Source organism: Paracoccus sp. S3-43 (assembly GCF_029027965.1).
Taxonomy (GTDB): domain Bacteria; phylum Pseudomonadota; class Alphaproteobacteria; order Rhodobacterales; family Rhodobacteraceae; genus Paracoccus.
In genome coordinates this window covers 624,422-735,741 of sequence record NZ_CP119082.1, presented here as the reverse complement: position 1 = coordinate 735,741, position 111,320 = coordinate 624,422, and the positions used below count along the sequence as shown (strand labels likewise).

The window sequence follows — 111,320 nt, the reverse complement described above, 5'->3', positions numbered from 1 at the left end:
ACGCCCTTGTTCTTGAACGCCGAACCGGCCATCACCGGGAAGAAGGACAGCGACAGCGTGCCCTTGCGGATCAGCTTGCGCAGGGTCGCCTCGTCGGGCTCGTTGCCCTCCAGATAGGCTTCCATGGCATCGTCGTCCTGTTCGACGGCCAGTTCGATCATGTTGGCGCGCCATTCCTCGGCAACGCCCTTCAGGTCGTCGCGGACCGGCTGGCGGATCCAGTTGGCGCCCAGATCCTCGCCCTTCCAGACCCATTCTTCCATCTTGATCAGGTCGACGATGCCTTCCAGCGTGTCCTCGGCGCCGATCGGCAGGGCGATCGGGCACGGGGTGCCGCCGGTGCGGTCCTTGATCATGCGGACGCAGTTGAAGAAATCCGCGCCGATCTTGTCCATCTTGTTGACGAAGACGATCCGCGGAACCTTGTAACGGTCGGCCTGGCGCCACACGGTCTCGGTCTGCGGCTCGACACCGGCGTTGCCGTCCAGCAGGCAGATCGCGCCGTCCAGCACGGCCAGCGAACGCTCGACCTCGATGGTGAAGTCCACGTGGCCCGGCGTGTCGATGATGTTGAAGCGGTATTTGGTCTCCGAGGTGCCCTCGGTGGTCGGGTCTTCCTGGCGCTGCCAGAACGTGGTGGTCGCGGCAGACGTGATCGTGATGCCGCGCTCCTGCTCTTGCTCCATCCAGTCCATGGTGGACGCACCCTCGTGGGTTTCGCCCATCTTGTGGTTCTTACCCGTGTAGAAAAGGATACGCTCGGTCGTTGTCGTCTTGCCGGCGTCGATATGGGCCATGATGCCGAAGTTACGGTAACGCTGCAGCGGATATTCGCGTGCCATGGTCTGGATCCTTTCGCCTTACCAGCGGTAGTGGCTGAACGCCTTGTTCGCGTCGGCCATCTTGTGCGTGTCTTCGCGTTTCTTCACGGCAGTGCCGCGGCCGTTCACGGCATCGGCCAGTTCGCCCGCAAGACGTTCTTCCATGGTGTGTTCGTTGCGCTTGGCGGCGGCGGTGATCAGCCAGCGGATCGCCAGCGCCTCGCGGCGGATCGGACGGACCTCGACCGGCACCTGATAGGTGGCGCCGCCGACGCGGCGCGACCGCACCTCGACGGACGGTTTCACGTTTTCCAGCGCCTCGTGAAAGACTTCGATCGGTTCGCGCTTCAGGCGGGTCTGGACGCGGTCCAGGGCCGAATAGACGATGCGCTCGGCAACCGATTTCTTGCCGTCAACCATCAGGTTGTTCATGAATTTGGTCAGCACGCGATCGCCGAATTTGGCGTCGGGCAGGACTTCGCGCTTTTCAGCGGCGTGACGACGGGACATCGATGTCTCTCCTTATTTCGGACGCTTGGCGCCGTATTTCGAACGGCGCTGGCGACGATCCTTGACGCCCTGGGTATCCAGCACACCGCGCAGTATGTGGTAGCGGACACCCGGAAGGTCTTTCACGCGGCCGCCGCGGATCAGCACGACGCTGTGTTCCTGGAGGTTGTGCTTTTCGCCCGGAATATAGGAAATGACCTCGAACCCGTTGGTCAGCCGCACCTTGGCGACCTTCCGCATGGCGGAGTTCGGTTTCTTCGGCGTCGTGGTATAGACGCGCGTGCAGACGCCGCGTTTCTGCGGACAGCCTTGCAGGTGCTGCGACTTCGAGCGCTGCACCTTGGGCTGCCGCGGCTTGCGGATCAGCTGTTGGATCGTCGGCATTCGGTTCCCCGTCTTGCTCTGTCAATACTCGCAACCGGCTGGTTGCGCCGCTTCTCGACGGCATGTCGCGCGAATCGCGAAATGCCAAACCCATCCTGCCCCGGTAACCGGGGTGGACGGGAAAAATTCCAGAGGATCGAGGCAGTTACGGCCAGGATCGTGACCACGAAAGGTTCTGGTCCCCGGCCGGTTTCCCGGCGGGTGTGGGGCGTATAAGGGGAATCGCCTGGGCTGTCAACATGACGGCCCGACGCCGACCCCCTTGCCCAGGCGCCGCCCAAGGCCGTCCAGGACCGCGCGATCCAGGCCGAAGCGCAGGGCCGGCTGCCCCGGTCCGGGGCCTCGGGCGCGATGTCCCAAGGCAGGCCCGGCATCGGCACCCGCATCAGCGGACCATGCCCGGCCGCGCCTCGCGCAGGATGGTATAGATCCCGGCCGCGACCACCAGGGCCGACCCGGCCCAGGTCCACAGGTCGGGCCATTCGCCGAACACGATCAGCCCCATCGCGATCGCCACGAGCAGCGAGGTATAGCGGAACGGCGCGACATAGGAGATTTCCCCCACCCGCATCGACGCCACCGCGCTGACATAGCCCACCGTCAGAAACACGCTGCCGAGGATCAGCAGCAGCACCTGCGCGCCGCTGGGCATCACCCATTCGCGGGCCAGGCTGACGGCGAAGCCCGTCGCGGTCACGCCGGTCGCCGCGTAAAAGGCGATGGTGGCGGAACTGATCTCTTTCCCGAAGCCGCGCGTCGCCATGTCGCGCAGCACGATCATCGCCATGGCCGCAAGCGCGACGACGGCCCACAGGCCGAACACATTCCCCCCCGGCCGCAGGATCAGCAGCACACCCAGGAACCCCACGATCACGGCGCCGATCCGGCGCCAGCCCAGCGTCTCGTTGAAGAACAGCGCCGCCGTGACCATCACCGCCAGCGGCAGCGCCTGCATGATCGCCGACACGTCGCCCATCGCCATGTTCTGCAAGGCGTTCAGGAACAGGATGGTCGAGGCGATCTCTCCGACCAGCCGCCAGAACATCGGCCGGCGCGCTTGCGCGGGGATGCGCAGCGAAAGCCCGCCCATCCGGGGCGCCAGGGCGGCGATGAAGGCCATGGCGAACAGCCCGCGCAGGGCGATCGCCTGATACAGCGGCATGTCCTGCACGACGAACTTCATCACCGTGTCGTTCAGGCCGAAAGCCACCATGCACAGCGTCATCAGCGCCGCGCCGTGCAGGTTGTCCCCCGGCTTGTGCGCCAGCGGACGAACCGAAGCAGGCCGGACGCGCCGGATCGGGGACAGGATGGGGGTGCGCATGGCCGGTTTCACCAGGGGAACGGTGCTTTCCCGTTAGGCATTGCCACCGGATCGGGCAAGAGGATTTTGCGGGATACGCAACCCCACGCAGCCTAGGCCCGCCGATAGCTTGCGACCAGATCGGCGGCCCTTTCGTCGCGCACCAGCCTTGCGGCCTCGACCGGAACCACGCGCCGCCCGACGGGCCAGAAGGATATCCCTGCCAGCTTGAAGCTTTGCAGCCCGAAGGGAATGCCGATGATGGTCAGGCAACACAGGATCCCGGCGAGAAGATAGGACAGGAACAGCAGGATGCCGAAGGTGCAGGCCCACAGGACGTTAAAGACGAAGCCTATCGTGCCGGTGGCGGCGGTCGTGGCCGAGAGGGTCTTGCGGTCCAGGTCGCGGATGTGGACGACCTCCTTGCCAAAAGGCCAGGCCGACATCTTCGCCATTTCGATGGCGGCGCGCGTCAGCGGCAGCCCCACGATGGAAACGGCGAATACGGCCGCCCCCGCCAGCCAGAACAGAGCGGTGTACCAGCCCCCCAACACGAACCAGATCACATTGCCCGCGAATCGCATCCACAAATCCTTTTTACTTCGGTTCTCTGCGGCATCTCATGAAATCGTTAAGAAGTCGTGAACCGCATCGGAGAGGGCGTCCGAAACGCAAAAGGCCCGGCATTGCCGCCGGGCCCTCGCATGTCATGCGGAAACGATCACTCGTCGCGGTCTTCGGGCAGGTCGACGACCATTTCCGGTGCCGTGGTCTCCATCGCCGGGGCGATCAGCGCCGCGGCGGCTTCGGCCTCGGCGCGGCGCGCCTCGATCACCTCGGCGTCGCGTTCGGTCGCGATGCGGCGGACGCGGGCGGTGGCGCCGCCCGTGCCTGCCGGGATCAGACGGCCGACGATGACGTTCTCCTTCAGGCCCAGCAGCTTGTCGCGCTTGCCCTGAACGGCGGCCTCGGTCAGCACGCGGGTCGTTTCCTGGAAGGACGCGGCCGAGATGAAGCTGCGGGTCTGCAAGCTGGCCTTGGTGATGCCCAGCAGCACGGGTTCCCCGGTGGCCGGGCGGCCCCCCTTGGCTTCGCTCTTGGCGTTTTCTTCCTCGAACTCGTCGCGCTCGACATGCTCGCCTTTCAGCAGGGTGGTGTCGCCGCTGTCGGTGATCTCGATCTTTTGCAGCATCTGGCGGACGATCACCTCGATATGCTTGTCGTTGATCTTCACACCTTGCAGCCGGTAGACGTCCTGCACCTCGTCGATCAGGTAATCCGCAAGCGCCTCGATCCCCATGATCCGCAGGATGTCGTGCGGGGCCGGGTTGCCGTCCATGATATAGTCACCCTTCTGCACGAAGTCGCCTTCCTGCACCGGGATGTGCTTGCCTTTCGGCACCATGTATTCGACGGGCGCGCGCCCTTCTTCCGACGGCTCGATGGTGATGCGGCGCTTGTTCTTGTAGTCCTTGCCAAAGCGCACATAGCCGTCGATCTCGGCGATGATCGCGTGATCCTTGGGACGACGGGCCTCGAACAGTTCGGCCACGCGGGGCAGACCCCCGGTGATGTCCTTGGTCCGGGCGCCTTCGCGCGGGATCCGCGCCACCACGTCGCCGGCGCGGATTTCCTGCTGGTCTTCGACCGACAGGATCGCGTCCACCGACATCGGATAGCTGATCGGGTTGCCCTGTTCGTTGCGCACCGGATCGCCGTTCTCATCCATGATGATGATTTCGGGCTTCAGATCGTTGCCTTTCGGCGCGGAACGCCAGTCGGTCACGATCTTCTGCGTCATGCCGGTCGCATCGTCCGTCTCGTCGCGGACCGAGATCCCCGACAGCAGGTCCACGAACTTCGTCACACCGGCCTTTTCGGCGATGATCGGCAGGGTATAGGGATCCCATTCGAACAGCTTGGCGCCACGGAGGACCCGCTCGCCTTCCTTCACGAACAGCTTCGAGCCGTAGAACAGCTTGTGGCTGGCGCGTTCCTGCCCCTGGTCGTCGACGACGACCAGCTGCATGTTGCGCGCCATCACGACCTGCTCGCCATTGGCGTTGGTCAGGATGTTCTCGTTGCGGAACTGGACCGTGCCCTCGTGCGAGGCGGCTTGGAAGGACTGCTGGCCGCCCTGCGCGATGCCGCCGATGTGGAAGGTCCGCATCGTCAGCTGCGTGCCCGGCTCGCCGATCGACTGCGCGGCGATGATGCCGACAGCCTCGCCGATATTGACCAGCGTGCCGCGCGCGAGATCCCGGCCATAGCAAAGCGCGCAGACCCCGTCCTCCGACTCGCAGGTCAGGGCAGACCGGATGCGGACCGACTGCACGCCCGCCTGTTCGATGGCATCGGCCTTGCGTTCGTCGATCAGCTCGTTCCTGCGGACGATGATCTCGTCAGCGCCCGGAACCAGCACGTCCTCGGCCGCGGTCCGGCCCAGCACGCGTTCGGACAGCGGGCTGATGACCTCGCCGTCGTTGACCGCCGCCGAAGCGGTGATCCCCTGCTCGGTCCCGCAGTCGTGTTCGCGGATGATGCAATCCTGCGCCACGTCCACCAGACGCCGCGTCAGATAGCCCGAGTTCGCCGTCTTCAACGCCGTGTCCGACAGGCCCTTCCGCGCGCCGTGGGTCGAGTTGAAGTATTCAAGAACGGTCAGACCTTCCTTGAAGTTCGAGATGATCGGCGTCTCGATGATCTCGCCCGAGGGCTTGGCCATCAGCCCGCGCATCCCACCCAGCTGCTTCATCTGGTTGGTCGAACCCCGCGCGCCGGAATGGGCCATCATATAGACGCTGTTCGGCTCCATCTCGGCGCCGTTCGCGTCCTTCTTGGTGGCCGAGATCGTCGCCATCATGGCCTCGGTCACGCGGTCGTTGCATTTCGACCAGGCGTCCACGACCTTGTTGTATTTCTCGCCCTGGGTGATCAGGCCGTCGAGATATTGCTGCTCGAACTCCTTCACCTGGTCCTGGACTTCCTCGACGATGGTCCATTTGTTGTCGGGCACCACCATGTCGTCCTTGCCGAAGCTGATGCCGGCGCGGAACGCCTCGCGGAAGCCCAGGCCCATGATCTGGTCGCAGAAGATCACCGATTCCTTCTGCCCGCAGTAGCGATAGACGGTGTCGATGACGACCTGCACGTCCTTCTTGCGCAGCAGCCGGTTGACCAGTTCGAAGGGCGCCTTGGCGTTCATCGGCAGCAGCGCGCCCAGCCGCACGCGGCCCGGCGTGGTCTCGAACCGCTTGACGACCTCGTTGCCGTTCTCGTCGATCTGCTTGATACGCGCGGTGATACGCGCGTGCAGATGCACCTCGCCAGCGGCAAGGGCATGTTCGACCTCGTTCACATTGGCGAAGGCCATGCCCTCGCCCTTCATGCCGTCGCGCTGCATCGAGACGTAATACAGGCCCAGAACCATGTCCTGCGAGGGCACGATGATCGGCGCGCCGTTGGCGGGCGACAGAACGTTGTTCGTCGACATCATCAGGACGCGCGCCTCAAGCTGGGCTTCCAGCGAGAGGGGGACGTGAACCGCCATCTGGTCGCCGTCGAAGTCGGCGTTGAAGGCCGAACAGACCAGCGGGTGAAGCTGGATCGCCTTGCCCTCGATCAGGATGGGTTCAAACGCCTGGATGCCCAGGCGGTGCAGCGTCGGCGCGCGGTTCAGCAGGACCGGATGTTCGCGGATCACCTCGTCCAGGATGTCCCAGACCTCGGGGCGTTCCTTCTCGACCAGTTTCTTGGCCTGCTTGACGGTGCTGCTGAGGCCCTTCGCCTCAAGCCGCGAATAGATGAACGGCTTGAACAGCTCCAGCGCCATCTTCTTCGGCAGCCCGCACTGGTGCAGCTTCAGCTCCGGCCCGGTCACGATGACCGAACGGCCCGAGAAGTCCACGCGCTTGCCCAGAAGGTTCTGGCGGAACCGGCCCTGCTTGCCCTTCAGCATGTCCGACAGCGATTTCAGCGGGCGACGGTTGTTGCCCGTGATCACGCGGCCGCGACGGCCGTTGTCGAACAGCGCATCGACCGATTCCTGCAACATCCGCTTTTCGTTGCGCACGATGATGTCGGGCGCGCGAAGCTCGATCAGGCGCTTCAGGCGGTTGTTGCGGTTGATGACGCGGCGATAGAGGTCGTTCAGGTCGGACGTGGCGAACCGGCCGCCATCCAGCGGCACCAGCGGACGCAGTTCCGGCGGGATGACCGGGATCACGGTCAGCACCATCCATTCCGGGCGGTTGCCGGATTCCAGGAAGCTCTCGACGATCTTCAGGCGCTTGATGATCTTCTTCGGCTTCAACTCGCCGGTGGCTTCCTTCAGATCCTCGCGCAACTGGTCGGCGGTCGCGGCCAGGTCGATATTGGCCAGCATCGCCCGGATCGCCTCGGCGCCGATATCGGCCTGGAAGGCGTCGGCGCCATAGTTGTCCTGCGCGTCGAGGAATTCCTCCTCGGACAGCAACTGGCCATAGGTCAGATCGGTCAGGCCCGGCTCGATCACCACATAGTTCTCGAAATACAGGATCCGTTCCAGATCGCGCAGCGTCATGTCCAGCATCAGCCCGATGCGGCTGGGCAGCGATTTCAGGAACCAGATATGGGCGACGGGCGCGGCCAGTTCGATATGGCCCATGCGCTCGCGGCGGACCTTTTGCAGGGTCACCTCGACGCCGCATTTCTCGCAGACCAGGCCGCGATATTTCATCCGTTTGTATTTGCCGCACAGGCATTCATAGTCCTTGATCGGACCGAAGATGCGCGCGCAGAACAGACCGTCACGTTCCGGCTTGAACGTGCGATAGTTGATGGTCTCGGGCTTCTTCACCTCGCCATAGGACCAGGCGAGGATTTCCTCGGGCGAGGCCAGCGAGATCTTGATTTCGTCGAACTGCCGCGGCGGGGCCAGCGGGTTCAGGGGATTGGTGGCAAGTTCCTGGTTCATTCTCAATTCCTAATGAAGGGCACGGGGAAGGTGGTGAGAGCCGTGGCCCTCACTCCTCCTCCTCCGCATCCAGGAGTTCCATGTTGAGGCCCAGACCCCGGACCTCCTTGACCAGCACGTTGAAGGATTCCGGCACGCCGGCCTCGAAGTTGTCGTCGCCCTTGACGATGGATTCATAGACCTTGGTCCGGCCCGCCACGTCGTCCGACTTGACCGTCAGCATTTCCTGCAAGGTATAGGCGGCGCCATAGGCTTCCAGCGCCCAGACCTCCATCTCACCCAGGCGCTGCCCGCCGAACTGCGCCTTGCCGCCCAGCGGCTGCTGGGTGACCAGGCTGTAGGGGCCGGTTGACCGCGCGTGCATCTTGTCGTCGACAAGGTGATGCAGCTTCAGGATATACTTCATGCCGACGGTGACCTTGCGGGCGAACTGTTCGCCCGAACGGCCATCGAAGACCACCGACTGCCCCGAGGTGTCGAATCCGGCGCGGGTCAGCGCGTCGTTCACGTCGGCTTCCTTGGCGCCGTCGAAGACCGGGGTGGCGATCGGAATGCCGGTGCGCACGGTGTTGGCGTGTTCGACCAGCAGATCGTCGTCCATGCCGTCGAAGGTTTCGGCATACATCTCGTCGCCATAGCCGATGCGCATCGCCTCGCGGACCGGGGTCATGTCGCCATTGCGGCGATACTCTTCCAGCGCCTCGTCGATCTTGAGGCCGAGGCCACGCGCCGCCCAACCCATATGGGTTTCCAGGATCTGCCCGACATTCATGCGCGAGGGCACGCCCAGCGGGTTCAGCACCAGGTCGACCGGGGTGCCGTCGGCCAGGAACGGCATGTCCTCGATGGGCACCACCTTGGACACGACGCCCTTGTTGCCGTGACGCCCGGCCATCTTGTCGCCCGCCTGCAGCTTGCGCTTCACGGCGACAAAGACCTTGACCATCTTCATCACGCCCGGCGGCAGGTCGTCGCCCTGGCGGACCTTTTCGACCTTGTCCTCGAAGCGGGCTTCGAGGGCCTTCTTTTGCAGGTCGTATTGATGGTTCAGCGCCTCGACTTCCTTGGCGGTGTCTTCCTCGCTGACGGCAAGCTGCCACCACTGGCCGCGCGACAGCGTGCCCAGCAGATCCTCGGTGATCTCGGAATTGGCCTTGATGCCCTTGGGGCCTTTCACGGCGGTCTTGCCCAGGATCAGCGATTTCAGGCGCGCATAGATGTTGCGGTCCAGGATCGCCTGTTCGTCGTCGCGGTCGCGGGCCAGTCGCTCGACTTCCTCGCGCTCGATCTGAAGCGCGCGTTCGTCCTTGTCCACACCGTGGCGGTTGAAGACGCGGACTTCCACGATGGTCCCGTAAGCCCCCGGCGGCAGGCGCAAGGACGTGTCGCGCACGTCGGACGCCTTTTCGCCGAAGATGGCGCGCAGAAGCTTTTCTTCCGGCGTCATCGGGCTTTCGCCCTTGGGGGTGATCTTGCCCACCAGGATGTCACCCGGCCCGACCTCGGCGCCGATATAGACGATGCCGGCCTCGTCGAGGTTGCGCAGCGCCTCCTCGCCGACGTTCGGGATGTCGCGGGTGATCTCCTCGGGCCCCAGCTTCGTGTCGCGGGCCGCAACCTCGTATTCATCGATATGGATCGAGGTGAACACGTCGTCGCGGTGGATCCGCTCGGAAATCAGGATCGAGTCCTCGTAGTTGTAGCCGTTCCAAGGCATGAAGGCCACGACCACGTTCCGGCCGATGGCAAGCTCGCCCTGGTCGGTCGAGGGACCGTCCGCGATCACCTGGCCGCCCACGACCTTGTCGCCCACCTTGACCAGCGGACGCTGGTTGATGGTCGAGGACTGGTTGGACCGCTTGAACTTGCGCAGACGATAGATGTCCACGCCCGCATCGCCGGATTCCAGCCCTTCGGTCGCCCGCACAACGATCCGCTGCGCATCGACCTGGTCGATCACGCCGCCGCGGCGGGCCATGATGGCCGCGCCGGAATCGCGGGCGACGGTGCCCTCCATGCCGGTGCCGACGAAGGGCGCCTCGGCCCGCAGCAGCGGCACCGCCTGACGCTGCATGTTCGACCCCATCAACGCACGGTTGGCGTCGTCGTTTTCCAAGAACGGAATCAGCGCGGCGGCGACCGAGACAAGCTGTTTCGGCGACACGTCGATCAGGTCGATGGCATCGACCGGGTTCAGCGTGAAATCGCCCGCCTGACGGGTCGAGATCAGTTCATCGACAAAGCGGCCATCCGCATCCAGCGTCGCGTTGGCCTGGGCCACGGTGTGACGCATCTCCTCGGTCGCGGACATATAGACCACGTCATCGGTGACCTGGCCGTCGATGACCTTGCGATAGGGGGTTTCGATGAAGCCGTATTTGTTCACGCGGGCAAAGGTCGCCAGGCTGTTGATCAGGCCGATGTTCTGGCCTTCCGGCGTCTCGATCGGGCACATCCGGCCGTAATGGGTCGGGTGAACGTCGCGCACCTCGAAGCCCGCGCGTTCGCGGGTCAGACCGCCCGGCCCAAGCGCCGACAGGCGGCGCTTGTGCGTCACCTCGGACAGCGGGTTGGTCTGGTCCATGAACTGCGACAGCTGGCTGGAGCCGAAGAATTCGCGCACCGCAGCCGCCGCCGGCTTGGCGTTGATCAGATCCTGCGGCATCACCGTGTCGATTTCCACGCCCGACATGCGCTCGCGGATCGCGCGTTCCATGCGCAGCAGGCCGACGCGATACTGGTTCTCCATCAGCTCGCCCACCGAACGCACCCGGCGGTTGCCCAGGTGGTCGATGTCGTCGATCTCGCCCTTGCCGTCGCGCAGTTCGACCAGCCCGCGCACGCAGGCCACGATATCGTCGGAACGCAGGGTGCGTTGGGTGTCGGGCGCGTCCAGATCCAGGCGCATGTTCATCTTGACCCGGCCCACCGCGGACAGGTCATAGCGTTCGCTGTCGAAGAACAGGCTGTTGAACAGGTTCTGCGCGGCCTCGACGGTGGGCGGCTCGCCCGGACGCATGACGCGATAGATGTCCATCAGCGCGCCTTCGCGGCCCATGTTCTTGTCGGCGGCCATGGTGTTGCGGATATAGGGGCCGACGTTCACGTGGTCGATGTCCAGCACCGGGATCTCCGTGATGCCGTTGTCCAGCAGCACCTTGAGCAGGCCGCCGTTCAGCTCGCCGTCGCGGTCGTATTCCGCCGTGATCTCGTCGCCCGCCTCGGCATAGATGAAGCCGGTGGTGTCGTTCACGATATCCTTGGCCACGAAGCGGCCGATGATCCGCTCGAACGGGACCAGCAGGTTCAGGGCCTCGCCCGATTCCTGCAATTTCTTGACCAGGCGCGGCGTGACCTTGTCCCCGGCCTGGGCGATGATCTCGCCGGTTTCGGCATTCACCAGGTCATAGGCCGGACGGGTGCCGCGCACGCGTTCGGGGAAGAAGCGCGTGACCCAGCCCTGCGACCGGCCCTCGCGGCGCAGGGTATAGTCCACGGTCTCGTAGAAGGCGTCCATGATGCCTTCCTGGTCCATGCCGAGCGCGTAAAGCAGCGTCGTCACCGGCAGTTTGCGGCGGCGGTCGATGCGCGCGAAGACCAGATCCTTGGCGTCGAATTCGAAATCCAGCCACGACCCGCGATAGGGGATGATCCGGCAGGCGAACAGCAATTTCCCCGAGGAATGGGTCTTGCCGCGATCGTGATCGAAGAACACGCCGGGCGACCGGTGCATCTGCGACACGACGACGCGTTCGGTGCCGTTCACGATGAACGTCCCGTTCGTGGTCATCAGGGGCATGTCGCCCATGAACACGTCCTGTTCCTTGATGTCCTTGACCGACTTGGCGCCGGTGTTTTCATCGACATCGAACACGATCAGGCGCAGCGTCACCTTCAGCGGCGCGGCATAGGTCATGTCGCGTTGCTGGCATTCGTCCACGTCGTATTTCGGGCGCTCAAGCTCGTATTTCACGAATTCCAGCGTCGCGGTCTCGTTGAAGTCCTTGATCGGGAAGACCGACTGGAACACGCCCTGGATGCCTTCGCCGTCGTGATGGCCCTCGCCCTCACCCGAGTTCAGGAACAGGTCGTAGGAGGATTTCTGAACCTCGATCAGGTTCGGCATCTCCAGCACTTCGCGGATGTTGCCGTAATAGCGCCGGATACGCTTCTGGCCGACATAGGATTGCGCCATGGGGTCTTGTCACCTTTCGTCTTCGCGCGCGGTCCAGGTCGGGGCACCCAGGACACGGGCCTACGAATGCAGGGGGATAAGGTTCCATTCGTGCCGCGCGTCCCACCGCGCCGCTCCCGAACCTCGAACATGCCCTGAAGGATTGTCTGATCCAGACCGCCCTTCAAGACAGGTTCGGCAGGGACCGGGAAACCCCGAACCCTGCCCTTTTTCAACCAGCCAGCAGGCCGATTACTTCAGCTCGACCTTGGCGCCAGCCGCTTCGAGCTTCTTCTTCATCTCTTCGGCGTCGGCCTTGGAAGCGCCTTCCTTGACCTTGCCGCCGGCTTCGACCAGATCCTTGGCTTCTTTCAGGCCCAGGCCGGTGATGCCGCGCACTTCCTTGATCACGTTGATCTTGTTCGGGCCGGCTTCGGTCAGAACCACGTCGAATTCGGTCTTTTCTTCGGCGGCTTCAGCCGGGCCAGCAGCCGGGCCGGCCATCATGACGGCGCCACCGGCGGCCGGCTCGATGCCGTATTCGTCTTTCAGGATGGTTTTCAGTTCCTGAGCTTGCAGCAGCGTCAGGCCCACGATTTGTTCGGCGAGTTGTTTCAGATCAGCCATTTTTCCGTTCTCTCAGTTAATGTTCCAACGTCGGGTTTTCAACCACACGCGGGGATCGGGTTGCTTACGCAGCCTCACGTTCCTCAAGGGTCGTCAGGATGCTCGCGATGTTGCTTGCAGGCGCGCCAATGGCACCGGCGATGCTGGAAGCAGGCGCACCGAGGCAGGACACGATCTGAGCGATAAGCTCCTCACGCGACGGCATCGAGGCGACGGCTTTCACACCGGCCGGATCCAGGGCCGAATCACCCATTGCACCGCCCAGGATCACGAAACGATCGTTGTCCTTGGCGTATTTATCGGCGATCCGGGCCGCAGCGGTCGGATCTTCCGAATAGGTGATCACGGTCATGCCCGTCAGGTAGTCGGCGATGCTTGCGCAAGGCTTACCTTCCAGGGCGATCTTGGCGAGCTTGTTCTTGGCCACGCGAACCGAACCGCCGGCTTCGCGCATGCGCGAGCGGAGATCCTGCATATGTGCAACCGTCATCCCCTCGTAGTGGGCAACCACCACGACGCCAGAGCTTTCAAAGATCTGGCCGAGTTCTTCGACCACCTGTTCTTTTTGCGCTCTATCCACGGTTTCACTCCAAGTTGGGGGTTTCCCCCCGGCTCTCACTTTTCCCGCCCCGCATGGGGCAGGTCGGGTCCGCTAGGGCAAGATCACCCGAAGAAGAACCTTCGGAAAAATGCTTCCCCATCTCAGGAAGGACATTAAGCCAGGTCGCCCCGGCACCCTCCGTCTCGGACAGGGCGGGGCGGCTTTCGCCCCGCCATTCCCAGCCCGAAGGCTGGCAATTCTCAGTTGGCCGTCGCCGAGGCCACGTCCACCGACACGCCCGGCCCCATGGTCGAGCTGATCGAGACCTTCTTCATGTAAGTCCCCTTCGCGCCCGAGGGCTTGGCCCGGCTGACCGCGTCCACGAAGGCGCGCAGGTTCTGGGCCAGCTTGTCGGCGTCGAAGGACACCTTGCCGATCCCGGCATGGACGACGCCCGCCTTCTCGGCCTTGAACTGGACCTCGCCGCCCTTGGCGGCTTCCACGGCGGATTTCACGTCGACCGTCACGGTGCCGACCTTGGGGTTCGGCATCAGGTTGCGCGGGCCCAGGATCTTGCCCAGGCGGCCGACCAGCGGCATCATGTCCGGCGTCGCGATGCACCGGTCGAACTCGATCTTGCCGGACTGGATCGTCTCCATCAGGTCTTCGGCGCCGACGATATCCGCCCCGGCGGCCTTGGCTTCTTCAGCCTTGGGGCCGCGGGCGAAGACGGCGACGCGAACGTCCTTGCCGGTGCCTGCGGGCAGCGTCACGACGCCGCGAACCATCTGGTCGGCATGGCGCGGATCGACGCCCAGGTTCAGCGCGATCTCGACGGTTTCGTCGAACTTGGCCGACGCCGCGCCCTTCACCAGGGTGATGGCGTCCTCGACGGTCAGATTGGCCTTGCCTTCGAACTGCGCACGGGCGGCGGCTTTTTTCTTGGAAATCTGTGCCATGGCTTAGCCTTTCACCTCGATACCGATCGACCGGGCGGAACCCAGGATGATCTTCATCGCCTGATCGACATCATTGGCCGACAGATCCTTCATCTTGGCTTCGGCGATCTCGCGCACCTGCTTGACCGTGACCGAACCGGCGACCGCGCGGCCCGGCTTGTCCGACCCCTTGGCGCGGTTGCGCTTGCCCACCGGCTTCAGGCCGGCGGCCTTTTTCAGCAGGAAGGACGCGGGCGCGGTCTTCGTCTCGAAGCTGAACGACTTGTCGGCGTAATAGGTGATCACGACCGGAACCGGGGAGCCCTGCTCCATCTCCTGCGTCTTGGCGTTGAATTCCTTGCAGAAGGCCATGATGTTGATGCCGCGCTGACCCAAAGCCGGGCCGACGGGGGGCGACGGGTTGGCTTGGCCCGCCTTGATTTGCAGCTTGAGGCTGCCGACAACTTTCTTGGCCATCTGGCCTTCTCCTTTATCATCACGCCCGGCTTGCGGGCCGACTTAGCGGTGCGGCGTCACGCCTCCCGCGCACGATCACGAGGCCTTGGAGACCTGCGTGAATTCCAGTTCGACCGGCGTCGGCCGGCCGAAGATCGACACCGTGACCTTGAGGCGGGACGAGATCTCGTCCACTTCCTCGACCATGCCGGAAAAGCCGTCGAACGGCCCGTCGGTCACGTTGACCTTTTCCCCGATCTCGAAGCGGATCAGGTTGCGCGGCGCGGCCTTTTCGCCCTCGCCGCTGCGGTTCAGCATCGCGTTCACCTCGTCGTCGCGCATCGGCATCGGCTTGCCCTGCGCGCCCAGAAAACCCGTGACGCGGTTGATCGAGTTCACCAAGTGATAGCTGCGGTCCGACATGTCCATGTGAACCAGCACATAGCCCGGCATGAAGCGGCGTTCAGAGGTGACCTTCTTGCCGCGCCTGATCTCGATCACTTCCTCGGTCGGGACCAGCACCTCGTCGATCTGGTCTTCCAAACCCTTTTCGGCGACGGCCTGCCGGATCGCCTCGGCGACCTTCTTTTCGAAGTTCGACAGGACGCTGACCGAATACCAACGCTTTGCCATGTTTCGACCAATCCCTGTTCGTCAAAAGGGAATCACCCGGCACGCCGCGCAACCCCTTGAATTTTCGCCTATCCGTCAAAATTGAAATCGGCGCGCAACCGCATTCGATGCACGCCGTTTGCCGGACAGTCGGGGGCAGATACCCCCGCAGGCCAGGAAATGCAAGCCCGATCAGTTGGCGATCAGCCGCAGCCCTTCGGTGATGCCGAAGCGGATCGTCAGGTCCACCAGCGAAAAGAACACGCTGAACAGCGCCGCCAGGATCAGCACCATGATGGTCGTCGTGATCACCTCGCGCCGCGTCGGCCAGCTGATCTTGGCGGCCTCGGCGCGGACCTGGTTGATGAACTGGACGGGATTGGTGGCCACTGACAGGCTCCTTGACAGATGCAGGGGGCATGTAGCGGGATGCGCCCGCCGTTTCAAGCCCGCAAAGGTCGCAGGATCGGCGCCGGCATCTTGCAGCCGCCGCCCCTTCTTCCTAGGGATCGTCGCGCCAGAAGGAAGGGGCCAGTCTTGCGGATCCTTGTTGACCGGACGGGCCATTCCCGTCTTCGCGCGCTTGGGCCGTCCCTGGCCGCCGTGCCCGCCGCCGAGGCGCTGCGGGCGGGGATCGGCGCGCTGATCGGGCTGACGGCGGCGGCGGGGCTGGCGCTGCTGGCCTCGCCCGACCTGTGGCTGGGCGTCTATCTGATCGCGCCCTTCGGGGCGACCGCGGTGCTGATCTTCGCGGCGCCGAACAGCCCGCTGGCCCAGCCCTGGCCCGCGATCCTGGGCAATACCCTGTCGGCCTTCGTCGCCCTGCTGGTCTGCCGCCTGGTCGCCGACCCGATGGCCGCGGTGCCGCTGTCGGTGGGCGCGGCGATCATCGCCATGGCGCTGTGCCGGGCCACCCATCCACCGGGCGGCGCGGTAGCGATGACGGTGGCGATCGGCGCGGGCAAGATCGCCCCGCTGGGCCTGGGCTTCGCGCTGATGCCGGTGGCAGTGGGCACGGTGCTGCTGGTGGTGATCGCCGCGATCTATGCCCATGCGACCGGGCGGCGCTATCCCTTCCGCCAGTTCGGAGAGGTCAATCCCAGCGGCACCACCGACCCCGCCCCGCCCGAGCGCCTGGGCCTGACCGAGGACGAGCTGGCCGCGATCCTGGTCCGCTACAACCAGGCGCTGAACCTGGGGGTCGAGGATCTGGCCCGGCTGATCGCCGCGGCCGAGATGCAGGCCGCCAGCCATCGCACCAGGGCCCAGGTGACAGGCGACATCATGTCCCGCGACCTGGTGACGGTCGCGCCCGACACGCCGCTTCTGGACATCGCGGCGCTGTTTTCGCGCCACGGCTTCACCTCGCTGCCGGTGGTGGAGCCGGACGGGCGCTATCTGGGGGTGATCTTCCAGCTGCACCTGATCGCCCGCGCCCATGCCCGGTTCCGCCCCGACGGACGGCTGTCGCGGACGGGCCACGACCTGCGCGCCGCCGATGTGATGGGCGAGGGCCTGCCCACCGCGACGCCCGACACGCCGATCGCCGCGCTGCTTCCGAAGCTGGCTTCCAGCGACACCGACGCCGTGCCGGTGCTGGAGGGCGACCGGATCGTCGGCATCGTCACGCGCACCGACCTGATCGCGGCCCTGGCGCGCGAGAGCCTGCGTCGGGATGACTGATGTGTGGGAACCTGGCAGGGGTTGGGGGACTCGAACCCACGACCCTCGGTTTTGGAGACCGATGCTCTACCAACTGAGCTAAACCCCTGCGGTGCGCGTGTGATAGGGTCTGCGGCAGGGGCCGTCAAGCCGGGAAACGCCGCGCAAGCCGGCCGTCATGCGTCGGCGTCGACCAGGAACCCGCCCGACTGCCGCGCCCACAGCCGGGCATACAGCCCGCCTTGCGCCAACAGATCCTCATGGCTGCCCTGTTCGATGATCCGACCGCCGTCCATGACGATCAGCCGGTCCATCGCGGCGATGGTGGACAGGCGATGCGCGATGGCGATCACCGTCTTGCCCGCCATCAGCGCGTCCAGCCGCGACTGGATCGCGGCCTCGGCCTCGCTGTCTAGGGCGCTTGTCGCCTCGTCCAGAATCAGGATCGGCGCGTCCTTCAGCGCCACGCGGGCGATGGCGATGCGCTGGCGCTGCCCGCCCGACAGCTTGACGCCGCGTTCGCCGACATGGGCGTCCAGGCCCCGGCGGCCGTGACTGTCCGACAGCAGCGGCACGAAATCCTGCGCCTCGGCCATGCGCAGGGCTTGGGCGATGTCGGCCTCGGTCGCGTCGGGGCGGCCATAGGCGATGTTGTCGCGCACCGACCGATGCAGAAGCGAGCTGTCCTGCGTCACCACCCCGATGGCCGCGCGCAGGCTGTCCTGCGTGACCTGGGACACGTCCTGCCCGTCGATGGTGATACGGCCCCGTTCGATGTCGTGGAATCGCAGCAGCAGGTTGATCAGCGTCGATTTCCCGGCTCCCGACCGGCCGACCAGGCCGACGCGTTCGCCGGGCGCCACATGCAGCGTCAGGTCGTCCAGCACCGCCATCGGCCGCGCGCCTTCCACCCCGCGATAGCGGAAGGTGACGTTGTCGAAGCGCACCGCCCCCGGACCCCGGACCAGCGGCCTGGCATCGGGCGTATCCTTCACCTCTCTCGGCAGCGCCAGGGTGGAGATCCCGTCGCGCACCGTGCCGATATTCTCGAACAGGGCCGCGAATTCCCACATGATCCAATGCGCCATGTTGTTCAGCCGCATCGCCAGCGGCACGGCGACCGCGACCGCGCCGACCTCGATCAGGCCGTGCGTCCACAGCCACAGCCCGACCCCGGCCACGGATCCCACCAGGGCCACGTTGATCGAATTCAGCGCGATGTCCTGGATGCTGGACAGCCGCATCTGCGCATGGACGGTGCGCAGGAACGCATCCATCCCATCGCGCATCCACGCCTCTTCCCGCGAGGAATGAGAGAACAGCTTGACGGTGGCGATGTTGGTATAGCTGTCCACGACCCGGCCCGTCATGCCCGCGCGCGCATCGGCCTGCGCCTCGGCCACGCGGCCCAGGCGCGGCACGATCCGCCACAGCATGATCCCATAGGCCGCCGCCCAGGCCAGGAAGGGCAGCGCCAGACGCCAGTCCTGGCTGGCCGCCAGAAACAGCGCGCCCAGGAAATAGATCACCACATAGCTGCCAACATCCATCGCCTTCATGGCGACCTCGCGCACCGCAAGCGCGGTCTGCATCAGCCGCTGGGCGATCCGGCCCGCGAATTCGTCCTGGAAATAGCCGACCGACTGGCGCATCAGATAGCGGTGCGCGCGCCAGCGGATGCGCTGCGGGAAATTGCCCATCAGCCCCTGATACAGCACCAGCGATCCCAGCAGGTTCAGCGCCGGCAGCACGATCAGCAGGACCGCCGCCATGAAGCCCAGCCGCCCGCCATGCTGCGCCCAGAACTGGTCGCGCGGGGTCTGCGACAACTGGTCGATCAGTTCGCCCAGCCAGCCGAACAACGCGACCTCGACGATGGCGATCAGCGACGAGGTGACGGCAACGATCGCCAGCCATGGCAGCGCGCCCTGGCTGTAATACAGGACGAACCGGATCAGCGACCGGGGCGGCATGTCCGGGGTCTCGGTGGGATAGGGATCTATGCGTCGTTCGAACCACGCAAACATGGCGTCACCGGACTGTCGTAAACGGAATGGGGCAAGGGTGCGTTTGCTGGACCGATCCGCAGCCGCTGTCAAGCGGCGCCCGCTGGAACGATGCGACAGGCCGCACGTTGCACCGGCTGAAACGGCCTGCCACCCGAAAGGACACCCTCATGGCGATCAAGAACCTGAACGACCTTTACCTTCACCAGCTGAAGGATCTGTATTCCGCCTGCAAGCAATCCATGGCGGTCGTCACCGAAATGGGCCGCGTCGCCAAGTCGCGCGAACTGTCCGAGGCGCTGATCGCGGGCAACCAGGGCATCGCGCACGGGATGGAGGTGCTGGCCAGCATCTGCAACCGGCACGATACCGACCCGACCGGCGAGCATTGCCGGGGTATGGAGGGGCTGGTGAACGAGGCTCGCAAGCACGCCATCGAAACCGATTTCGGCGACGAGGATACCCAGGACGCCGCGATCATCACCCAGTATCAGCGGCTGACGCATTACGCCATCGCGGGCTATGGCTGCGTGCGCACCTTCGCCAACCGGCTGGGCCATGACGATGACGGCGCCGAGCTTCAGGAATGCCTTGACAACACGCGGGAAGGCGACGAACACATGACCCGCATCGCCGAGGGCGGGGTCAACCAGGCCGCCGTGGACGGCCAGTAAGGACCGACGCGGCCGCGGCCCCGGCGGCAGGGCTGCGGCGCGGGCGTCACAGATGGCGCGTCTCGACCGCCGAGTTTTCCCAGTCGTCCTGCGCGCCATCGGCGTAAAAGACCGGCGCGGCGACCAGTTCCGCCGGGGCCACGTCATCCAGGGCCGGGACGAAGACCGCCGTGAAGCGCCCGCCCATCTCGGCGATATTCCCCTGGGTCCACAGCCGCGTCCCGCAACGGCGGCAAAAGAGGTGGTGCATGTCGATGCCGTCATCCTCGGCCCTGGGGGTTTCCGCCAGCATGTCGGCCCCGCGCAGGATGCGCAGGCCGTCCGCCTGGGGCAGCCGCATTTCCCAATAGCGCATCTTGCGGCAGAACCGGCAATTGCAGCGCATCGTGCCCTCGGCCAGATCGCCCTCGGCCTCGAAGGCGATAGCGCCGCAGAAGCAGCTTCCGCGATAGGTCTTCACGACGCATCCCCCCGGTGGCGGACGGCCTCGACAGTGTTGCAATAGGTCTCGATCATGGCGGCCTCCTTTTTCCGATGCCCTGTTATGGCATGGGGGTGCTGACAAATGGCGTCAGCACCCCAGGGGGCCCCGGATCAGACGTTGCCCGCCGCCATCTCCTTCGCGATATGGTCGGCCTGCCGGATCGCCAGCGCCACGATGGTCAGCGTCGGGTTTTCCGCCGCGCCGGTGGTGAACTGGCTGCCGTCCGAGACGAACAGGTTCGAGACCTCATGCGCGCGGCCGTCGCGGTTCACGACGCCGTCCTCGGGCCTTTCCGACATGCGGTTGGTGCCCAGGTTGTGCGTCGAGGGATAGGGCGGCGTCGGCAGGATCCGGGTGGCGCCCACCGCCTTGTAGATCGCCTGGCCCTGCCGATAGGCATGGTTGCGCATGGCGATGTCGTTCGGATGATCGCTGAAATTCACGTTCGCGACCTTCAGGCCGAACCTGTCCTCGGTGTCGGACAGGGTGACGCGGTTGTCCGCCTGGGGCATGTCCTCGCCCACGATCCACATCCCCGCCATGTTTTCATAGCTGTCCAGCGCGGTGGTGAATTCCCGCCCCCAGGCGCCGGGATCCAGGAAGGCCGCCATGAAGGGCAGGCCCAGCGACAGGGTTTCCAGTTCATATCCGCCGACGAAGCCGCGCGACGGGTCGTGCCGGGCCTCGTCGCGGATGATCCCGGCCATCGTCGTGCCGCGCCACATCCGCACCGGATGTTCGAAGGTCGCATAGACCGACCCGGTGGTATGGCGCATGTAGTTGCGCCCGACCTGGTCTGATCCGTTGGCCAGCCCGTTCGGGAACATGCTGCTGTGCGAATTCAGCAGCAGGCGCGGCGATTCGAAGCTGTTCCCGGCCACCGCGACGATGCGGGACTTTTGCAACTGAAGGTTGCCGTCCTTGTCGAAATATTCGACCCCCGTCACCTTGCCGCCGTCGTCGTGCAGGATCCGGGCGGCATGGGCGTTGTCGCGGACCTCGAGGTTGCCGGTCGCCTCGCCATTCGGGATGTCGGTATAGGCGGTCGACCATTTCGCGCCCCATTTGCAGCCCTGGAAGCAGAAGCCGGTCTGCTGGCAGGCCATGCGCCCGTCATAATCGGCGCTGTTGATCGCCATGTTGCCGGTATGGACATCCTTGTAGCCGATGGCATGGGCGCCCTTCTCGAACACCTTGTAATTGTTGTTGCCCGGCAGGCGGGCGCGGCCGCCGGTGCCGGTCACGCCCAGCTTGGCCTCGGCCTTGTCATACCAGGGCGCCATCTCGGCCGTGTCCAGCGGCCAGTCCAGCAGGTTCGCGCCCGGAACCTCGCCATAGGTGCTGCGCGCCTTCCATTCGTGGTCCTGGAACCGCAGCGAGGCGCCCGCCCAATGGATGCTGGTGCCCCCCACCGCCTTCACGATCCAGGCGGGCAGGCCGGAAAAGTCCCTGGCCACCCGCCAGTCGCCGCTGGTGGTGCGCGGATCGGTCCAGGCCAACTGGCCGAAGCTTTCCCATTCGTCGTTGACGTAATCCTCGGGCAGGTAACGCCCGCCCGCTTCCAGCGCGACGACCTTGACGCCCTTCTGCGCCAGCTCGTTGGCCAGCACCCCGCCGCCCGAGCCGGTGCCCACGATGACGACCACGCTGTCGTCGGTCAGGTCGAATTTGGCTGCCTTTGCCATGGTCGCTGCCCCCCTCACAACCAGTCGATGTCGTCGAAGCCGCGGTCGATATAGCCGCCCTTCGAGAAGGACTCGCCCTCATAGCCGAAGATCGGCCAGACGTCCTTCTGGTTATAAAGCCCCGTCACCAGCCCGCCGCGCACGGTCTGGAAGAAGGGCGTCTCCTGGATGCCGCGCAGGATCGCCACGCGCTCGTCCTCCCAGCCGGCGGCCAGATAGTTGTCGAAGCCCGCCTGCCTGGCGGCGGCGTCCAGGGCCGCGATGCCCTCGGTTATCAATTGCTTCTGTTCCGCCGTGTCATAGGATTTGACCGCCACCGCATAGAAGCGGTCGCCGACCCGGTCATGGGGATAGATGTCGCGGGCCATCTGCAACAGCGTCGCCATCTCGTGTTCGCCGATGGCCGTGACCTCGACGGCCCAGGCGGCGTCGGGCGCGGCGATGAAGCCCGGTCCGGCGACCGCCAGGGCCCCGGCCGCCACGGCGCGCGACAGCAGCGCACGCCGGGTCAAGCCCTGCTTGTTCAAACGGGTCATGTTTCCTCCTCCCTTGGTCTCGCGCGCCTCGGGGTCTCCCCTCCCCGGCGGCGCGCGCTATGTGTAGCGGCCGCCGCGCTGGATCACCTCGATCTGGTATCCGTCGGGATCGGCGATGAAGAAGAACCGCGCGATCACCTCGCCGGCGGGCGCGAAGTCGACCAGCTTGCGCGGCGCGAAGCCCTCGGATTCCAACCGGGCGTGCAGCGCGTCCAGGTCATCGACGGTGAAGGCGATGTGGCCATAGCCGTCGCCCAGGCTGTAAGGCTCGGTCCGGCCCTTGTTGACGGTCAGCTCCAGCTCGGTCTCGCTTTCGCCATTCGCCAGATAGATCAGGGTGAATTCCGGGAAATCCAGCCGCTCGGCGACCTTCAGCCCGAAGCAGCGGTCATAGAATTCGACCGAACGCGCCTCGTCCAGAACGCGGATCATCGAGTGGACGTATTTCGCCATGCCAAGCCTCCGGAGCCTTTTCTTCTCCTCAGGCTAGGCAATCGCGGAAGGGGTCGGGTAGTATCGGATTACTACAGGCGTTTTTATTCGGCAGCGATGGCCTGGGGCAGGTGCTGGTCCTCGCCCAGGTGGATCGTACAGGCGCAGCGCAGCAGCGAGGTGAAGTTGCGCGCCTCGCCATGCAGTTCCAGAACCTCGGCGTGCAGTTTGGAAATGAAGGCGGGCGTCGTCACCCCCTGCCGGGCGGCGATGTCGTCCAGGATGCGCCAGAAGGCCCGCTCCAGCCGGATCGAGGTCGATTGCCCGTTCAGCCGCAGGCGGCGGGTCACGGTTTCATAGCGGTCGGGGTCTTGGCCCGCGAAGATCTGGCACATCAGCTTGATCCGGCAACTCAGGTGATGCCCATTCTTGCGCCGGATGGTCCCGTGGGTCAACGCGCTTGCTGCGCGCCCGGCGCAAAGGACCAATCGAAAAAAGCCGCCCCCTTTCGGAGACGGCCCTTTGCATTGTCGCCCTGGCGTCGGATCACTTGATGATCTTGGAGACCACGCCTGCACCGACGGTGCGGCCGCCCTCGCGGATCGCGAAGCGCAGCTTTTCCTCCATCGCGATCGGCGCGATCAGCTCGACCTCGAACTTCAGGTTGTCGCCCGGCATCACCATCTCGGTGCCCTCGGGAAGCTTCACCGTCCCCGTCACGTCCGTCGTGCGGAAGTAGAACTGCGGGCGATAGTTCGCGAAGAACGGCGTGTGGCGGCCGCCCTCTTCCTTGGTCAGGATATAGGCCTCGGCCTCGAAGGTCGTGTGCGGGTTCACCGATTTCGGCTTGCACAGAACCTGGCCGCGCTCCACCCCGTCGCGGTCGATGCCGCGCAGCAGGACGCCCACGTTGTCGCCGGCTTCCCCGCGATCCAGCAGCTTGCGGAACATCTCGACGCCGGTGCAGGTGGTCTTCTTGGTGTCGCGGATGCCCACGATCTCAAGCTCGTCGCCCACGTTCACCGCGCCGCGCTCGATCCGGCCGGTGACAACCGTGCCCCGGCCCGAGATCGAGAACACGTCCTCGATCGGCATCAGGAACGGCTGGTCCACCGCGCGCTCGGGCGTCGGGATGTAGTCGTCCACCGCCGCGATCAGCGCCCGGATCGAATCCTCGCCGATCTCCTTGTCGCGGCCTTCCAGCGCCGCCAGCGCCGAGCCCTTGATGATCGGAATGTCGTCGCCCGGATAATCGTAGGAGGACAGCAGCTCGCGCACCTCCATCTCGACCAGTTCCAGCAGCTCCTCGTCGTCCACCTGGTCGACCTTGTTCAGATAGACGACCATATAGGGGATGCCCACCTGGCGGCCCAGCAGGATGTGTTCGCGCGTCTGCGGCATCGGGCCGTCGGCGGCGTTCACCACCAGGATCGCGCCGTCCATCTGCGCCGCGCCGGTGATCATGTTCTTCACATAGTCCGCGTGGCCGGGGCAGTCCACATGGGCATAGTGGCGGTTTTCCGATTCGTATTCCACATGCGCGGTCGAGATCGTGATCCCCCGCGCCCGCTCCTCGGGCGCGCCGTCGATCTGGTCATAGGCGCGGAACTCGCCGAAATACTTCGTGATCGCAGCCGTCAGCGTCGTCTTGCCGTGGTCAACGTGACCGATCGTCCCGATGTTGACATGCGGTTTCGTCCGTTCAAACTTTGCCTTTGCCATGATGGCCTCCTGATCGCGGGGCATGGCGAAGACGGCCCCGAATTAAACGTGCGCCGCGATGTATAAGCCTGCCTGGGAAAAATCAAGGGCGCCCGCGCGCCTGCGGACGGCCCCGCCCGCGCCCGATCCTGGCCCCCGATCCTGCCCCGATCCTGTTGCCCGAGGGAACCATTCCGGGCACAGTTCTGTTCGGGGCGAACCGGGGCGCGCCTTGTCTGTCGCCTCGCCAGAGAGGATGTATTCGATGAGCCTGATGAAAACCCTGGGTCGTGTGGCGGCCGGTGTCATTCTTGCCAAGGGCATTGGCGCGGCCATGCAGCATCGCGGGACGGGCCAGTCTGGCGGGCGGGTCACCCAGAACCGGACCGGCCAGGGGGGTCTGCTGGGCGAGCTGTTCGGCAACAACACCGCGCCCGGCGCGGGCGGCAGTCTGAACGACATGCTGGGCCAGGTTCTGGGCGGCGGCCGGGCGGGCGGCGGATCGCGCTATGGCGGGCCGAATTCGCGCGGCGCCCAGGGCGGGCTGGGCGGGCTGCTGGACAACCTGACCACCAAGGCCCGCGGCGGCGGCGCGGGCAGCGGCGGCCTTGGCGATCTGCTGGGGCAACTGAGCGGCGGTTCCAAGACGCGCAGCGCGGGCGCGGGCGGCGGCGGCCTGGGCGATCTGCTGGGCGGGCTTCTGGGCGGCGCGGCTGCGGGCGGAGTGGCGGGTGGCGCAACCGGGGGCGCGGCTGGGGGCCTGGCGCGCAAGGATTCGCAGCCCACCAACGACGCGAGCTTTGGCGAGCTGTTCAACGACGCCATCGTCAACCAGGGCGAGCCCGAGGTGACCCCGACCCCGGAACAGAACGCCGTGGCAGGGCTGATGCTGCGCGCGATGATCCAGGCTGCGAAATCCGACGGCACCATCGACGACGCGGAAAAGCAGCGTCTTCTGGGCAAGCTGGGCGACGATCTGGACGACGAGGAACGCCAGTTCATCCGCGACCAGATGGCCGCCCCCGTCGATCCCGAAGCCTTGGCGCGCGAGGTGCCGAAGGGTCTGGAATCTCAGGTCTATCTGATGTCGCTGATGGCCATCGACCTGGATCACGAGGACGAGGCCCGCTATCTGGACCGGCTGGCCCGCGCGATGAACCTGGACCGTCCGGCGGTCAACCAGATCCATGACGAGGTCGGCGTGACCCGGCTTTACAACTGATCCCCGTCGATTCCTTGCTGGGCGGCCCCTTCGGGGGCCGCTTTCGCAAATCCGTGATCGCCTTGCAGGCCGGTTGATCCAAACCCTTGGCTCTGCCATGGTTTTCCCGACAGTTCCGTCTTTATAGCCAGTCCTTTTCAGGAGCCAGCCCATGCCCCCCGTCAAAGCGATCGCCCTTGCCGTTGCCCTGTCCGCGCCAGCCCTCGCCGTCGCGCAATCCGCCGAGGAAGCGGCCGAAAGCGCCATCGAGGGGCGGCATGGCTTCATGACGATGCTGGGCATCAACATGGGCCAGCTTGCCGGCATGGCCAAGGGCGAGATCGCCTATGACGAGGCCCTGGCCAGCCGCGCGGCCGCCAATATCATCGCCCTGACCCAGTACGACGCGCCCGCGCTGTTCATCGAGGGAACCTCCTCGGCCGACACGAGCGATTCCGAGGCCCTGCCCGCGATCTGGGAAAATCCCGACGATTTCCGCGCCAAGTTCGCGGCCCTTTCCGAGGCCGCGGCAGGCAGCCCGGATGCCGTCAAGGGCGGCCAGGGCAACCTTGGTCCGGTCCTGCAAAAGCTGGGCGGCAGTTGCAAGGCCTGCCACGACGACTATCGCAAGGCCGACTGATGCCGGGCGACGGGGCGCGGCGCGAACGGCTCTGGGATCCGGCGCTGCGCGCGTTCCACTGGGCTCTGGCCCTGCTGGTCATCTCCAACTGGCTGCTGGGCAAGATCGGCCCCTCGGACATGACGCTGCATTTCTGGCTGGGCTATGGGATCATCGCCCTGCTGGCCTTCCGGCTGGTCTGGGGCTTCGTCGGCCCGCCGCCCGCCCGGTTCACCCGCTTCATCCGGGGGCCGCGCGCCGTGCTGGCCTATGTCCGGGACATGGTCCGGCCCCGGCCCAGCCATTGGCCCGGACACAGCCCGGTGGGCGCCCTGGCGGTGGTGGCCATGCTGGCGGTGCTGATCATGCAGGTCACGACCGGGCTGTTCGCCGATCCCGACGACTATATCAATGTCGGCCCGCTGGCCTCGCAGGTCAGTTCGGCGACCTCTCGGGCGGCGCTGCGATGGCATCACCGGGGCGCCGACCTGATCCTGATCCTGGTCCTGCTGCACTGGGCGGTGATCCTCTTCTATCGCCTGTGGAAGCGCGAGGATCTGGTGCGCCCGATGATCGACGGCTGGAAATGGGTGCGGCGGCGGTAAGCGGAACCCCTGGTGCCACCGCTTGTTGGGCAGGGCACACCGAAAGGAACGCTTATGTCCACCGACCAACCCTTCCGCAGCGGCGCGATCAGCGACCCGCGCCTGCCGAAACCCGATTTCCCGAAACAGCAACAGCCCTTCCCCGGCCTGGCCGGCCGCATGGACCCGCTGCCCGACCATGGCGAGACCAGCTATCGCGGCACCGGGCGGCTCTCGGGCAAGCGCGCGCTGATCACCGGCGGCGATAGCGGCATCGGTGCGGCCGCCGCCATCGCCTATGCCCGTGAGGGGGCCGATGTCGCGATCAACTATCTGCCGCAGGAACAGGAAGATGCCGACAAGGTGATCGCCCTGATCCGGGCCGAGGGCCGCAAGGCGGCCGCCATTCCCGGCGACCTGCGCGACGAGGATTTCTGCACCTCCCTGGTCGCCCAGGCGGTCGAGGCCCTGGACGGGCTGGACATCCTGGTCAACAACGCGGGGCGCCAGCAGTTCTGCGAAAAGCTGGAGGATCTGACGACCGAGGACTTCGACGCGACGATGAAGACCAACGTCTATGCGCCCTTCTGGGTCACGCGCGCCGCGCTGCCGCATCTGAAGCCCGGCGCGTCGATCATCATCACCTCGTCCGTACAGGCTTTCTCGGCCTCTGAACTGCTGTTCGACTATGCGCAATCCAAGGCCGCCAACGTGGCCTTCGCGCAGTCGCTGGCCAAGCAGCTTGCGCCGCGCGGCATCCGCGTGAACGCGGTCTGCCCCGGCCCGTTCTGGACCGCCTTGCAGGTTTCGGGCGGGCAGCCGACGCAGAAGGCGGTGGAACACGGCAAGAAGCAACCGCTGGGGCGCCCCGGCCAGCCGGTCGAACTGGCACCGATCTATGTGCTGCTGGCATCCGACGAGGCGAGTTATATCACCGGCGAATATTTCGGATCGGTCGGCGGCGGGGGGCTGTGAGGAAAGAAAAAGATTCATGCCTCCGGCGGGGATATTTTAACCAAGCTGAAAGAGTTTCGAGTCCATATTGGCTCCACGGTACAGGCGGGGACGCCGATGACCGTCCAAGGTGAAAGCTCCCTGCCGGTCCGCATCATGCCGGCGCGGCAGGGGGCCGCCTCTTTCATCTTGGCCTTAAATATCCTGGGGAGACCGCCGCTCGCGGCGGGCGGGGCGAAGCCCCGGACAACCGCCCCGCAAGACCGGCCCTTCGTCAGGTGAACCTGTTGGTCCTGGGGAAGCCGCGCGGAGCCATGCTGCCTGCGCTGGCGCGCTTGCCCAGCCAGGCGGTCAGGTCGGGCTCGGTCCGGGTGCGGCCGCCGCTTTCCTGCCAGCGAAGCCCCTCGGCCAGGGTCAGGAAGGCCGCGTCGGCCAACGTGTCGTCCGCGACCAGCCCGCCGCCGCTGCGGTATTTCTGCAAGCGCACGCCCTTGCCCCGCGCCATTTCCGGCAGTTCGGACAGCGGGAAGACCAGCATCTTGCGGTTGGTGCCGACCACCGCCAGGTGATCGCCGCCGACCGGGCGGCACAGCAGCGCATCGCCGTTCAGCACCTGCTTGCCGGTCTTGGTCTGCGCCAGGATGTCGCCCGCCGCGACGATGAAGCCGTCGCCCGCCTTCGAGGCCACCAGGTATTTTTCGCCCTCGCGCCAGGGGAACAGGGCGATCACCTCGGCCTCGTTCGGCAGGTCGATCATCAGGCGCAGCGGCTCGCCCATGCCGCGCCCGCCGGGCAGGCTGTTGGCGGGCAGGGTATAGAAGCGGCCGTTGCCGGCGAAGATCATCAGCTTGTCGGTCGTCTCGGCATGGATCGCCAGGCCGGGGCCGTCGCCGTCCTTGAACTTGACCTCGGCATCCAGCGGCTGATGGCCCTTCATGGCCCGGATCCAGCCCATCTTCGACAGGATCACGGTCAGCGGCTCCCGCTCGATCATCGCGTCCATGTCGAGGGGGGCGATGTCCTGCGCCTCGGCGATCAGGGTGCGCCGCTGGCCTTCGGGCCGGGACTTGCCGAACAGGTTGCGGACCTCTTTCAACTGGTCACTGATGCGCGCCCATTGCGCGCGGTCGTCGGCCAGCATCGCCTGCAAACCCTGCCGTTCCTCCAGCAGGGCGTCGCGTTCGGCGCGAAGCTCGATCTCTTCCAGCTTGCGCAGGGCGCGCAGGCGCATGTTCAGGATCGCCTCGACCTGCACCTCGGTCAGGGCGAATTCGGCCATCATCACGGCCTTCGGGTCGTCCTCGTGGCGGATGATCTCGATCACCCGGTCCAGGTTCAGATAGGCGATCAGATAGCCTTCCAGCACCTCCAGCCGGGCGGCGATCTTGTCCAGGCGGAAGGTGGCGCGGCGCACCAGCACCTCGCGGCGATGGTCCAGGAAGGCGCGCAGAACCTCTTTCAGGCTGCATACCTTGGGCACGCGGCCGTCGATCAGCACGTTCATGTTCATGCTGAAGCGAAGCTCCAGGTCGCTGACGCGGAACAGCGCGGCCATCAGCTGTTCGGGATCGACCGTACGCGCCCTGGGTTCCAGGACGATGCGGATGTCTTCGGCGGATTCGTCGCGGACATCGGCCAGGATCGGGATTTTGCGGGTCTGGATCAGCTCGGCCAGACGCTCGATCAGGCGGGACTTCTGGACCTGATAGGGAATCTCGGTCACGACGATCTGCCACAGGCCCCGGCCCAGATCCTCGACCGCCCACCGCGCGCGGACCCGGAACGCGCCGCGCCCGGTGCGATAGATTTCGGCGATGGTCTCGCGGTTTTCCACGATCACGCCGCCGGTCGGGAAATCCGGCCCTTGCAGGATGCCCGCCAGCGTGTCGTCGCGCGCATCCGGCGTCTTGATCAGATGCAGGCAGGCGTCGATCACCTCGTGCAGGTTATGGGGCGGAATGTTCGTGGCCATGCCCACGGCAATCCCCGAGGCCCCGTTCGCCAGCAGGTTCGGGAAGGCGGCAGGCAGGACCACGGGTTCCTGCAAGGTGCCGTCATAGTTCGGGCGGAAATCCACCGCGTCCTCGGCCAGGCCGTCCATCAGGCTTTCGGATGTCGCGGCCAGCCGCGCCTCGGTGTATCGGGCCGCGGCCGGGTTGTCGCCGTCGATATTGCCGAAGTTGCCCTGTCCGTCGACCAGCGGATAGCGCATGGCGAAATCCTGGGCCAACCGCGCCATCGCGTCATAGATCGCCGCGTCGCCATGCGGGTGATAGTTGCCCATCACGTCGCCGGTGATCTTGGCCGACTTGCGGAACGCACCCGTAGGCGCCAGCCGCAGCTCTCGCATGGCATAGAGAATGCGGCGATGCACCGGCTTCAGCCCGTCGCGGGCATCGGGCAGCGCCCGGTGCATGATCGTCGACAGCGCATAGGTCAGATAGCGTTCGCCGATGGCGCGGCTCAGCGGTTCGGTCTGGGTGTTGTCTTCGGGATCGATGGGCAGGCTGGACATGGCGCATCAGATAGGGCGCGGCGCGCGCGCGGTCCAGCGGGAATCCGTTGGAACAGCCGCGCGACGGTTGGCGTTGCGAACCGTCATAGGTTAACAAGGTTCGCAAGAAACCGTCGGGGGCGAGGCATGATCAGACTGGGCGCGCTGCTGCTGGCGACCTTGGCGGGCCTGTTCCTGATCCTGTCGGTCTGGGGCGAGGGCAACCCCCGCGCCGACCGCCGCCCTGCCCCCGTGCCCCGCCCCGCGGCCCAGGATGCAGGCGCCGAACGCCCTGCCGCGCCCGATCCCCAGCCCATTCCCGCCGCCGTGGTGCGGGCCGAATCGCAGACGCCCGAACGCATCCAGCGTTTTCCCGGACCGGCGCTGCGGCCGTCGCCCGAACATGCCGGGGAAACCCCGGACCCCGCGCCGGCGGCTGCGGAGGGGCCGGTTCTTTATGTCACCGCCGACCGGGTGAATGTCCGCGCCGGGCCGTCGACCGGCGACCGGGTCGTCGCCGCGCTTGGACGCGGCGCGGCGGTGCGGGCGCTTGGCCCACGGGATGCCGAATGGATCAATATCCGCGACGCCGATGGCCGCGTCGGCTATGTCGCGGGCCGCTTCCTGTCCGCAGCCGCGCCGTGAATCCTGCTGTGACCGGACGCGTGCTGATCACCGGCTGTTCGTCGGGCATCGGGCTGGACGCCGCGCGGCGGATGCAGTCGCTGGGCTGGCAGGTCGTCGCCACCTGCCGCAAGGACGAGGACATCGCCGCCCGCCGGGCCGAGGGGATGGAATGTCACCACCTGGACCTGTCCGACGACGGCAGCGTGGCGCGGCTGGCCGACCGGGTTCTGTCGGGCGGCCCGCTGGACGGGCTTGTCAACAACGCCGCCTTCGCCCTGCCCGGCGCGGTCGAGGACATGCCGCGCGGCGCCCTGCGCGCGATCTTCGAGACGAACCTGTTCGGCACCCACGACCTGACCGTCCGCCTGATCCCGCATTTCCGCAAGGGGGGCGGGCGGATCGTCAATATCAGCTCGGTCCTGGGGCTGATCGGGATCCGCTGGCGCGGCCCCTATGTGGCGACGAAATTTGCGCTGGAAGGGCTGACCGACGTGCTGCGGCTGGAAATGGCGGGCACGCCCGTCAGGGTGATCCTGATCGAGCCCGGCCCCATCGCCAGCCGCATCCGCGTGAATGCCATTCCGCATTTCGAGGCTTGGGTGAACTGGCAGGACAGCGCGCGGGCCGACGAATACCGCGCCAGCCTGTTGAAGCGGCTCTACGAACCCTCGGGCAAGGATCGCTTCGAACTGCCGCCCTCGGCCGTCAGCGACCGGATCGTCCACGCGCTGACGGCGGCCCGGCCGCGCCCGCGCTATTACGTCACGACGCCCACCTGGCTGTCCGGCACCGCGCGCAGGCTTTTGCCCACGCGCGCACTGGACTGGTTCGCGCGGCAGGGCTAGGGTCCAGGCCAACGAAAGGCGCGCGCGATGGCTCATGACCCGCTGTTCTATGTGATCGCCTTGGCGATGCTGGCCGTGCTGGCGATCCTGGCCACTGGCATCGGCGGCTTCGCCAAGGGCGGCGATTTCAACCGCAAGCACGGCAACCGGATGATGCGATGGCGGATCATCGCGCAGGCCATGGCGGTCGCGCTGATCATGCTGTTCGTCTGGCTTGGGGGGAAATGATGGTCGTCCTGAACAGGATCTATACCCGCACCGGCGACAAGGGCGACACCGCCCTGTCCGACGGCAGCCGCGTCGCCAAGCACGATCCCAGGGTCGAGGCCTATGGCACCGTCGACGAATTGAACGCGACGCTGGGTCTCTGCCGCCTGCACGCGGCGGGCGAACTGGCGGCGTGGCTGGGGGTGATCCAGAACGACCTGTTCGACCTGGGCGCGGATCTGGCGCGGCCGAACATGGCCGCCGACGACCAGGCGGGCTATCCGGTGCTGCGCATCATCGACGCCCAGGTGACGCGGCTGGAAACCCAGATCGACGCGATGAACGCCCATCTGGACCCGCTGCGCAGCTTCATCCTGCCGGGCGGTTCGGTGCTGTCGGCGCATCTGCACCTGTCGCGCACCGTGGCCCGCCGGGCCGAGCGGTGCGCGACGGATCTGGCGACCGGGGGCGACGTGAACGGGGCGGCGATCCGTTACCTGAACCGCCTGTCCGACTGGCTGTTCGTCGCGGCCCGCACGGCCAACAATGGCGGGACCGACGACATCCTGTGGGTTCCGGGGGCCAGCCGCTAGACGCCAACCCGATCGCGCGCCGATGCTGGCGCAAACGCAGCGTCGGGGGACGCTTTTATATTGTAAAGCCCGCCGATCCGTCGGTAACACTGCCCCCGACAATCAGAGACAAGGGAGCATAGCCCATGAAGATCCTGGTGCCCGTGAAGCGGGTGATTGACTACAACGTGAAGGCCCGTGTTCGGGCGGACGGGTCGGGCGTCGATCTTGCGAATGTGAAGATGTCGATGAACCCCTTCGACGAGATCGCGGTGGAGGAGGCGATCCGGCTGAAGGAGAAGGGGGTGGCCGAGGAGGTCATCGCCGTCAGCATCGGCGTGAAGCAGGCGGCGGAAACCCTGCGCACGGCGCTGGCGATGGGCGCGGACCGGGCGATCCTGGTGGTCGCGGCCGATGACGTGCATCAGGACATCGAGCCGCTGGCGGTGGCGAAGATCCTGAAAGCCGTGGTCGATCAGGAACAGCCGAAACTGGTGATCGCGGGCAAGCAGGCGATCGACAACGACATGAACGCCACCGGGCAGATGCTGGCGGCGCTCTTGGGCTGGGGCCAGGCGACATTCGCCAGCAAGCTCGAGATCGACGGCGACGCGGCCCGCGTCACCCGCGAAGTGGATGGCGGGTTGCAGACGATCAGCGTGGCCCTGCCCGCCATCGTCACCGCCGACCTGCGGCTGAACGAGCCGCGCTATGCCAGCCTGCCCAATATCATGAAGGCCAAGAAGAAGCCCTTGGAGGAGAAGACCGCCGGTGATTACGGCGTCGACGTGACGCCGCGGCTGGAGGTGGTTTCCACGCGCGAGCCCGAGGGGCGGCAGGCGGGGATCAAGGTCGGCTCGGTGGACGAGCTGGTCGGCAAACTGAAAGAAGCGGGGGTGATCTGATGGCGGTTCTTCTTCTGGGTGAGGTGACGAACGGGGTTCTGAACCGCGACGCCACCGCCAAGGCGGTCAGCGCCGTGCAGGCGCTTGGCGATGTGACGGTGCTCTGCGCCGGGGCGAGCGCCCGCGACGCGGCGGCCGAGGCCGCCACCATCGCCGGCGTGGCGCGCGTGCTGGTGGCCGAGGACGCCCGCTACGGCCACCGGCTGGCGGAACCCACCGCCGCGCTGATCGCGGGCTTGGCCACCGACTACGAGCATATCGCCGCCCCCGCCACCACGGATGCCAAGAACGTCATGCCGCGCGTCGCGGCGCTGCTGGACGCGATGGTGATCCCCGAGGTCTCGAAGGTGATCGACACCCAGACCTTCGAACGCCCGGTCTATGCCGGCAACGCCATCCAGACGGTGCGCTCGCGCGATGCGAAGAAGGTGCTGACGATCCGCACCGCCAGCTTCGATGCGGCGGGCGAGGGCGGGGCCGCGCCGGTCGGCGACGCGACGCTGGCCGAGGATCCGGGCCTGTCGCAATGGCTCGGCGACGAGGTGGCGGCCTCGGACCGCCCCGAACTCACCTCGGCGGGACGCGTCGTGTCTGGCGGCCGCGGCGTGGGCTCCAAGGAGCAGTTCGCGATCATCGAGGCCCTGGCCGACAAGCTGGGCGCGGCGGTCGGCGCCTCGCGCGCGGCGGTCGATTCGGGCTATGCCCCGAACGACTGGCAGGTCGGCCAGACCGGCAAGGTGGTCGCGCCCGAACTCTATGTCGCGGTGGGCATCTCGGGCGCGATCCAGCACCTTGCGGGGATGAAGGACAGCAAGGTGATCGTCGCCATCAACAAGGATGAGGAAGCCCCGATCTTCCAGATCGCAGACTATGGCCTGGTCGGCGATCTGTTCCAGGTCGTGCCGGAACTCACCGGGAAGCTGTAAGGCTTCTTCTTCACGCAAATATCCCACAGGGGGCCTGGGGGACGTGAAGTCCCCCAGCCTTCAACCGCCCCCACCGGGGGCGGTTTTGCATTGCAGCATCGCACCGCCCGTCCTATCGTCCCGGCCAACGGACATGAGAGGCGGCAATGACGGTTCAGACGGTTGGCATTATCGGCGCGGGGCAGATGGGAAACGGCATCGCCCATGTCTTTGCCCTGGCCGGATACGACGTGCTGATGACCGACATCAGCCAGGACGCGATGGACAAGGCCCTGGCCCTGATCGACCGCAACCTGGAACGCCAGGTCGGCCGCGGCAAGATCGCTGCCGATGACAGGAAGGCCGCGATGGGCCGCATCAGGACCACGCTCAACCTGGCCGACCTGGGCCAGACCGACCTGGTGATCGAGGCCGCGACCGAACGCGAAACCGTCAAGCAGGCGATCTTCGAGGATCTGGTTCCGCATCTGAAACCCGACACGATCCTGACCTCGAACACCTCGTCGATCTCGATCACGCGGCTGGCCTCGCGCACCGACCGGCCGGAAAAGTTCATGGGATTCCACTTCATGAATCCGGTCCCGGTGATGCAGCTGGTCGAGCTGATCCGCGGCATCGCCACCGACGAGGCCACTTACAAGACGCTCCACGAGGTCGTGGAACGCCTGGGCAAGACCGCCGCCAGCGCCGAGGATTTCCCGGCCTTCATCGTCAACCGCATCCTGATGCCGATGATCAACGAGGCGGTCTATACGCTGTATGAAGGCGTGGGGAACGTCAAATCCATCGACGAATCCATGAAACTGGGCGCCAATCACCCGATGGGACCGCTGGAACTGGCCGATTTCATCGGGCTGGACACCTGCCTTGCGATCATGAACGTCCTGCATGACGGGCTGGCGGACACCAAATACCGCCCCTGCCCCCTGCTGACCAAATATGTCGAGGCGGGCTGGCTGGGCCGCAAGACCGGGCGCGGCTTCTATGACTATCGCGGCGAGACGCCGGTTCCGACACGCTGAACGCGGGCGGATGTCGCATTCAGGCGCGACGGCCGCGGGAATCCGTCCTTGACTGTTCCGATAAGCAAGAACCACAGGAGTTGACGATGAAGGCCCTGACCATGACGGCCGCCCTGCTGGCGGCGACGGCCCTGCCCGCCCTGGCGGATGACCCGGCGACCTGCAGCACCGTGCGCTATTCCGATCCGGGCTGGACCGACATCACCGCCACCAATGGCGTGGCGGCGGTCCTGCTGGACTCGCTGGGCTATACCCCCGACATCGCCACCCTGTCGGTGCCGGTGGGCTATGAGGCGCTGAAGAACGGCCAGACGGACCTGTTCCTGGGCAACTGGATGCCCGCGCAACAGAAGTTCCGCGACGACCTGGATGCGGCGGGCACCATCCAGGTGCTGGCGCAGAACCTGGAAGGCGCCAAGTTCACGCTGGCCGTCAACAAGGCGGGCGCCGATGCGGGCGTCGCGGATTTCGCCGATCTGGACGCGCGGAGGGACGCCTTTGGCGGCAAGATCTATGGGATCGAACCGGGCGCGCCCGCGAACCAGTCGATCCAGGCGATGATCGAGGCCGACGAATTCGGCCTGGGCGACTGGGAACTGGTCGAATCCGGCGAACAGGCGATGCTGGCCCAGGTCAGCCGCAGCGGCGACACGCCGGTCGTGTTCCTGGCCTGGGCGCCCCATCCGATGAACGAGGCCATCGACATCACCTATCTGTCGGGCGGCGACAAGCAGTTCGGTCCCGATTTCGGCGGCGCGACCGTCCATACCCTGGCGCGCAAGGAATGGGTCGCGGCCTGCCCCAACGCGGCCAGGCTGTTCAGCCAACTGGTCTTCGACGTGCCGATGGAAAACGTGCTGATGGGCAAGATCCTGGACGACGGCGCCGATGCCAAGGACGCCGCGAAGGAATGGCTGGCCCAGAACCCCGAGGCCATCGACACATGGCTGGACGGCGTGACCACGCTGGACGGTCAGCCGGGCGCCGAGGCGGTCAAGGACGCCGTTGCCGGGTGACGCGTTGAAGCCGAATATCCTGATCCTGATGGCGGACCAGCTGTCGGGGGTGCTGTTCCCCGACGGCCCGGCCCCTTTCCTGCATACGCCGAACCTTCGCCGCCTGGCCGAACGCTCCACCCGCTTCGCCAACGCCTATACCGGCAGCCCGCTTTGCGCGCCCGCGCGGGCCAGCTTCATGTCGGGGCAGTTGCCGCGCCGCACGCGGGTTTATGACAACGCGGCGGAATTCGCCTCCGACATCCCCACCTATGCCCATCACCTGCGCCGGGCGGGATACCAGACCTGCCTGTCGGGCAAGATGCATTTCGTCGGCCCCGACCAGCTTCACGGCTTCGAGGAGCGGCTGACCACCGACATCTATCCCGCCGATTTCGGCTGGACGCCCGATTACCGCAAACCGGCTGAGCGGATCGACTGGTGGTATCACAACCTGGGTTCCGTCACCGGCGCGGGCGTGGCCGAGATCACCAACCAGTACGAATACGACGACGAGGTGGCCTTCAACGCCTGCCGCAAGCTCTATGACCTGTCGCGCGGGCGGGACGGCCGGCCTTGGTGCCTGACCGTCAGCTTCACCCATCCGCACGACCCCTTCGTGGCGCGGCGCCGGTATTGGGATCTCTACAAGGGCGCACCGGAGCTGGAGCCGCCCGCTGCGATCCCCTATGACGACATGGATCCCCATTCGCGGCGGCTGATGGATGCCTGCGACTGGCGGTCCTTCGACATCACCGCCGATCATGTCCGCCGCGCGCGGCAGGGCTATTTCGCCAATATCACCTATGTGGACGAAAAGATCGGCGAGATCCTGGACGTGCTGGACCGCACCCGGCAGGACGCCATCGTCCTGTTCCTGTCCGACCATGGCGAGATGCTGGGCGAACGCGGCCTGTGGTTCAAGATGAACTTCTTCGAAGGATCGGCCCGCGTGCCGCTGATGATCGCGGCGCCCGGCATGGCGCCGGGCCGCGTCGACCGGCCGGTCAGCACCATCGACGTGCTGCCGACGCTCTGCGACCTGGCGGGCCTGCCGATGGACGAGATCGCGCCCTGGACGGATGGCCGGTCGCTGGCGCGGGGGACCGGGCGCGGCCCGGTGCCGATGGAATACGCGGCCGAGGGCAGCGTGGCGCCGATGGTGGCGATCCGCGACGGGCGGTGGAAATACATCGCCTGCAATGCCGATCCGGAAATGCTGTTCGACCTGGAAACCGACCCCGGCGAACGCGACAACGTGGCGGGCGATCCCGGCCATGCGGTGCCGCTGGCGCATCTGCGCGTCCTGGCGATGGAACGCTGGGATCTGGATGCCTATGACGACGAGGTGCGCCAGTCCCAGGCCCGCCGCTGGATCGTCTATGAGGCGCTGCGCAACGGGGCCTATTACCCCTGGGATTATCAGCCGTTGCAGCAGGCGTCGGAACGATACATGCGCAACCACATGGACCTGAACGTGCTGGAGGAAAACCAGCGGTTCCCGCGCGGGGAATAGGGAAAGGGCCGGTCCTCCCGGCCCTTTTCGTTCGTGTCAGGCGTCGGCCTTGTCGCCGCGGTTCTGCATGAACTGGTCGAATTCGGCCTTGTCCTTGGCCTCGCGCAGCTTTTGCAGGAAATCCACGAATTCGCGGTGCTCGTCCTCAAGCCGCTTCAGCGTTTCCTCGCGATAGGCGTCGAAGGCGCTGTTGCCGGTGGACGGGGCGTGATAGCGGGCGCGGGTGCGGGCGCTGCAACCAAACATGCGTTTGCTCCAGATCATATAGGCCAGAAGGGCAAGGCCGAGCGGCCAGAAGAACACGAAACCAAGGATCATGGCGACAAGCCAGGCCGGCTTGCCGCGTTCGTCCAGCCAGTCGCGGGCGCGGGTCAGCGCGCCAGAGACGCGCGAGGTCGCGGGATAGGCGGGCATTCGAAAGGATGCGCTGTGCATCTGCGGGGAACCTCCCATGTTAATGTTAATCACATTTACATAGATAGGGGATAGGCGATGCGGATCAAGACGGATCCGGAAAAATTATTCGCCGATCAGGCCCAGCCCGCGCAGATAGATCAGGGCGCCGCTTTCCAGCATCTCGGACGGGCTGACGGGACTGCGCCCGCCGGGCTTGCCGCGGGAAAACAGTTCGACCACGCCATGGCTCAGCGCCCAGATATGGTTGGCGACCATGCGCGCGGGCGGGCGGCGGTCGGCGGGCAGGCGGCGGGCCATGATCTCGGCCGCGTCGATCAGCGCCCGCTGCGCCCGTTCGGACGCCGCCGACAGATCGGCATTCCCGGCGATCGACAGGCCGGATTCGAACATCGCCATGTAATGGCCCGGTTTTTCGGCGGCGAAATCCAGATAGGCCTGCCCCATCCGCATGAAGGCGGCCAAGGGCCGGGGCCGGCCGCCGTCGAACGCCCGTTCCAGCCGGTCCGCGAAATCCAGGAAACCCTGCCGCGCCACCTCCTCCAGCAGGTCCTCGCGGCCCTTGAAATGGCGATAGGGGGCGGCGGGCGATACGCCGGCGCGGCGCGCGGCCTCGGACAGGGTGAAGGCCAGGGGGCCGGTTTCCTGAATCAGCGCGGCGGTCGCATCGACAAGCGCCTGGCGCAGGTTGCCGTGGTGATAGGTCTTGCGGTCGGGCACCTACATGCCTTCGCCGAAATAATCCGACACCAGGGATTCAAGCGCATCGGCCAGGGCCGCGGCATCGGGACCGCTGGTCGTCACCGTGATCTGGCTGCCGCGCGGCGCGGTCAGCATCAGAAGGCCCATGATCGAATCGCCCGACACGGTCATACCGTCCTTTTCGACCTGCGCCTGGGCGTCGAACCGTTCGACAAGGTCCACGAACTTGGCGCTGGCGCGGGCGTGAAGGCCCTTTTCGTTGATGATCGCCAGCCGGCGCGTGACCGGGCCTGTCATCCGAAGCGCGAACCCGTGTCGAACGCCGCCTCGACCGGGACATTGTACGAGTTGATGTATTTCCGCCCCGCCTCCTTGGCGAAGGCCACGGCGTCGGGAACCGGCAGGTGGCGCGACTTGGCCAGCTTGACCAGCATCGGCAGGTTGGCGCCATAGAGGATCGTGCGGTCGCGCACGGCGCAGGCGGGCAGCGACAGGTTCGAGGGCGATCCGCCGAACAGATCCGTCACCACCACCACGCCATTGCCGTCGTCCACCGCATTGGCCGCCGCCTGAATTTCCGCCGTCTTGGCCGCGCGGTCGTGATCGTCCTCGATCGCGACGGCGGCGATGCCGCTTTGCGGACCCACCACATGTTCGACGGCCAGAAGATATTCCTTGGCCAGGCCGCCATGCGCCACGATCACGATTCCAATCAACGCGTTCCACCACGTTCAACAGCGCGCAGCCGGGCCGTTTCCTGGGGAACGCCCGCGGCATCCCCCAAGGAAGACGGCGCCGGGATGCGACGTTCAAGTTCCCTGTGCCTTATTGACACCCGCCAGCCCGCCTTCGCAAGCGCGGGGGCCACCTTTTCCACCAAAGTGACGGAACGATGTTGCCCGCCCGTGCACCCGAATCCGACCGCCAGATGGGATTTTCCTTCCTCGACATAGGCCGGAAGCAGAAACAGGATCATCTCGCACACGCGGCGAAGGAACTCCGCAAAGCGCGAATCATCCTCGACATAGGCCTGGACCTGGGGATCGCGGCCGGTCAGCGGGCGCAGCGCCGGTTCCCAATGCGGGTTGGTCAGAAAGCGGCAGTCGAACATCATGTCGATGCCGCGCGGCACCCCGCGCTTGTAGCTGAAGGAATGCAGCGACACGCTGAGCCTGCCGTCCTGGCGGATGTCGAACCACCGCGTCAGTTCCGCCTTCAGATCGTGGGGCGACAGATCCGAAGTGTCCACCAGCACATCGGCCCGCACCCGGATCGGCTGCAACAGGTCGATTTCCGCCGTCACCCCCGCTGCGGGCGCGCTGTCGGGCGACAGCGGATGGCGGCGGCGGGTCTCGTTATAGCGCCGCTCCAGCACCTCGGGGGCGCAGTCCAGGAACAGAACCTCGGGGGCATAGCGGGGGTCGCGGGTCAGCTTGTCGATCAGTTCGATCACGTTGCTGGCCGAAAAATCGCGGTTGCGCACGTCCAGGCCAAGCGCCAGCGGTTCGGGACGGCTTGGCCCGTCCAGCAGGCGCGGGATCAGCGACAGGGGCAGGTTGTCGATCGCCTCGAACCCCAGATCCTCCAGCACGTTGATGGCGGTGGACCGACCCGCGCCGGACGGACCCGTGACCAGGACCAGCCGCTGCGCCCCGTCCGGGGGGGCGGCGGGATCATGGGTCTTGATGGGGTCATCGTCCAAGGCGACCATCTTTCCTGTCCGAAGGGGATGCGGTCCGTCCGTCATGCAACGCGCCCGCCCAGCAACAGCTGCCGCAGCGCAGCATGAAGATGCGGACGATAGGGGCCTGTGACAAGAGGCAAGCCCACCCCGAGCACATCATAGCTGCGCGACTGTGGCAGCCGATCCCCAGCCGCCGCGCCCAGATCGACCACCTGCGCGACCCTGACCGGCCCGGCGGGGTCGGCGCGCAGGATGCCGATGCCCCGCGCCTCGATCCGGCCCGACAGCGCGGGCGGGCAACTGGCGATGATGTCCGGCCCCTCGCGGCGCAGGTCGGTGCGGTCGTCGGCCACCAGCATCGCCCCCACCGCCATCAGATCCAGGGCGAGGGTCGACTTGCCCGCGCCCGATGGTCCCAGGATCACCAGACCGGCGCCGTCCATGGCAATGGTGGATGCGTGAAGTTGCACTTTCGAATCACCCCTTTGGTCCGATCATCCACAAATTCCGCTAACATCGGGTTGAGAACGGCGCCTCAGGCAGCCTGTTGGCGATAACATTTCCTGTTTACGCTAACTGTTCGCGCCAACTTCTTTTTTGCCCTTCGACCCGTGTTATAGGCCCCCCATACTGCTTCACGAAAGTGTTGCAAGCCCATCTGACTGAGGAGCGTCGAGATCATGGCCACCCGCGTAAACCCGAATTGCAAGCTTGAGGACCAGGGGTTCGAGGGCCTCGGCCGGGTTTATTACAACCTGCTGGAACCCGCCCTGATGACCGAGGCCGTCGCGCGCGGCGAAGGCACGCTGGGCCTGGGCGGCACCTTCCTGGTGTCCACCGGCGCCCATACCGGCCGTTCGCCCAAGGACAAGTTCGTGGTCCGCACGCCCGAGGTCGAAGACACGATCTGGTGGGAAAACAACAAGCCGATGGCGCCCGAGGCGTTCGATCGCCTGTATGCCGACATGCTGGCGCATATGAAGGGCCGCGATTACTTCGTGCAGGATCTGTTCGGCGGCGCCGATGCCGACAACCGCCTGGACGTGCGCGTCGTGACGGAACTGGCCTGGCACGGCCTGTTCATCCGCCACCTGCTGCGCCGCCCCGCGGCCGAGGAACTGGCAACCTTCGCCCCCGACTTCACCATCATCAACTGCCCCGGCTTCAAGGCCGATCCCGAACGCCACGGCTGCCGGTCGGAAACGGTGATCGCGCTGAACTTCGCCAAGAAGCTGATCCTGATCGGCAACACCGCCTATGCCGGCGAGAACAAGAAGTCGGTCTTCACGCTGCTGAACTATCTGCTGCCCGCCAAGGGCATCATGCCGATGCACTGTTCCGCCAACCACGCCATCGGCGATCCCGATGACAGCGCGATCTTCTTCGGCCTGTCGGGCACCGGCAAGACCACCCTGTCGGCCGATCCGTCGCGGATCCTGATCGGCGACGACGAACATGGCTGGTCGGACAAGGGCATCTTCAACTTCGAAGGCGGCTGCTACGCCAAGACCATCAACCTGTCGGCCAAGGCCGAGCCGGAGATCTATGCCACCTGCTCGCGCTTCGGCACGGTGATCGAGAACATGGTCGCCGATCCCGACACGCTGGAACTGGATTTCGAGGACAACTCGATCACCGACAACATGCGCTGCGCCTATCCGCTGGAAGCGATCAGCAATGCCTCGCCCACCAGCCTGGGCGGGCATCCGAAGAACGTCATCATGCTGACCTGCGACGCCTATGGCGTGCTGCCGCCGATCGCGCGGCTGACCCCGGCGCAGGCGATGTATCACTTCCTGTCGGGCTTCACCTCCAAGACGCCGGGCACCGAGGTCGGCGTGACCGAGCCGATCCCGACCTTCTCGACCTGCTTCGGCGCGCCCTTCATGCCGCGCCGACCCGAGGTTTACGGAAAGCTGCTTCAGGAAAAGATCGCCCAGCACGGCGCAAGCTGCTGGCTGGTCAATACCGGCTGGACCGGCGGGGCGTTTGGTGTCGGCAAGCGGATGCCCATCGCCGCGACCCGCGCCCTGCTGGCGGCCGCCCTGGACGGCAGCCTGAACGATGTGGAGTTCCGCAAGGATCCGAATTTCGGCTTCGAGGTTCCGGTGTCGGTGCCGGGGGTCGAGGACAAGCTGCTGGATCCGCGCCAGACCTGGGCCGATCCCGCCGCCTATGACGCGCAGGCCGCGAAGCTGGTGCAGATGTTCAGCGACAACTTCGCGCAATATCTGGACGGCATCGATGACGAGGTTCGCGCGGCGGCCATCGGCTGAACCGGACAGCGCAGAACAAAAAAGGCCGCGCAATCTGCGCGGCCTTTCCTTTTGGCGCCGGCGATCTCAGCCGATCCGGCCGCCGCCCTGCTTGGTGATCGCCACGACCGCCGGGCGCACCGGCATCGCGTCGTCGAAATCCGGCCAGCGGGTCGACAGATCCTCGTAATAGGACGCGCGGCCATGGCCTTCCCAGTCGTCGCCGCCATCGCCCGGATGCTGGACGGCCACGAAGAAGGTGCTCATGTCGCCGATGATGCAGGGGCCGCACATCTCGGCCCCGACCGGGACGCGATAGAACAGCCGCGAGGTGCCGCGCGCCGTCCCTTCGGTATCCACCGCCCACAGCCCGTCCGTCCGGCCCGTGTCGGACATCGAGTTGCCGTCGGTCGACACCCACAGCCGCCCGTCGCTGTCCACGGCGGCGTTGTCGGGCATCCCGAACCAGCCGTTCACCGTGGTTTCGGTCGAGAAGGTCGCTCCGACGTCGGCAATCGAGGGGTCGCCGCATTTCACCAGGATTTCCCAGCTGCCTTCCGTCGCGGTGAAGTCGCTGTCCTTTTCGATGATCTCGATGATATGGCCGAAGACGTTTTCCACGCGCGGGTTGGCGGCGTCCGCTTCCTTGCGCTTGGTGTTGTTGGTCAGCATCACATAGGCGCGGCCGGTGACCGGGTTCGGCTGGATGTCCTCGGGGCGGTCCATCGGCGTCGCTTCCAGCAGGTCGGCGGCGCGGCGGGCCTCGATCAGGACATCGGCCTGGCTTTCGAAGCCGTTCTCGGCCGTCAGCGGGCCTTCGCCCTGGACCAGCGGCAGCCATTCGACCCGGCCATCGTCGTGGAACCGCGCGACATACAGGGTGCCCTCGTCCAACAGGTCCATGTTCGCGGCACGGTCGTCGGGGTTGAACTTGCCCGCCGTCACGAACTTGTAGACGTAATCGAAGCGTTCGTCGTCGCCCAGATAGAAGACCACGCGGCCGTCCTTGGCCACCACGCTTTCGGCGCCCTCGTGCTTGAAGCGGCCAAGCGCGGTGCGTTTCTTGGGCGTCGAGTTCGGATCCCGCACATCAACCTCGACGATCCAGCCGAAGCGGTTGGGTTCGTTCGGATCCTTGGACAGGTCGAAGCGGTCGTGGAAGTTGCCCCAGGCATAGGTCGATTCCGGGATGCCCAGGCGTTCGTAGTTCGCGGCTTCCCGATGGCCCTCGGGCAGGGTGCCCAGGAAATAGCCGTGGATGTTCTCCTCGGCCATGATGTAGGTGCCCCAGGGCGTCACGCCGCCCGCGCAGTTGTTGATGGTGCCGAAGACCTTGCGGCCCGAGGGATCGGCCACGGTTTGCAGGCGCGCGTGACCCGCCGCCGGGCCGGACAGCTGCATTTCCGTCTTGGCGGTGATGCGGCGGTTCAGGGCGCCGTCCAGCACCGGCTGCCATTTGCCGTCCACCTTGCGGATCTCGATGATCGTGCCGCCATGGGCCGCCATCTCGACGTTGACGCGGGTCTCGTCGGCCTCGGACACCTCGATCTCGCCATCCTTGATGGTGACGATGCCGGGGAACATCAGGTGTTCGTTGGTGTATTCGTGGTTCACGACCAGCAGGCCCCGGTCGTTCGCGCCGTCCAGCGGGATGAAGCCCACGAAGTCGTTGTTATAGCCGAACTGGCGTTCCTGCGCGGCTTCGGACTGGTTCGTCGGATCGAATTCCGGCGCGTCGGCGAACACCTTGTCGCCCCAACGCAGCAGGACGTCGGCGTCATAGCCCTCGGCGACATGGTGGTTGGCATCGACGCCCGCGGTGACCTCGGGGAAGTCGAAGGCCGAGCCTTCGACGCGGCCCTGGGCCTGGGCGTCGGTCGCGGACAGCAATGCGATGGGACTGACCGTGGCCGAGATCGCCGTCACCGCCATCGAGCCTTTCAGGAAGCCGCGGCGGGAAAAGCGGGCGGCGATGATTTCGCCCATCGTGCGGTTCTTGGTGGGGTTCAGGCCGGGGCCGTCGGCCTCTTCAAGCTTGCTGGTGCGGAAGATGTTTCGGGTTTGCTGGTCACGCATCGCGCTCTCCTGGCTGGTCTTGAGGCCCCGCAGGGCCGGTTGGGACAGCGATTAGGGTAGGCTTGCGACAGTGATGTGTCAGCAGTGTTAAGGTTTTTCGAAACGGCGGGGGGATGCGAAACGCCCGCCCGGCGGCGGGCGTTCGGCCCCTTGCATCAGACGCCCAGGCACCACCGCATCACGGCCTTCTGGGCGTGCAGGCGGTTCTCGGCCTCGTCCCAGATCACCGAATGCGGGCCGTCCATGACGGCGCTTGTCACCTCGTCCTCGCGATGGGCGGGCAGGCAGTGCATGAACAGCGATTCCGGCCGGGCCTGGGCCATCAGCGCCTCGTTCACCTGATAGCCGCGCAGCTGGTTGTGGCGGCGCTCCTTGGCCGATTGCGGGTCGTGCATCGACACCCAGGTATCGGCGATCACCAGGTCCGCGCCCTCGACGGCCTTCGCGGGGTCGCGCACGATCTCGGCCCGGACGCCCTGGGCGCGGGCGAAGTCCAGCGCCTGGGGTTCGGGATCCAGCGTGGGCGGGCCGCTGAAGGTGAAGTCATAGCCGAACTGGCCCGCGCCGTGGATCACGCTGGCGCAGACATTGTTGCCATCGCCGATCCAGACCACCTTCTTGCCCGCGATGGGACCGCGATGTTCCTCGAAGGTCATCACGTCGGCCATGATCTGGCAGGGATGGGTGCGGTTGGTCAGCCCGTTGATGACCGGGACGGTGGCGTATTCCGCCATCTCCAGCAGGGTCGCTTCCTCGAAGGTGCGGATCATGATCAGGTCGACATAGCGCGACAGCACGCGGGCGGTGTCGGCGATGGTCTCGCCATGGCCCAGCTGCATTTCCTTGCCCGACAGGACCATGGTCTGCCCGCCCATCTGGCGCACGCCCACGTCGAAGCTGACGCGGGTGCGGGTCGAGGGTTTCTCGAAGATCAGCGCGACCATCCGGCCCGCCAGCGGCTGGTGGTCGTCGGGCGCGCCCTTGGGGCGGTCGTGGCGGGCGGTCTTCATGGCAAGCGCCTGGTCGATGATCGACCGCAGTTCCGCCTTGCCGGTGGTATGGATGTCCAGAAAATGCTTCATCTTGTGGCTTTCGCGATTTGGGCAAGGAAGCCCGCTTGGCTGGCCGGGGTCAAGAGGGGGGCGCCGCCCCCAACGCGCCTGCCGCGCGTTCCCCCGAGATATTCAAGGCACAGAAGATGCAGCTATCGTCGGCGCGTCATCAGGCGGCAGGGATGGGCCCCGCCGCCGATGCCGTGTCTGGAAGCAACGTCAGCCAAGGCTGGCCGCCGCGCGGTCCAGCCGGGTCACCGCCTCGGCGATCTCGTCGTCGGTGATGTTCAGCGGCGGCAGCAGGCGCAGGGTGTTGTCGGCGGCGGGCACCGTCAGCAGGTGCTGGGCATAGCCCGCCTTGACCAGATCGGCGGGCACCACCTTGCATTTCAGGCCCAGCATCAGGCCCTGGCCGCGCACGGCTTCGAACACGGTCGGGTGGGCGGCGACCAGCCCTTCCAGCTTCTGGCGGAACAGGGCGGCCTTGCGGTTCACCTCGGCCAGGAAGGCGTCGGTGGCGACGATCTCCATCACCCGCGCGCCGACCGCGCAGGCCAGCGGGTTGCCGCCATAGGTCGATCCGTGCGTGCCCACGACCATCCCGGTGGCGGCCTTTTCGGTGGCCAGCACCGCGCCCAGGGGGAAGCCGCCGCCGATGCCCTTGGCGACCATCATGATATCCGGCGCGATGCCCGCATATTCATGCGCGAACAGCCGCCCAGTCCGGCCCATGCCGCATTGCACCTCGTCCAGGACCAGCAGCGCGCCGTGCCTGTCGCAAAGCGCGCGGATTTCGCGCAGGTCGGCATCGGGCAGCGGGCGGATGCCGCCCTCGCCCTGCACGGGCTCCAGCATCACCGCCGCCGTCCGGTCGCTGATGGCCGCTTTCAGAGCGTCCAGATCGCCCCAGGGCAATTGCCGGAAGCCCGGCATCAGCGGGCCGAAGCCCTTGACCATCTTTTCCGATCCCGCCGCCGCGATGGCGCCGGTCGAGCGGCCGTGGAACGCCCCCTCGAAGGTCAGGATCTCGATGCGGTCCTCGCCCCGGTCGGACCAGTATTTGCGGACCATCTTGATCGCCAGTTCGGCGGCCTCGGTCCCGGAATTGGTGATGAAGGCGGTGTCGGCGAAGGTGTGTTCGACCAGCAGGTCGGCCAGCCGTTCCTGCTGCGGGATCTGGTAGAGGTTCGAGACATGCCAGATCCGGCCCGCCTGTTCGGTCAGCGCGGCGACCAGATCGGGATTGGCATGGCCCAGCACGTTGACCGCGATTCCCGACCCCAAATCCAGGTATCGCGTGCCGTCCGTGGCGATGGCCCAGGCCCCCTCGCCCCGTTCAAAGGCGATGGGGGCGCGGTTATAGGTCGGCAGGACGTGCGAAATCATAGGGGACTCCCCGATTGGCAGGACGGATTGTGAAAGGCAGGCGGGATCGGACGGTGACGAAACGTCAACGTCGGGGACGGGCGGTGATGGCGGTCCGAACGATCATGGCATCGGCCATAGCGCCGATTCGCGGATCGCGCAATCACGCTTTCATCCGATAGCCGGTTTTCAGCCAGCGCCAGGCCAGCCCCAGCACGACGGCCACGGCCGCGGCGCAGATCAGCGCCCCGCGCCAGACCGGCGCGTCGCTGACCCCCGTGACGCCGTATCGCGCGCCGTCGATCAGATAGAAGACCGGGTTCCAGTGCGACAGGGTGCGGAAGGGTTCCGGCAGGGCCTGGACGGAATAGAAGGTGCCCGACAGGAAGGACAGCGGCGTGATGATGAAATTGCTGATCGCCGCCATCTGGTCGAACTTCTGAGCCAGGATCCCGGCCAGGATCCCCAGGCCGCCCAGCAGCAGCGCGGCCAGCAGCACAAAGGCCAGCGTCCACAGGGGATGGACGATTCCCCGGCCCGTGACGATCACCATGCCGGTGCCGATGACCAGGGCCACCAGCCCCGCGCGGGCGACCGATCCGGCCAGATAGCCCGCCAGCAGCTCGCCCGCCGACAGGGGCGGCATCAGCGTGTCGACGATGTTGCCCTGCACCTTGGCCGAGGTGATCGAGCTGGAGGTGTTGGCGAAGGCGTTCTGGATCACCGTCATCATCAGGATCCCCGGCCCCAGAAAGACAAGATAGGGCAGCCCCATCACCTGCCCGCGCCCCTGCCCCATCGCCAGCGCGAAGATCAGCACGAACAGCGCCGCCGTCATCAGCGGCGCGAAGATCGTCTGCTGCCAGACGGCCATGAAGCGCATCACCTCTCGGGTGGCCAGGGTTTGCAGGCCCAGCCAGTTCACGCGGCCGAAACGGCGCACGCCCAGGGCCGGAAGGTCGGGGGCGGGTCGGTCGGTGGGAATCATGGGCGGCATCCGGCGGTCCTTGAATTTCTGGCGCTAGGCGGCTAAATCTCGGCATCCCGTTTCTGACGGGGGCAATCGCAGGTTTCAAGATGGGGCGGCGCAGGGGCGCGCCCGGAAAGGCAGTCATGTCCTGGACGGATGAACGCGTCGAGACGCTGAAGCGGATGTGGTCCGAAGGCCAGTCGGCAAGCGCCATCGCCAAGGAACTGGGCGGCGTGACCCGCAACGCGGTGATCGGCAAGGTCCACCGCCTGGGCCTGTCGAACCGCAGCGAGGAAGCCGAACCGGCGCCCGCGCCCGCCGCCCCCGAACCCGTGACTGAGAAGAAGGCGGACCGCAAGCCCGCCCCCACCGCCGCCCAGGCCCCCCGCCCCGAGCCGCAGCCCGAGCCTGCCGCCCCCGTGCGCGAGGAGCCTGCCGAGGAAGAACCCGTGTCCCAGCCCGTCTTCACCCCCGTCCCGCGCCGCCCCATCGTGCCTGCGGGCCAGCCGCTGCCGCCGCAGCCCTCGGCCAACGAGATCAGCCCGGAAGCCCTGGCCTCGGTCCGCGAGGTGGAAAAGCGCGCCCGCAAGCTGACCCTGATGGAGCTGACCGAGCGCACCTGCAAATGGCCGATCGGCGATCCGGCGACCGACAAGTTCTGGTTCTGCGGCTTGCCCAGCCAGCCGGGTAAACCCTATTGCGAGGCCCATGTCAGCGTGGCGTTCCAGCCGATGAGCTCGCGCCGCGACCGGCGGCGTTGAGGCAGCGGGGATCCGGCCATGATGCGTCTGTCCTGCCTTGCCCTGTTCCTGGCCGCCGCCCTGGCCGGTCCCGTCCGGGCGCAGACCACCCTGTCGTTGCCGCTGGAGGGCGCGACGCTGGAAAACCTGACCTATTTCTGCGATGGCGGCGCCTTGGTCGAGGTGCGCTATCTGAATGCCGGGCCGAACAGTCTTGCCTTGCTGCCCCTGAACGGCGAACAGCGGATCTTCGTCGGCGTCATCGCGGCCTCGGGCGTCCGCTATGTGTCGGGCGAATACGAATGGTGGACCAAGGGCCGCAACGCGACCCTGACCAACGCCATGGATGACGCCAAGACCCGGACCTGCGTGGAGACCGACTAGATCGCGGGCACCCGGCCGTCGAGCCAGGCGCGCAGGATCGCCTGGGCGATGGCGCCCTTGCGCGCGGGCCGGATGCGGTCGTGACGCCCCTCCAGGGCTTCGGCGACCTCGGCCCTGCTGGCCCACAGGGCGTCTTCCAGTTCGGCAGGATCCAGGACGATGGCGCGGGATTCCGCCCGCGCCACGCAGCCGAGCATCAGCGACGCCGGAAACGGCCAGGGCTGCGAGGTCAGATAGCGCACCGGTCCCACCCGGATCGCCGTTTCCTCGTGAACCTCGCGGCGCACGGCCTCCTCGACCGTTTCGCCCGGTTCGACGAAACCGGCCAGCAGGGAATACATCCGGTCGTCCCAGCCCGCCTGGCGGCCCAGCAGCACCCGGTCGTCGCTGTCCAGCACCAGCATGATGACCACCGGATCGGTGCGCGGGAAATGCGGCCGCCGGCAGGCCGGGCAGTCGAACCGCCAGCCGGCATGGGCGACGCTGTTGCGTGCGCCGCAATTCGAACAGAACCCGTGGCTGCGGCGCCATTCGAAGATCCCCTTGGCAGGGGCGGCCATGGCGGCGTCCCGATGATCCAGATCGCCCAGGACGGCGCGCAGATCGGCGAAGCCTTGCGTCGGGGCCAGGTCCAGGATCGCGGCGGGATCGCCCTCGGGCGGGGCCGGCCCCGACAGATCGACGGCGAAATGCGCGGTGCCGCCATCGTCCAGCCCCAGAAACAGCGTCCCGTCCGCCTGTCCGGCCACCATCCGGTCGGTCGCGGCCAGCCAGACCAGCCGGGGACCGCCGCCGCCGGTATCGAACAGAGGCTTTCCCTGCCAGAACGGCAGCACGCGGCTGGCGGGATCGGCCAGGAACCGCGCCATGGCCCCGGCATCGCCGCGCAACCGGTCGGCCCGGTCCAGGTAGCTGCCGCCAAAGGTGATCTCGGATTCGTCGATCATGGCCGCGACGCTGCACCGTCCGGCGGGCGCCGGCAAGTCCCGGCACTTTCCATCGGCCGCCATCGCGGCTACAAACCGCGCGACCCAAAGGACGCGACCCATGGCCCGCCATCTCATCACCTCTGCCCTGCCCTATATCAACGGCATCAAGCATCTGGGGAACCTCGTCGGATCCCAGCTTCCCGCCGATCTTTACGCGCGATACCTGCGCGCACGGGGGCACGAGGTCATGTTCATCTGCGCCACCGACGAACACGGCACCCCGGCCGAGCTTGCCGCCGCCAAGACCGGCGAGGTGGTCGCGGATTACTGCGCGCGGATGCACGCCGAACAATCGGCGCTGGCGGCGGGGTTTGGCCTGTCCTTCGACCATTACGGCCGCTCCTCCAGCGACCGCAACCGGGTGCTGACCCAGCATTTCGCGGGGCGTCTGGCCGATAACGGCTATATCGCCGAGGTGAGCGAGAAGCAGATCTATTCCGTCGATGACGGCCGCTTCCTGCCCGACCGCTATATCGAGGGCACCTGCCCCAATTGCGGCTATGACAAGGCGCGCGGCGACCAGTGCGAGAACTGCACCAAGCAGCTTGATCCGACCGACCTGATCAACCCGCACAGCGCGATTTCCGGCAGCACCAACCTGGAGGTGCGCGAGACCAAGCACCTGTATCTGCGCCAGTCGGCACTGAAGGGCCAGATCAGCGACTGGATCGACAGCAAGACCGACTGGCCGATCCTGACCACATCCATCGCGCGCAAATGGCTGGACGACGGCGAGGGCTTGCAGGACCGGGGCATCACCCGCGACCTGCATTGGGGCGTGCCGGTGAAGCGCGGCGACCAGCCCTGGCCGGGGATGGAGGGCAAGGTCTTCTATGTCTGGTTCGACGCGCCCATCGAATATATCGCCGCGACCGCGGAATGGGCGGATGCCAACGGCCAGCCCGACTGCGCCTGGCGCCGCTGGTGGCGCCGCGACGAAGGGGCCGAGGACGTGACCTATACCCAGTTCATGGGCAAGGACAACGTCCCCTTCCACACCCTGTCCTTCCCCGCCACGCTGATCGGCTCGGGCGAGCCGTGGCGGATGGTCGATTACATCAAGTCCTTCAACTATCTGACCTATGATGGCGGGCAGTTCAGCACCTCGCAGGGGCGGGGCGTGTTCATGGACCAGGCGCTGGAAATCCTGCCCGCCGATTACTGGCGGTGGTGGCTTCTGTCCCACGCCCCGGAATCCGGCGACAGCGAATTCACCTGGGACAATTTCCAGCAATCGGTGAACAAGGATCTGGCCGATGTGCTGGGCAATTTCGTCAGCCGGATCACCAAATTCTGCCGCTCGAAATTCGGCGAGACCGTTCCCCAGGGCGGCGAATACGGCCCCGAGGAAACCGCGCTGATCCTTGCCCTGACCGCGCGGATCCGCGCCTATGAAGGTCTGATGGCCGCGACCGAGGTCCGCAAGTCCGCCGCTGAACTGCGCGCCATCTGGGTGCTGGGCAACGAATACCTGCAATCGGCCGCGCCTTGGTCCACGCACAAGACCGACCCGGAAAAGGCCGCGATGCAGGTGCGCCTGGGCCTGAACCTGATCCGCCTTTACGCGGTGCTGTCGGCGCCCTTCATCCCCTTTGCCGCCGAGGCGATGCTGGCCGCGATGCAGACCGACGACCGCAGCTGGCCCGACGACGTGGCGGCCGCGCTGACCGCCCTGCCGCCGGGCCATGGCTTTGCCGTCCCGGACGTGCTGTTCGCCAAGATCACCGACGAACAGCGCGCCGAATGGGAAGAGCGCTTCAAGGGTGTGCGCCAGTAACACCGCGCGGGCGGTGGACATTCCGGCCCTGCCTGCCTTTAGTTGCGCCGAACGCCCTCAACCGAAAGGCTGGACATGACCCATTGCATTCTGCTGGGCGCCCCCATCGACGAAGGCCAGCGCCGGCCCGGCTGCCTGATGGGGCCTGCCGCCTATCGCGTCGCCGGACTGGCGCAGACCCTGGCCGCGCTGAACCACCAGGTCGAGGATCGCGGCGACGTGGTTCCCGCCCCGCCGCCTGCCGTCGCCTGCGCCAATCCCGCCGTCCACCACCTGCCGCAGATGATCGCCTGGACCGAGGCGCTGCGCGACGCCACCGTTCTGGCCTTGCAGGACGGGCTGCCCATCGTCATGGGCGGCGATCACGCCCTGGCGCTTGGCACCGTGGCGGGGGCGGCGATCCATGCCCGGCGGCAGGACCGCCCGCTGTTCGTGATCTGGCTGGACGCCCACAGCGACATCCATACTGTCGAGACCACCACCTCGGGCAACCTGCACGGCACGCCCATCGCCTATGCGCTGGGACTGCCGGGGTTCGGTCCCTTTCCGCCCTTTCCCCATCCGGTGCCGGGCCAGAACATCTGCATGTTCGGCATCCGCAGCGTCGATCCGGCGGAACATGCCGCGATGCTGGCTGTCGACATCACCGTGAACGACATGCGGGTGCTGGACGAACAAGGGATCGTCGCGCCGTTGCGCGCCTTCCTGGACCGGGTCCGGGCGGCGAACGGAATGCTGCATGTCTCGCTGGACGTGGATTTCCTGGACCCCTCCATCGCCCCCGCCGTGGGCACCACCGTCCCCGGCGGCGCGACGTTCCGAGAGGCGCATCTGGTCATGGAACTGCTGCACGAATCCGGCCTGGTGACCTCGCTGGACCTGGTCGAGCTGAACCCGTTCCTGGACGACCGTGGCCGCACGGCAAAGCTGATGGTCGATCTGGTCGGCAGCCTGATGGGCCGCAAGGTGTTCGACCGCCCCACTCGCAGCTTCTAGGGCCGCAGCTTCCAGGGCCGCAGCTTCTGAACCGCTTGCCAATCCGCCCCGCGCCCGCTAGCAAAACGACGGCGCGGGCGTGGCGGAATGGCAGACGCATGGGACTTAATAAGTATTTTTTTTACCAATCCGCAAAAAAGTTTGCGGCGAAGAAAAGATAGGTTATGCAACGTCTTAGGCGGCGGTGTCATTCAAAGGTGAAAACGAGCGATTCGGTGCTAGGTGCAAAGAGCTAGGGTTAGAATCGGCGACAAAAGGCGGACGTGGCGAAATCGGTAGACGCAGCAGACTTTAGAATTGGAGTGCCCGCAGGGAAATCTGCGGAGTAGAACCGCTCAAAGTCGGGGAACGCTAACGGGCACATGCTCCAGGCCAATCCCGAGCCAAGCCCTCTTCAGAGGGAAGGTGTAGAGACTGGACGGGCGGCGCCTAAAGCCTTTGGCCATGGCGAAGGGACAGTCCAGACCACGAACGCCGAACGGCGGCGGCGAAAGCCGAAGTGGTACGAAAATCTGCTTCTCAGTGAGAGTACGGGTTCGAGTCCCGTCGTCCGCACCAATCTTTTATGACGTGCCGCTACTGGCGACTGTACTTTAAATCGCATCCGGCCGGTATTTATCCGGACGAAAACCACAGCCATGCCGCAGCATTGCGAATTTGCGGTCCTCCTTGGCGATTGAAGTCCTTCGGACCAATGGGAAAGTTGCCCTAGCTGATGCCTTTGCTAGGCCATCTCATACAGCTTTGGGTTCGTCTTTAGAGCGTCCACGAATAAAATCTGGCTATATAGGTCATGTTGACAAATGGCGGAGCCAGATGCGGATCGAGGTGATGTCGATGAAGCCCAGGAAGCTCTCTGCGGTTTTGTCGTAGCGGGTGGCGACGCGGCGGGCATTCTTGAGCTTGTTGAAGCAGCGCTCGACGAGGTTGCGCAGCCGGTAAAGGGTTCGGTCCACGGCCACGCGCAGCTTGCGGGACTTTCGCATCGGGATCACCGGCACGACGTTGCGCGCCTCCATGGTTTCTCGAACCCTGTCAGAGTCATAGCCGCGATCCGCCAGCAGGACGGAGGGCTCTGGCAGGTTGTCGTCCATGATGAGGTCAAAGCCCAGATAGTCCGATGTCTGGCCCGGCGTGATGTCCGACCTCATGGGCAGGCCTGCGCCATTGACGCGGAGGTGGATCTTTGTCGTGAAGCCACCTCGCGAACGGCCAAAACCCTGTCGCGGAGTCCCCCTTTAGCGCCCGCTGCCTGATGATGGGCGCGGACCACGGTGCTGTCGATCATCTGCAAGGCCGCTGGAACCACCCCGCTCTCGTTCAGGGCCTCCAGTATCCCTTCCCACAGCCCGGCCAGGGTCCAGCGCCGGAACTGGCGGTAGACCGACGACCACTTGCCGAACTCTTCCGGCAGGTCACGCCACGGCGAACCTGTGCGGGCTATCCAGAAAATCCCATCCAGAACAAGACGATGGTTCATGGGTTTGCGCCCGTTCGGTGCGCGGACGGCCAGAATGAAGCGTTCGTGAAACGCCCATTCCTCGTCAGACATCAGGTCTCGTGCCAAGCTGGTCTCCATCGCAGATACCAGCTTGAATCACGTTCAGCACGTCCTGTGAATCCCTTTTGTCAACACGGCCTAGCTTGAAGGTTAGCCTGGAACGATCGCGGCAATTTACGCAGGTGCGGCGATTCATTTCGCCTGCTAGGAAAGCAACAATGTGCCAGGCGCGGTGATCTGCATGAGCGACAACCAGCGCCTGAGCCTTGACCCACTGTTTGGGCACCGCGCGGCCGCTTAGCCAGTGCGCGCCACGTTGCCCCGCATTGCTCGCCCCGTGGTGTTGCGATAGCGGGCTAATCAAGCTTCAATAACAACGTCTCGAAACGAACGATGTAAAGTCCGCCGACTCGGCCGAGTCGGCGGGCCTTTTACTTGCCAACGGGCTTCTAGCGAAAAATTCCTATGGAATTTTTATGAGCGAGGCCCAAAATACTATTAGATTCCTATTTTTTGAGGCCCCGTCCTCTCTCGAACCTATATGCGGTTCGCGTCCATATTTCCGCCAAATTCCTCCTCCGGCACCCGTGCGTACGCAAGGGCGCGCTGGAAGAATTCAACCTGTGGCCCGTCAGGACAATCCATCCCGGGCGGCCATTTGTACCAACAGCGGCGCCGGAGGCGAAAGCAATGGATGTTCTTGTACTAGCGATAGGGTTCGGATTTTTCGCGTTGATGTTTGGCTACATCAAGCTTTGCGAAAATCTCTGACCCAGGAGGCGGCAACATGATCTTGGAATATTTCCTTGGGGCGGCAGTCGCGGTGTTTATCACCGGCTATCTGCTCTATGCTCTCGCTCGTCCCGAGCGGTTCTGATCAAGGCAACAGCTCGGAAAGAAACCACCGATGACAATAAATGGATGGATACAGATCCTGGTGTTTCTCGGGATCGTCATCGCGCTGGTGAAGCCGCTCGGCGGCTACATCACGCGCGTCATGAACGGAGAACGGACCCTTCTTTCGCCGGTTCTCGGGCCGGTGGAGCGCGGCCTGTACGGCATGGCCGGGACCAGCGAGAAGGAGGAGCAGCACTGGACGACCTATCTCGGCGCCATGCTGCTGTTCAATCTGGCCGGCTTCGCGCTGCTCTATCTCATGCAGCGCATCCAGGGCGGGTTGCCGTTCAACCCCGCCGGAATGGGGGCGGTGAGCGCGGATTCGTCGTTCAACACGGCGGTCAGCTTCATGACCAACACCAACTGGCAGGGCTATGGCGGCGAGACCACCATGAGCTACCTGACACAGATGGCCGGCATCACGGTGCAGAACTTCGTTTCGGCCGCGGTCGGCGTGGCGGGTGCGATGGCGATCATTCGCGGCTTTTCGCGCGCTTCGGCTAAGACCGTCGGCAACTTCTGGGTCGATCTGACACGGGCGACGCTCTACATCCTGTTGCCGATCTGCATCGTCGGCAGCCTCGTGCTGGTGTGGCAGGGCGTTCCGCAGAACCTGAACCCCTACACCGTCGCCACGACCGTCGAAGGCGCGCAGCAGACGATCGCGCAGGGCCCTGTCGCTTCGCAGATGATCATCAAGCATCTGGGCACGAATGGCGGCGGCTTCTTCAACGCCAACTCCGCCCATCCGTTCGAGAACCCGACGGCGCTGACCAATCTGATCCACATTCTGGCGATCTACTCGATTTCCTTCGCGATGCTGAACGTGTTCGGCCGGATGATCGGCAACCCGAAACAGGGCTGGGCGCTGCTGGGCGCGGTCCTCACCATCGTCGTGGCCGGCATCGGCGTCATCTACTGGGCGGAATCCGCCGGCAACCCCATCCTGCATGCGCTCGGCCTCGAGGGCGGCAACATGGAAGGCAAGGAGACGCGCTTCGGTATCGCGCTGTCCTCGCTCTTCGCCGTGGTAACGACCTCGGCCTCGACGGGTGCGGTGAACACGATGCATGACAGCCTGATGCCGCTGGGCGGCCTGGTGCCTCTGTTCAACATGCAGATCCCGCCGCTCGGTGGTATCGGCGCCGGTGTGTACGGCACCTTGATCTTCGCGATCCTGGCCGTCTTCATCGCCGGCCTGATGGTCGGTCGGACGCCGGAATACATCGGCAAGAAGATCGAGGCCAAGGAAGTGAAGATGAGCATCCTCGCGATGCTTGGGCCGTCGCTTGCCATTCTGGGCCTGACCGCGATCGCCGTCGTTCTTCCGGTCGGCCTGTCCAGCATTCAGGACGCCGGCCCGCATGGACTGAGCGAGGTGCTCTACGCCTTCACGTCCGGCGCCAACAACAACGGCAGCGCCTTTGCCGGGCTGAGCGCGAACACGCCCTTCTACAACATCACCATCGGTCTCGCGATGCTGATGGGGCGCTTCCTGCTCATCGTGCCGGTGCTGGCGATCGCGGGGTCGCTCGCGGCCAAGAAGAGCGTGCCGGCATCGACGGGCACGCTGCCCACGACGGGTCCGCTGTTCATCGGCCTTGTCGTCGGCGTCACGCTGATCGTCGGCGGGCTGACCTTCTTCCCGGTTCTGGCGCTGGGTCCGATCGTCGAGCACTTCGCCATGCTGGCGGGTCAGACCTTCTGAGGGACCCGATGACGGCCGGATGGCTGAGATCGATCCGATGTGTCGTGAGCCCTCGCTCCTGGTTCCGGGAGCGAGGGCCGGCGAGGCCGCCGACGGCATCGGCCATCATCCTCGGCATGACACTGGCGTTGGGGGGCGTGGTGCTCCTCGCCCGACTTATCACTGAACTGCTCGCGGCGGCGTGACCGAGCGGTCGGCCCTCGAGAACAAACTCGCTGGAGTTTCTCATGAACCAGTCCAAATCCGCGAGCATACTGGACGCTCGCATCCTCGTGCCGGCCATCGGCGACGCTTTCCGGAAGCTCAATCCGAAGAGCCTCGCCAAGAACCCGGTCATGTTCGTCGTTGCGGTCGTATCGGTCCTGACGACGGTGCTGTTGCTGAAGGACATCGTGACCGGGGCCGAAAATGTCGGCTTCTCGCTGCAGATCGTGCTGTGGCTGTGGTTCACGGTGCTCTTCGCCAACTTCGCCGAAGCCGTGGCCGAAGGGCGCGGCAAGGCGCAGGCCGAATCGCTCCGGCGCACGCGCAGCGAGACGCAGGCCAAGCTGCTTCCCAACGGCGGCTCCGACTACAAGATGGTGCCTGGCGCCACGCTGAAGGTCGGTGACGTCGTGCTGGTCGAGCCCGGCGACATCATCCCTTCCGACGGCGAGGTCATCGAGGGCGTCGCCTCGGTGAACGAAGCCGCCATCACCGGCGAATCGGCCCCTGTTATCCGCGAGTCGGGCGGCGACCGCTCGGCGGTCACCGGCGGCACGCAGGTGCTTTCCGACTGGATCAAGGTCCGGATCACGGCGGCAGCCGGCTCCACCTTCATCGACAAGATGATCGCGCTCGTCGAGGGCGCCGAGCGCCAGAAGACACCGAACGAAATCGCGCTCAACATCCTGCTCGCGGGCATGACGCTGATCTTCGTGCTCGCCGTCGTCACCATTCCGAGCTTCGCGGCCTATTCCGGCGGCGTGGTCCCGGTGATCGTGCTGGTCGCCCTGTTCGTCACCCTCATCCCCACGACCATCGGTGCGCTCCTGTCGGCCATCGGCATCGCTGGCATGGATCGGCTGGTGCGCTTCAATGTCTTGGCCATGTCCGGCCGGGCCGTGGAAGCCGCCGGCGATGTCGACACGCTGCTGCTCGACAAGACCGGCACCATCACGCTCGGCAACCGCCAGGCCAGCGAGTTCCGGCCGATCCGGGGCGTCACCGAGAAGGAACTGGCCGATGCGGCGCAGCTTGCCTCGCTGGCTGACGAGACGCCGGAAGGCCGCTCGATCGTGGTGCTCGCCAAGGAAAAATACGGCATTCGCGCCCGCGACATGGCCAGCCTGAACGCCACCTTCGTGCCGTTCACGGCCCAGACCCGCATGAGTGGCGTCGACTTGGACGGCTCGACCATCCGCAAGGGTGCGGTCGACGCAGTCCTGAAGCATATCGAGCATGCCACGGTTGCAACCGGCAGCCCGCGTGCTTCCGCTGAAAGCATCCGCGAACTGAAGGGCATCGCCGACGAGATCGCCAAGGCAGGCGGCACGCCGCTCGCCGTGGTGAAGGATGGCCGCCTGCTCGGCGTCATCTACCTCAAGGACATCGTCAAGGGCGGCATCAAGGAACGGTTCGCCGAGCTGCGCCGCATGGGCATCCGCACGGTGATGATCACCGGCGACAACCCGATGACCGCGGCGGCCATCGCCGCCGAAGCCGGCGTCGACGACTTTCTGGCCCAGGCGACGCCGGAGAACAAGCTGGCGCTGATCCGCGAGGAACAGGCCAAGGGCAAGCTCGTCGCCATGTGCGGCGACGGCACCAACGACGCGCCGGCACTTGCCCAAGCGGATGTGGGTGTGGCCATGAACACCGGTACGGTCGCGGCCCGCGAGGCCGGCAACATGGTGGACCTCGACAGCGATCCGACCAAGCTCATCGAGATCGTGGAAATCGGCAAGCAGTTGCTGATGACCCGCGGCGCGTTGACGACGTTCTCGATCGCCAATGACATTGCCAAGTATTTCGCGATCATCCCGGCGATGTTCCTCGTCTTCTATCCGCAGCTCGGGGCGCTCAACATCATGGGCCTCGCCTCGCCGCAGAGCGCGATCCTGTCGGCGATCATCTTCAACGCTCTCATCATCGTCGCGCTGATCCCGTTGTCGCTGAAGGGCGTGAAGTACCGTGCGATCGGGGCGGGTTCGCTGTTGTCGCGAAACCTGCTGATCTATGGGCTCGGCGGCATCCTCGTCCCCTTCGCCGGGATCAAGCTCATCGACATGGCGATCACCGCTGCCGGTCTCGCGTGAGGCGAGAACGGCCATCAGGAAATCATTCCGCGTCCTTGCTGTCGTTCAGCGGCGGATCATTCGGGGCAAACACGATGCTCAAGCAAATCCGACCTGCGATCTTCATGATCGTAGCCTTCACCATCATCACCGGGCTGCTCTATCCGATCGGTATCACCGGGATCGCGCAAGCGATCCTTCCCTTCCAGGCCAATGGCAGCCTGATCGAGCGCAACGGCACGGTCATCGGCTCCGAGCTGATCGGCCAGCGATTTGTCGGCGAGCGCTACTTCCATCCGCGCCCGTCAGCGGCCGGCTCGGACGGCTATGACGCCGGGGCATCCAGCGGCTCGAACTACGGCCCCACCAGCCAGGCGCTTCGCGATCGCGTCGCCGCCGATACCCAGGCCCAGCGCGCGGCGAACGGTGATCAGGCGGTTCCGATGAACCTCGTGACGGCCTCGGGCAGCGGACTTGATCCGCACATCACGCCCGAAGCCGCCTACTTCCAGTTGGGTCGTGTCGCCAAAGCGCGCGGTGTCGACGAGGCTGTGGTGCGCGCTTTGGTCGATGAGCATGTCGAGCCGCGCATGCTCGGCTTCCTGGGAGAACCCGTGGTCAATGTTCTCAAGCTGAACCTGGCGCTCGACAGCGCCAATAGAGGCTGAATGAAGTTGTCAGGACGGCTATAATCGCCGTCCTGACCGTTGATCCGGAGCCATTAAGTGTCTGACGACCCAATACGAGAGCAGAGCCGACCATCGCCTGACGCATTGCTGGAAAGTGCGCAGCGGGAGACGCGCGGCCACCTCAAGATCTTTCTTGGGGCGGCGCCGGGTGTGGGCAAGACCTATGAGATGCTCATGTCGGGTCGGGCTCAGCGGGCCGATGGTGTCGACGTGGTCATCGGGGTGGTCGAGACTCACGGTCGGGCTGAGACCGAGGCTCTGGTTGAAGGGTTCGAGATCGTTCCGCGTCGCACCGTGCCCTATCGAGGGCATGTGCTCGATGAGATGGATATCGACGCGATTCTGGCGCGCAAACCGGCGCTGGTCCTGGTGGACGAGCTCGCTCACACCAATGCGCCGGGCAGCCGCCATCCCAAGCGCTATCTCGATGTCGAGGAACTGCTTGCCAACGGCATAGACGTCTACACCACCCTCAATATCCAGCATGTCGAGAGCCTCAACGACGTGGTGGCGCAGATCACGCGGATCCGGGTGCGCGAGACCGTTCCGGACTCGATCATCGACCGCGCCGACGACATAGAGATCATCGACATTACGCCGGGCGACCTGATCAAGCGCCTGAACGAGGGCAAGGTCTATCTGCCGAGGACGGCCAAGCGCGCGACACAGAACTATTTCTCGCCCAGCAACCTGACGGCGCTGCGGGAACTTGCGCTGCGGCGGACAGCGCAGCGTGTTGACGACCAGCTCGTGACGCACATGCAGGCGCATGCGATCACCGGCCCCTGGTCGGCCGGCGAACGGGTTCTCGTCTGCATCAACGAACGTCCCGGCGCGATGGCGCTCGTGCGCTATGGCCGCCGCCAGGCGGACCGGCTTCGCGCGCCATGGGCTGCGGTCCATGTGGAGACGAGCAAGGACGCCCGGCTCTCCGAGCAGCACAAGGACAAGATCGCGAGCGCATTGCGGCTTGCCGAGCAACTCGGGGCCGAAGCGGTCACCTTGCCCGGCGAGAATGTTGCGCAGGAGATTCTGGCCTACGCCTCCACGAACAACTACAGCCACGTCATCGTCGGCATGCCGACCTCGCCCCGGTGGCGGGAGATCTTCGCAGGCTCCGTTTCTCATGATCTGATCCGCGCCAAGGCGGACGTGAGCGTGCACGTCATCTCGCCGGGCAAGAGTGAGGCAACGCCGCCTTCGCCGACACTGAGCGCGCGGCCGAAGCGACGGCTCGACGTCGGCCACTATGTCTGGAGTTCCCTCTACGTCGCCGTGGCGTTGGGCATCGGGACAGCGCTCGCACGGTTTCTCGATGTGCGGAACATCGCCCTCGTCTTTCTGATGGCCGTGCTGGCCTCGGCGATGGGCGGCGGCCTTTGGCCGGCGCTGTTCGCCTCCGTGGTGAGCGCGTTCGTCTTCAACTTCTTCTTCCTCGAGCCCCGCTACACGCTCGATATCGGCGACCCGGAAAGCGTCGTGGCGTTCGCGTTCTTTCTCGGCGTCGCGGTGATTGCCAGCAATCTCGCCGGCCGGGTCCAGCGGCAAGCCGTGACTGCGCGCCAGCGGGCGCGAATGACCGAGGGCCTGTATCTCTTCAGCAAGAAGCTTGCCGGCGCCGGTACGCTGGACGACGTTCTCTGGGCGACGGTCTATCAGATCGCCTCGATGCTGCAGGTCAGGGTCGTCGCCCTGTTGCCGGAGAATGGCCACATCGCGGTCCAGGCGGGCTTTCCGCCCGATGATACGCTTGACGATGCCGACATTGCGGCGGCCCAGTGGGCCTGGGAGCATGACAAGCCTGCCGGGCGTGGCGCGGACACGCTGCCGGGGGCGAAGCGCCTCTACCTTCCCCTGAAGACCGGGAGGACACGGGTCGGCGTGATCGGGCTCGACAACGACAAGCAAGGGCCGGTCCTGACACCCGCGGAGCAACGGCTCTTCGACTCGCTGGCGGATCAGGCAGCTCTGGCGATCGAGCGGATCCAGCTGGTCGCCGATGTCGACAACGCCCGTCTGGCGGCCGAAGCGGACAAGCTGCGCTCTGCGCTCCTGACGTCGCTGTCGCATGATCTCAAGACGCCCATGGCATCGATACTGGGGGCTGCTGGAACGCTGAGGGACTATTCGACGTCCCTGTCCGAGTCCGGCCGGGTCGAACTGCTGACGACGATCGTCGAAGAGGCCGAGCGGCTGAACCGCTTCATCGCCAACCTTCTGGACATGACGCGGCTGGAATCCGGCGCCGCGGCCGTATCGCTGACGCCGCTCTTCATTGGCGATAGTGTCGGAAGCGCCCTGCGGCGGGCCGAGAAGATACTGGCTCTCCACAAGCTGAACCTTGCGGTGCCGTCCGATCTGCCGATGGTCCGGCTCGATCCGGTCCTGTTCGAGCAGGTGCTGTTCAATCTGCTCGACAACGCGCGCAAGTACGCCCCGGCGGGCTCGCTGATCTCGATCCGGGCATGGGCGGAAGAGGGCCACGTCGTGCTGCAGATCGTCGACGAGGGGCCAGGCATCCCCTCTGATGACCTGACGAGAGTTTTCGACAGCTTCTATCGCGTCCGGAAGAAGGACCATGTCCCAGCCGGGACGGGGCTCGGTCTGTCCATCTGCAAGGGATTTGTCGAGGCGATGGGCGGGACGATTTCCGCAACCAACCGGACTGACAGGCCCGGCGCCATCTTCACGCTGCGGTTCCCGATCGGACCGGAACCCTCGACCTTGGAAGGCAGGATATGAATACGTCCGTCGTCAAGATCCTCGTCGTCGATGACGAGCCGCCGATCAGGAAGCTCCTGCGCGTCGGGCTGACGGCCGAGGGCTACGCCATGGTCGAGGCCGCAAGCGGCGAGGAAGCCAACGCGCTTCTCGCCGAGGAGAAGCCCGATCTCATTCTGCTCGATCTCGGGCTGCCGGACATCTCCGGCCATGACCTGCTTGAAAGATGGCGCGCCGAACTCGTCGAGGTGCCGATCGTCATCCTGTCGAGCCGGACCGACGAAACGGGCATCGTCAAGGCGCTGGAACTGGGCGCGGACGACTATCTCACCAAACCATTCGGGATGCGCGAGCTGGCGGCGCGCATTCGGGTGGCGCTCAGGCACAGGCTTCAGCAACAGGGCGAACGCCCGATATTCCAGGTCGGCGATCTCTCGGTCGACCTGGTGAAGCGGATCGTCAAGATCGCAGACAAGGAGGTGAAGCTATCGCCCAAGGAATACGACATTCTGCGCGTCCTCGTGCAGCACGCGGGCAAGGTCATCACGCACCAGCACATCCTGAAGCATGTGTGGGGCGGGGCTACCGATGTCCAGTATCTGCGGGTTTATGTCCGCCAGTTGCGGCAGAAGATCGAAGACACGCCCGATCAGCCGCAATATATCCTGACTGAAACAGGTGTCGGTTACCGCCTCCGCGAGCCGGAGCAGTGACTGCGCGCGCTCGTCTACTGGCGGGCGACTTAACGTGAGTATCCCTATGAACTTGTCATCTGCTATCGCACCAGAGGACGTGATCCTTGATCTATCCATCCCGACAAAAGCTGACCTGATCAGGAAGCTGGCTGCGCATGCGGCCGCTCGCACAGGCCTGACCGAGGACTCGATACACACAGCTCTGCTTGGCCGGGAGCGGCTTGGGTCGACCGGCATCGGACATGGCGTCGCCATGCCTCATGCGCCAGTTCCGGGGCTCGAGACATCCTTTGCGGCGCTGATGGTGCTGAAGAAGCCGATCGATTTCGAGGCAGTGGACGACCTTCCGGTCGACGTTGTCTTTTTGCTTCTGTCGTCCCCCGAAAGCAGTAACGAGTATCTGAAGATACTCGCGGCAGTTGCCCGTAGGATGCGCGATGAGCAGGTCATGAAAATGCTGCGCGGCGCCAAGTCGGAGCATGCCGCTTATTCCATACTAGTTGAGCAGCCGGGATGACGGGCCTCGTACGAGCGGCTGCAGAAGTCGTGGAGGCTAGATGCATTGCTGGGATGGGATTGGCCGGGCTGACCATCCCAGCATCACGCCAATTCTGTAATTGCCAGAACGTATTGATCTGGAGGCAATTATCACTTCCTCCGGCGATTGATTGAGGCGAGCGGATGGATGAGGAGAATTTGCACTGTGAGGACCCAACCTCTCCTCCAGGGCCCACGAAGATCCCTTTTGATCTGAGTTCGCTCCAGTTTTGTCGTAGCGGCGGCTGAGCATCGCAGTTTTCGACGTGCTGCAGATGCCCTCGGTCAGTATCCGGCGACCGTGAGCCGAGCCTGATCGCGAGAAGGATGAAGGGATGCTCCAGGCCTTCCGCGTCGGCGCGATCGAGATACTCGAAAAGCTTGCGCATTTCCGCATCGGTGATGAGGCGGGTCTTGCCGCGTTCGGGATATTTCGGGACATGGCGGCAAGGGTTGGAGCCGTCGGGGCGAAGCCCCCAAACCTCGGCGACGTTGAACATCTTCCGGCACATCGCGAGCATCCGGTTCGCGCTGACGGGTGATTTCGCCATCTTCTTCATGAGATCGGCGATGTCGGCGCGCGTCACCTCAGGCACCTTCAGATGGCCGAGCTTCGGAATGAGATGGCGCTTGGCCCGGTCCCGATTCGACTTGACGGTCGATCCGGGCATTCGGAAAATAAGCTAACGGCCCTCGGGCCATGGTGGGGTCGCCTGGGGCAACTTGGTGCCGGTGAAGGGACTCGAACCCCCGACCCCATCATTACGAATGACGTGCTCTACCAGCTGAGCTACACCGGCATCTGGTGGGGGGCCGGATAACAGGTTCCCCGGCGGGGGAAAAGGGGGCGCAGGATTTTTTCTGCGCCCCCTTTTCCGTCAGGGCCGGGTCTTGCCCTCGGTCCAGTCGGCATCCTCGGGCGGCAGGACATCGGGCCGGATCAGCGTCGGTTCGGGATCCGCCGCGGGCATGGGGCGGTCCGACGGCTGCGGCGCCGCGCGAACCTGGACCGGAACCGTGGCCGGGACGGGATCGGGGGTGGTGATGGTGCTGGCGGGTTCGACGGTGACGTAATCGGTCTCGCGCGGGACCATGCCGGGGGCGACATCGGCGATCTCGACCGCGCGCGCCTTGGGGGCGGGCCTAGCGGCCGGGTCCGGCAGCGGGCTGGAGGCGGGCGGCGCGTCCTCGACCTTGGGGGCGACGACGGGCGGCTGGGGCTTCGGCGCGCCGACCAGCAGGGGCAGCATCTCGGCGCCGGGGGCGGCCATGGCGGCGGTGGCGCGCGTCTCGGGTTCGCGCCAGGTCAGGGTGTCGAAACCGCCGCAACTATCGCAGACCGGCGCCCAGTTGCCCATCACGTTGTGGCACTTGTCGCAAACCCATTGCGGGCCGCGCGATGCCGTCAGCGCGCGTGTCAGATAACCGCGCACCACGCTGTCGTCGGCACCCTCGCCCCGTTCCACCGCCGCCATGATCGACAGGGTGCGCACGGTCGGATGCTTTTCGGCCAGATCGCCAAGCGCGCGGCGGGCGCCGGGGAAATCCTCGGCCGCCAGCAGCAGTTCGGCGCGCAGCAGGCGCGATTCCTCGTCATTGGGGTTCTTCGAGATCAGGCGGTCGAAGCGCGTCAGGCGGGCGGCGGGCGATTCGTCCGGGACGATCTCGGCATAGGCGGCGGCGATGTCAGGATGGGGCCGCACCGACCAGGTTTTCTCCAGCACGCGCGAGGCGTTGCGGAAATCCTTTTGCGCGACATAGCTGCGCGCGGCCAGCACCGCCGCCGGGATCAGATCCGGGGACGCCTTGTTGGCGGAAATCGCGGCCTCGCGGGCGCTGATGGAATTGCCATGGGCCAGCACCTCGGCCGCTTCCTGCAAGGCCAGCACCGCGTCGCGGCGGATATGCACGTCCTGGGGCAGGTCGCCCTGGCGGCGCTTGTCCTTGAGCAGCTGGCGCGCGCCTTTCCAGTCATGCTCTCGCATCTCCAGCTCCAGCAGCGTGTCCTGCAGATCGCGGTGCCGGGGCTTCAGGGCATAGGCCTTTTGCGCCAGCAGCAATGCGGTCGCGGTGTCGCCCTCGTCGATCTTCTGGCGCATCAGGCCGCGGATGCCGACAAAGCGGGTGCGGTCGTCTTCGAGCAGCTTGCGATAGATCTGGCCCGCGCGGGCCTTGTCGCCAGCAACCTCGGCCGCCTGGGCGGACAGCAGGTTGGTGAGATGCGGCATGTGCAGGTATTTCTCGGCGCGGGTGGCCTTGTCCTGCGCCAGCTTGCCTTCGCCGGAGGCGACGGCCAGCATCCCTTCGCCCAGGGCCTCATAGCCCTTGCGTTCGCGGGACCGGGCGAAATAGCGGTCGATGGCGGTTTCGTCCCCCGCGATGAAGCGGATGAAGGCCAGGGCCAGGCCCAGGGCCTTGAAGACCAGCCAGGCCAGCACCATCAGGGCCAGCAGCGCCACGACCGCCTTGACCGGGGTCAGCGCGTATTCGGTGCCCGCATATTCCACGCGCAGCATCTGGCCGGTTTCCGACAGATGCACCGCGCCAAGCGCGACCACCAGGACGACCGCGAAGAAGAACAGGATTTTCAAAAGGGACAGCAACATGCCCGGACCTCAGTTTGCAGGGGCCGACAGGTCGGACAAGGCCGCCTGCGCATCGCGATAGGCGGTGGCGCCCGCCAGCCATTCCGCCATGGCGGGGGCGGCGCGGGCGTCGTCGGGCAGCGCGCCGATCTCGGTCACGGCATCGGCGATGCGCCCCTCTTGGACGGCGGCGTCGGCGCGCGACAGGACCGCATCGGGATCCGTCCCTTCGCGCGGGACGATGGACCGGGCGCCGGTCTGGGCGCGGATGAAGTTCCCGAACAGGCTGCCGTTGCCGGTGGCGCTGTCCTGACGCAGCGATGTGCGCAGGGCGGCCCGCGCGGCTTCGGGGAAACCGGCTTGCAGGCTGTCCAGGCTGGGAACCTCGCGCGTCAGCGCCTCGGGCGCCTGAAGCCCCGCGCCTTCCAGGGTCTGGCGCGCCTCGTCCGGGGCGATGCCGCGATCCAGGGCGGATTGCAACGCGGCGATCGCGGCCACGGCCTCGGCCCGGCGGGTGCTTTCGGCGGCGGCCTGCTGCAACTGCTGCGCCTCGGCCTGGGCGGCGTTGATCTGCGCCTGCGCGGCCTGGGCGGCGGTCTGCAACTGCTGTTCCAGCGTATCGGCCTGCTCGGCCAGGGTCTGGACGCGGGCGGCCAGGTCGGGGTCGATCTGCGGGCGGGCGCTCAGGTCGCGGATCTGGGCGCCCTGATCCTCGATCTGCTGGCGCAGCGCCGCCAGATCCTCGACCGAGGGTCCGGCGGGCGCATCGGGGGCCGCAACCGGGGGCGCGGCCGCAAGTTCGGCGCGCAGGGCGTCGATCCGTTCGGCGGTCGCGGCCTCGGCCGCGCTGACGGCCTCGCTGCGAATCGCGGCGATATCGACATCGGGCGCGGGGGCGGCTGCGGCGGGCGGTTCGGGCAGCCAGGCGGCGGGCAGATGCGGCAGCGCCCAGATCGTCGCCGCCGATCCCAGCCCGGCGGCGACCACGCCGCCCAGGACGACCGGCCAGAAGCCGGTCTTCTGCACCGTGACCTTCTGCGCGGGGGCCGGGGCCGCAGTCTCGCGCATCGGCGCGGGCGGCACGTCCTTCGGCGGGGCCTCTTTCGGCGCGTCCTTCGCCACGGCCGCGGCCTTGTCCTGGGCAGGCTGGTCGGCGGGCTTGGCGGCGGACTTGCGCGCGGCCGCAGGGTTCTGCCCGGTCTTGTCGCCCAGAAGGGTGGATTCGATCGGCTTGATCTCTCCGCCCGCCGGGGCAGCCGATGCGCCGTCGCCCGCGCCGATCCCGGACTGGGCGATCACGCCGGGTTCGGCGGCGTCCTTTTTCAGCATCAGGGGCGTCTTGTCCTGCGGGGTTTCGGAATGGCTGTCACTTTCGGTCTTGTCTGGCTTTTTCACGTCATGTCCCCGTCTCGCGGCGGCAGCATGGCCGCGCCTGGCCGCAGCCTAATAAGACGAGGGCCGCTTCTCAACCCGCCCTAAGCATCATTGTTCCGCCAAAGCCAGGGCGCGGATGGCCGCGGCCATCGCCTCCGCCTCGGGCCGTTCGGCCACCGCATGACCGGCGGCGGGGCCGTGCCAGGCGGCCCAGGCGGCGTCGCTGATCGCCGCCACCCACAGCGGCGCCCGCGCGCTCCGCGCCGCATCCGCGACCAGCCGGGCGCTGCGGGGCGAGAACAGCGGCAGCACCACCGGGCCGTCCCCCCACAGCAGCGCCCACGCCTCGGCCGTCAGGGGCATCGCCTGCTGGTCATAGACGACCATCCCCGGCACCGGCAGCCGCTTGGCCAGATGGCGGCCATGGGGGTGGATCAGCGGCACCCCGGCGGCCTGGATCAGCGGCAGCAGCCCTTCGGCGAAACCGTTGCCCGCGCGCACGTCGAACCCCGCCGCCTGCGCGACCCGCGCCGTATGCCCGCCCACGCACAGCGCCAGCCGCCCGCGCCCCGGCCCCGCCGCAGCCACCGCATGGGCCGAGGTGAAGACCAGCCCCGGCGCATCCCGCAGCGCCGCGCCGTCGTGATCCACCGCCACGATCCGCAGGATCGGAGAGATCACCGCCGGCCATTCCGGCAGCATCGCCGCGAAGCGCCGCGAATCCGCCTCGGGACGGGTCAGCAGCAGGACCGGCCGCTTGGCGCTGGACATTGGCATCCCCCCTGACCGATGCTAGGGCCATAGGCCTAAGCGCCATTCCCCCGCCCGGCAAGAGCATGGACGACACCCGGATTTTCCTTGGCATCGAAAGCAGTTGCGACGACACCGCTGCGGCCCTGGTGACCGGGGACCGGCGGATCCTGTCCTCGGTCGTCAGCAGCCAGACCCCGCTGCACGCCGATTTCGGCGGCGTCGTGCCGGAAATCGCCGCCCGCGCCCATGCCGAGCGGCTGGATCTGGTGGTGGAACAGGCGCTGGCGCAGGCGGGCATCGGCCTCGACAGGGTGACGGCGGTCGCGGTCACGGCGGGACCGGGGCTGATCGGCGGGGTGATGGCGGGGGTGATGTGCGCCAAGGGCATCGCTGCGGGCGCGGGCCTGCCGCTGGTCGGCGTGAACCACCTTGCCGGCCACGCGCTGACGCCGCGCCTGACCGACGGGATCGGCTTTCCCTATCTGATGCTGCTGGTGTCCGGCGGGCATTGCCAGTTCCTGCGCGTGGACGGGCCGCAGGATTTCGCCCGCCTGGGCGGCACCATCGACGACGCACCGGGCGAGGCTTTCGACAAGCTGGCCAAGCTGCTGGCCCTGCCCCAACCCGGCGGGCCATCCGTGGAAGCCGAGGCCGCGCATGGCGATTCCGACCGCTTCGCCCTGCCTCGCCCGCTGCTGGACCGGCCGGGCTGCGACATGTCCTTCTCGGGGCTGAAAACCGCCGCGCTGCGGCTGCGCGACCAGTTGATCGCCGATCAGGGCGGCTTGCGCCAGCAGGACCGCGCCGATCTCTGCGCCGCCTTCCAGCAGGCCGTGGCCGAGGTTCTGGCCGAGAAATCCCGCCGCGCCCTGGCGACTCATCCCGTGCCGGTGCTGGCCGTCGCAGGCGGTGTCGCCGCCAACCGCACCATCCGCGCGGCCTTGCAGCAGGTGGCGCAGGACGCGGGCGCGCGGTTTCTCGCCCCGCCGCTGGCGCTGTGCACCGACAACGGCGCAATGATCGCCTGGGCGGGGGCGGAACGCTTTGCCCTGGGCCAGCGCGACGGCATGGATCTTGCCGCCCGCCCCCGCTGGCCGCTGGACCAGGGCGCCGCGCCGATGCTGGGCGGCGGCAAGAAGGGGGCCAAGGCATGAGCGTGGCGATCCTGGGCGCGGGGGCCTTCGGCACGGCTCTGGCGGTGGCCCTGTCGGCCAATGGCCCGGTGACACTCTGGGCGCGCGACATCGGCTGGGGGCGCGACAACCCGCGCCTGCCGGGCGTGACCTTGCCCCACGCCGTCCGCGTCACCGACGATCTGCAAGCGGCGACCCAGGCCGAAACCCTGCTGCTGGCGCTGCCCGCGCAGGCGCTTGGGGGCTTCCTGGCTGATCACGCGGCCCTGCTGGACGGCAGGACACTGGTCAGCACCGCCAAGGGCATCGACCTGTCGCGCCTGACCGGCCCGTCCACCCTGCTGGCGGGGGCCTGCCCGCGGGCGACGGTGGCGGTCCTGACCGGCCCGTCCTTCGCCGCCGACATCGCGCGCGGCCTGCCCACCGCGCTGACCTTGGCCTGCGCCGACCCCGAGGCAGGCCGCGCCCTGCAACACGCGCTGTCCACCCCGGTCCTGCGGCTTTACCGCACGACCGACGTGACCGGCGCCGAACTGGGCGGCGCGCTGAAGAACGTCATCGCCATCGCGGCGGGCGTGGTGATCGGCGCGGGCCTGGGCGACAGCGCCCGCGCCGCCATCGTCACGCGCGGCTTCGCCGAGATGACCCGCCTCGCCGCCCGGCTTGGAGCGCGGCCGGAAACGCTGACCGGGTTGTCCGGCCTGGGCGATCTGACGCTGACCTGCACCTCCGTCCAGTCGCGCAACTTCCGCTATGGCCAGGCGCTTGGCGCGCGCCAGCCCTTCGACGGCACCACGACCGTCGAAGGCGCCGCCACCGCCCGCGCGGTGGCCGCCCTGTCCGCCCGGATCGGCTGCGACATGCCCATCGCCGCGATGGTGGCGGCCCTTGCCGAAGGCCGGGTTTCCGTCGAAAACGCGTCCGAGATGCTGATGACCCGCCCCCTGAAGGAGGAATGATGCCCCTGTTCGCCCTGATCTGCCGCGACAAGCCCGGCGCCCTGGAAACCCGCATGGCCAACCGCGACGCGCATCTGGCCTATGTCCGCGACACCGGCGCGGTGCTGTTCGGCGGCCCGATGCTGACCGACGGCGCAATGCGCGGCTCGCTGCTGGTGCTGGAAGCCGACAGCCTCGACGCGGCGAAGGCCTGGTCGGACCGCGATCCCTACGCCCTTGCCGGGCTGTTCGATTCGGTCGAGATCACCGAATGGAAGAAGGTGATCGGCTGATGGCCTATTGGCTGTTCAAGTCCGAACCGGACGTGTTCGGCTGGGACGATCTTGTTGCAAAGGGCGACAAGGGCGAGGAATGGGACGGGGTGCGCAACTATCAGGCCCGCAACGTCATGCGCGCCATGAAGGCGGGCGAGCTGGGCCTGTTCTACCACTCCAACATCGGCAAAGAGGCCGTGGGCATCGTCCAGGTCATCGCCGAGGCCCATCCCGACAGCACCACCGACGATCCGCGATGGGAATGCGTGGACGTGAAGGCCGTCAAGCCCCTGCCCCGACCCGTTTCGCTGGACCAGGCCAAGCGGGAACCGGCGCTGAAGGACATGGTGCTGGTCAACAACTCGCGCCTGTCCGTGCAGCCCGTAACCGATGCCGAATGGGCGACGATCATGAAACTGGCGGGGCTGTGACGGCCGCCCCTTCACTTTGGGCCAAATATCCCACGGGGGTCCGGGGGTGTGAAACCCCCGGCTTGCCGCTTCATCTCGCCGCGCCGCTGCATTAGCATCCGCGCGGCACAACCACAGGAAACAGCCATGAGCCAGCGTCTGCATCTTGTCTTCGGCGGCGAATTGACCGACCCGCAGGGCACCCAGTTCCGCGACACGGGCAATATCCACATCGTCGGCATCTTCCCCACCTACCAGACCGCCTATGACGCCTGGAAGGCCGAGGCGCAGAGGACCGTGGACAGCGCCCATACCCGCTATTTCATCGCCCACCTGCATCGCCTGCGGGACGAGGAAACCGCCGCCAGCCCGACCGAGGAACTGGAGGTCAGGGGCTGATCGCCCGCGCCGGGCGCGCGCGGGGCGCCATCATGGCGGGAACCGGGATCGGGCGGCTTGCCCTGTGGATGCAGCGCGCCCGGATCCCCCCGCGGGACGACGCGGAGGCGCCCGAAATCCCCTCGGGCACCGGCCCGCTGTTGCTGGTCCAGGTCGCCCCCGAGGCCCGCGCGGCCTTTGCCCAGGTGCAGCGCCGCCTGATGCGCAGCAGGCCCGACCTGCGCATCCTCGACGCGGGCGACCCGCCCCCGACCCAGGCCGAATCGCTGATGCAGGCCGGTCCCGCCGCCGTCCTGCTGATGGGCACGGACCTGCCCGCCGCGCTGATTCAGGCGGCCAGCCGCCGGAGCCTGCCGATCGTGCTGGCCGAAGGACGCTTTTCCCCCGAGGATACGGGCTGGACGCTGAAGGCCAGCGCGCGGCGCGAATTGCTGCGCCAGATCCGGGCGATCCTCGTCACCGACCCGGCCAGCCGGGCGATTGCCCTGCGCATGGGCGCGGACCGCAGGCGCGTGACCCTGACCGGCCCGGTCGCCGAGATCCGCGACCCGCTGCCCTGTTCCGAATCCGAGCGCAGCGTCATCGCCCAGCTTCTGCGCGGCCGCCATGCCTGGCTTGCCGCATCGGTCCCCCCGGACGAGGAACAGGCCGTCCTGACCGCCCATCACGCCGCACTGGCCCAGTCCCACCGGGCGCTGCTGTTCCTGGCCCCCCGCGATCCCGACCGCATCGCCCCCCTGGCCGAGGCGATCGAGGCCAGCGGCCTGGCCGTCGCCCGCCGGTCCCTGGACGAGGATCCGACCAACGACGTGCATGTCATGCTGACCGACGGCCCGACCGAGATGGGCCTGTGGTATCGCCTGGCCCCCGTCACCTATCTCGGCGGCACGCTGGGGGGCGACGACGCCGCCGCGCGCCACCCGTTCGAACCCGCCGCCCTGGGATCGGCCATCGTCCACGGTCCCCATACCGACCGTTTCGCGGCCGAATGGCAGCAGTTGCGCGATGCGGGGGCGGCGCGGCAGGTCGCCGATGCCGACGACCTGGCGGCCGCCATCGCCGAACTGTCCCAGCCCGACCTGATCGCGACGCTGGCCAGCAACGCCTGGACCGTCAGCACCGGCGGCGCGGACGTGACGCTGCGCATCTGCGCCCCGGTCCTGGACGCCATCGGAAAGACCGCGCCATGAGACGCGCCCCGGCCTTCTGGTATCGGCGCCCGCCCAGCCTGGCCGCGCGCCTGCTGTCGCCGCTGGGCGCCGCTTACGCCCGCGCCACCGCGCGCCGCCTGGCGGGCGGGGCGCGGGCGGCGGTCGGCGTGCCCGTGATCTGCGTGGGCAACCTCAATGCCGGGGGCACCGGCAAGACGCCAACGGTGATCCACCTGCAACAGGCGCTGCAAGCGCGCGGCATCGCGGCGCATGTCGTCTCGCGCGGCTATGGCGGCAGCGCGGCCGGCCCGCTGCGGGTGGTCGAATCCCGCCACGACGCCGCCCTGACCGGGGACGAGCCGCTGCTGATGGCGGCCTTCGGCCCGGTCTGGGTCGCCAGGGACCGTCTGGCGGGCGCGCGGGCGGCGGTGGCCGAGGGCGCGGGGGCGATCATCCTGGACGACGGCTTTCAGGATCCGGCGCTGGCCCATGACCTGTCGGTGGTCGTGGTCGACGCCGCCAAGGGCTTCGGCAACGGGCTGTGCATCCCTGCCGGTCCCCTGCGCGAACCCGTGGCGGCGGGCCTGGCGCGCGCCGACCTGCTGCTGTCCATCGGCCCCGAGGACGCCCAGGCCCGCTTCGCCGCCCCGCCGGGCCCGCCGCAACATCTGCGCGGCGCCCTGGCCCCCCTGGCCATGGGCATGGACTGGCAGGGCCACCGCGTCCTGGCCTTCGCGGGGATCGGCCACCCCGAGAAATTCTTCGCCACCCTGGCCGGGCTGGGCGCCGACCTGGTCCGGGCCGAGGCGTTGGAGGATCACCAGCCCTTCACCCCCGCCCTGCTGACCCGGCTGGAAACGGAATCGCGGCTGCTGGGCGCGCAGCTTGTCACCACCGAAAAGGACGCGGCGCGCCTGCCCCGGTCCTTCCGGCCCAGGGTGATGACCCTGCCTGTGCGGCTTGCCATCGACGACCCCGCGCCGCTGGATGAGGCGGTGGACCGGCTGTTTCCGCGCAGCTGATCTTTGCAATCCGCCCCGCAATCCCGATATAGGGCAGGACCGGGCCACCACGGCCCACAGGGAAAGACACAGGCATGTCGCAGAACGCCATTCAACGGCTGGGCTTCTATCTGCTGGTCCTGGTGACGCTCTATGCCGCGTTCGGGGCGGGGTAAGGACATGGCGCAACGCTTTGGCGGACGGTATTCGCCCGGCTTGGGACCGCAGGACGGCAACCGCAACCCCCCGCCTGCGGCGCCGATCCGGCACCCGCTGGCGTCCCGGCCCAAATATGTGACCATCGCGGCGCTGCCGTTCCTGTTCGGGGCCTTCTTCCAGGATCCGGCGGGCATGGCGGCCAACCTGGCGGCCTTCGGCGTGATCGCCAGCGGCATGTGGATGACCAGCGAGGGCCTCGCCGCCGAGGCCGCCTATCAGGTGCGCCGCGTCGCCCGCCGCCCGGCGATCCCGCGCAAGCTGTTCGGCAGCGTCCTGACCGGCCTCGGCCTGGGCCTGGGGATGGCCGAACCGGGCAGCCTGGCCGGCGCGGGCATCGTCGGCGCGACCGGGATGGTGCTGCACTGGCTGGCCTTCGGCGCCGATCCGATGCGCGACAAGGGCATGGCGGGCGTGGACGATTTCCAGGGGGAACGCGCCCAGAAGATGATCGACGAGGCCGAGGGCCATCTGGCCCAGATGCGCGAGGCGGTCCGCGGCACCGGCGACCGCCTGCTGGAGGCGCGGGTGGACCGGTTCGCCGCCACGGTCGGCGATCTGTTCGACCGCGTGCGCAGCAATCCGGGCGATCTGTCGGCGGCGCGGCGATACCTGGGCGTCTACCTGATGGGCGCACGCGACGCGACGGTCAAGTTCGCGGACCTCTATCGCCAGACCCAGGATCCGGCGGTGCGGGCCTCCTACGAGACGTTCCTGGACGATCTGGAAAAAGATTTCAGCGCCAAGTCGCGCCGCCTTCTGGAAGGCGACCGGACCGACTTGGAAATCGAGATCTCGGTCCTGCGCGACAGGCTGGCGCGAGAAGGGGTGCGCGCCGCCGAGGCAACGGGCGAGCCCGCGCAGCTGGACGCGCCGCGCACGGAAACCGCGCGGTTCCTGGACGGCCTGCTTTCCCCCGGCCGGGACAAGGCCCGCTGACCCGCCGATGCCGCGCTTTGCGTTGAAGATCGACTATGACGGCCGCCCCTTCGCCGGATGGCAGGCCCAGGCCGACCAGCCCTCGGTCCAGGGCGCGGTCGAGGCGGCCCTGGCCGGACTGGACCCCGGCTTTGCGGCGGGCGCGCGGATCGCGGCGGCGGGGCGGACCGATGCGGGCGTCCATGCCACGGCGCAGGTCGCCCATGCCGATCTGGCGCGCGACTGGGATCCGTTCCGGCTGGCCGAGGCGCTGAACTTCCACCTGAAGCCCGCGCCGGTCGCCGTGCTGGCCGCCGCCCGCGTGCCCGAGGATTTCCACGCCCGCTTTTCCGCCACCGAGCGGCGCTATCTGTTCCGCCTGCAAGCCCGCCGCGCACCCGCCACCCATGATCGCGGGCTGGTCTGGCAGGTGCTGCATCCGCTGGACGCGGACGCCATGCGGCAGGCGGCGGCGCATCTGGTCGGGCGGCACGATTTCACGACCTTCCGATCCGCGATGTGCCAGTCGGCCAGCCCGGTCAAGACGCTGGACGAGATCCGGATCGAGGAAAGCCCGATCCCCCATGGCCGGGAATACCGCTTTCACCTGCGCGCCCGGTCGTTCCTGCACAACCAGGTCCGCTCCATCGTCGGCACGCTGGAACGCGTCGGGGCGGGGTCGTGGCACCCGGATCGCGTGGCCCAGGCGCTGTCGTCGCGCGACCGCGCCGAATGCGGCCCGGTCTGTCCGCCGCATGGTCTGTATCTGTGCGGCGTCGGATACCCGCGCGATCCGTTCGCGTCCTAGGACCGGCCCCGCTTTCCGGGCCGGTCGTCCTTGTATCCGGGGACGATCCCGAGAGTGTTCCACATGACTTGCGCCACCATGGCAAAGGGGTCACTGTCGGCACGGAAAAGAACCACACGAAAGCGGATGATGCGGAAATTTCTTGTCATGCTGGACGACAGCCGGGAATGCCTGAACGCGATGCGCTTTGCGGCCATGCGGGCGTCGAATTCCGGCGGCGCGGTGACGGTGCTGGCGGTCATCCCCCCCAACGAGATCCAGCACGGCTTCGGCGTCGCCGACGTGATGCGCGCCGAGGCCTATGAACGGATCGAGGCGCATTTCGAAGTTTACGCCAAGTGGATGAGAATGCGCCCGAAAGTCGAGCCGGAACTGGTCATCCGCGAGGGCGATCCGGCCGAACAGCTGCTGGCCTATCTGAACGAAGACCCGGAAGTGGGCATCGTCGCCATGGGGCTGGGGTCGGACCGTTCGGCCCAGAATCCGGTTCTGACGCGGCTGATGCGCGACGCCGCGACCCTGCCCTGCCCGATCACCCTGGTGCCCGCCGACATCTCGAAGGAGCGGCTGGAGGCGATCACCTGACCCCCGCCCTGCTTGACCCGCAGGCCCGCCATAGCCATATCCGGTCCAAAGGAGCCTTGGCCAATGTTCATCCAGACGGAAACCACACCGAACCCCGCCACGTTGAAGTTTCTTCCCGGCGAAATCGTGATGGAGGACGGCACCGCCGATTTCCCTGCGCCCGACAATGCCGCCGGCTCGCCCCTGGCGCGGCGCATCTTTGCCGTGGGCGGCGTGACCGGCGTGTTCCTGGGCCGCGATTTCGTGACCGTGACCAAGGAAGACGACCAGCCCTGGGACCACCTCAAGCCCTCGATCCTGGGCGCCATCATGGAACATTTCCAGTCCGGCGCCCCCGCCGTCGAGGGCAAGGCGGAACAGTCGGGCCATGCCAGCCATGACGGGCCTGACGCCGAAATCGTCACCCAGATCAAGGAACTGCTGGACACGCGCGTCCGCCCGGCGGTGGCCCAGGACGGCGGCGACATCACCTTCCACGGCTTCGACCGGGGCGTGGTCTATCTGCACATGCAGGGGGCCTGCGCGGGCTGCCCGTCCTCGACCCTGACGCTGAAGATGGGGATCGAGAACCTGCTGCGCCATTACATCCCCGAGGTGGTCGAGGTCCGGCCGGTTGCCTGATCCGATCGCCCTTGGCTTCGACACATCGGCCGCGCATTGCGCGGCCGCTTTGCTGCGGGGCGACGCCGTTCTGGCCCAGATGTCCGAGGCGATGGCCAAGGGCCAGGCCGAACGGCTGTTCCCGCTGCTGGAAGGCCTGCTGGCCCAGGCGGGGCTGGCCTGGCGCGACCTAAACGTGATCGGCGTGGGCATCGGGCCGGGCAATTTCACCGGCATCCGCATCGCCGTCGCGGCGGCGCGCGGGCTGGCGCTGTCGCTGGGCATCCCGGCGGTGGGCGTCACCGCGACCGAGGCGGCGGCCGTGGATCTGCCCCGTCCCTGCCGCGTGGTGCTGCCCTTGCGCGCGGAACAGGTGGTCTGGCAGGATTTCGGCACCGGCGGGGGGGACCGTCCGCAGCAAGCTGCGGCCGGTTCGCTGCCGCCCGGCCCCGCGCAGGCTGCGCCTGCGGTCCCGCCCGCCGTGGCCATCGCCCGCCTCGCCCTGGCCCGCCGCGCCCATCCCGGCCCCCGCCCCGCCCCGCTGTATCTGCGCCCCGCCGACGCCGCACCCGCCCGCGACGCAGCCCCGCTGATCCTCCCGTGACGCCCGACGACCTGGCCGCGATCCACGCGCGCTGCTTCACCCGCCCGCGCCCTTGGGCCGCCGCCGAGTTCGCCGCCCTTCTGGACAGCCCCCGCGCCTTCCTGCTGGTCCGCCCCCAGGGCTTCCTGCTGGGCCAGACCGTCGCGGACGAGGCCGAACTGCTGACCCTGGCCGTCGCCCCCGACGCGCGCCGCCGGGGCATCGCCCGCGATCTGGTCGCCGGATTTGCCGCCACGTCACGGGCGCGCGGCGCGGCCCGCGCCTTCCTGGAGGTGGCGGCCGACAACGCCGCCGCGCAGGCGCTCTATCATGCGGCGGGGTGGCGGGAATCGGGGCGCAGGCGGCGTTACTACGGCCCGGATCTGGACGCCGTCGTGATGTCCCTGCCGCTGGCGCCCGGCCAAGAAGGCGGTTGACCGGCTGCGGGGGATGCGCCCTAATCGGGCCATCACGCGGGCGGCTTGAATCGCCTGCGAACAACAGGATGAGGTTTCCTTATGTCCCTGACGACATCGCTGCTTGCAGGGGTCGCGCTGACGGCATTGGCGGGCGGCGCGGCCTTGGCCGATCCGGCGCTGATCTTCGATCTTGGCGGCAAGTTCGACAAATCCTTCAACGAGGCCGCCTTCGCCGGCGCGCAACGCTGGGTCGAGGAAACCGGCGGCAGCTACAAGGAACTGGAGATGCAGTCCGAGGCGCAGCGCGAACAGGCCCTGCGCCGCCTGGCCGAGACCGGGGCCAATCCCATCGTGATGACCGGCTTTGCCTTCGGCGACGTGCTGAACCAGGTGGCCCCCGATTACCCCGACACCCAGTTCGCGATCATCGACACGGTGGTGGAACAGCCGAACGTCCAGTCGGTCGTCTTCACCGAGGAACAGGGCAGCTATCTGGCCGGGATCATGGCGGCGCAGGCGTCGAAATCGGGCACCGTGGGCTTTGTCGGCGGCATGGACATCCCGCTGATCCATAAATTCGAATGCGGCTTCGCCCAGGGCTTCAAGGCCGCCAGGCCCGACGGGACGGTGCTGATCAACTATACCGGCACCACCCCCGCCGCCTGGAACGACCCGGTCAAGGGCGGAGAGCTTGCCAAGGCCCAGATCAGCCAGGGCGCCGACGTGATCTATGCGGCGGCGGGCGGCACCGGCATCGGCGTGCTGCAAGCGGCGGCGGATGGCGGCATCCTGTCGGTGGGCGTGGACAGCAACCAGAACCACCTGCATCCGGGCAAGGTGCTGACCTCGATGGTCAAGCGGGTGGACAACGCGGTCTACGACGCCTTCAAGAACGGCGTCCAGCCCGGCGTCAAGGTCATGGACCTGAAGGCCGAGGGCGTGGACGTGGCCATCGACGACAACAACAAGGCCCTGATCACGCCCGAGATCCAGGCCGCCGTGGACGAGGCCCGCGCCGCGATCACCGGCGGCCAGATCGCGGTCCACGACTACATGACCGACAACGCCTGCCCGGTCCGGTAAATGGCGGCGACGGTGGAACCACGGGGGCGGCTGGAAACGGCCGCCCCTGCGGCGATCGAACTGCGCGGCATCTCCAAGGCTTTCGGGCCGGTTCAGGCCAACCGCGACATCGACCTGCGCGTCGAACGCGGCACGATCCACGGCATCATCGGCGAGAACGGCGCGGGCAAATCGACGCTGATGTCGATCCTGTATGGATTCTACAAGCCCGACAGCGGCGAAATCCTGGTGGGTGGCCGCGCCCTGACCATCGCCGATAGCCAGACCGCGATCCGCGCGGGCATCGGCATGGTCTTCCAGCATTTCAAGCTGGTCCCGAATTTCACCGTGCTGGAAAACATCATCCTGGGGGCCGAGGACGGGCGGCTGCTGCGCCCCTCGCTGGCCAAGGCGCGCGGCGTGCTGAAACGGCTGGCGCAGGAATACGAGTTGAACGTCGATCCCGACGAGAGGGTCGAGAACCTGTCTGTCGGCCACCAGCAGCGCGTCGAGATCCTCAAGGCGCTGTATCGCCAGGCCGACATCCTGATCCTGGACGAACCGACCGGCGTGCTGACCCCGGCCGAGGCCGACCACCTGTTCCGCATCCTGGAAAGCCTGCGGGCCGAGGGCAAGACGATCATCCTGATCACCCACAAGCTGCGCGAGATCATGGCGATCACCGACAGCGTGTCGGTCATGCGGCGGGGCGAGATGGTGGCCTCGGTCAAGACGGCGGACACCAGCCCCGAGGAACTGGCCGAACTGATGGTCGGGCGCAAGGTGCTGCTGAACGTCCAGAAGGCCCCGGCGACGCCTGGCGCCCCGGTGCTGGAAATCCGCAACCTGCGCCTGGTCGATGCGGCCGGGGTGGAGCGTCTGCGCGGCATCGACATGGAGATCCGCGCGGGCGAGATCCTGGGGATCGCGGGCGTCAGCGGCAACGGCCAGACGCAGCTTCTGGAAATCCTGGGCGGCTACCCGGAAAAGGGCAGCCGCCTGTCGGGCGAGATCCGCATAAACGGCGCCCCCCTGCCCCTGTCGGGCGGCGCCTGCAACGCCGCCGAGCGCCGCCACCGGGGCATCGGACACATCCCCGAGGACCGGCAGGCCGAGGGGCTGATCATGGATTTCGCCGCCTGGGAAAACATCGCCTTCGGCTATCACGACGCGCCGGAATACGGGCGCAGCCTGCTGATGGACCGCGACGCGATTCGCCGCGATGCTCAGGGCAAGATCGCGCGCTTCGACGTGCGCCCGCCGACCTGCGACCTGGCCGCGCGGAACTTTTCCGGCGGCAACCAGCAAAAGATCGTCGTCGCCCGAGAGATCGAGCATAATCCCGACCTGCTGCTGATCGGCCAGCCCACGCGCGGCGTGGACATCGGCGCGATCGAATTCATCCACAAGCGCATCGTGGACCTGCGCGACGCGGGCAAGGCGATCCTGCTGGTCTCGGTCGAACTGGACGAGATCCTGTCCCTGTCGGACCGCATCGCCGTGATGTTCGACGGGCGCATCATGGGCGAACGCCTGCCCGGCCAGGCCACCACGGGCGAGCTGGGCCTGCTGATGGCGGGAATCGATCCGGCCGCCGCCCCGCCGCAGGACGGGATCGCCCCCGCCCGGCACCTTTCAGAAGACCCCCAGACCCCCCGAGTATCCTGAATGACCCCGAAAGCGACCTGCCTTCTTTCCGTTCTGCTTCTGACCGCCTGCGCCGCCATGCCCGCGCCCCGGATGCCCAAGATGGACATCTGGCCCGACGGGGACGCGCCCGACCGCCTGGTGATGGCGGCCGAGGCCCGCGCCCAGACCCGCGCCCGCAATCCCGACGGGACATGGGCGGTGGCCGATCCGGTCCGGGATTCCGATTACGAGGACGATTTTCCGGGCAGTTGCACCAGCGACGCGCGCGGCACCGCCTGCGCCGACCAGGCCCCGGTTCAGGCCCCGGCGGGCGCGGCAACGGCGCCCCAGACCGCCGGCCGTGTCGCCATCGCCTTCGCCACCCTCTCCGACAACAGCCGCTGCACCGGCGAGGCGCGGCAGGGCCTGACGCGGGCCGAGGAAAACCTGCTGATCGTGCGCGGCTTTCCCGGCGCGGGCGGCGCCGTCCCCCGCGCCCGCAGCCTGGCGCGGATGGCGGGCAACGGCGACGCGATCACCTGGGACCAGATCGCCGATCCGCGCGCCTTCCTGGCCCTGTGCCACGGCATGAAAGGCTGAGCATGGAGAAGATGCCGAAATGGGCCGATATTCTGCTGACACCGCTGATCTCGCTGGTGCTGGCGATGGCGATTTCGGCGCTTGTGATCCTGGCCATCGGCGAAAGCCCGTGGGTGGCGCTGACCACGATGATCGACGGCGCGTTGGGGTCCAGCTATGGCTGGGGCTTCACGCTGTATTATGCGACGAACTTCATCTTCACCGGGCTGGCGGTGATGGTCGCCTATCACGCCAGCCTGTTCAACATCGGCGGCGAGGGCCAGGCGGCGATGGGCGGGCTGGGCGTGGCCCTGGTGCTGCTGTCGCTGCCCCTGCCGCATTGGGCGCTGGCCCTGCCCGCCGCGATGATCGGCGCGGCGCTGTTCGGCGCGGCCTGGGCGCTGATCCCCGCGTGGCTTCAGGCGAAGCGCGGCAGCCATATTGTGATCACCACGATCATGTTCAACTTCATCGCCGCCGCCCTGCTGAATTATGTGCTGGTGAACCTGCTGCGCCCGGTGGGCAGCATGGACCCGGCATCCGCCCGCTTCCCGAATGAAACGCATCTGCCCAAGCTGACCGACATGGCGCTGTCGCTGGGCATCGAATGGGGCAAGAACACCCCCGCCAATATCAGCTTCTTCGTGGCGGTCGCGGCCTGCATCCTGGTCTGGCTGCTGATCTGGCGCAGCCGCCTGGGATTCGAGATCCGCGCCTTCGGCAAATCCGAACCCGCAGCCCTTTACGCGGGCATCAGCCCGGTGCGCATCACCGTGATCGCCATGCTGATTTCCGGCGCCCTCGCCGGGCTGATGGCCATCAACAATGTCATGGGCGAGGCCGAGCGCCTGGTCCTGAACGCGGTCGAGGGCGCGGGCTTCATCGGCATCGCCGTGGCGCTGATGGGGCGCAACCATCCGCTGGGCGTGTTCCTGGCGGCGCTCTTGTTCGGGTTCCTCTATCAGGGCGGGGGCGAACTGGCGCTGTGGACCAGCATTCCGCGCGAACTGATCATCGTCATCCAGGCGCTTGTCATCCTGTTCACCGGCGCGTTGGACAACATGGTCCGCAGGCCGTTGGAGCGGATGTTCATGGCGATGCGGAAAAGGGGCGCGTGATGATCGACGCGCTTGCCCCCTATCTTCCGGCGTTCCTGGCCGCCTATGCCGTCCAGACCGTCGGCGCGCTGTCGCCGGGACCGGCCGTTGCCCTGCTGCTCGGCACCGGCGCGGACCAGGGCCGCCGCGCGGCGCTGGCGGTGACGGCCGGCATCGCCCTCGGATCGGGAATCCTTGCATTGGGCACTGCCCTGGGGCTGGGCCTGCTGCTGGAGCGGGTGGCGTGGTCGGGCACCGCGCTGCGTTATCTGGGCGCGGGCTATCTGGCCTGGCTGGCGCTGAAGGCGTGGCGCAAGGCGCTGCACCCGCCGCGCATCGCCGTGGCCACGGTGCGCAGACGCCCCACGGCCCGGCTGTTCCTGACCGGGCTGATCCTGCCATTGACGAATGTCAGCGCCATGGTCTTCTGGCTGGCCGCCGTCAGCGTCGGGCCCGCCCAGGTGGCGCCCTTCTGGGTGCATCTTCTGTTCGGTCTGGGCGGCGCGACCATCTTGGAGACGATCCATGGTGCCTATGCGGTCATGCTGTCCAGCCGCCTGGTCCGCCAAGCCTATAACGGCGCCCGCCGCTGGATCGAGGGGCTGCTGGGCACGGTCCTGGCCTTCATGGCATTTCGCATCGCGATGGAGCGCGCGTGATGGATCTGAACACCGTCCTGCAAATCCTGGACAGCGCGGTGCGGCTGATGACGCCCTTGCTGCTGGCCTGCCTGGCCGGGCTTTATTCCGAACGCGCCGGGGTCTTCGACATCGGGCTGGAGGGCAAGATGCTGATGGCGGCCTTTACCGCCGCCGCCGTCGCCGCGCTGACCGGCAATGTCTGGCTGGGGCTGATCGCCGGGCTGGCCGGATCGCTGGCGCTCGCGGCGGTCCATGGCACGGCCTCGATCACCTTCCGGGGCAACCAGTTGATTTCCGGCGTGGCGATCAACTTCCTGGCCTCGGGGCTGACGGTGCTGCTGGGCCAGAAGATCTTCGGCCTGGGCGGGCGCACGCCGAGCCTGACGCCAGGCGCGGAACTGGAGGCGCAGGTGACGCCCTTCCGCGCCTGGCTGTCGGGGATGACGGGGCCGGACACTGCGGCGGCGCTGACCGCCACGCCCCGCTTCGGCGACATCGCCCTGCCGCTGGCCGAGACCCTGCGCGGTGTGCCGGTGATCGGCCCGCTCTATGCCGAGGTGATCTCGGGCCACACGATCCTGGTCTATGTGGCGTTCCTGATGGTGCCGTTGACCTGGTGGGTGCTGTATCGCACCCGCTTCGGGCTGCGGCTGCGGGCGGTGGGGGAAAACCCGGCCTCGGTCGATACGGCGGGCGTGTCGGTCACGCGGCTGCGCTTTGCCGCCGTGGCGATTGCCGGGGTGCTCTGCGGGCTGGCGGGGGCCTATCTTGCGACCGGGCTGTCGGCGGGCTTCGTCAAGGAAATGACCGCCGGGCGCGGCTTCATCGCCTTGGCCGCGCTGATCTTCGCCAAGTGGCGGCCCTGGGGCGCGCTTGGCGCGACGTTCCTGTTCGGCCTCCTGGAGGCCATCGCCAACCGCTATCCGAACCTGGATCTGGGCATCGTCACCATCCCCTCGATGTTCATGAACGCCCTGCCCTATATCCTGACCGTGATCATCCTTGCCGGTTTCGTCGGCCGCGCCATCCCGCCCCGCGCCGGAGGAGAGCCCTATGTCAAAGAGCGGTGAGCTTGCCCGCCTGATCCGCGACCGCGCGGGCGATCGGGCGCCGGAATACGGGCTGATCCTGGGATCCGGCCTGGGGCCTCTGTCGGGCACCGTCGATGGCGTGGCGATCCCCTATGACAACCTGCCGGGCTTCCCCCATGCGGGGGTGTCCGGCCATGTCCCGCAACTGGTGATCGGCCAGTTGGAGGGCCGCCGGGTGGCGGTCTTCGGCGGACGGTCGCATTACTACGAATCGGGCCGCGCCGATGCGATGCGGCTGCCTTTGGAAACGCTTGTCGCGCTTGGCACCCGCAAGCTGATCCTGACCAACGCGGCCGGTTCGCTGCGCCCCGACATCCCGCCCGGCGGGCTGATGCTTCTGAACGACCACATCGCCTTCGCTGGCACCAACCCCCTGATCGGCGAGGAAACCGACGCCCGCTTCGTCCCGATGACCGACGCCCATGACGCGGACCTGCGCGCGGCCCTGACCGCCGCCGCGCAGGCCGAGGGGATCGAGTTGCCGCAGGGCGTCTATTGCTGGTTCTCGGGCCCCAGCTTCGAAACCCCGGCCGAGATCCGCGCCGCCCGGATCCTGGGCGCGGACGCCGTGGGCATGTCCACCGTGCCGGAAATCATCCTGGCCCGGTTCCTGGGGCTGCGCTGCGCCGCCGTCTCGGTCATCACCAACATGGGCGCGGGCCTGTCGGACGAATCCATCAGCCACGACCACACCAAGGCCATGGCCCCGCTGGGCGCCGCGAAACTGGAACGCATCCTGCGCCGCTTTCTGCGGGACACCTGACGCTTCTTCTTCACGCAAATATCCCCGCCGGAGGCTCCTGCCCGCGCAGCCCGCGCAGGCGGTTCACGTCAGGCGCGCCAAAGCCGCCTCGACCCTCGCCGCCGCCGCATCCAGGTCGCGCAAATCGTCCAGCACGACGACCGCCCTTTCGCCCGCCGCATAGCGCAGCCGATGCTTCAGATAGCGCGGGTCGTAATGGTCGCGCAGCAGCCCCTCGGCCAGGCCGCGCCAGTCGCCTGCCGCGACCGCCGCGCGCCAGCCCTCGATCCGCTGCGCCGGATGCAGCGGCGACAGCGCGGTCACGATCGCCTGCACCCGCGCGGGATCGTCCACCATGTCGCCATAGCGGGCAGCGGTATAGGCGGCGCGCGCGCCGACCGGCACCTCCAGCCGCAGCCGGGGCGCGGCGCACAGCGCCTGCCACATCGACTTGGGCAGCACAATGTTGCCGATCCGGCTGCTCTCGGCCTCGACCGCCACGGGGCGTGCGGGGTCCAGCCCCTCCAGCGCGACCGCCAGACGGCCCTCGAACAGCTTCTGGCCGGGCTGGGGATCGGCGCGCCCGCCGAACAGGCTGCCGCGATGGTTGGCCAGCCCCTCCAGGTCGATCACCTGCCAGCCGCGCGCGGCCAGCCGCGCCAGGATCGCGGTCTTGGCGCTGCCGGTATTGCCGTCCAGCACGATGACCGGCGCGGGCACCGGCCGGTTCTGCACCCGATCCACGACAAGGGCGCGCCAGGACTTGTAGCCGCCCTCGATCCGGTCCACCCGCCAGCCGATCTGCGACAGGATCGTCGTGAAGCTGCCCGACCGCTGCCCGCCGCGCCAGCAATAGATCAGCCCCCGCCAGCCGCCGTCGCGATCCGACAGCGGCCCGGCGATATGGCGCGCGGCATTGGCGGCGACCAGAGCGCCGCCCAGCTTGCGCGCGTCGAACGGGGAAACCCGCTTGTAGATGGTGCCCACCTGCGCGCGTTCGGCATCGTCCAGAACCGGCAGGTTGATCGCGCCGGGCAGGTGATCCTCGGCATATTCCGCGGGCGAGCGCACGTCGATGATGTCGTCGAACCCCGCAAGCGCGGGGTCCGCGATGCGCGTCAGCCTCAGCGCCACATCAATAGACGTAGACCGGCGTCCCGATCGGCACCTGGTCGTACAGCGCCATCACCGCCTCGTTGCGCATCCGCAGGCAGCCGTTCGACACGGCCCGGCCGATCGAGTTCGGCTCGGTCGTGCCGTGGATGCGGATCGCGGTGTCCTGGCCCTTGTCGTTGTACAGATACAGCGCCCGCGCGCCCAGCGGGTTGGTCGGGCCGCCCGGCATCCCGTTGGCCCATTTGCCGTATTGCTGGGGCTTGCGCTTGATCATCTCCGGGGTGGGGGTCCAGGACGGCCATTCGACCTTGCGCCCGACCGTGGCGCGGCCCTTCCAGACCAGTTCGGCGGCGCCCACGGCCACGCCGTAACGCACCGCCCGGCCCGGCGCGATGACGTGGTAGAGGAAGAAATCCTTGCTGACGACGACGATGCTGCCGACCTCGAAATCGTTGCGGATGGCGACTTCGATGGGCGCATAGGGGTCGCGCGGGGCCTGCTGACTGGCGGCCTGCTGATTGGCGGCCCCCTGCGCGAAGACCAGCGGGGGGGCGAGATAGGCGGCCGCCATCAGCGGCACGGCCAGCAACATCATTTCACGGCGGTTCATGGCGATCCTGCGTTCTTCTGCTCTGATCCCGCCCATAGCAAGGGAGGGGGCCCTGTTGCAACTCACGACGGCGTAACGCGGGCGTATCGCGGCCGATTTGCCCTTGACCGGGGCAGGTCCAGCGCACATCTGCTGGGCATGGACCCCGCATCTCGCCCCTGCTGCCATGCCCGACGCCCGCTGCGGCGGCCCGCGCATCTGTGCCGGGGCCGGGGCGACCGCGCCTGCCGCTGCCATCAGGATGCGCGCCACGCCATTGCCCGTCCCCGCCGCCGCCTGCTGCGGCCGGACCCGCGCGCGCTGATCGCCGCGCTGTTCCCGCGACGGCCGCCCATGCGGCCGCAGGCGCCGCCCCGTTTCCTGAACCCGTCCCGCATCCTTGGCACGATTTCAGGAAACCACCATGACCGTTCAATCCGCTGACCTGCCCGTTCCGGGCGATCCGTCCGACCTGATCACCACCCGCCTCTCGATCGAGGGGATGAGCTGCGCCGCCTGTTCGGGCCGCGTCACCCGCGCGCTGTCGGCCCAGCCCGGCGTCCGCGATGCGCAGGTCAATCTGATGACGGGTTCCGCCCGCATCCGCCACAGCCCCGCCCTGCCCCCCGCCGATCTGGCGGCGGTGGTGACGAAGCTGGGCTATCCGGCGACCGTTCCCGCCGATGCCGCCCCCGCCGCTGCCCCCCGCACCGACGAATCCGCCGCGCTGAAGCGCGCCTTCCTGACCGCCCTGGCGCTGACCCTGCCGGTTTTCCTGGCCGAGATGGGCGGCCATCTTGTCCCGGCCTTCCACCACGGGCTGCACGCGGCGGTGGGCACCGCGCCGCTGACGTGGGCGCAGATGATCCTGACCGCGCTTGTCCTGGCCGGGCCGGGGCGGCGCTTCTTCGCGACCGGCATCCCCGCCCTGCTGCGCGGCGCGCCCGAGATGAACAGCCTTGTCGCGCTTGGATCCGGGGCGGCGTTCCTGTTCTCGGCCGTGGTGGTGGTGCTGCCGGGCCTCATCCCGCCCGCCTCGCGCCATGTCTATTTCGAGGCCGCGGCGGTCATCGTCACCCTGATCCTGATGGGCCGCTGGCTGGAGGCCCGCGCCAAGGGCCAGGCGGGCGCCGCGATCCGCGCCCTGATCGACCTGGCCCCGGACCAGGCGACCATCCTTCAGGACGGCAAGCCCGCGCGCATCGCGGTGGCGGATCTGCAACCCGGCGATCTGGTGCTGCTGGCGCCGGGTGAGCGGGTCGCGGTCGACGGGGTCGTGACCGAAGGGCGCGGCCATGTCGACGAAGCCATGCTGACCGGCGAGCCCGTCCCGGCCGAGAAATCGCCCGGCGATCCGGTCACCGGCGGCACCGTCAACGGCAGCACCGCCCTGACCTTCCGCGTCACCGCCACCGGCGCCGACACGACCCTGTCGCGCATCGTCGCCATGGTCGAAAACGCGCAGAACGCCCGCCTGCCGGTGCAGGCCCTGGTGGACCGGATCACCCGCGTCTTCGTGCCGTTGGTGATCGGGCTGGCGGTCCTGACCTTCCTGCTGTGGCTGGTCTTCGGTCCCGACCTGGCCCATGCGGTCGTCGCGGGCGTGGCGGTGCTGATCATCGCCTGCCCCTGCGCGATGGGGCTGGCGGTCCCGGTCTCGATCATGGTCGGCACCGGGCGCGGCGCGCAGCTGGGCGTGCTGTTCCGGCGGGGCGAGGCGTTGCAGCGGCTGGCGGGCGCCCGGCTGATCGGCTTCGACAAGACCGGCACCCTGACGCGCGGACATCCCGAACTGGTCGCCGTCCAGACCGACGGCATCGACGAGGCCCAGGCCCTGCGCCTTGCCGCCGCGGCCGAGGCGCGGTCCGAACATCCCCTGGCCGCCGCCATCGTCGCGGGGGCCGCCGCGCGCGGGCTGGATCTGCCGCCCGCGGCCGACGTCCAGGCCAATGCCGGGCGCGGCCTGTCCGCCACGGTCGAGGGGCGGCGCCTGCTGATCGGCAACCTGGCCGCCCTGACCGAAGGCGGGACAGCCCCCTCGGCCAGCCTTCGCGATCAGGCCGAACAGGCCGCGGCGCAGGGGGCCACGCCGGTTCACCTGGCCGTGGACGGCCGCCATGTCGCCAGCTTCGCCCTGGCCGACAGGATCCGCCCCGAGGCCGCGCAGACCATCGCCGCGCTGCACGGCATGGGGCTGAAGACGGCGATGCTGTCGGGCGACGTCCCCGCGACCGCGCAGGCGGTCGGCGGGCAGTTGGGCATCGACCGGATCCAAGGCGGCCTGATGCCCGGCGACAAGCTTGAGGCGATCCGGGCGATGGGCGCGGGCTCGGTCTTCGTGGGCGACGGCATCAACGACGCCCCGGCCCTGGCGGCGGCCGAAACCGGCATCGCCGTCGGCACGGGCACCGGCATCGCTATCGAATCGGCGGATCTGGTGCTGATGTCGGGGGATCTGGGCGGGGTGCCGCGGGCGATCCGTCTGTCGCGCGCGGTGATGCGCAACATCCGGCAGAACCTGTTCTGGGCCTTCGCCTATAACGCCGCGCTGATCCCGATCGCCATGGGCGTGCTGGTGCCCTTTGGCGGGCCGCAGCTGTCGCCGATGCTGGGGGCGGGGGCGATGGCGCTGTCCTCGGTCTGCGTGGTGGGCAACGCGCTGCGGCTGCGGACGGCGGGCTGAGGGGGACAGGCCGCAGCCATCAGGCCGCTGATGGCTGCGGCATTCATTTCACGGCAGTCAGTGGCTCTTGTGGCCGTGCTGCGCGGCTTCGGGCGCGCGGTCATTGTCCAGCGTGACCTCCACCTGCTGCGTGCCGCAGGGGCCGAAATCCAGCGTCAGCGGGACGCTGTCGCCGTCGGCCAGCGGCTTTTTCAGCCCCATCAGCATCACATGATCGCCGCCCCGCGCCAGCGCATGTTCGCCGCCCGCCGGGATCGCGATCCCGCCGTCGATCCTGTGCATCTTCATCACCCCGTCCTGTTCGGAATGGGTGTGCAGTTCGACCATCTCTGCCGCGTCCGAGGACACGCCGGTCAACTGGCAGTCCATGTCGCGGTGGTTTTCCACCACCATGAAGGCGGCGGCGGTCTGCGGGTTCGCGCTGCGCATATAGGCGTCGCGGATCGCCAGCCCGTCATGGGCAAGGGCGGCGGCAGGGGTCATGACGGCCAGAACGGCCAGGGTCTTGCGGATCATCGTCTTGTCCTCGGTTCAAACAGGTTTCAGTGCGGAACCCTGTCGGATCGGAGGATCGCGCGCCGCAGGCCGGGGCGATTCGCGCCCCTTGGGAACCGCCGGGACGGCCTGCGGATCAAGCCGCGCCACCGTCGCGTCGGGACCGAAGGCGGGCGGCATGACGGCCGGCGCCGCCAGCAGCGACAGGGCCATGTCGGGGCACAGATGCGGGGGCTGGGGCGCGCCGGGATGGTCGACGACCACGATGCCCGTGCCGGTGCACAGCACGACCTGCCCGTCCAGCATCACGGTGCCGCGCGCGGCGCCCAGACCGATCCCGGTCAGGGCGAGGCACAGGATCAGCGCAAGGGAAAGCGGGCGTCGCATGGTGGCGCGACCATCACCGAAGCGCCGGGCGAAGGCAACAGAAACGCGAAAGCCCCGCCGTGGGAACGACGGGGCATATTGCCGCAGTCAGGTCCGGATCAGGCCTGGGGCGCGTCGGCCTTGGCGATCTCGCGCTTGATCTTCAGGGCGCGGTCCGACAGTTCCGTGTCCTTGGCCTTCGCCAGGAAGGCGTCCAGCCCGCCACGGTGATCGACCGACCGCAGCGCCGCGGCCGAGATGCGCAGCGAATAGCCGCGGCCCAGCCTGTCGGACAGCAGCGTGACCTCGTTCAGGTTCGGCAGGAACCGGCGACGGGTCTTGTTGTTGGCGTGGCTGACATTGTTGCCGGTCATCGGGCCTTTGCCGGTCAGTTCGCAGACGCGCGACATGGTGTTGATCCTTCGTCTTTGCTATGCGGGCGGTCCCGGCGGGGGTGCCGTCCCAAAGTGAAAGGGCGCCGCGAGGCAGCGCCCGGAATTCCGTTTGCGCGTCCCTAATGGAACCGGCCGCGCCCGTCAACCGGGAATCACCCTTTCTCCCCCTTTGCCTTGGTTCAAATATCCTCGGGGGGTGAGACGGGCCGGGGAAAAGGTTCGGTGGGGGCTGTTTGAAGAACCTCGATCAGAGGGTTGCCTGTGGCTCTCGCATGGCGCTGGCCTGGAAGGGCAGGCCGACGACGGGAAGGACCGCAGCGGCTAGCTTCTTGAGGTTCATGGCGACGGCGGTGAGCAGGGCCTGGATTTTCATGTTGTCGAGGCCGCGTCGAATGGCTCTGTCCAATCCGTTGAGCGTCTTGGCGGTGCCGTGCGCGCCTTCGACGCGCCAGCGATGCCGGGTGTAGATCGCATGGTCATCCTCGCCCGATGCCAAGCGTTTGCGCCGGGCGCGCAGGATGGCCGCATGGTTGTCACCCTATGCACCCGGCGGGAAGGGGCGCCCTTCGGCAAGCACTGTGCCTTGAGAGGACAGCCTGCGCAGTCGCGACGATCTGCACGACACCATTGCCCGGCTTTGGTGACGTTTCTCGCGGTCAGCCGCCTCCTCGTCGGACACCGGACCCCATCATGCTGGGGATCGAACGTGAACCGCTCGGTCGGAAAGCCCTGCGCCCCCTTGCGGCGGGGGCACGAAGAGGCGGGATGACGGCGTCGATCTGGCGGTCTTCAAGGGCGGCGTAAACCCGGCCCACGCCAGGGATCCTGTCCGCCGTGATCCGGCCCGGGGAAACCACCGAGGACATTTTCGATGGCGTTCAAGCGCTCCTCGAACCGGCCCGTGTCGTGCTCCTCGCCGGTGACGATCTCGACATCGACCATGACGCCCGCAAGGTCAACCATTGCCGAGCTGGGCAGAGCTTCTTGAACTTGCCGCTTGCGCGCGCCTCTCGCTCGGCGTCGTTGGTATCCTCGAGCGCATCGAGATGGCGCGCGACCAGTGCGTCCATGCTGGCATCGGCCCGGATCAGGCTGGCGTCGACATGCACCGTCTCGGCCGTCACCAGTCCAGTCGCCTGACACTGCTGCATGACGCGGGTGAAGACGGTGCGGAACACCGCCTCGCCCCAACGCTGCCGGATGCGCGTCAAGGAGGAATGGTCCGGCAGCGCCTCGTGAAGCCCGTAACCGATGAACCCGCGGATCGCGAGATTGACCTGCGCCTCTCGCATCAGCCGCCGGTCATGCACGATGCCGCGCAGGTTTGGGCCAAAGTGAAAAGCGGGAATCGCTTTCCACCCTCTCCTTCCCCTGCTAGATTTGGGGGCATGAACAGTCACGCCCCCCATATCCGGCCCGTCATCCGGCAGTTGGACGAGGCCACCGCCAACCGCATCGCGGCGGGCGAGGTGGTGGAGCGTCCGGCCTCGGCGGTCAAGGAACTGGTGGAGAACGCTCTGGATGCCGGGGCCACGCGCATCGACATCGCCATCGAGGACGGCGGCAAGCGGCTGATCCGGGTCTGCGACGACGGCTGCGGGATGCTGCCCGAGGATCTGCCGCTGGCCCTGTCGCGCCACGCCACCAGCAAGATCGACGGCAGCGACCTGCTGGCCATCCGCAGCTTCGGCTTCCGGGGCGAGGCGCTGCCGTCGCTGGGCGCGGTGGGGCGGCTGACGATCACCTCGCGGGTGCGGGGGGCGGACGGGGCGATGATCGCGGTCAGCGGCGGCAAGGTGACGCCGCCGCGCCCGGCCGCCGCCAATCCCGGCACCGTTGTCGAACTGCGCGACCTGTTCTTCGCCACCCCCGCGCGGCTGAAATTCCTGCGCGGCGACCGGGCCGAGACCATGGCGGTGGCCGAATGCGTCCGCCGCCTGGCCATGGCCGAGCCGCATGTCGGCTTCACCCTGACCGCCGACGGGAAGGAAATCTTTCGCACCGATGCCGAACAGGGCGATCTGTTCGACGCCTTCCATGCCCGGCTGTCCCGCGTCATGGGCCGCGATTTCATCGACAACGCGATCGCCCTGGACGCCCGGCGCGACGAGATCGGCCTGACCGGCTTTGCCGCCCTGCCCACCTATTCGCGCGGTGCGGCGGTGGCGCAGCATGTCTATGTCAACGGCCGTCCGGTGCGCGACAAGCTGCTGACCGGGGCCTTGCGGGCGGGATATATGGACGTGCTGGCATCCGGGCGGCATCCGGCGGCGGTGCTGTATCTGTCCTGCGATCCGCAGCGTGTCGATGTGAACGTCCACCCCGCCAAGGCCGAGGTGCGGTTCCGCGACCCGCAGGCCGCGCGCGGGCTGGTGGTCAGCGCGCTGCGGCACGGGCTGGCGGGGGCGGGGCATCGCGCGTCCTCGACGCTGGGCGATGCGACGCTGGCGGCCTTTACCGCCGAACCCGCGTCGCGGCGCGCCTATCAGATGGATTACCGCCCCTCGGCCCCGGCGATCCGCGCCAGCCTGGATTTGCAGGCCCCCATGACCGACCTTTCGCCGGGCTTTGCCGAGGCGCCCTCAGCCCGCGCCGAGGAACCGCTGGCCGCGCCCATCGACGCCCCCCTTGGCGCGGCGCGGGCGCAGATCCATGAAAACTATATCATCGCCCAGACCGGGGACGGGCTGGTCATCGTCGATCAGCACGCGGCGCATGAGCGGCTGGTCTATGAACGGCTGAAGGCGCAGGCGGCCGGCGGCATCGTCCGGCAGGCGCTGCTGATCCCCGAGATCGTCGACCTGCCCCCCGCCGACGCCGCCCGCATCCTGGCCATCGCCGACGATCTGGCGAACCTGGGCCTGGTGATCGAACCCTTCGGCGGCGGCGCCGTCGCCGTGCGCGAGACGCCGGCCATGCTGGCAAGGCTGGATAGCGCCGCGCTGATCCGCGACATCCTGGACGATCTGGCCGACCAGGGGGCGTCGGACCGGCTGCGCGGGCGGATCGACGCGGTCCTGTCCAGCATGGCCTGTCATGGCTCGGTCCGGTCGGGCCGCCGCATGACGGCCGAGGAAATGAACGCCCTGCTGCGCGACATGGAGCGCACGCCGAAATCCGGCCAGTGCAACCACGGCCGCCCGACCTGGGTCAAGCTGCGGCTGTCGGATATCGAGCGGCTGTTCGGCCGCAGCGGATGACGACGGCCGATTGACCCGCGCGTCAAAGGGCGCGACAGTCAGCGCCAGTCAAGGAGCCATGCCATGCTGCAAATCAGCCCCGACAAGATCGCCCATATCGTTATTCGCGCCCGCGAATATGACAGCGGCGTCAACCCTTGGGCGCATTCGGGCAGCCGGGCGCAGCACGGGGTGCAGAGCGAGTTGCGCGACTTCATCGCCACCCTGAACGAGGACGAGCAGGCGTCCCTCGTCGCCGTCATGTGGATCGGGCGCGAGAGTTTCGAGCCCGAAGAACTGGAAGACGCCATCGAGACCGCCCGGATCGAGCGCACCACCCCGACCGAGGATTACCTGATGGGCGAGCCGCGCCTGGCGGACCTGCTGGAGGCGGGGCTGGAAGCCCTGGGCATCTCGCCCGAGGATGCCGAGGACGACCTCAACCGGCCCGTCTGAGGTACCGCGAAGGGTTACGGCGCGGGGTTACGGCGCGGGCGTGACGCGGATCAGCTTGCCGTTGTCCTCGTCCGTCAGCAGCATGATCGCGCCGTCGCGGGCGACCTCGACCTCGCGGACGCGGCCGATGCCTTGCAGGTGGCGGGCCTCGCCGGTCACGCGGTTGCCGTCCAGTTCCAGCCGGACAAGCGCGCCCGCCCGCAACCCGCCGATCAGCAGGTCGCCCCGCCAGTCGGGGAACAGGTCGCCGTCATAGAAGGTCATCTGGCCCGGCGCGATCACCGGATCCCAGTAATAGATCGGCTGTTCGGTGCCCTCGACCTGGGTATCGCCCTTGCCGATGGGGCCGCCGCTGTATTCGATGCCATAGGCCGCGATGGGCCAGCCATAGTTGCGGCCCGCCTGGGGACGGTTCAACTCGTCGCCGCCCTTGGCCCCGTGTTCAACGGTCCACAATGCGCCGTCGGGGCCGATCTCCGCGCCCTGGACGTTGCGGTGGCCCCAGGACCAGATCTCGGGCAGCGCGCCCTCGACGCCGGGATCGCCCATCGGCGCGCCGGTTTCGGGGTCGATGCGGACGATCTTGCCCAGCGTGGTGGTGGCGTTCTGCGCCAGGGGCCGGGCGTCGATGACCGAGCGTTCGCCGGTCGTGACGAACAGCCCTCCCTTGCCGTCGAAAACCAGCACCGAGCCGTAATGCAGCGTCGAATCCCAGGCGGGCTGCTGCTGCCAGATGACCTTGGTGTCCTCCAGCGTGCCGCCGTCGGCCGACAGGGTGCCGGTGGCGACGGCGGTGGCGGTCTTGCCGCCTTCGCGCGGCTGGGCGAAGCTGATCCAGACGCGGCGGGTCTGGGGGAAATCATCGGCCACGGCGACGTCCAGCAGGCCGCCCTGGTCGCGGGTGTCGACCTGGGGCAGGCCGCCGATGGGGTCCGACAGCGCGCCGTCCGCGCCGACCAGCCGCAGGTTGCCCGCGCGTTCCGTCAGAAGCCAGCTTCCATCCGGCAGTTCGGCCAGGCCCCAGGGGTGATCCAGCCCCTCGGCGATCACGGTCTGGTTCAGGGCGACATCGTCCGCCAGCACCGGGGCGCGGGTCTGGCCCTGGAACGCGGGCTGCTGGTCGGGGGCGTTGGGGGCCGCGGCGTTGAAATCCTGGGCGGATGCGGTCCCGGCGATCAGCGCGGCGGCGGCGGTCAAGCGGATGGCGGGACGGAACGGACTCATCGGTGCCTCTTTGCAGGGATGGATCGGTGCTGACCGAACACGCCCGGACCGGCGCCGTTCCGCCTTGCGCCTTCACGTCTGTGTCAGCCGGTCCCGATGCGCCTGGAACAGCGCCCCGGCCCGGGCCCAGGGACCATCGTCGATCCGGTCAAGCCGCGCCAGAACCGGCAGCAACTGCCCGGCATAATCCAGCGAGCTTTCGCGCGGCAGCATCGCGGGCAGGTTGTCGATGGCCATCACGTCCAGCGACGGCCTGTCTGCCACGCGCCGCACCGGCCGGTCCCAGTTGGTCGTGCGGTCATAGACCTTGATCGGGGAAAAATCGCTGGTCGGATCGCAGGCCACGTCGCCGATCACGGTCAGCGCGCGGCCCGGCGCCACGGCCGAGGCGGGCACGAAGACCGGCGCGCCCGGCTGGGCCAGGATCGCGTTGACGAAGATGTCATGGGCCAGCACCTCGGGGAAGGGACCGCCATGCGCGGTCTCGGCCATGTCCCAGCGGGTGACGGGCGCGCCCATCGCCGCCAGCAGGTCGGCAGCACCCGTGCCCACGCGGCCCTTGGCGCCGATCACCAGGGCGCGCGGGCGGGCGCGGCCCGTGGCGTCCAGTTGGGCGCGCAATTCGTCCAGCAGCAGATCCTTGTCGGCATAGGCATGGACCGGCCCGCAGATGCCGCCGCGCTGCTGGGCCGCCCAGGCCCTCAGGCTGACCGCCGCCCCGGCATAGCCCGCCCAATAGCCGAAGGCGGCCAGGCGGCGACCATCTTCGTCCGTCAGGTATTCCAGGTCATACAGCGCCCCGCCACCGGCCTTGAGACGGCGCAGCAGAACCTGCCCGGCGGGCTGGCCCTTGAAGGCATGGCCGAACATGACGTGGCGGTGGCGCAGCGGCGTCCCGTCATCAGGCAGTTCCTTCAGGCCGAAGACGATGGCGTCGTCGGGCCCGGTGGGCCAGCTTCCCTCGGGCGCGATGGCGGCGCCCGCGCGGGCATAGGTCTCGGTCGGCAGGACGCGGCGGCGGCTGTCCTCGACGGTGACGGTGAAGCCGCGCGCGATCAGGTCGGCCACGCCCGCGGGGGTGATGCCCACCCGACCCTCGTTCGGGCGGCTTTCGGCCCGCACCCACAGATGTGTCATCGCCACCTCCTCGGCTGTCCGTCGCCATCCATGCCGGGGAACCCGTCCGGCGCAAGGGGTGTTCCCTGTCATCCCCACGATCCTGTCACGGAGACTCCGCGATGATCTTCAGCCGCCGCGCCAGCCTGATGCTGGGCCTTGCAGCCGCCTTCGCCGCCGTCCTGCCCCGCATCGCCCGCCGACCTCGTTCTCGTTTCCGGTCGAGGGCGGGCAGGTCGTCTTTTACCCGGTCGATCACGCCTCAATGGTGGTCGAGACGCCGGGCGGGGCGATCTATGTCGATCCGGTCGGGGGCGCCGATCTGTATCGCGGGATGCCGCAGCCCTCGCTGATCCTGATCACCCACGAACATGGCGACCATTTCGACCTGCCGACGCTGCGGGGCCTGCCCGCCGTGGCGATCATCGCCAATCCGGCCGTCCATGCGATGCTGCCCGCCGAGATGCGGTCCCGCGCCACCGCCATGGCGAATGGCGATCAGGCGCAGGTGATCGGCATCGGGGTCGAGGCCGTGCCCGCCTATAACACGACGCCCGACCGCCAGCAGTATCACCCGCAGGGGCGCGACAACGGCTATGTCCTGACCATCGGCGGCAAGCGGTTCTATATCGCGGGCGACACCGAGGACACGCCCGAGATGCGCGCCCTGAAAGACATCGAGGTCGCCTTCCTGCCGATGAACCTGCCCTATACGATGACCGTCCAGCAGGCGGCGGATGCGGTGGCGGATTTCCGGCCGGTGACCGTCTTTCCCTATCACCACCGGGGCAGCGACGTGCAGGAATTCGCCCGCCTGGTCGAGGCATCCGAGGCGGGCAGCCTGGTCGTGATCGCCAACTGGTATCCGCGCGGCCAGGGCTGACGCGCCTTTACCGTTCCGGCGGGCCGCGCTAGCAATGCTGCCATGCTGCGATACGTCTTGCGCCAAACGACCGTGATGGGGCTGAGCCTGCTTGTGGCCTCGGCCCTGATCTTTTCGGTCGTGGAACTGGTGCCGGGCGATCCGGCCAGCTTCATGCTGGGTACCGGGGCGCAGCCCGAAACGCTGGCCGCGCTGCGCCGGCAGATGGGATTGGACCAGCCCCTGCCGCTGCGTTACGCGGCATGGCTGGGCGCGATGCTGCACGGCGATTTCGGCACCAGCTTCACCTATAAGACGCCCATCGACGGGATGATCCTGGACCGCTTGCAGGTGTCTCTGCCGCTGGCGCTGCTGGCGCTGTGGCTGGCGGTGGCGATCGCGCTGCCGGTCGGGCTTTACGCGGCGGCGCGCCGGGGGCGCGCGGGCGGCGGGCTGGCGATGGGGGCCGCGCATGTGGGAATCGCGCTGCCGAATTTCTGGCTGGCGATGCTTCTGGTCCTGGTCTTCGCGGTCAGGCTGCGCTGGCTGCCTGCGGGCGGCTTTCCCGGCTGGTCGGACCCCGGCGCGGCGCTGACATCGCTGATCCTGCCCGCCGTGGCGCTGGCCCTGCCGCAGGCCGCGATCCTGGCCCGCGTGCTGCGATCCGCCCTGATCGAAACGATGGGCCAGGACTATATCCGCACCGCCCGCGGCAAGGGGCTGACGGCGGGCCAGGCCCTGCGCCGCCACGGTCTGCGCAACGCGCTGATCCCGGTGCTGACGATCCTGGGGATGCAGTTCAGCTTCCTGCTGGCGGGCGCGATCATCATCGAGAACGTCTTCTCTCTGCCGGGTTTGGGCCGGATGATCTTCCAGGCGATCACGCAGCGCGACCTGATCGTGGTGCAATCGGCGGTGCTGGTGCTGGTCGGGGCCGTGATCGCCGTGACCTTCCTGGTCGACCTGGCCTATGCCGCCGTGGACCCCAGGCTGCGCCGCGGATGAGGGCGGGGCTGATCCTGGGCGCCGCGCTGGCCGGGCTGGCGCTGGCCCTGGCCGCCCTGTCGGCCGTCTGGACGCCCCATGACGTGACGCAGATGGCCATCGCCGACAAGTTGCAGCCGCCATCGGGCGCGCATTGGCTGGGCACCGATCATTTCGGGCGCGACATCCTGTCGATGGTCATGCTGGGGGCGCGGACCTCGATGGCGGTGGCCCTGGTCGCGGTGGCGATCGGCATGGGCCTGGGCGTGCCGCTGGGCCTTCTGGCGGCGGCGCGGCGCGGCGGCTGGGTCGATGAGATCGTGATGCGCGGCAACGACCTGATCTTCGCCTTTCCGTCGCTGGTGATCGCGATCCTGATCACGGCGGTCGCCGGGCCGTCGGCGCTGAACGCCATCGTCGCCATCGGCATCTTCAACATCCCGGTCTTTGCCCGCGTCACGCGCGGGGCCGCCCTGCCGATCTGGGTGCTGGATTATATCCGCGCGGCGCGGGTGGCGGGCAAGGGCGCGGCGCTGATCAGCCTGCACCATGTCCTGCCCAACATCGCCAGCCTGCTGATCGTGCAGGCCACCATCCAGTTCAGCCTTGGCATCCTGGCCGAGGCCGGGCTGTCCTATGTCGGTCTCGGCGCGCAGCCGCCGACGCCAAGCTGGGGCCGGATGCTGGCCGAGGCGCAGACCATGATCGCCCTGGCCCCGCATGTGGCGGTCATCCCCGGCCTGTGCATCGTGCTGACGGTACTGGGGCTGAACCTGCTGGGCGACGGCTTGCGCGACGCCTTGGACCCGCGCCTGCGGGTGCTGCGGTGATCGCGGTCGAAGACCTGTCGGTCGCCATCGGCGGGCGTCCGGTCGTGGCCGGTGTCTCGTTTGATCTTGCGCCGGGAACGGTGACGGGGCTGGTCGGCGAATCCGGCAGCGGCAAGTCGATGACCGCCCTTGCCGTCATGGGTCTGCTGCCCGGCCGGGCGCGGGCCTCGGGCCGGGTGGTTCTGGACGGCCAGAACCTGCTGGCCCTGCCGGAACGCGACCTGTGCCGGATCCGGGGCCGCCGCATCGGCATGATCTTCCAGGAGCCGATGACCGCGCTGAACCCGCTGATGACCATCGGCGACCAGGTGGCCGAGGTGCTGCGCATCCACCAGTCGCTCGACCGCCGGACGGCGCTGCGGCAGGCGCGCGACAGGCTGGACCGGGTCGGCCTGCCCGCCGCGCGCTTTCCGCTGACGCTCTATCCGCACGAGCTGTCGGGCGGGCAGCGCCAGCGGGTCGCCATCGCCCTGGCCATCGCGCTGCGCCCCGGCCTGCTTATCGCGGACGAGCCGACGACCGCGCTGGACGTGACCACGCAGGCGCGGATCCTGTCGCTGCTGAAGGATCTGGTCCGGGACGAGGGCATGGCCCTGCTGCTGATCACCCACGATCTGGCCGTGGTGGCGGACATGGCCGACCGGGTGGCGGTGATGCAGGCGGGCCGGATCGTCGAAAGCGGCCCGACCGAGACGGTGTTCCGCCGCCGCAGCCACCCCTATACCCGGCAGCTTTTCGCGGCGTCCCGCCATGCGCCCGCGCGCGGTCCCCGCCCCGCCGCCGCCCCGCTGGTGCGAGTGACGGGGGCGGTGCGCGACTATCGCCTGGGGGATGGCAGCCTGCGCGCCCTGGATCGCGTCGGCCTGACCATCGGGCGCGGCGAAAGCGTCGGGCTGGTGGGCGAATCGGGCTGCGGGAAATCGACGCTGGCCCGCGCGATCCTGGGGTTGGAGCCGTTGCAGGCCGGGCGCATCACGCTGGACGGCCAAGACATCGCCGCCGGGCAGCGGATGGGCCGCGCGCTGCGGGCGCGGATGCAGGCGGTGTTCCAGGATCCCTTCGGCAGCTTCGATCCCCGCTGGCGGGTGGACCGCCTGCTGGCCGAGCCGTTCCACCTGACCCGCCGCCCGCCCGACTGGCGCGACCGCGTCGCCGCCGCCCTGGCCGAGGTGGGGCTGGATCCCACGGACGCCTGCAAGTTCATCCACGAATTTTCCGGCGGCCAGCGGCAGCGCCTGGCCATCGCCCGCGCCCTGATCATCCGCCCCGCCCTGATCGTCCTGGACGAGGCGGTCAGCGCCCTGGACGTGCGGGTCCGCGCGCAGATCCTGGACCTGCTGGCCCATCTGCAACAGGCGCATGGGCTGTCCTATCTGTTCATCAGCCACGACCTGTCCGTGCTGCGCGGCATCACCGACCGCATCTTGGTCATGCAGTCGGGCCGCATCGTCGAGGAAGGCCCGACGGGTCGCATCATCGACGCCCCCCGCCACGCCCAGACGCAGGCCCTGGTCGCGGCGATCCCGCGCATCCCCGCGAACTGGACCTAGCTCAGATAACCGCCGTCGGAATCGTCGCCCGATTCCTCGACCAGGCGGGCGAAGTCGGGCAGGACGATGGCGCGCTTGCCCACCAGCTCGATCACCCCATCGCGCTTCAGCGCGCTGATCTGGCGGCTGACGGTTTCCAGCGTCAGGCCCAGGTAATCGGCCATCGCCTCTCGGGTCAGAGGCAGTTCGATCCGCATCCGTCCGCCGGGATCGCGCTTCTGCAAGGCGGCCTCGCGCCGGGCGATGATGGCGATGAAGGACGCGATCTTTTCCCGCGCCGTCTTGCGGCCCAGCAGCAGCATCCATTCGCGCGCCGCGTCCAGTTCGTCCAGCGTCATCTCCAGCAGTCGGTGCGCGACATGGGGCGTGGTCCGCATCAACTCCTCGAACGGCTTGCGGCGGAAGCAGCACAGCACGACCTTGGTCGCCGCGACGGCGTTATAGGCGGCGATCTCCCGTTTCGGGCGGCCCAGGAAATCGCTGGGCAGCAGCAGGCCCACCATCTGCGTGCGCCCGTCCTCCAGCGTCTGGGTCAGGGCCGCGACTCCGGTCACGACGGAACCCACGAATTCCATCCGCTCGCCTTCCCAGACGATCGGCTGGCCGGGTTCGAAGCTGCGATAGAATTTCAGGTCTTCCAGCAGCGCAAGCTCGTCCGTTTCGCAATGCGCGCAGACGGCGCGATAGCGGATCGGGCAGTCGCCACAGCGTTCGCCGCCGTCGTGACTGGCGGATTTTTGGTTGATCTGGGTCAAGGCAATCTCGCGCGTTATCATCTAATCCTAGCCATATGAGCAATGTTTCGCAACTGAAGCGGCTGGGTTTGTTTGATTCGCGCGTTCCGCGCTACACGAGCTATCCCCCCGCAACGCAATTCAAAAACGGCGTAAACGCCAATATGGTCGCGGGCTGGCTGGATTCCATCCCCGAGGGCGCGGCGATTTCGCTGTATCTTCATGTGCCGTTTTGCCGCAGGCTCTGCTGGTTCTGCGCCTGCCGTACGCAGGGCACCAAGACGCTGGACCCGGTCATCGCCTATGTGGACACGGTTCTGGCCGAACTGGACCTTCTGCGCCGCCACCTGCCGCGCGGCGTGCGGCTGTCGCGGCTGCATTGGGGCGGCGGCACGCCCACCCTGCTGCCGCCCGACCAGATGCGCCGCGTGGCCGACGCGATCTTCGCCGTGGTGCCGATGGCCGAGGGGGCCGAATTCTCGGTCGAGATCGACCCGTCGGAAATCGACGCGCCCCGGATGGCGGCGCTGGCGGCGGCGGGGATGAACCGCGCCTCCATCGGGGTGCAGGATTTCGACCCCAAGATCCAGGACGCGATCGGCCGCCGGCAGTCGTTCGAACTGACCGGCCAGGCGGTCGACCTGATCCGCGGCCACGACATCGCCAGCCTGAATGCCGACATCCTCTATGGCCTGCCGCATCAGGACCGGCCCCGCATTTCCGAAACCGTGCAGAAGCTCTTGGCCCTGTCGCCCGACCGGGTGGCGCTGTACGGCTATGCCCATGTGCCCTGGATGTCCAAGCGCCAGGTGATGATCCCCGAGGACGCCCTGCCCGGCAACGAGGATCGGCTGTCGCTGTTCAACACCGCGCGCGACCTGTTCGTGGCCGACGGCTATGCCGAAATCGGCATCGACCATTTCGCCCGGCCCGGCGACGGGCTGGCCTTGGCGCAGAAGGCGGGCCGGTTGCGCCGCAACTTCCAGGGCTATACCGACGACCGGGCCGAGGTTCTGCTGGGCCTGGGCGCATCGTCGATTTCCCGCTTTCCGCAGGGTTACGCCCAGAACGCGCCCGCGACCGGCGCCTATACCGGCCATGTCCGCGAGGGGCGGCTGCCCTATACCAAGGGCCATGCCTTCACCCCCGAGGATCATTGGCGCGGCCGCATGATCGAACAGGTGATGTGCGATTTCCGGGTCGACGCGGCCGAGATGACGGTGCGTTACGGCCTGACGCCCGCGCAATTGCAGCAGGTCTTCGACCCGGTGATCGCGCAATTCGGCGGCATGGTGGAAATCGGCCCCTGGGGCCTGCGGATCACGCCCGAGGGGCGCCCGCTGGCGCGCATGGTCGCCAATATGCTGGACGCCTATATGGCGGCGCCGACCAGCCATTCGTCGGCGGTGTGACGACCGGGCGCGGCTTGCGGGCGCGCGCCTAGGGGTGGTGATGCCCGATGGGGTCGGCGCAGGCTTCGGGCGGCTCGGTCTCGATGGTGGCGTGGGCTATGCCGTGGTCATGGGCCAGCATCTCCTTGGCGGCACGGGTGACGGCGAAGTGATCCCCCGCGCCGACGACCAGATGGACCGATGCCGCGTTGCGCCTTTCGTCGATCTGCCACAGGTGCAGGTGATGGGCGTCGTTGACGCCCGGCAGCGCGCGCAGGGCCGACAGGACCGCGCCGGGATCGCTGCCCGGCGGCGCGGCCAGCATCAACATCCGAAAGACCGGGCCGATCTCGGTCCCGATATGCCACAGGATCACGGCGGCAATCGCCAAGGTCAGGACCGGGTCGGCCAGGTTCCAGCCGAAGGCCCAGATCAGCGCGCCGCCAAGGATGACCGCGACCGAGACGCCCGCATCGGCCAGATTGTGCAAAAAGGCCGCGCGAATGTTTGCGCTGTCCTTCGACGCCCGCCAGACAAGCGCCGCCGTTGCCAGATCGACGATCAGCGCGAAGGCAGCCAGACCCATGACCAGCCCGCCCGCCACCTGCGGCGGGGCGGCCAGGCGGCCGAGCGCCGCAATGGCCAGCCACAGGGATATGGCGATCAGCGCCAGATAGTTGACGAAGGCCGCGACGATTTCGGCCCGGCCCCAGCCATAGGACCAGTCGGGCGTAGCCGGGCGCCTCGCCAGCCGCCGCGCCCCGAAGGCCAGCACCAGCGCCAGGGCATCGGACAGGTTGTGGATGCCGTCCGCGATCAGCGCGGTGGAATCCGCCGCATAGCCGCCCGCGATCTGCGCCGCGGTCAAGGCGATGTTGACGACAATCGCCCAGCCGATCGCCGCATCGCCCTGTTGGCCTTGGTCGGCGGAATGGCCCATCAATGCGCCTCGGCCCAGTTCAGCCCTTGGCCGGCATCGACGACCAGCGGCACCGACAGCTTGACCGCCGGATCGGCGGCGCCCTCCATCACCGCGCGGGCGGCGGCGATCAGGTCGTCCACGGCATCCTCGCGCACCTCGAAGACCAGTTCGTCATGGACCTGCAACAGCATCCGCGCGGGCAGATGGGCGATGGCGGCGGGCATCCGGACCATGGCGCGGCGGATGATGTCGGCGGCCGCCCCCTGGATCGGCGCGTTGATCGCCGCGCGCCGCGCGCCCCCCGCCGCCGGGCCGCTGGCGTTGATGCCGGGCGTGTTGATGCGCCGCCCGAACAGCGTGCGAACGCTGCCATCGGATTTCGCATCCGCGATGGTGCGGTCCATATAGGCGCGGATTTCCGGGAAGCGCTGGAAATAGGTGTCGATGAAGTCCTGCGCTTCGGCCCGCGGGATGCGCAGGTTGCGCGACAGGCCAAAGCTGGAAATGCCGTAGATCACCCCGAAGTTGATCGCCTTGGCACGGCGGCGGATCATGGGATCCATGCCCTCGACCGGGACGCCGAACATCTGGCTGGCGGTCATGGCGTGGATGTCGATGCCGTCGCGGAAGGCCTGTTTCAGCGCCGGAATGTCGGCCACATGGGCAAGGATCCGCAGCTCGATCTGGCTGTAGTCGAGGCTGACGAGGCGGTGCCCCTCGGCGGCGATGAAGGCTTCGCGGATGCGGCGGCCTTCCTCGGTCCGCACGGGGATGTTTTGCAGGTTCGGATCGGTGGATGCCAGCCGCCCGGTCTGCGCGCCAGCGATGGAGTAGCTGGTATGGACGCGGCCCGTGTCGGGGTTCACGAAGGTCGGCAGGGCGTCGGTATAGGTCGATTTCAGCTTGGCGATCTGCCGCCAGTCGAGGATCCGCGACGGCAGGTCATGGCCTTCCGCCGCCAGATCCTCCAGCACGTCGGCGCTTGTGGAAAAGGCGCCGGTCTTGCCGGTCTTGCCGCCCGCAAGGCCCATCTTGTCGAACAGGATCTCGCCCAATTGCTTGGGGGAACCGACATTGAACCGCTGGCCGGCGAGGGCGAAGATCTCGTCCTCCAGCCCCGCCATGGTCTGCGCGAAGCTGCCCGACATGCGGCGCAACACGTCGCTGTCGATGCGGATGCCCGCCATCTCCATCTCGGCCAGGACCGGGACGATGGGGCGTTCGGTCGTCTCATAGACGGCGGTGACGCGTTCCACCGGCAGAAGCGGCGCGAAATGCCGGTAAAGACGCAGCGTGACATCCGCATCCTCGGCGGCATAGGGCGCGGCCTTGTCGAGGGGCACCTGCGCGAAATTGATCTGCGCCTTGCCGGTGCCGATCAAGTCCTTGATGGGGATGCATTTATGGGCCAGATAACGCTCGGCCAACTCATCCATGCCGTGGTTATGCGTGCCCGCGTTCAGGGCATAGGACATCAGCATCGTATCGGCCAGCGGCGCCATGCGGATGCCGTGGCGGGCGAGGATCTTCCAGTCGTATTTCAGGTTCTGGCCGATCTTCAGGATCGCGTCGTCTTCCAGGACGGGCTTCAGCGCGGCCAGCACCTCGGCCAGCGGCAACTGGCCCGGCACAAGGGCGGACTGGCCGAACAGGTCGTCGCCCCCCCCTGCATCGCCCCCCGCGACATGACCGACGGGGATATAGCAGGCCACGCCCGGCGCCACGGCCAGGCAGATGCCCGCCAGACCGGCCTGCATCTCGTCCAGGCCGGTGGTTTCCGTGTCGATGGCGACATGGCCGGTGTCGCGGATCACCTGGACCCAGCGGTCCAGAGCAGCGCGGTCCGTCACGGTTTCATAGGCGGCGCGGTCGATGGGGGCCATGTCCGGCGCGGCTGGCGCATCGCGCGACGGGGCCGAGACCACGGCGGGCGCCTCGGCCCCCAGCCGTTCGGCGACGCGGGCGGTGAGGGTGCGGAACTCCATTTCCGACAGGAAGGTCAGCAAGGCCGGGGCGTCGGGCGCGCGCACCTCCAGGCTTTCCAGCGTGAAGTCCAGGGGGGTGTTGCAATCCAGTTCGACCAGGCGCCTGGAAATGCGGATCTGGTCGGCATGGTCGATCAGGGTCTGGCGGCGCTTGGGCTGTTTGATCTCCTCGGCCCGCGCCAGCAGGGTTTCCAGGTCGCCATATTCGGTGATGAGCTGCGCGGCTGTCTTGATGCCGATGCCCGGCGCGCCGGGCACGTTGTCGATCGCATCGCCCGCCAGCGCCTGCACATCGACCACGCGGTCGGGCCAGACGCCGAACTTGGCGAACACCTCGTCGCGGTCGATGGGCTTGCCCTTGATCGGGTCCAGCATCTGCACGCCGTCGCCGACAAGCTGCATCAGATCCTTGTCGCTGCTGACGATGGTGACGCGCCCGCCCGCGTCGCGCGCCTTGCAGGACAGCGCGGCGATGATGTCGTCGGCCTCATAGCCCTCGGTCTCGATGCAGGCGATGTTGAAGGCGCGGGTGGCGTCGCGGGTCAGCGGGAATTGCGGGCGCAGATCCTCGGGCGGTTCGGGGCGGTTGGCCTTGTAGGCGTTGTAGATCTGGTTGCGGAAGGTCTTGGCCGAATGGTCGAAGATCACCGCCGCATGGGTCGGCGCGTCGCCGCCGCGCTCGTCGGTGACGTATTTCCACAGCATGTTGCAGAACCCCGCGACCGCGCCCACCGGCAGGCCGTCGGATTTGCGCGTCAAGGGCGGCAGGGCGTGATAGGCCCGGAAGATGAAGGCCGATCCGTCGATCAGGTGCAGGTGGTGGCCCTTGCCGAAGCTGTCCATGAAGGCGGTCCTTTCGAGTCTTGGACCGTTTTGGCAGAAAGCGGCGGGGGGCGCAAAGGGGGTGGGGCAGGACCGGGGGCGCTTCGCCCCCCGGACCCCCCGAGGATATTTTCACACAGGTGAACAGAGAAACGGCGCCTAATGGTCGCCGTGGGCGCGGTCGCGGTCGATCACGAAGCGCTTGTCGCAATAGCCGCAATCGACGAAGCCGGTTTCCGGCGAGATCGCCAGCCAGACGCGCGGATGGCCCATGCCCGCAGCATCGTTGCCCTCGCAGGCGACCTTCCATCGGGTGACGATCTGCGTCTCGGGCGGCGGCAGCTTCAGTTCCGCCGCGCTCTGTTCGGTGGACAGCGAGTTTTCCGGGATCACGTATTGCGTCATGGCTGGCCTTCTTGTGGCGGCGGGCGTCATCTGGTCTAACGCCTGATACCGCAGCGCCGCCTGCCTTCGCAAGCCTGCCAGGGATGCCACCATGCCGAACGCCATCGAGATCGCCGGGCTGCGCAAGACCTATGCCGCCCAGGGAACCGCCCCCGCCAAGGACGCGCTGAAGGGCATCGACCTGGCGATCCCGGCGGGCAGCATCTTCGGACTGCTGGGGCCGAACGGCGCGGGCAAGTCGACGCTGATCAACATCCTGGCCGGGCTGGTCAACAAGACGGCGGGCAAGGTGACGATCTGGGGATTCGATCAGGACGTGAACCCGCGCCAGTCGCGCGCGGCCATCGGGGTGATGCCGCAGGAACTGAACATGGATCCGTTCTTTACCCCGCGCGCCAGCCTTGAGGTGCAGGCGGGCCTCTATGGCGTGCCGAAGCGCGAACGCTGGACGGATGAGCTGCTGGAGCTGGTGGGGCTGACCGATCAGGCCAATGCCTATGCCCGCAACCTGTCGGGCGGGATGCGGCGGCGGCTGCTGCTGGCCAAGGCCCTGGTTCACCGCCCGCAGATCCTGGTGCTGGACGAACCCACGGCGGGCGTCGACATCACCCTGCGCGAGATGCTGTGGGCCAATGTCCGCGCGCTGAACCGGCAGGGCATGACCATCATCCTGACCACCCATTACCTGGAAGAGGCCGAGCAGATGTGCGACGAGATCGCCATCATCAACCATGGCGCCCTGGTAGTGCGGCAGGACACGCGCAGCCTGCTGTCGCGCGCGGACGGCAAGACGCTGGTGCTGGATACGGGCGGGCGCGTCCCCCTGCCGCCGCTGCCCGACGGCGCGCATCCCGAATGGCGGGGCGACGGGCGGCTTGCCATCGGCTATCCCCCGTCGCGGGTCCGCGCGGATCAGGTGCTGGACGCGCTGCGCGGCGCGGGCATCCCCATCCTGGATGTCGCGACCGAACAGCCCGACCTCGAGGACGTGTTCGTGGAGATGACCCGACCCTAGTCGCGACGGGACAGCATCGGCCCCAGCACTCGCCCGCCCAGGATGTGCAGGTGGTAATGGGGAACCTCTTGCACGCCATGGGGGCCGGTGTTGGCGATGGCGCGGAAACCCCCGTTGCCATCTGCCAGCCCCACCCCCTCGGACGCGCAGACCTTGGCGCAAAGCCGGGTGAAATCCACGATTTCCGCGTCGGACGCATTGGCCGCGAAATCGTCGAGGCTGACATAGCGGCCCTTGGGGATCACCAGAACATGCACCGGGGCCTGGGGCCGGATGTCGCGGAAGGCCAGGGCATGATCGCTTTCGGCGATCTTGTCGCAAGGGATTTCCCCCCGCAGGATCCGCGCGAAGATGTTGGTGTCGTCATAGGCAAGGGTCATGGGGGTTCCTGTCGTCAATGGGTGAAGAGATGCGGCGTCTGCGCCAGATCATGCGCGACCTTGGGGGGAAACATCCAGAAACCCCGCAAGGGCGTCGGCATTGGCGGCGCCCAGCGGTCGTAAGGGATCGCCACATCATCGCCCGAGGCCGTCAGCCGCCGCGCTTGATCCACTACGCCCTGCGGACCCTTGGGCGGCGGAAGGATGAAGGCGATGCGGGCCATGGACACGGAAACTTAACGGATGCTGCGGTAAACGGACAGGCGATGAATCGCGCGCCGGATCCTGTTCCTGTGTGTAAACCGCCTTTCATCCGTGCCGGCAAGCCGCGCTGCGATAGGGCGCCATCACTCCAGATGGCTTTCCATGAACCACAGATCCTTGTCCGCGCTGCGCGAGGCGGCGGTGAAGATGTCGGCGGTGTCGGCATCGCCCGCCTCGTCCGTAGCGTCGATGGCGGCGCGCAGCTTTTCGCCATGGTCGCGATAGCGTTCGCACAGCGCCTTGATGTGATCCTCGGCCTTGGTCAGGTCGGTCGGATATTCCCTGAGGGCGCTGCCCTGCGCGACCTTTTCCGCCGTCCCGACGGCCACGCCGTCCAGCTGCTGCACGCGTTCGGCGAGGATGTCGATATGGGCGCGCAGGTTGTCGTGGACGGTGTCGAACAGTTCGTGGACGGCGATGAAGTTGCGGCCCTTCACGTTCCAATGCGCCTGCTTGACGGCCAGCGCCAGGGCAATTGAATCGGCCAGACGCGCGTTCAGTTCGGAAATCGAGGTCTTGCGGGCATTGTCGGTCAGCCCTTTCAGTGCAACGGCCATGATCGGCTCCTTTCCGGTGGTTCCCCCGGTCAACGGCCTCGCGTCAGGCCCGGTTCCGGGCGCATGGCGGCCATGAAGAAACGGCGCCCCCGCCTGCGCAGGGACGCCGTCAGGAATGCCGTTCGCGGCAGGAATGCGGATCAGACCGCGCCCTTGATGAAGGTCACGGCGTCGCCGACCGTCTGGATGGTTTCGGCGGCGTCGTCCGGGATCTCGATCCCGAATTCTTCCTCGAACGCCATGACCAGTTCCACGGTGTCAAGGCTGTCGGCGCCCAGGTCGTCGATGAACGAGGCGGATTCGACCACCTTGTCTTCCTCGACGCCCAGATGCTCGACCACGATCTTCTTCACGCGATCAGCGATATCGCTCATGTCATATCCTCATTCTCGCGGGCATCCGCCCAGTTTTGCACGGACACGACGGCCCGGTTCAGCCCAGGGCGGTTCCCCTGCTGCTAAAGGCGGGGATATAGCACCCGTGAACCCTCTTGCAACCGCTTTCGGTTGAAAGGGTTTCGTCAGACCATCGCCATGCCGCCGTTCACATGCAGCGTGGCGCCGGTGACATATCCCGCCTCGGGGCTGGCCAGATACAGGACCGCCGCCGCGATTTCCTGGGGCGCGCCCATCCGCCCGACGGGGATCTGGGACAGGATCCTGCCCTTCTGGTCGTCGGTCAGGCTGTCGGTCATGGGAGTGGCGATAAAGCCCGGCGCCACGCAGTTCACGGTGATGCCGCGCGAGGCGACCTCATGGGCCAGCGACTTCGACATGCCGACCAGACCGGCCTTGGCGGCGGCATAGTTGCCCTGCCCCGGATTGCCGGTGGTCCCCACGACCGAGGTGATGGTGACGATCCGCCCCCAGCGGGCCTTCATCATGCCGCGCAGCGCTGCGCGCGACAGCCGGAACACGCTGGTCAGGTTCACGTCGATGACCTGCTGCCATTCCTCGTCGGACATGCGCATGAACAGGTTGTCGCGGGCGATCCCGGCATTGTTGATCAGGATGTCGACCGACCCCATCGCTTCGCCCGCCGCCTTGATGAGCCCGGCGGGCGCGTCGGGGTCCGACAGGTTCGCGGGCACCACATGCGCCCGCTCGCCCAGCGTCGCCGCCAGTTCCCGCAACGGCCCCTCGCGCGTGCCCGACAGCGCGACCGTCGCGCCCGCCGCGTGCAGCGCCTGCGCGATGGCCCCGCCGATGCCGCCCGATGCGCCCGTCACCAATGCCGTCTTCCCGGTCAGATCGAACATGGCTGATCCTTCTTTTTCATCCAAGTATCCTCGGGGGTGAGAAGCGCCCGGAAAAAGGTCCGGTGGACCTTTTTCAGCGACGAACGCCTGCCGCCCCGCCGGCAGGCTGGGGGCAGCGCCCCGGTCCGCCCTCAGCCCTTCAGCGCCACGATATCCGCCGGGGCGCCGATATTGCGCACCGCCGCGTCCCTGGCGATCCGCTTGATCATCCCCGACAGCGCCTTGCCCGCGCCGATCTCCCAGAACTCGGTCACGCCCGCGCCCGCCATGTTGGCGATGGATTCACGCCAGCGAACGGTGCCCGTCACCTGCTCGACCAGCAGCCGCCGGATCGCGCCGGGTTCGGTCACCGCCTCGG

Annotated in this window: 112 protein-coding genes and 2 tRNA genes (2 of these 114 running past the window's edge); 56 read left to right on the top strand and 58 right to left on the bottom strand. The window is 67.4% G+C overall.

The features are described from left to right. The 13 genes from fusA to secE all read right to left on the bottom strand — a co-directional run. On the bottom strand, window positions 1–842 hold the 5' portion of the coding sequence (gene fusA / locus PXD02_RS03705; protein WP_275105605.1) for an elongation factor G. The gene continues 1,282 nt to the left of window position 1, outside the view; the window shows 842 of its 2,124 coding nt (coding positions 1–842); it begins with the start codon at window positions 840–842; the stop codon falls past the left edge of the window. An 18-nt stretch (window positions 843–860) separates the two neighbouring features. Further along, the gene (gene rpsG / locus PXD02_RS03700; RefSeq protein WP_130991679.1) at window positions 861–1,331 is read right to left on the bottom strand and encodes a 30S ribosomal protein S7; all 471 of its coding nucleotides are present in this window, start codon (window positions 1,329–1,331) and stop codon (window positions 861–863) included. Between the two features lie 12 nt (window positions 1,332–1,343). Further along, window positions 1,344–1,715 (bottom strand): 30S ribosomal protein S12, encoded by a 372-nt coding sequence (rpsL, locus tag PXD02_RS03695; protein WP_022705687.1) that lies wholly within the window; start codon window positions 1,713–1,715, stop codon window positions 1,344–1,346. A 385-nt stretch (window positions 1,716–2,100) separates the two neighbouring features. Further along, a complete protein-coding gene (locus PXD02_RS03690) occupies window positions 2,101–3,039 on the bottom strand; it encodes a DMT family transporter (protein WP_275105604.1) in 939 nt (312 codons plus the stop codon). A gap of 92 nt (window positions 3,040–3,131) precedes the next feature. After that, window positions 3,132–3,602, bottom strand: a complete 471-nt coding sequence (locus tag PXD02_RS03685; protein ID WP_275105603.1) for a YccF domain-containing protein — start codon at window positions 3,600–3,602, stop codon at window positions 3,132–3,134. Window positions 3,603–3,739: 137 nt separating this feature from the next. Then, complete coding sequence (gene rpoC, locus PXD02_RS03680) at window positions 3,740–7,972, bottom strand: DNA-directed RNA polymerase subunit beta' (protein WP_275105602.1); 4,233 nt, start codon at window positions 7,970–7,972, stop codon at window positions 3,740–3,742. Window positions 7,973–8,021: 49 nt separating this feature from the next. After that, the gene (gene rpoB / locus PXD02_RS03675; protein ID WP_275105601.1) at window positions 8,022–12,167 is read right to left on the bottom strand and encodes a DNA-directed RNA polymerase subunit beta; all 4,146 of its coding nucleotides are present in this window, start codon (window positions 12,165–12,167) and stop codon (window positions 8,022–8,024) included. A 231-nt stretch (window positions 12,168–12,398) separates the two neighbouring features. Next, a complete protein-coding gene (gene rplL / locus PXD02_RS03670) occupies window positions 12,399–12,773 on the bottom strand; it encodes a 50S ribosomal protein L7/L12 (protein WP_275105600.1) in 375 nt (124 codons plus the stop codon). Window positions 12,774–12,837: 64 nt separating this feature from the next. Further along, the gene (gene rplJ, locus PXD02_RS03665; RefSeq protein ID WP_275105599.1) at window positions 12,838–13,353 is read right to left on the bottom strand and encodes a 50S ribosomal protein L10; all 516 of its coding nucleotides are present in this window, start codon (window positions 13,351–13,353) and stop codon (window positions 12,838–12,840) included. Window positions 13,354–13,574: 221 nt separating this feature from the next. Beyond that, a complete protein-coding gene (rplA, locus tag PXD02_RS03660) occupies window positions 13,575–14,273 on the bottom strand; it encodes a 50S ribosomal protein L1 (protein ID WP_275105598.1) in 699 nt (232 codons plus the stop codon). Window positions 14,274–14,276: 3 nt separating this feature from the next. Further along, window positions 14,277–14,729, bottom strand: coding sequence for a 50S ribosomal protein L11 (rplK, locus tag PXD02_RS03655; RefSeq protein WP_275105597.1), 453 nt, complete (start codon window positions 14,727–14,729; stop codon window positions 14,277–14,279). A 75-nt stretch (window positions 14,730–14,804) separates the two neighbouring features. Continuing rightward, the gene (gene nusG / locus PXD02_RS03650; RefSeq protein ID WP_275105596.1) at window positions 14,805–15,341 is read right to left on the bottom strand and encodes a transcription termination/antitermination protein NusG; all 537 of its coding nucleotides are present in this window, start codon (window positions 15,339–15,341) and stop codon (window positions 14,805–14,807) included. Between the two features lie 171 nt (window positions 15,342–15,512). Continuing rightward, window positions 15,513–15,710: a preprotein translocase subunit SecE gene (gene secE / locus PXD02_RS03645; protein WP_473092050.1), complete on the bottom strand. Its 198-nt coding sequence runs from the start codon at window positions 15,708–15,710 to the stop codon at window positions 15,513–15,515. A gap of 147 nt (window positions 15,711–15,857) precedes the next feature. Here secE and PXD02_RS03640 point away from each other — a divergent pair, with 147 nt between their 5' ends. After that, the gene (locus tag PXD02_RS03640) at window positions 15,858–17,003 is read left to right on the top strand and encodes an HPP family protein (RefSeq protein WP_275105595.1); all 1,146 of its coding nucleotides are present in this window, start codon (window positions 15,858–15,860) and stop codon (window positions 17,001–17,003) included. 12 nt (window positions 17,004–17,015) lie between these two features. Here the strand turns inward: PXD02_RS03640 and PXD02_RS03635 are convergent. After that, window positions 17,016–17,091 (bottom strand) — tRNA-Trp (locus tag PXD02_RS03635). Between the two features lie 67 nt (window positions 17,092–17,158). After that, window positions 17,159–19,009 carry an ABC transporter ATP-binding protein gene (locus PXD02_RS03630; protein WP_275105594.1) on the bottom strand — a complete coding sequence of 617 codons (1,851 nt, stop codon included), beginning with the start codon at window positions 19,007–19,009 and terminating at the stop codon, window positions 17,159–17,161. Between the two features lie 149 nt (window positions 19,010–19,158). On the opposite strand from PXD02_RS03630, the gene PXD02_RS03625 reads away from it, so the two are divergent. Then, entirely contained in the window at window positions 19,159–19,662 is a 504-nt protein-coding gene (locus PXD02_RS03625) for a DUF892 family protein (RefSeq protein WP_275105593.1), read from the top strand. Between the two features lie 46 nt (window positions 19,663–19,708). Here the strand turns inward: PXD02_RS03625 and PXD02_RS03620 are convergent, their stop codons facing one another. From PXD02_RS03620 to tuf, 6 genes are all read right to left on the bottom strand, one after another. Then, complete coding sequence (locus PXD02_RS03620; RefSeq protein ID WP_275105592.1) at window positions 19,709–20,122, bottom strand: GFA family protein; 414 nt, start codon at window positions 20,120–20,122, stop codon at window positions 19,709–19,711. 134 nt (window positions 20,123–20,256) lie between these two features. Beyond that, a complete protein-coding gene (locus PXD02_RS03615) occupies window positions 20,257–21,831 on the bottom strand; it encodes a GMC family oxidoreductase (RefSeq protein WP_275105591.1) in 1,575 nt (524 codons plus the stop codon). A 14-nt stretch (window positions 21,832–21,845) separates the two neighbouring features. Further along, window positions 21,846–22,367 carry a Twin-arginine translocation pathway signal gene (locus PXD02_RS03610; protein ID WP_275105590.1) on the bottom strand — a complete coding sequence of 174 codons (522 nt, stop codon included), beginning with the start codon at window positions 22,365–22,367 and terminating at the stop codon, window positions 21,846–21,848. Between the two features lie 57 nt (window positions 22,368–22,424). Next, window positions 22,425–22,820, bottom strand: a complete 396-nt coding sequence (locus PXD02_RS03605; RefSeq protein WP_275105589.1) for a VOC family protein — start codon at window positions 22,818–22,820, stop codon at window positions 22,425–22,427. An 83-nt stretch (window positions 22,821–22,903) separates the two neighbouring features. After that, the gene (locus PXD02_RS03600; protein WP_126155973.1) at window positions 22,904–23,194 is read right to left on the bottom strand and encodes a ribbon-helix-helix domain-containing protein; all 291 of its coding nucleotides are present in this window, start codon (window positions 23,192–23,194) and stop codon (window positions 22,904–22,906) included. Window positions 23,195–23,345: 151 nt separating this feature from the next. Continuing rightward, the gene (gene tuf / locus PXD02_RS03595; protein ID WP_275105588.1) at window positions 23,346–24,521 is read right to left on the bottom strand and encodes an elongation factor Tu; all 1,176 of its coding nucleotides are present in this window, start codon (window positions 24,519–24,521) and stop codon (window positions 23,346–23,348) included. Window positions 24,522–24,765: 244 nt separating this feature from the next. On the opposite strand from tuf, the gene PXD02_RS03590 reads away from it, so the two are divergent. The 4 genes from PXD02_RS03590 to PXD02_RS03575 all read left to right on the top strand — a co-directional run bounded on the left by PXD02_RS03590 (window position 24,766) and on the right by PXD02_RS03575 (window position 27,879). Beyond that, window positions 24,766–25,722 (top strand): tellurite resistance TerB family protein, encoded by a 957-nt coding sequence (locus PXD02_RS03590; RefSeq protein WP_275105587.1) that lies wholly within the window; start codon window positions 24,766–24,768, stop codon window positions 25,720–25,722. A gap of 151 nt (window positions 25,723–25,873) precedes the next feature. Continuing rightward, window positions 25,874–26,341 (top strand): c-type cytochrome, encoded by a 468-nt coding sequence (locus PXD02_RS03585; RefSeq protein WP_275105586.1) that lies wholly within the window; start codon window positions 25,874–25,876, stop codon window positions 26,339–26,341. Further along, entirely contained in the window at window positions 26,341–26,925 is a 585-nt protein-coding gene (locus PXD02_RS03580) for a cytochrome b/b6 domain-containing protein (protein WP_275105585.1), read from the top strand. Before PXD02_RS03585 ends, PXD02_RS03580 begins: the two co-directional genes overlap by 1 nt. 54 nt (window positions 26,926–26,979) lie before the next feature. Beyond that, the gene (locus PXD02_RS03575) at window positions 26,980–27,879 is read left to right on the top strand and encodes an SDR family oxidoreductase (RefSeq protein WP_275105584.1); all 900 of its coding nucleotides are present in this window, start codon (window positions 26,980–26,982) and stop codon (window positions 27,877–27,879) included. Between the two features lie 253 nt (window positions 27,880–28,132). Here the strand turns inward: PXD02_RS03575 and parC are convergent, their stop codons facing one another. Next, window positions 28,133–30,373 carry a DNA topoisomerase IV subunit A gene (gene parC / locus PXD02_RS03570; protein ID WP_275105583.1) on the bottom strand — a complete coding sequence of 747 codons (2,241 nt, stop codon included), beginning with the start codon at window positions 30,371–30,373 and terminating at the stop codon, window positions 28,133–28,135. A 126-nt stretch (window positions 30,374–30,499) separates the two neighbouring features. Between parC and PXD02_RS03565 the strand changes: the two genes are divergently transcribed. From PXD02_RS03565 to betC, 9 genes are all read left to right on the top strand, one after another. Continuing rightward, window positions 30,500–30,997, top strand: a complete 498-nt coding sequence (locus tag PXD02_RS03565; RefSeq protein ID WP_275105582.1) for an SH3 domain-containing protein — start codon at window positions 30,500–30,502, stop codon at window positions 30,995–30,997. A gap of 8 nt (window positions 30,998–31,005) precedes the next feature. Continuing rightward, window positions 31,006–31,824: an SDR family NAD(P)-dependent oxidoreductase gene (locus tag PXD02_RS03560; RefSeq protein ID WP_275105581.1), complete on the top strand. Its 819-nt coding sequence runs from the start codon at window positions 31,006–31,008 to the stop codon at window positions 31,822–31,824. Between the two features lie 27 nt (window positions 31,825–31,851). Beyond that, on the top strand, window positions 31,852–32,052 hold the full coding sequence (locus PXD02_RS03555; protein ID WP_275105580.1) for a twin transmembrane helix small protein: 201 nt from the start codon (window positions 31,852–31,854) through the stop codon (window positions 32,050–32,052). After that, a complete protein-coding gene (locus PXD02_RS03550; RefSeq protein WP_275105579.1) occupies window positions 32,052–32,624 on the top strand; it encodes a cob(I)yrinic acid a,c-diamide adenosyltransferase in 573 nt (190 codons plus the stop codon). The genes PXD02_RS03555 and PXD02_RS03550 overlap by 1 nt, the downstream gene beginning before the upstream one ends. 125 nt (window positions 32,625–32,749) lie before the next feature. Beyond that, on the top strand, window positions 32,750–33,508 hold the full coding sequence (locus PXD02_RS03545; protein ID WP_275105578.1) for an electron transfer flavoprotein subunit beta/FixA family protein: 759 nt from the start codon (window positions 32,750–32,752) through the stop codon (window positions 33,506–33,508). Continuing rightward, a complete protein-coding gene (locus tag PXD02_RS03540; protein WP_275105577.1) occupies window positions 33,508–34,434 on the top strand; it encodes an electron transfer flavoprotein subunit alpha/FixB family protein in 927 nt (308 codons plus the stop codon). The genes PXD02_RS03545 and PXD02_RS03540 overlap by 1 nt, the downstream gene beginning before the upstream one ends. A 146-nt stretch (window positions 34,435–34,580) precedes the next feature. Continuing rightward, window positions 34,581–35,456, top strand: a complete 876-nt coding sequence (locus PXD02_RS03535) for a 3-hydroxybutyryl-CoA dehydrogenase (protein ID WP_275105576.1) — start codon at window positions 34,581–34,583, stop codon at window positions 35,454–35,456. 86 nt (window positions 35,457–35,542) lie between these two features. Next, window positions 35,543–36,472 carry a choline ABC transporter substrate-binding protein gene (gene choX, locus PXD02_RS03530; RefSeq protein ID WP_275105575.1) on the top strand — a complete coding sequence of 310 codons (930 nt, stop codon included), beginning with the start codon at window positions 35,543–35,545 and terminating at the stop codon, window positions 36,470–36,472. Between the two features lie 4 nt (window positions 36,473–36,476). Continuing rightward, the gene (betC, locus tag PXD02_RS03525) at window positions 36,477–37,967 is read left to right on the top strand and encodes a choline-sulfatase (protein WP_275105574.1); all 1,491 of its coding nucleotides are present in this window, start codon (window positions 36,477–36,479) and stop codon (window positions 37,965–37,967) included. A 36-nt stretch (window positions 37,968–38,003) separates the two neighbouring features. Here betC and PXD02_RS03520 read toward each other — a convergent pair whose 3' ends face one another. The 6 genes from PXD02_RS03520 to PXD02_RS03495 form a co-directional block, all read right to left on the bottom strand. Further along, window positions 38,004–38,402, bottom strand: a complete 399-nt coding sequence (locus PXD02_RS03520) for a DUF2852 domain-containing protein (protein WP_473092049.1) — start codon at window positions 38,400–38,402, stop codon at window positions 38,004–38,006. An 84-nt stretch (window positions 38,403–38,486) separates the two neighbouring features. Continuing rightward, on the bottom strand, window positions 38,487–39,101 hold the full coding sequence (locus PXD02_RS03515) for a TetR/AcrR family transcriptional regulator (protein WP_275105573.1): 615 nt from the start codon (window positions 39,099–39,101) through the stop codon (window positions 38,487–38,489). Then, a complete protein-coding gene (locus PXD02_RS03510; RefSeq protein ID WP_275105572.1) occupies window positions 39,102–39,380 on the bottom strand; it encodes an HPr family phosphocarrier protein in 279 nt (92 codons plus the stop codon). It abuts the gene before it with no gap. Next, window positions 39,377–39,799, bottom strand: a complete 423-nt coding sequence (locus tag PXD02_RS03505; protein WP_275105571.1) for a PTS sugar transporter subunit IIA — start codon at window positions 39,797–39,799, stop codon at window positions 39,377–39,379. The genes PXD02_RS03510 and PXD02_RS03505 overlap by 4 nt, the downstream gene beginning before the upstream one ends. Beyond that, window positions 39,796–40,785 (bottom strand): RNase adapter RapZ, encoded by a 990-nt coding sequence (rapZ, locus tag PXD02_RS03500; RefSeq protein ID WP_275105570.1) that lies wholly within the window; start codon window positions 40,783–40,785, stop codon window positions 39,796–39,798. The genes PXD02_RS03505 and rapZ overlap by 4 nt, the downstream gene beginning before the upstream one ends. Before the next feature lie 41 nt (window positions 40,786–40,826). Continuing rightward, entirely contained in the window at window positions 40,827–41,237 is a 411-nt protein-coding gene (locus tag PXD02_RS03495; protein WP_275105569.1) for an HPr kinase/phosphorylase, read from the bottom strand. A gap of 210 nt (window positions 41,238–41,447) precedes the next feature. Here PXD02_RS03495 and PXD02_RS03490 point away from each other — a divergent pair, with 210 nt between their 5' ends. Further along, entirely contained in the window at window positions 41,448–43,043 is a 1,596-nt protein-coding gene (locus PXD02_RS03490; protein WP_473092048.1) for a phosphoenolpyruvate carboxykinase, read from the top strand. A gap of 66 nt (window positions 43,044–43,109) precedes the next feature. Here PXD02_RS03490 and PXD02_RS03485 read toward each other — a convergent pair whose 3' ends face one another. The 4 genes from PXD02_RS03485 to PXD02_RS03470 all read right to left on the bottom strand — a co-directional run bounded on the left by PXD02_RS03485 (window position 43,110) and on the right by PXD02_RS03470 (window position 48,503). Then, the gene (locus PXD02_RS03485) at window positions 43,110–45,098 is read right to left on the bottom strand and encodes a PhoX family protein (protein WP_275105568.1); all 1,989 of its coding nucleotides are present in this window, start codon (window positions 45,096–45,098) and stop codon (window positions 43,110–43,112) included. Between the two features lie 155 nt (window positions 45,099–45,253). After that, entirely contained in the window at window positions 45,254–46,180 is a 927-nt protein-coding gene (gene argF, locus PXD02_RS03480) for an ornithine carbamoyltransferase (protein WP_275105567.1), read from the bottom strand. 189 nt (window positions 46,181–46,369) lie between these two features. Next, window positions 46,370–47,536, bottom strand: coding sequence for an aspartate aminotransferase family protein (locus PXD02_RS03475; RefSeq protein WP_275105566.1), 1,167 nt, complete (start codon window positions 47,534–47,536; stop codon window positions 46,370–46,372). Window positions 47,537–47,678: 142 nt separating this feature from the next. After that, complete coding sequence (locus PXD02_RS03470) at window positions 47,679–48,503, bottom strand: ABC transporter permease (RefSeq protein WP_275106346.1); 825 nt, start codon at window positions 48,501–48,503, stop codon at window positions 47,679–47,681. A 125-nt stretch (window positions 48,504–48,628) separates the two neighbouring features. Here PXD02_RS03470 and PXD02_RS03465 point away from each other — a divergent pair, with 125 nt between their 5' ends. Together PXD02_RS03465 and PXD02_RS03460 are read left to right on the top strand one after the other, a co-directional pair. Beyond that, the gene (locus tag PXD02_RS03465; RefSeq protein WP_275105565.1) at window positions 48,629–49,246 is read left to right on the top strand and encodes a GcrA family cell cycle regulator; all 618 of its coding nucleotides are present in this window, start codon (window positions 48,629–48,631) and stop codon (window positions 49,244–49,246) included. A gap of 18 nt (window positions 49,247–49,264) precedes the next feature. Next, window positions 49,265–49,609 carry an MliC family protein gene (locus PXD02_RS03460; protein WP_275105564.1) on the top strand — a complete coding sequence of 115 codons (345 nt, stop codon included), beginning with the start codon at window positions 49,265–49,267 and terminating at the stop codon, window positions 49,607–49,609. Here the strand turns inward: PXD02_RS03460 and nudC are convergent. Beyond that, entirely contained in the window at window positions 49,606–50,556 is a 951-nt protein-coding gene (nudC, locus tag PXD02_RS03455) for an NAD(+) diphosphatase (RefSeq protein WP_275105563.1), read from the bottom strand. The genes PXD02_RS03460 and nudC overlap by 4 nt on opposite strands. 100 nt (window positions 50,557–50,656) lie before the next feature. Here nudC and metG point away from each other — a divergent pair, with 100 nt between their 5' ends. After that, the gene (metG, locus tag PXD02_RS03450) at window positions 50,657–52,375 is read left to right on the top strand and encodes a methionine--tRNA ligase (RefSeq protein ID WP_275105562.1); all 1,719 of its coding nucleotides are present in this window, start codon (window positions 50,657–50,659) and stop codon (window positions 52,373–52,375) included. Between the two features lie 75 nt (window positions 52,376–52,450). Further along, a complete protein-coding gene (gene rocF / locus PXD02_RS03445) occupies window positions 52,451–53,371 on the top strand; it encodes an arginase (protein ID WP_275105561.1) in 921 nt (306 codons plus the stop codon). A 791-nt stretch (window positions 53,372–54,162) separates the two neighbouring features. Here rocF and PXD02_RS03440 read toward each other — a convergent pair. After that, window positions 54,163–54,950, bottom strand: a protein-coding gene (locus PXD02_RS03440) for an IS5 family transposase (protein WP_275103592.1) whose coding sequence is annotated in 2 segments (ribosomal slippage) — window positions 54,163–54,611 and window positions 54,611–54,950 — 789 coding nt in all. Because the reading frame shifts where the segments join, the coding sequence is not laid out codon by codon here. 709 nt (window positions 54,951–55,659) lie between these two features. Here PXD02_RS03440 and kdpF point away from each other — a divergent pair. The 7 genes from kdpF (at window position 55,660) to PXD02_RS03405 (ending at window position 64,375) form a co-directional block, all read left to right on the top strand. Continuing rightward, window positions 55,660–55,749, top strand: coding sequence for a K(+)-transporting ATPase subunit F (gene kdpF / locus PXD02_RS03435; RefSeq protein ID WP_114076011.1), 90 nt, complete (start codon window positions 55,660–55,662; stop codon window positions 55,747–55,749). A 30-nt stretch (window positions 55,750–55,779) separates the two neighbouring features. Further along, window positions 55,780–57,477 carry a potassium-transporting ATPase subunit KdpA gene (gene kdpA / locus PXD02_RS03430; RefSeq protein WP_275105560.1) on the top strand — a complete coding sequence of 566 codons (1,698 nt, stop codon included), beginning with the start codon at window positions 55,780–55,782 and terminating at the stop codon, window positions 57,475–57,477. A 227-nt stretch (window positions 57,478–57,704) separates the two neighbouring features. Then, the gene (kdpB, locus tag PXD02_RS03425; RefSeq protein WP_275105559.1) at window positions 57,705–59,774 is read left to right on the top strand and encodes a potassium-transporting ATPase subunit KdpB; all 2,070 of its coding nucleotides are present in this window, start codon (window positions 57,705–57,707) and stop codon (window positions 59,772–59,774) included. Window positions 59,775–59,848: 74 nt separating this feature from the next. Continuing rightward, entirely contained in the window at window positions 59,849–60,421 is a 573-nt protein-coding gene (gene kdpC / locus PXD02_RS03420) for a potassium-transporting ATPase subunit KdpC (protein ID WP_275105558.1), read from the top strand. 57 nt (window positions 60,422–60,478) lie between these two features. Beyond that, the gene (locus PXD02_RS03415) at window positions 60,479–63,184 is read left to right on the top strand and encodes a sensor histidine kinase (RefSeq protein WP_275105557.1); all 2,706 of its coding nucleotides are present in this window, start codon (window positions 60,479–60,481) and stop codon (window positions 63,182–63,184) included. After that, window positions 63,181–63,876 (top strand): response regulator transcription factor, encoded by a 696-nt coding sequence (locus tag PXD02_RS03410; protein ID WP_275105556.1) that lies wholly within the window; start codon window positions 63,181–63,183, stop codon window positions 63,874–63,876. Before PXD02_RS03415 ends, PXD02_RS03410 begins: the two co-directional genes overlap by 4 nt. A 46-nt stretch (window positions 63,877–63,922) precedes the next feature. Beyond that, the gene (locus tag PXD02_RS03405) at window positions 63,923–64,375 is read left to right on the top strand and encodes a PTS sugar transporter subunit IIA (protein ID WP_275105555.1); all 453 of its coding nucleotides are present in this window, start codon (window positions 63,923–63,925) and stop codon (window positions 64,373–64,375) included. On the opposite strand, the gene PXD02_RS03400 is transcribed toward PXD02_RS03405, so the two are convergent. From PXD02_RS03400 to PXD02_RS03380, 5 genes are all read right to left on the bottom strand, one after another. After that, entirely contained in the window at window positions 64,305–65,066 is a 762-nt protein-coding gene (locus PXD02_RS03400; protein WP_275105554.1) for a site-specific integrase, read from the bottom strand. The genes PXD02_RS03405 and PXD02_RS03400 overlap by 71 nt on opposite strands. Window positions 65,067–65,119: 53 nt before the next feature. Then, a tRNA-Thr gene (locus PXD02_RS03395) sits at window positions 65,120–65,195 on the bottom strand. A 78-nt stretch (window positions 65,196–65,273) separates the two neighbouring features. After that, the gene (locus PXD02_RS03390; protein ID WP_275105553.1) at window positions 65,274–67,001 is read right to left on the bottom strand and encodes a heme biosynthesis protein HemY; all 1,728 of its coding nucleotides are present in this window, start codon (window positions 66,999–67,001) and stop codon (window positions 65,274–65,276) included. A gap of 9 nt (window positions 67,002–67,010) precedes the next feature. Further along, the gene (locus PXD02_RS03385; RefSeq protein WP_275105552.1) at window positions 67,011–68,375 is read right to left on the bottom strand and encodes a COG4223 family protein; all 1,365 of its coding nucleotides are present in this window, start codon (window positions 68,373–68,375) and stop codon (window positions 67,011–67,013) included. A gap of 87 nt (window positions 68,376–68,462) precedes the next feature. Continuing rightward, window positions 68,463–69,125: a uroporphyrinogen-III synthase gene (locus PXD02_RS03380; RefSeq protein ID WP_275105551.1), complete on the bottom strand. Its 663-nt coding sequence runs from the start codon at window positions 69,123–69,125 to the stop codon at window positions 68,463–68,465. A gap of 65 nt (window positions 69,126–69,190) precedes the next feature. Here PXD02_RS03380 and tsaD point away from each other — a divergent pair, with 65 nt between their 5' ends. The 20 genes from tsaD (at window position 69,191) to PXD02_RS03280 (ending at window position 85,405) form a co-directional block, all read left to right on the top strand. Further along, window positions 69,191–70,261, top strand: coding sequence for a tRNA (adenosine(37)-N6)-threonylcarbamoyltransferase complex transferase subunit TsaD (gene tsaD / locus PXD02_RS03375; RefSeq protein WP_275105550.1), 1,071 nt, complete (start codon window positions 69,191–69,193; stop codon window positions 70,259–70,261). Then, on the top strand, window positions 70,258–71,199 hold the full coding sequence (locus PXD02_RS03370; RefSeq protein ID WP_275105549.1) for an NAD(P)H-dependent glycerol-3-phosphate dehydrogenase: 942 nt from the start codon (window positions 70,258–70,260) through the stop codon (window positions 71,197–71,199). The genes tsaD and PXD02_RS03370 overlap by 4 nt, the downstream gene beginning before the upstream one ends. Continuing rightward, the gene (locus PXD02_RS03365; protein ID WP_275105548.1) at window positions 71,196–71,471 is read left to right on the top strand and encodes a YciI family protein; all 276 of its coding nucleotides are present in this window, start codon (window positions 71,196–71,198) and stop codon (window positions 71,469–71,471) included. The genes PXD02_RS03370 and PXD02_RS03365 overlap by 4 nt, the downstream gene beginning before the upstream one ends. Further along, window positions 71,471–71,884, top strand: coding sequence for an EVE domain-containing protein (locus PXD02_RS03360; RefSeq protein ID WP_275106345.1), 414 nt, complete (start codon window positions 71,471–71,473; stop codon window positions 71,882–71,884). The genes PXD02_RS03365 and PXD02_RS03360 overlap by 1 nt, the downstream gene beginning before the upstream one ends. A gap of 126 nt (window positions 71,885–72,010) precedes the next feature. After that, complete coding sequence (locus PXD02_RS03355) at window positions 72,011–72,262, top strand: DUF4170 domain-containing protein (RefSeq protein ID WP_275105547.1); 252 nt, start codon at window positions 72,011–72,013, stop codon at window positions 72,260–72,262. Between the two features lie 32 nt (window positions 72,263–72,294). Continuing rightward, window positions 72,295–73,452 carry a 3-deoxy-D-manno-octulosonic acid transferase gene (locus tag PXD02_RS03350; RefSeq protein ID WP_275105546.1) on the top strand — a complete coding sequence of 386 codons (1,158 nt, stop codon included), beginning with the start codon at window positions 72,295–72,297 and terminating at the stop codon, window positions 73,450–73,452. Continuing rightward, on the top strand, window positions 73,449–74,435 hold the full coding sequence (gene lpxK / locus PXD02_RS03345; RefSeq protein ID WP_275105545.1) for a tetraacyldisaccharide 4'-kinase: 987 nt from the start codon (window positions 73,449–73,451) through the stop codon (window positions 74,433–74,435). Before PXD02_RS03350 ends, lpxK begins: the two co-directional genes overlap by 4 nt. Window positions 74,436–74,594: 159 nt before the next feature. Continuing rightward, a complete protein-coding gene (locus PXD02_RS03340) occupies window positions 74,595–75,569 on the top strand; it encodes a 5-bromo-4-chloroindolyl phosphate hydrolysis family protein (protein WP_275105544.1) in 975 nt (324 codons plus the stop codon). Between the two features lie 7 nt (window positions 75,570–75,576). Beyond that, window positions 75,577–76,356: a tRNA pseudouridine(38-40) synthase TruA gene (gene truA, locus PXD02_RS03335; protein ID WP_275105543.1), complete on the top strand. Its 780-nt coding sequence runs from the start codon at window positions 75,577–75,579 to the stop codon at window positions 76,354–76,356. 129 nt (window positions 76,357–76,485) lie between these two features. Then, window positions 76,486–76,941 (top strand): universal stress protein, encoded by a 456-nt coding sequence (locus PXD02_RS03330; RefSeq protein ID WP_275106344.1) that lies wholly within the window; start codon window positions 76,486–76,488, stop codon window positions 76,939–76,941. Between the two features lie 63 nt (window positions 76,942–77,004). Beyond that, the gene (locus PXD02_RS03325) at window positions 77,005–77,562 is read left to right on the top strand and encodes a NifU family protein (protein ID WP_275105542.1); all 558 of its coding nucleotides are present in this window, start codon (window positions 77,005–77,007) and stop codon (window positions 77,560–77,562) included. Beyond that, window positions 77,555–78,145, top strand: a complete 591-nt coding sequence (tsaB, locus tag PXD02_RS03320; protein ID WP_275105541.1) for a tRNA (adenosine(37)-N6)-threonylcarbamoyltransferase complex dimerization subunit type 1 TsaB — start codon at window positions 77,555–77,557, stop codon at window positions 78,143–78,145. Before PXD02_RS03325 ends, tsaB begins: the two co-directional genes overlap by 8 nt. Continuing rightward, window positions 78,142–78,561 carry a GNAT family N-acetyltransferase gene (locus PXD02_RS03315; RefSeq protein WP_275105540.1) on the top strand — a complete coding sequence of 140 codons (420 nt, stop codon included), beginning with the start codon at window positions 78,142–78,144 and terminating at the stop codon, window positions 78,559–78,561. The genes tsaB and PXD02_RS03315 overlap by 4 nt, the downstream gene beginning before the upstream one ends. Before the next feature lie 81 nt (window positions 78,562–78,642). After that, window positions 78,643–79,626 (top strand): BMP family lipoprotein, encoded by a 984-nt coding sequence (locus PXD02_RS03310; protein WP_275105539.1) that lies wholly within the window; start codon window positions 78,643–78,645, stop codon window positions 79,624–79,626. A gap of 12 nt (window positions 79,627–79,638) precedes the next feature. Then, window positions 79,639–81,273: an ABC transporter ATP-binding protein gene (locus PXD02_RS03305; RefSeq protein ID WP_275105538.1), complete on the top strand. Its 1,635-nt coding sequence runs from the start codon at window positions 79,639–79,641 to the stop codon at window positions 81,271–81,273. Beyond that, window positions 81,274–81,834, top strand: a complete 561-nt coding sequence (locus PXD02_RS03300) for a hypothetical protein (protein WP_275105537.1) — start codon at window positions 81,274–81,276, stop codon at window positions 81,832–81,834. Window positions 81,835–81,836: 2 nt separating this feature from the next. Next, window positions 81,837–82,931 (top strand): ABC transporter permease, encoded by a 1,095-nt coding sequence (locus tag PXD02_RS03295; RefSeq protein ID WP_275105536.1) that lies wholly within the window; start codon window positions 81,837–81,839, stop codon window positions 82,929–82,931. Further along, a complete protein-coding gene (locus tag PXD02_RS03290) occupies window positions 82,931–83,569 on the top strand; it encodes a LysE family translocator (protein ID WP_275105535.1) in 639 nt (212 codons plus the stop codon). The genes PXD02_RS03295 and PXD02_RS03290 overlap by 1 nt, the downstream gene beginning before the upstream one ends. After that, complete coding sequence (locus PXD02_RS03285; RefSeq protein WP_275105534.1) at window positions 83,569–84,621, top strand: ABC transporter permease; 1,053 nt, start codon at window positions 83,569–83,571, stop codon at window positions 84,619–84,621. The genes PXD02_RS03290 and PXD02_RS03285 overlap by 1 nt, the downstream gene beginning before the upstream one ends. After that, window positions 84,605–85,405 carry a purine-nucleoside phosphorylase gene (locus PXD02_RS03280; RefSeq protein ID WP_275105533.1) on the top strand — a complete coding sequence of 267 codons (801 nt, stop codon included), beginning with the start codon at window positions 84,605–84,607 and terminating at the stop codon, window positions 85,403–85,405. Before PXD02_RS03285 ends, PXD02_RS03280 begins: the two co-directional genes overlap by 17 nt. A 63-nt stretch (window positions 85,406–85,468) precedes the next feature. On the opposite strand, the gene mnmH is transcribed toward PXD02_RS03280, so the two are convergent. Both mnmH and PXD02_RS03270 read right to left on the bottom strand, forming a co-directional pair. Beyond that, window positions 85,469–86,518, bottom strand: coding sequence for a tRNA 2-selenouridine(34) synthase MnmH (gene mnmH / locus PXD02_RS03275; protein ID WP_275105532.1), 1,050 nt, complete (start codon window positions 86,516–86,518; stop codon window positions 85,469–85,471). A gap of 1 nt (window position 86,519) precedes the next feature. Continuing rightward, window positions 86,520–87,110 (bottom strand): L,D-transpeptidase, encoded by a 591-nt coding sequence (locus PXD02_RS03270; RefSeq protein ID WP_275105531.1) that lies wholly within the window; start codon window positions 87,108–87,110, stop codon window positions 86,520–86,522. 403 nt (window positions 87,111–87,513) lie between these two features. On the opposite strand from PXD02_RS03270, the gene PXD02_RS03265 reads away from it, so the two are divergent. After that, window positions 87,514–89,772: a heavy metal translocating P-type ATPase gene (locus PXD02_RS03265; protein WP_275105530.1), complete on the top strand. Its 2,259-nt coding sequence runs from the start codon at window positions 87,514–87,516 to the stop codon at window positions 89,770–89,772. A 57-nt stretch (window positions 89,773–89,829) separates the two neighbouring features. On the opposite strand, the gene PXD02_RS03260 is transcribed toward PXD02_RS03265, so the two are convergent. The 5 genes from PXD02_RS03260 to PXD02_RS16830 form a co-directional block, all read right to left on the bottom strand. Beyond that, the gene (locus PXD02_RS03260) at window positions 89,830–90,288 is read right to left on the bottom strand and encodes a copper chaperone PCu(A)C (protein ID WP_275105529.1); all 459 of its coding nucleotides are present in this window, start codon (window positions 90,286–90,288) and stop codon (window positions 89,830–89,832) included. Window positions 90,289–90,303: 15 nt separating this feature from the next. Then, the gene (locus PXD02_RS03255; protein WP_275105528.1) at window positions 90,304–90,654 is read right to left on the bottom strand and encodes a hypothetical protein; all 351 of its coding nucleotides are present in this window, start codon (window positions 90,652–90,654) and stop codon (window positions 90,304–90,306) included. A gap of 98 nt (window positions 90,655–90,752) precedes the next feature. Beyond that, the gene (gene rpmB, locus PXD02_RS03250; RefSeq protein WP_275105527.1) at window positions 90,753–91,043 is read right to left on the bottom strand and encodes a 50S ribosomal protein L28; all 291 of its coding nucleotides are present in this window, start codon (window positions 91,041–91,043) and stop codon (window positions 90,753–90,755) included. A 232-nt stretch (window positions 91,044–91,275) separates the two neighbouring features. Next, window positions 91,276–91,524, bottom strand: coding sequence for a transposase (locus PXD02_RS03245; protein ID WP_473092047.1), 249 nt, complete (start codon window positions 91,522–91,524; stop codon window positions 91,276–91,278). Window positions 91,525–91,906: 382 nt separating this feature from the next. Next, the gene (locus PXD02_RS16830) at window positions 91,907–92,428 is read right to left on the bottom strand and encodes a transposase (RefSeq protein WP_473092046.1); all 522 of its coding nucleotides are present in this window, start codon (window positions 92,426–92,428) and stop codon (window positions 91,907–91,909) included. Here PXD02_RS16830 and mutL point away from each other — a divergent pair. Together mutL and PXD02_RS03230 are read left to right on the top strand one after the other, a co-directional pair. Next, window positions 92,417–94,228 (top strand): DNA mismatch repair endonuclease MutL, encoded by a 1,812-nt coding sequence (gene mutL, locus PXD02_RS03235; protein ID WP_275105526.1) that lies wholly within the window; start codon window positions 92,417–92,419, stop codon window positions 94,226–94,228. The two genes, PXD02_RS16830 and mutL, sit on opposite strands and share 12 nt — an antisense overlap. 63 nt (window positions 94,229–94,291) lie before the next feature. Further along, entirely contained in the window at window positions 94,292–94,663 is a 372-nt protein-coding gene (locus PXD02_RS03230; RefSeq protein ID WP_275105525.1) for a DUF3775 domain-containing protein, read from the top strand. Window positions 94,664–94,690: 27 nt separating this feature from the next. Here PXD02_RS03230 and PXD02_RS03225 read toward each other — a convergent pair whose 3' ends face one another. After that, the gene (locus tag PXD02_RS03225) at window positions 94,691–95,887 is read right to left on the bottom strand and encodes a PQQ-dependent sugar dehydrogenase (protein ID WP_275105524.1); all 1,197 of its coding nucleotides are present in this window, start codon (window positions 95,885–95,887) and stop codon (window positions 94,691–94,693) included. Window positions 95,888–95,959: 72 nt separating this feature from the next. Further along, window positions 95,960–97,024: a saccharopine dehydrogenase gene (locus PXD02_RS03220; RefSeq protein ID WP_275105523.1), complete on the bottom strand. Its 1,065-nt coding sequence runs from the start codon at window positions 97,022–97,024 to the stop codon at window positions 95,960–95,962. Window positions 97,025–97,268: 244 nt separating this feature from the next. Between PXD02_RS03220 and PXD02_RS03215 the strand changes: the two genes are divergently transcribed. The 4 genes from PXD02_RS03215 to PXD02_RS03200 are packed head-to-tail and all read left to right on the top strand — an operon-like array spanning window position 97,269 to window position 101,229. Next, window positions 97,269–97,886: an MBL fold metallo-hydrolase gene (locus PXD02_RS03215; RefSeq protein ID WP_275105522.1), complete on the top strand. Its 618-nt coding sequence runs from the start codon at window positions 97,269–97,271 to the stop codon at window positions 97,884–97,886. Between the two features lie 42 nt (window positions 97,887–97,928). Then, the gene (locus tag PXD02_RS03210) at window positions 97,929–98,870 is read left to right on the top strand and encodes an ABC transporter permease (RefSeq protein WP_275105521.1); all 942 of its coding nucleotides are present in this window, start codon (window positions 97,929–97,931) and stop codon (window positions 98,868–98,870) included. Further along, complete coding sequence (locus PXD02_RS03205) at window positions 98,867–99,679, top strand: ABC transporter permease (RefSeq protein WP_275105520.1); 813 nt, start codon at window positions 98,867–98,869, stop codon at window positions 99,677–99,679. The genes PXD02_RS03210 and PXD02_RS03205 overlap by 4 nt, the downstream gene beginning before the upstream one ends. Next, on the top strand, window positions 99,676–101,229 hold the full coding sequence (locus PXD02_RS03200; RefSeq protein ID WP_275105519.1) for an ABC transporter ATP-binding protein: 1,554 nt from the start codon (window positions 99,676–99,678) through the stop codon (window positions 101,227–101,229). The genes PXD02_RS03205 and PXD02_RS03200 overlap by 4 nt, the downstream gene beginning before the upstream one ends. On the opposite strand, the gene fnrL is transcribed toward PXD02_RS03200, so the two are convergent. Continuing rightward, window positions 101,226–101,975, bottom strand: coding sequence for a transcriptional regulator FnrL (gene fnrL, locus PXD02_RS03195; RefSeq protein ID WP_473092068.1), 750 nt, complete (start codon window positions 101,973–101,975; stop codon window positions 101,226–101,228). The genes PXD02_RS03200 and fnrL overlap by 4 nt on opposite strands. A 44-nt stretch (window positions 101,976–102,019) precedes the next feature. Between fnrL and hemN the strand changes: the two genes are divergently transcribed. Next, window positions 102,020–103,375: an oxygen-independent coproporphyrinogen III oxidase gene (gene hemN, locus PXD02_RS03190; RefSeq protein ID WP_275105517.1), complete on the top strand. Its 1,356-nt coding sequence runs from the start codon at window positions 102,020–102,022 to the stop codon at window positions 103,373–103,375. Window positions 103,376–103,403: 28 nt separating this feature from the next. Here hemN and PXD02_RS03185 read toward each other — a convergent pair whose 3' ends face one another. The 3 genes from PXD02_RS03185 to PXD02_RS03175 form a co-directional block, all read right to left on the bottom strand. Then, window positions 103,404–104,294, bottom strand: coding sequence for a cation diffusion facilitator family transporter (locus PXD02_RS03185; protein WP_275105516.1), 891 nt, complete (start codon window positions 104,292–104,294; stop codon window positions 103,404–103,406). Next, a complete protein-coding gene (gene polA / locus PXD02_RS03180; RefSeq protein WP_275105515.1) occupies window positions 104,294–107,104 on the bottom strand; it encodes a DNA polymerase I in 2,811 nt (936 codons plus the stop codon). Before polA ends, PXD02_RS03185 begins: the two co-directional genes overlap by 1 nt. A 138-nt stretch (window positions 107,105–107,242) precedes the next feature. After that, window positions 107,243–107,431, bottom strand: a complete 189-nt coding sequence (locus tag PXD02_RS03175) for a zinc-finger domain-containing protein (protein WP_275106343.1) — start codon at window positions 107,429–107,431, stop codon at window positions 107,243–107,245. A gap of 148 nt (window positions 107,432–107,579) precedes the next feature. On the opposite strand from PXD02_RS03175, the gene PXD02_RS03170 reads away from it, so the two are divergent. Further along, complete coding sequence (locus tag PXD02_RS03170; RefSeq protein WP_275105514.1) at window positions 107,580–108,503, top strand: ABC transporter ATP-binding protein; 924 nt, start codon at window positions 107,580–107,582, stop codon at window positions 108,501–108,503. On the opposite strand, the gene PXD02_RS03165 is transcribed toward PXD02_RS03170, so the two are convergent. The 6 genes from PXD02_RS03165 to fabD all read right to left on the bottom strand — a co-directional run. Next, window positions 108,500–108,883 (bottom strand): histidine triad nucleotide-binding protein, encoded by a 384-nt coding sequence (locus tag PXD02_RS03165; protein ID WP_275105513.1) that lies wholly within the window; start codon window positions 108,881–108,883, stop codon window positions 108,500–108,502. The genes PXD02_RS03170 and PXD02_RS03165 overlap by 4 nt on opposite strands. Before the next feature lie 14 nt (window positions 108,884–108,897). Further along, entirely contained in the window at window positions 108,898–109,107 is a 210-nt protein-coding gene (locus PXD02_RS03160; RefSeq protein ID WP_275105512.1) for a hypothetical protein, read from the bottom strand. 123 nt (window positions 109,108–109,230) lie between these two features. Beyond that, window positions 109,231–109,704 (bottom strand): DNA starvation/stationary phase protection protein Dps, encoded by a 474-nt coding sequence (gene dps, locus PXD02_RS03155; protein ID WP_275105511.1) that lies wholly within the window; start codon window positions 109,702–109,704, stop codon window positions 109,231–109,233. Window positions 109,705–109,844: 140 nt separating this feature from the next. Next, on the bottom strand, window positions 109,845–110,078 hold the full coding sequence (locus PXD02_RS03150; protein WP_089387089.1) for an acyl carrier protein: 234 nt from the start codon (window positions 110,076–110,078) through the stop codon (window positions 109,845–109,847). A 146-nt stretch (window positions 110,079–110,224) separates the two neighbouring features. Next, window positions 110,225–110,962: a 3-oxoacyl-ACP reductase FabG gene (gene fabG / locus PXD02_RS03145; protein WP_275105510.1), complete on the bottom strand. Its 738-nt coding sequence runs from the start codon at window positions 110,960–110,962 to the stop codon at window positions 110,225–110,227. Window positions 110,963–111,093: 131 nt separating this feature from the next. Next, window positions 111,094–111,320 carry the final stretch of an ACP S-malonyltransferase gene (gene fabD / locus PXD02_RS03140; RefSeq protein WP_275105509.1) on the bottom strand. It continues 700 nt past the right edge of the window, so only the last 227 of its 927 coding nucleotides appear in the window; its start codon lies beyond the right edge, outside the window — the gene reads right to left on this strand; the stop codon is at window positions 111,094–111,096.

What these genes read in the sequence shown, in the direction of transcription:
- rpsG (WP_130991679.1), bottom strand. Translation starts at nt 1,331, where the DNA reads ATGTCCCGTCGTCACGCCGCTGAAAAGCGCGAAGTCCTGCCCGACGCC.
- rpsL (WP_022705687.1), bottom strand. Translation starts at nt 1,715, where the DNA reads ATGCCGACGATCCAACAGCTGATCCGCAAGCCGCGGCAGCCCAAGGTG.
- PXD02_RS03690 (WP_275105604.1), bottom strand. Translation starts at nt 3,039, where the DNA reads ATGCGCACCCCCATCCTGTCCCCGATCCGGCGCGTCCGGCCTGCTTCG.
- PXD02_RS03685 (WP_275105603.1), bottom strand. Translation starts at nt 3,602, where the DNA reads ATGCGATTCGCGGGCAATGTGATCTGGTTCGTGTTGGGGGGCTGGTAC.
- rpoC (WP_275105602.1), bottom strand. Translation starts at nt 7,972, where the DNA reads ATGAACCAGGAACTTGCCACCAATCCCCTGAACCCGCTGGCCCCGCCG.
- rpoB (WP_275105601.1), bottom strand. Translation starts at nt 12,167, where the DNA reads ATGGCGCAATCCTATGTCGGCCAGAAGCGTATCCGGCGCTATTACGGC.
- rplL (WP_275105600.1), bottom strand. Translation starts at nt 12,773, where the DNA reads ATGGCTGATCTGAAACAACTCGCCGAACAAATCGTGGGCCTGACGCTG.
- rplA (WP_275105598.1), bottom strand. Translation starts at nt 14,273, where the DNA reads ATGGCACAGATTTCCAAGAAAAAAGCCGCCGCCCGTGCGCAGTTCGAA.
- rplK (WP_275105597.1), bottom strand. Translation starts at nt 14,729, where the DNA reads ATGGCCAAGAAAGTTGTCGGCAGCCTCAAGCTGCAAATCAAGGCGGGC.
- nusG (WP_275105596.1), bottom strand. Translation starts at nt 15,341, where the DNA reads ATGGCAAAGCGTTGGTATTCGGTCAGCGTCCTGTCGAACTTCGAAAAG.
- PXD02_RS03630 (WP_275105594.1), bottom strand. Translation starts at nt 19,009, where the DNA reads ATGTTTGCGTGGTTCGAACGACGCATAGATCCCTATCCCACCGAGACC.
- PXD02_RS03625 (WP_275105593.1), top strand. Translation starts at nt 19,159, where the DNA reads ATGGCGATCAAGAACCTGAACGACCTTTACCTTCACCAGCTGAAGGAT.
- PXD02_RS03615 (WP_275105591.1), bottom strand. Translation starts at nt 21,831, where the DNA reads ATGGCAAAGGCAGCCAAATTCGACCTGACCGACGACAGCGTGGTCGTC.
- PXD02_RS03610 (WP_275105590.1), bottom strand. Translation starts at nt 22,367, where the DNA reads ATGACCCGTTTGAACAAGCAGGGCTTGACCCGGCGTGCGCTGCTGTCG.
- PXD02_RS03605 (WP_275105589.1), bottom strand. Translation starts at nt 22,820, where the DNA reads ATGGCGAAATACGTCCACTCGATGATCCGCGTTCTGGACGAGGCGCGT.
- PXD02_RS03600 (WP_126155973.1), bottom strand. Translation starts at nt 23,194, where the DNA reads ATGTGCCAGATCTTCGCGGGCCAAGACCCCGACCGCTATGAAACCGTG.
- tuf (WP_275105588.1), bottom strand. Translation starts at nt 24,521, where the DNA reads ATGGCAAAGGCAAAGTTTGAACGGACGAAACCGCATGTCAACATCGGG.
- PXD02_RS03590 (WP_275105587.1), top strand. Translation starts at nt 24,766, where the DNA reads ATGAGCCTGATGAAAACCCTGGGTCGTGTGGCGGCCGGTGTCATTCTT.
- PXD02_RS03585 (WP_275105586.1), top strand. Translation starts at nt 25,874, where the DNA reads ATGCCCCCCGTCAAAGCGATCGCCCTTGCCGTTGCCCTGTCCGCGCCA.
- PXD02_RS03580 (WP_275105585.1), top strand. Translation starts at nt 26,341, where the DNA reads ATGCCGGGCGACGGGGCGCGGCGCGAACGGCTCTGGGATCCGGCGCTG.
- PXD02_RS03575 (WP_275105584.1), top strand. Translation starts at nt 26,980, where the DNA reads ATGTCCACCGACCAACCCTTCCGCAGCGGCGCGATCAGCGACCCGCGC.
- parC (WP_275105583.1), bottom strand. Translation starts at nt 30,373, where the DNA reads ATGTCCAGCCTGCCCATCGATCCCGAAGACAACACCCAGACCGAACCG.
- PXD02_RS03565 (WP_275105582.1), top strand. Translation starts at nt 30,500, where the DNA reads ATGATCAGACTGGGCGCGCTGCTGCTGGCGACCTTGGCGGGCCTGTTC.
- PXD02_RS03555 (WP_275105580.1), top strand. Translation starts at nt 31,852, where the DNA reads ATGGCTCATGACCCGCTGTTCTATGTGATCGCCTTGGCGATGCTGGCC.
- PXD02_RS03550 (WP_275105579.1), top strand. Translation starts at nt 32,052, where the DNA reads ATGGTCGTCCTGAACAGGATCTATACCCGCACCGGCGACAAGGGCGAC.
- PXD02_RS03545 (WP_275105578.1), top strand. Translation starts at nt 32,750, where the DNA reads ATGAAGATCCTGGTGCCCGTGAAGCGGGTGATTGACTACAACGTGAAG.
- PXD02_RS03540 (WP_275105577.1), top strand. Translation starts at nt 33,508, where the DNA reads ATGGCGGTTCTTCTTCTGGGTGAGGTGACGAACGGGGTTCTGAACCGC.
- PXD02_RS03535 (WP_275105576.1), top strand. Translation starts at nt 34,581, where the DNA reads ATGACGGTTCAGACGGTTGGCATTATCGGCGCGGGGCAGATGGGAAAC.
- choX (WP_275105575.1), top strand. Translation starts at nt 35,543, where the DNA reads ATGAAGGCCCTGACCATGACGGCCGCCCTGCTGGCGGCGACGGCCCTG.
- PXD02_RS03520 (WP_473092049.1), bottom strand. Translation starts at nt 38,402, where the DNA reads ATGCACAGCGCATCCTTTCGAATGCCCGCCTATCCCGCGACCTCGCGC.
- PXD02_RS03510 (WP_275105572.1), bottom strand. Translation starts at nt 39,380, where the DNA reads ATGACAGGCCCGGTCACGCGCCGGCTGGCGATCATCAACGAAAAGGGC.
- PXD02_RS03490 (WP_473092048.1), top strand. Translation starts at nt 41,448, where the DNA reads ATGGCCACCCGCGTAAACCCGAATTGCAAGCTTGAGGACCAGGGGTTC.
- PXD02_RS03485 (WP_275105568.1), bottom strand. Translation starts at nt 45,098, where the DNA reads ATGCGTGACCAGCAAACCCGAAACATCTTCCGCACCAGCAAGCTTGAA.
- argF (WP_275105567.1), bottom strand. Translation starts at nt 46,180, where the DNA reads ATGAAGCATTTTCTGGACATCCATACCACCGGCAAGGCGGAACTGCGG.
- PXD02_RS03475 (WP_275105566.1), bottom strand. Translation starts at nt 47,536, where the DNA reads ATGATTTCGCACGTCCTGCCGACCTATAACCGCGCCCCCATCGCCTTT.
- PXD02_RS03470 (WP_275106346.1), bottom strand. Translation starts at nt 48,503, where the DNA reads ATGATTCCCACCGACCGACCCGCCCCCGACCTTCCGGCCCTGGGCGTG.
- PXD02_RS03465 (WP_275105565.1), top strand. Translation starts at nt 48,629, where the DNA reads ATGTCCTGGACGGATGAACGCGTCGAGACGCTGAAGCGGATGTGGTCC.
- PXD02_RS03460 (WP_275105564.1), top strand. Translation starts at nt 49,265, where the DNA reads ATGATGCGTCTGTCCTGCCTTGCCCTGTTCCTGGCCGCCGCCCTGGCC.
- nudC (WP_275105563.1), bottom strand. Translation starts at nt 50,556, where the DNA reads ATGATCGACGAATCCGAGATCACCTTTGGCGGCAGCTACCTGGACCGG.
- metG (WP_275105562.1), top strand. Translation starts at nt 50,657, where the DNA reads ATGGCCCGCCATCTCATCACCTCTGCCCTGCCCTATATCAACGGCATC.
- rocF (WP_275105561.1), top strand. Translation starts at nt 52,451, where the DNA reads ATGACCCATTGCATTCTGCTGGGCGCCCCCATCGACGAAGGCCAGCGC.
- kdpF (WP_114076011.1), top strand. Translation starts at nt 55,660, where the DNA reads ATGATCTTGGAATATTTCCTTGGGGCGGCAGTCGCGGTGTTTATCACC.
- kdpA (WP_275105560.1), top strand. Translation starts at nt 55,780, where the DNA reads ATGACAATAAATGGATGGATACAGATCCTGGTGTTTCTCGGGATCGTC.
- kdpB (WP_275105559.1), top strand. Translation starts at nt 57,705, where the DNA reads ATGAACCAGTCCAAATCCGCGAGCATACTGGACGCTCGCATCCTCGTG.
- kdpC (WP_275105558.1), top strand. Translation starts at nt 59,849, where the DNA reads ATGCTCAAGCAAATCCGACCTGCGATCTTCATGATCGTAGCCTTCACC.
- PXD02_RS03410 (WP_275105556.1), top strand. Translation starts at nt 63,181, where the DNA reads ATGAATACGTCCGTCGTCAAGATCCTCGTCGTCGATGACGAGCCGCCG.
- PXD02_RS03405 (WP_275105555.1), top strand. Translation starts at nt 63,923, where the DNA reads ATGAACTTGTCATCTGCTATCGCACCAGAGGACGTGATCCTTGATCTA.
- PXD02_RS03400 (WP_275105554.1), bottom strand. Translation starts at nt 65,066, where the DNA reads ATGCCCGGATCGACCGTCAAGTCGAATCGGGACCGGGCCAAGCGCCAT.
- PXD02_RS03390 (WP_275105553.1), bottom strand. Translation starts at nt 67,001, where the DNA reads ATGTTGCTGTCCCTTTTGAAAATCCTGTTCTTCTTCGCGGTCGTCCTG.
- PXD02_RS03380 (WP_275105551.1), bottom strand. Translation starts at nt 69,125, where the DNA reads ATGTCCAGCGCCAAGCGGCCGGTCCTGCTGCTGACCCGTCCCGAGGCG.
- tsaD (WP_275105550.1), top strand. Translation starts at nt 69,191, where the DNA reads ATGGACGACACCCGGATTTTCCTTGGCATCGAAAGCAGTTGCGACGAC.
- PXD02_RS03370 (WP_275105549.1), top strand. Translation starts at nt 70,258, where the DNA reads ATGAGCGTGGCGATCCTGGGCGCGGGGGCCTTCGGCACGGCTCTGGCG.
- PXD02_RS03365 (WP_275105548.1), top strand. Translation starts at nt 71,196, where the DNA reads ATGATGCCCCTGTTCGCCCTGATCTGCCGCGACAAGCCCGGCGCCCTG.
- PXD02_RS03360 (WP_275106345.1), top strand. Translation starts at nt 71,471, where the DNA reads ATGGCCTATTGGCTGTTCAAGTCCGAACCGGACGTGTTCGGCTGGGAC.
- PXD02_RS03355 (WP_275105547.1), top strand. Translation starts at nt 72,011, where the DNA reads ATGAGCCAGCGTCTGCATCTTGTCTTCGGCGGCGAATTGACCGACCCG.
- PXD02_RS03350 (WP_275105546.1), top strand. Translation starts at nt 72,295, where the DNA reads ATGGCGGGAACCGGGATCGGGCGGCTTGCCCTGTGGATGCAGCGCGCC.
- lpxK (WP_275105545.1), top strand. Translation starts at nt 73,449, where the DNA reads ATGAGACGCGCCCCGGCCTTCTGGTATCGGCGCCCGCCCAGCCTGGCC.
- PXD02_RS03340 (WP_275105544.1), top strand. Translation starts at nt 74,595, where the DNA reads ATGGCGCAACGCTTTGGCGGACGGTATTCGCCCGGCTTGGGACCGCAG.
- truA (WP_275105543.1), top strand. Translation starts at nt 75,577, where the DNA reads ATGCCGCGCTTTGCGTTGAAGATCGACTATGACGGCCGCCCCTTCGCC.
- PXD02_RS03330 (WP_275106344.1), top strand. Translation starts at nt 76,486, where the DNA reads ATGCGGAAATTTCTTGTCATGCTGGACGACAGCCGGGAATGCCTGAAC.
- PXD02_RS03325 (WP_275105542.1), top strand. Translation starts at nt 77,005, where the DNA reads ATGTTCATCCAGACGGAAACCACACCGAACCCCGCCACGTTGAAGTTT.
- PXD02_RS03310 (WP_275105539.1), top strand. Translation starts at nt 78,643, where the DNA reads ATGTCCCTGACGACATCGCTGCTTGCAGGGGTCGCGCTGACGGCATTG.
- PXD02_RS03300 (WP_275105537.1), top strand. Translation starts at nt 81,274, where the DNA reads ATGACCCCGAAAGCGACCTGCCTTCTTTCCGTTCTGCTTCTGACCGCC.
- PXD02_RS03295 (WP_275105536.1), top strand. Translation starts at nt 81,837, where the DNA reads ATGGAGAAGATGCCGAAATGGGCCGATATTCTGCTGACACCGCTGATC.
- PXD02_RS03290 (WP_275105535.1), top strand. Translation starts at nt 82,931, where the DNA reads ATGATCGACGCGCTTGCCCCCTATCTTCCGGCGTTCCTGGCCGCCTAT.
- PXD02_RS03285 (WP_275105534.1), top strand. Translation starts at nt 83,569, where the DNA reads ATGGATCTGAACACCGTCCTGCAAATCCTGGACAGCGCGGTGCGGCTG.
- PXD02_RS03280 (WP_275105533.1), top strand. Translation starts at nt 84,605, where the DNA reads ATGTCAAAGAGCGGTGAGCTTGCCCGCCTGATCCGCGACCGCGCGGGC.
- PXD02_RS03270 (WP_275105531.1), bottom strand. Translation starts at nt 87,110, where the DNA reads ATGAACCGCCGTGAAATGATGTTGCTGGCCGTGCCGCTGATGGCGGCC.
- PXD02_RS03265 (WP_275105530.1), top strand. Translation starts at nt 87,514, where the DNA reads ATGACCGTTCAATCCGCTGACCTGCCCGTTCCGGGCGATCCGTCCGAC.
- PXD02_RS03260 (WP_275105529.1), bottom strand. Translation starts at nt 90,288, where the DNA reads ATGATCCGCAAGACCCTGGCCGTTCTGGCCGTCATGACCCCTGCCGCC.
- PXD02_RS03255 (WP_275105528.1), bottom strand. Translation starts at nt 90,654, where the DNA reads ATGCGACGCCCGCTTTCCCTTGCGCTGATCCTGTGCCTCGCCCTGACC.
- rpmB (WP_275105527.1), bottom strand. Translation starts at nt 91,043, where the DNA reads ATGTCGCGCGTCTGCGAACTGACCGGCAAAGGCCCGATGACCGGCAAC.
- mutL (WP_275105526.1), top strand. Translation starts at nt 92,417, where the DNA reads ATGAACAGTCACGCCCCCCATATCCGGCCCGTCATCCGGCAGTTGGAC.
- PXD02_RS03230 (WP_275105525.1), top strand. Translation starts at nt 94,292, where the DNA reads ATGCTGCAAATCAGCCCCGACAAGATCGCCCATATCGTTATTCGCGCC.
- PXD02_RS03225 (WP_275105524.1), bottom strand. Translation starts at nt 95,887, where the DNA reads ATGAGTCCGTTCCGTCCCGCCATCCGCTTGACCGCCGCCGCCGCGCTG.
- PXD02_RS03220 (WP_275105523.1), bottom strand. Translation starts at nt 97,024, where the DNA reads ATGACACATCTGTGGGTGCGGGCCGAAAGCCGCCCGAACGAGGGTCGG.
- PXD02_RS03215 (WP_275105522.1), top strand. Translation starts at nt 97,269, where the DNA reads ATGGTGGTCGAGACGCCGGGCGGGGCGATCTATGTCGATCCGGTCGGG.
- PXD02_RS03210 (WP_275105521.1), top strand. Translation starts at nt 97,929, where the DNA reads ATGCTGCGATACGTCTTGCGCCAAACGACCGTGATGGGGCTGAGCCTG.
- PXD02_RS03205 (WP_275105520.1), top strand. Translation starts at nt 98,867, where the DNA reads ATGAGGGCGGGGCTGATCCTGGGCGCCGCGCTGGCCGGGCTGGCGCTG.
- hemN (WP_275105517.1), top strand. Translation starts at nt 102,020, where the DNA reads ATGAGCAATGTTTCGCAACTGAAGCGGCTGGGTTTGTTTGATTCGCGC.
- PXD02_RS03185 (WP_275105516.1), bottom strand. Translation starts at nt 104,294, where the DNA reads ATGGGCCATTCCGCCGACCAAGGCCAACAGGGCGATGCGGCGATCGGC.
- polA (WP_275105515.1), bottom strand. Translation starts at nt 107,104, where the DNA reads ATGGACAGCTTCGGCAAGGGCCACCACCTGCACCTGATCGACGGATCG.
- PXD02_RS03170 (WP_275105514.1), top strand. Translation starts at nt 107,580, where the DNA reads ATGCCGAACGCCATCGAGATCGCCGGGCTGCGCAAGACCTATGCCGCC.
- PXD02_RS03165 (WP_275105513.1), bottom strand. Translation starts at nt 108,883, where the DNA reads ATGACCCTTGCCTATGACGACACCAACATCTTCGCGCGGATCCTGCGG.
- PXD02_RS03160 (WP_275105512.1), bottom strand. Translation starts at nt 109,107, where the DNA reads ATGGCCCGCATCGCCTTCATCCTTCCGCCGCCCAAGGGTCCGCAGGGC.
- dps (WP_275105511.1), bottom strand. Translation starts at nt 109,704, where the DNA reads ATGGCCGTTGCACTGAAAGGGCTGACCGACAATGCCCGCAAGACCTCG.
- PXD02_RS03150 (WP_089387089.1), bottom strand. Translation starts at nt 110,078, where the DNA reads ATGAGCGATATCGCTGATCGCGTGAAGAAGATCGTGGTCGAGCATCTG.
- fabG (WP_275105510.1), bottom strand. Translation starts at nt 110,962, where the DNA reads ATGTTCGATCTGACCGGGAAGACGGCATTGGTGACGGGCGCATCGGGC.